The organism is Haemophilus haemolyticus (assembly GCF_003490595.1).
GTDB classification, from domain to species: Bacteria; Pseudomonadota; Gammaproteobacteria; order Enterobacterales; family Pasteurellaceae; genus Haemophilus; species Haemophilus haemolyticus_L.
The window spans coordinates 1-115,343 of sequence record NZ_QQGY01000007.1 but is presented as its reverse complement, the minus strand read 5'-3'; the positions used below and the strand labels follow the sequence as shown (position 1 = coordinate 115,343).

Sequence of the window (115,343 nt, the reverse complement as noted above, 5' to 3'; positions counted from 1 at the left end):
AAAATTGGTGTCAATTTCTACGGAGGTGTAAACTTTTTGTCCTTCTTTATTTAATGCAATAAGTGCATCAGTTGGCTGTAATTGAGCTAAAAGTTGTAATTTGCCGTCTTCACGTTCTTCTGTTTTTACAGCTAACACATCGCCAAAACAATGTGAGTTCGCCATTTCTGGCAGATAAACTGAAAATTTGATGTGATCTAAATTGATTCGTGCGCCATAGGTGTTTTTCGGATCATAGCTTTCTGCCATTTCTGAAATCCAGTTGCGCTGAATAGTGCGTCCGTCTGTGGTTGCGCCTTCTGTCGCCACAACCACCCATTTAGATTTTTTTGCCATTGGCTTTCTATCCTTTTGATGAGTTGAATCATTGCGCTCATTCTGAAAGAGTTTTCAAGGCGTTGCCACGGCTTGCCGTTGTTGTCTTCCCTTTCACAAAACGCCCCAAAAGACGACCGCACGTTGAATTTCTATGATGACAGGCAAGAAAAAACCGCACCTAAGTGCGGTTGAGAATTAGCAAATTTCGTTATTGAGATAGCGTGTGAGATGACGCCATTTTTCAGGGTTATCTGATTGGAGTTTATCCAGCAGTTTTTTAATGAGCGGTTTGGCGATTTTATGAACTCGTTTGTATTCAGTGACGTTACCATATACTTGCGGAGCAAAAGGAGAATTGAATAATGCCAACGGCTTATACAGATTTTCCAATAAGAAACGCATTCTTTCGTGGGAAAACAATAACCATACTAGGTTGTCAATATCTTGTTGGGAAAAAGATTGCGAGTAAGTGGGTTCTGGCATAGGCAAGGCAGGTTGGCTTATTTCATATTTTCCTGTTTTGCGGATTTGCGGGAGGACTTCTTCAAAGATCCAGTTTTGAAACTCAATCGCTTCGACTTTGTTGGAGCGGAAAATAATGCGGTAGAGGTTCGGTTCGTTGATGAAAGTTAGTTCTTGGTTTCCGCTTGAGGTAGGGATTACATTTCTTGTAACCCCCTCAAAATTTAATCTGAAACGTTCTGGGCTGGCTACTTTGATCGCAAGAGCATCGCAAACATCTTTCAATGCAAAGAAAGGTTCATTGTTGATTACTTCGATACGGATAGAGTTAGATTTGAAATTGAAGGTGGAGATTTGAGTTGTCATTTGTTGTTCCTTTTGATGGAAATCCCGAAAATCGGGCGGTCGAGAGCTCAAAACTTGCAACAAATCAAGCGGAGTTATTCCCTTGCGGTATTGTATTCCTCGCACTCTCGACCATTGATAAAAAATTGTTGTTTTTGACCGCACTTTTTGCGGGTACAAAAAAATCACGCTGACGGGGTGAATTACCGTTTGTTGTTAGGGCTTTTGAGACCCTGTAAGCAGTATCCTACGCTTGAGAGCGGGGCTTGTCAAGCGTAGGGGAAATTATTGCCGTAGCTCTTTTTGCGAAGCAACTGCTAAAAAGTGGCTGCGGTCTTTGTAAATGGGGTTGCTTGCGACACGGCTATCAATGCGTTTGATAAGGTATTCAGGCAAGCTGATATTAATACGGTGGCGTTTGCCTTGATATGCGGAAATATCTACATCAAGCAACAACCAAGTATCGCAATAGTTGAAATCTTCTTGCGTTTGATAGTGACGATAGCCTTTGTCTTGAAGTTCGTTGATATCTATTCCGTCTTCAAACATTATTTCTAAGATGGAATGAATGGCATCAGTCGCCTGCGTTGGGATTTCTTCAAGGGTATCAGCGGCACTAAAGCAGGAATATTCTTCAGTAAATAATGCTGGCACCGTAATGCCGTAGGCTTCATTTTCATTTGTTGGGGTTTCAATGCCGATGGTAAATAACATAGTCGCTCCTTGTGGGTTAGCTCGGCAGAGCTATAGAAGCCCTGCCGATTTTTTAATGGATCTTAATGTGCCGATGGGTACGTGTTGTTTTGGGTGTGGTACGGGGAACGTCTTCCCTGTGATGGGCGATTGCCAGATTTGATGATCGCCTTTACCGTGCCTGACAAAAGTACAACCTGCATTTTTAAGTTCCTTGATTAAGTCGCTGGATCGCATGCTTCCTCCTTGTCGTCTTAATCACGATAAATTATACACAAGCATACACACAATACAAGATTTTTTATAGTGGAAGAATTAAATAATACCTCACCAGAAACTACAGCTGACACTAAACGTCAGGCGCAAGTAATGTATTTTAGCGGCTATAAAATCGCTGAAATTTCACGCCAGTTAAATATTCCTGCATCAACGATTGCCAGTTGGAAAGACAGAGAAAAGTGGGACGATATTGCGCCTGTTGGTCGGGTTGAATTAGCCCTTGAGACAAGATTGAATTTGCTGATTGCCAAAGAAGAAAAGAGCGGTTCAGATTATAAAGAAATTGATTTGCTCGGTCGCCAAATGGAACGGATGGCGAGAGTGAAAAAGTATTCTTTTGGTGACGGCAATGAAGTAGATTTAAATCCTAAACTGGCGAACCGCAACAAGGGCGACCGCAAGAAAACCGAACCCAATGCCATTGATCAGGAACAAGAAGAATTGCTGATTAATGGCTTTCTTGATGGAATGTTTAATTATCAGCGAATTTGGCACAAGGCGAAAGAACATCGAATTAGAAATATTTTAAAAAGCCGACAAATCGGGGCGACTTACTATTTCGCCCACGAAGCCTTTATTGATGCTTTGACGACGGGGCACAATCAAATTTTTTTATCTGCCAGTAAAAAACAAGCCTTACAGTTTCGCTCGTATATTGTGAATTACGCCAAGCAAACGGCAGATGTAGATTTAAAAGGCGAAACCATCAAACTGCCAAATGGGGCAGAATTGATTTTCCTTGGCACGAACTCCGCTACGGCTCAATCCTACCACGGCAATTTGTATTTCGATGAAGTGTTTTGGGTGCCTAAATTTGATGTGATGCGTAAAGTGGCATCAGGTATGGCGGCTCAAAAGATGTATCGCCAAACGTATTTTTCCACACCGACCACGATTGCACACCCTGCTTATGCGTTCTTTTCAGGCAAGGCGTTTAATCGCAATCGTGCGAAATCAGAAAAAATCGAAATCGATATTTCTCACGCAAACTTAAAGAGTGGGAAACTTTGTGCCGACCGGCAATGGAAACAGATTGTGAGTATTTATGATGCAATGGAAGGCGGGTGTAATCTATTCAACATTGATGACCTAATCGCAGAAAACAGCAAAGAAGAATTTGAACAATTGTTTTTGTGCCAATTTGCCGATGATAACAGTTCTGCTTTCAAGTTTTCCGACTTGCAACTTTGCCAAGTGGATAGCTTAGAAGAATGGCACGATTACAAGCCATTTTATCAGCGCCCATTCGGCAATCGTGAAGTGTGGTTAGGTTATGACCCTGCTTTTACTGGCGACCGTGCAGCCTTAGTGATTGTTGCACCGCCGAAAGTGGAAGGGGGCGATTATCGCGTTTTACATAAACAAACTTTTCACGGTATGGATTACGAAACACAAGCAAGCCGCATTAAGCAGTTTTGTGATGATTACAATGTGACTCGCATTGTGATTGATAAAACGGGGATGGGGTCGGGTGTTTATCAGGAAGTGAGAAAGTTTTATCCAATGGCGCAGGGCCTAGAGTATAACGCCGATCTAAAAAATGAAATGGTGTTAAAAACACAAAATTTAATTCAGAAACGCCGCCTGAAATTTGATAGTGGAGACAATGACATCGTGAGTAGTTTTATGACGGTGAAAAAACGCATTACTAGCACGGGGAAAATTACTTATGTTTCAGATCGTTCGGAAGATGCAAGCCACGGCGATTTATCATGGGCAATCATGAACTGTATTTTAAATGTGCCTTATGGTTTAGGCGGCGATGTATCAAGCAACAAATCAACAATATTTACCTTTGAATAGGATAATCCAATGAGCAAAAACACAAAAAAAACCACCGCACTTTCTACTGGAAATCAAGCACAGGCATTCAGCTTTGGGGAGCCAATTCCAGTGATTGACCGTGCAGAAATACTGAATTATTTCGAAAGCGTGGTGATGTATGAAAAATATTACAATCCGCCAATTAATTTAAGTTACTTGGCTAAAGCCTTAAATGCCTCAGCCCATCACAACAGTGCGATCACGGTGAAGAAAAACATTTTACTTTCAACGTGCAAAACCACCGCACTTTTACCTCGTACCCAATTAGAAAAACTGGTGCAAGATTACTTGGTCTTTGGCAATGCTTATATTGAGAAAGCTGTAAATTCGTTTGGTAAGGTTGTCTCGTTAAAATCCCCTCTTGCTAAATATATGCGTGTCGGTGTTGAAACAGGCGTGTTTTATCAGATTGTGAATGGTTTTGATGAATATGAATTTAAAAAAGGTTCTGTCTTTAACTTGATTAATCCTGATGTGAATCAAGAGATTTATGGCGTGCCAGAATATTTGGCCGCACTTCAATCCGCTTTTTTAAATGAAAGTGCCACATTGTTCCGCCGTAAATATTATTTGAATGGCGCGCATGCGGGTTCGATTATTTACATGACCGACCCAACACAGAACCAAGATGATATTGAAGCAATCAAAACACAAATCAGACAGACCAAAGGGACTGGCAACTTTAAAAATTTATTTGTGTATATTCCAAATGGGAAGAAAGATGGGATGCAAGTTATTCCATTGTCTGATGCTATCGCCAAAGATGATTTCCTAAACATTAAGAACGCAAGCCGTGATGATGTGTTAGCTGCGCACCGTGTGCCACCGCAACTAATGGGAATTGTGCCTAATAATACAGGCGGTTTTGGTGATGTAGAAAAAGCAACGCGAGTGTTTTTTATTAATGAGATAATCCCATTGCAAGAACGATTGAAAGAGATTAATAGTTGGGTAGGGGAAGAAGTGATCACGTTCAATGAGTATAAACTATTAGAGTAGTCAAACTGTTTACTGTATGGCGTGATAATCATCACGCCTTTTTTTGATCCTTTTATTTGTTCGAGTCCGTCATCTGCACCCGAATTATCTCTGACAGATCTTTTGCATTGATACACAAAAGGGCATTTGTTTTCTCTTTTCTTCTTAGTATTCCCCCAGTTTATTATACCAAACCACCCAATAGCACAAAGCGGAAAAGCCAAATTTGCTCTGATTTTTCTCCCAAAATCCGCATGAAAAATCGCAGTCAAACCCTCGCCACGCCCGCACACTAAAGATGTCGATTTCAACGCAATTTTAGATCCTTTACAAAGCCTTTTCAGTAATAGCGCTTTTCAGATCCTTTATTTCAGATCTTTTAACGCAAACAAACGCAGAAAAGTGAAAAATCAGATCTTTTGGTAAGCAAAAAAGTTATGTGTCTAGATGTGTCGTTAGTGTGGCGTGGAGTACGATTTTTTTTATGGTATATTAAAAGTGTTGCAGTTTTGATTGATTGGATAACTGATTGAATTATTTGTTATTTATTTTCTTAATGGCTACCAACTATTCACAGTTTGCATAACTCCAAAACCGGGTGTTGGGAGTTCGAGCCTCTCCGCCCCTGCCATCAAAATATCCTTTTCGATTAATCATAAAATATCTTTATACTCATACCTTTTTCATATTATTTAATAATTCTTTTTATTTTTCTTTTTGAATTAGATATATAATTATCGAGTATTTAAATATAAAAATAATTAGTATGAAACCTCAATATTATCTTGGCATGATGTCTGGAACTAGTCTAGATGGAGTGGATGTTGCCCTCGTTGATTTTTCTCTAGAGCCTCGACTTATCTTATCTGATTTTTTTCCTATGCCAGAAAATTTACGTCAGAAATTAACCAAACTCATTCAAGCTGGTGAAACTACTCTACAAAATTTAGGCGAACTCGATCATGAGCTTGCTTTACTGTATTGCGATTGTGTAAATACTTTTCTACAAAAATATAATCTTATTCCAAGCCAAATTGAAGCTATTGGTTGTCATGGGCAGACTGTATGGCATTCTCCTGCTTCAGAATTTCCTTTCACGATGCAACTAGGCGATATGAATTTATTGGCAGCTAAGACGAGAATATCGGTTATTGGTGATTTTCGTCGTAAAGATATGGCTTTAGGTGGACAAGGTGCTCCTCTTGTACCCGCTTTCCATAAAGCTGTATTCTCAAATGCTAATTTTGCTACAGTTGTTTTAAATATTGGAGGGATTAGTAATGTCTCTATATTGTTTCCTAATCAACCTGTAATTGGCTTTGATATGGGGCCAGGTAATACATTATTAGATCAATGGATAGAAAAACACCAAGGTCTTCGCTATGACAAAAATGGTGAGTGGGCTTCAAAAGGCAACGTGAATCAAGTTCTGCTTGAGGAATTATTAAATGAACCTTTTTTCTCTTTACCAGCCCCCAAAAGTACAGGGAGAGAGCTATTTAATCTTGATTGGTTAATTGGCAAAGTAGAAAAAACATCTGAAAAACTTACCGCACTTTGCTCTAAAAAAACATTATCTCCAGAAGATGTACAAGCGACGCTTGTTGAATTGACGGTAACAAGCATTGTCAATGCACTAAATCAACTCCAAACAGATTTACCAAAACGTTTACTAGTATGTGGCGGCGGCGCAAAGAATAGCTTAATTATGCGTGGATTGCATGATAATTTACTCGATTGGCAGGTTGGTACAACGACAGAGCAAGGTTTTGATATTGATTATGTAGAAGCCGCTGCTTTTGCTTGGTTGGCTTATTGTCGAATGAACAATTTACCAGCAAACCTGCCTAGCGTAACTGGCGCAAAAAGTGCGGTTAGTTTGGGGGCTATTTTTCCTAAAGACTAAGGTTAAAATATGAATGACATTATATTAAAAAGTTTATCTACGTTAATTACGGAACAGAGAAATCTGAATTCAATTGATATTGACCGTCAAAGTGCTTTAGATATTGTTCGATTAATGAATAAGGAAGATAAACAAGTTCCTTTAGCTATTGAAGCATGTTTGCCAGAGATTTCGTTAGCGGTAGATAAAATCGTTAATGCTTTTAAACAGGGCGGGCGTCTAGTATATATTGGGGCTGGGACGAGCGGTCGTCTTGGCGTATTGGATGCATCAGAATGCCCTCCTACATTTGGTGTATCTTCGGAAATTGTCAAAGGTATTATTGCAGGCGGAGAACATGCTATTCGTCATCCCGTAGAAGGGGCGGAAGATAATACGAAAGCTGTACTTGAGGATCTACGAAGTATAAATTTCTCAAAAAATGATGTATTAGTTGGCATCGCTGCAAGTGGCCGCACACCTTATGTTATTGCAGGTCTTCAGTACGCTAAATCTCTTGGGGCATTGACAGTTTCTATTGCGAGTAATCCAAAATCTGCGATGGCTGAGATAGCCGATATTGCGATAGAGACGATTGTTGGGCCTGAAATATTGACGGGATCTAGTCGCTTAAAATCTGGTACCGCACAAAAAATGGTACTGAATATGCTGACTACGGCAAGTATGATTTTATTGGGTAAATGTTACGAAAATTTGATGGTCGATGTACAAGCCAGTAATGAAAAGCTTAAAGCACGCGCTGTATGTATTGTGATGCAAGCAACGGATTGTGATAAAGTGCTCGCTGAGCAGACATTAATTGAAGCAGAGCAAAATGCCAAGCTTGCAATTATGATGATTTTAAGTAATTTATCAAAATTAGAGGCGAAGGCATTATTAGAAAGACATCAAGGTAAATTAAGAAATGCACTTTCTAAATAAGACAAAAACCTGATTGTAAAATCAGGTTTTTATTTTGGAATTCCGCGTAGTAATCCTACGGGTTCAAAAGGTTCCATTGAGGTTGGCGCAGGCATTTCTGTAAATAATAGAATAAATGGTTTAGGTGGAATTACTTTTTCATTGCGCCATAAGTTGCCCATTCCTACCAGTTGGATATCTGCTGGTAAATTGTTAAGACCAGCTTGTAACACCGCTATTGTATTTGGACGAGGATGCCCTATCGCAATCGCTGTACCATGTTTCCTTGCATATTGAATTGCAGCTTGAAACTGATGTTGAACGTCAGCTAGTTCGTTACTGTCATCTAAAAATATGTGGCGATCTAATGAACGAACCCCTTGTTCTTTTGCTATTTTTCCAGCTACAGATTTTCCTATTGTTCGACTATCTAAAAAGAATAAATGTTTTTCTTGAAGTGCGGTCATTAAATAAGTCATTAATTGGGGATCGGCTGTAGCTGCACTACCCATGTGATTATTCATGCCAATTGCATAATTCACGATATTTTTGGCTGTATCTACCCGATTATTGACTTGTGTTGCAGACATTCCTAAATGTAGCCCTCCATCTTCTATTTTCACGGCACTCACCGGTTGCATCGGCATATGAATTAAAATGTCTCGGCCTTGAGATTTTGCTTCTTGATTTCGTGCTCGAGCATGAGGCGCAGCAGGAATAATTGCGACGGAAATTTCACGCGGCATTGCAAAAATAGCCGCATCTTCTTTGAGATGATAGCCTACATCATCAATAACAATAGCAAGTTTATTTTGCGCAAGGGAGATGGAAGTATAAAGTGCGGTAGAAAAAATGATGAAATTTTTCACCGCATTTTTTATGAGAAGTTTCATTAACGAATCCATCCAGTTGGATTCACTGGTGTGCCTTTTCGGCTAATTCCAAAATAGAGTGCGGAACGCGAAATTTCACCAGTATTGCCCACTTGAGCAATAGTTTGTCCCGCAGAGACAAGTTGACCAACTTTTACTAATACGGCTTGATTAAAACCATACAAACTTAAGTCGGTTTCACCATGTTTGACGATGACCATATAACCGTAACCATTCAAATACCCCGCTAAAATGACACGCCCAGCCGCAATCGCTTTGACTGCCGTTCCAGCAGAGGCGCCAATAACCATACCTTTCCAACGAACTTCACCTGCCTGAATCGTTCCAAAATTATGTAAAGTTGGCCCTAAAACTGGTGCTGAATATTGTTTTTTGGCAATTCCTAAACCACTTGTACTGTTAAGCAATTGACGTTCTTGTGCTGTCGGTTGATAAGGTTTTGAAGTCCGTTTTTCTTCAGCTTTTTGTCGCTGTGAAAGCGCGTCACGCTCTCTTTTTTCTTGTTCTAAGGCTGCTTTTTCTGCACGTTGAATTTCTTGACGGAGCGCTTGTTCATTAGCCTTTAGGCTATCCAATTTATTTTGATCTCTCGCCAAATTCTTATTAAGTTCATTTAGCGTAGATTGACGTTCTTGCTGTGATTTTTGTAATTCTTGTTGCTGTTTTTTTTGCGTTAAAAGTTGATCTCGATGATTTTTTTGCTGACCTAAAATTGATTCTTTTTGGGATACAATTTGAGCTTGTGTTGCTTTTAAACTATCAATTATTTCGATTCGAACTTGGTTTAAATGTTGGTAGTACACTTTCATGCGTTCTGCTTTTTCCGCATTTTTAGAAAACATTCTTTCAATGACGGAAGGATTTAAACCTGAGCGATAAATCATATCCATTTGTTTCGCTAAGCGTGATTTTTGTTCAGATTCTTGTTTCTCCAATTGTTTGAGTTGTTTATCTGAATCAGAAATTTGCTTACGAATTTCTTTCAAGCTCATTTCTGTTTCATGTAACTCCCCCACGACAGCATTAATTTTACTTTCATGGTTTTTCAAATTAGCTTGTAACTTAGCTTGCTCGTGTTTTTGTTCAGCAATTTTAGATTCTTGTTGCTTAATTTGCTTTTGAATCTGGTTAAGATCGGACGCATGGCTTATTGGGGAAAAAATCAACAAACCGCAGCCAAAAAGTGCGGTGAAAAATGGCGATATTTTTTTGTTTAATCCCGAATACAGCATAATTTTTCCTAAATTCTTAAAATCGCACAAATCTTATCACATTTGTTAAAAGGCGAAAAAGTTTAGCTCCTATTTTTTGCTAAAGATCAGGAAAAATCGCCTTTTTGCTTTTAAACATACTCAATTTTTGCTATAAAGTGCGAGTTATCTTTTACTTAAATTTTAGGAGATTCTTATGGAATTAGTATTTATCCGTCACGGTTTTAGTGAATGGAATGCGAAAAACTTGTTCACTGGCTGGCGTGATGTAAATTTAACAGAACGCGGCGTAGAAGAAGCAAAAGCAGCGGGCAAAAAATTATTAGATGCTGGCTATGAGTTTGATATCGCATTTACATCTGTGCTAACTCGCGCAATCAAAACTTGTAACATCGTGTTAGAAGAATCCCATCAATTATGGATTCCTCAAGTGAAAAACTGGCGTTTAAATGAACGTCATTATGGTGCTTTACAAGGTTTAGATAAAAAAGCTACTGCGGAACAATACGGTGACGAACAAGTTCATATTTGGCGTCGTTCTTATGACATTTCTCCACCAGATTTAGATCCACAAGATCCAAATTCTGCACATAATGACCGTCGTTACGCAAATATTCCGTCTGACGTTGTGCCAAATGCAGAAAACTTAAAAATTACTTTAGAGCGTGCACTTCCATTCTGGGAAGATCAAATTGCACCAGCAATGCTTTCTGGTAAACGTGTTTTAGTTGTTGCTCACGGTAACTCACTCCGCGCATTGGCAAAACATATTATTGGTATTTCTGATGCTGAAATTATGGATTTTGAAATTCCAACAGGTCAACCTTTAGTATTAAAACTTGATGATAAATTAAATTACGTAGAACACTACTATCTTTAATTTATCGTTTTATTTTTTATTTAACATTCAAAGTGCGGTTAATTTTAACCGTACTTTATGTTTAAGGAGACATGAATGAGAAAATTGATAATGTTCATTTTGGCATTGTTGCCATTTTTTACAACATCAGTTATTGCAGCACCAGTACATAAAAATCAAATAAATAAAAAAATTGTAGTAACCAAATCTTTAGATAAAAAACAACAAACTAAAAAAACGAAAGAAACTAAATCAGTTCTAACCAAGAAAACTAGTACTAATAATAAAAAACAAGTTGTGAAATTGACAGACAAAAAGCCCAAAGTTTTGGTAAAGGAAATTAGCTCGAAACCTAAGGCATCTATTGAGAAAACAACAGTTGTTTCTGCAAAACATGAAAAAACAGCAAAAGAGAAATCAGTTTATAAGCCAGTGATCGTGCCACAATGTAATGATTTTTCTGTGTCAAAAGTGCTATCTGATGCATTTAAGCAGCAAGGAGAGGCAACCAAAACTAGCATGATGGTGAAACAAATTCTCCAAGAAAGAGAAACGCAATTTTATCCGCAAAAAGGCATTCGAAGCTGCCATGCTTTAGTGGTGACGGATGGAAAAAGTTATCAAACAGATTACAGCATTATTTTGAATGATAAAGGATTTTTCGTTCAGGTTGAGAATGCGATAAGTTTGTAAACTAGTTTGTTGAAATGAGCAAGATTTTATCTTCTTGATAAAATAAAACCCCGCAGATTGGCAGGGTTTTTCAAACAAGTCCAAATTATTTTGTACTTGGAATTTTGAAACGGCTGTTGAAACGCTCAACACGACCACCAGTATCAACAACACGTTGTTTACCAGTGTAGAATGGGTGGCAGTTACCACACACATCAAGATTGATGTCTTTACCTAAAGTTGAACGAGTTTTGATCACATTACCACAAGAACAGGTCGCTGTGATTTCTTTATATTCAGGATGAATACCTTGTTTCATAGAAAACCTCAAAATGAAGCCACGCCGCTATAAGAACTTTCTCCCCACACCGCGTGAGTTAATAATACGCCATAATTGGCACCAAATAGATCGCGGATTATACTGAAAAAATACAGATAAACAAGCCTTATTTTCGTGTAAAATCGTCAGGATCTTTAACCGCACTTTTCTTTTATGTTAGCAAAATCTTCAAGTAACGCACCTTTTGCACAATCTGTGCTGAAATGGTATGACAAATTTGGACGTAAACATTTGCCGTGGCAACAAGATAAAACGCTTTATGGCGTATGGCTTTCTGAGGTGATGTTACAACAAACACAAGTTGCGACAGTGATTCCTTATTTTGAGCGATTTATTAAAACATTTCCAAATATCACCGCACTTGCCGATGCTTCTCAAGATGAAGTTTTGCATTTATGGTCTGGTTTAGGCTATTACGCTCGGGCGCGTAATTTGCATAAAGCAGCCCAAAAAGTGCGGGATGAATTTAATGGAAATTTTCCGACAGACTTTATGCATGTTTGGGCGTTACCCGGTGTGGGGCGCTCGACAGCTGGAGCTATTTTATCTTCCGTATTAAATCAGCCTTATCCGATTTTAGACGGTAATGTAAAACGAGTGTTAGCTCGCTATTTTACTGTTGAGGGGTGGCCTGGCGATAAAAAAGTAGAAAATTATTTGTGGACGTTGACGGAACAGGTTACACCCATAGGTCGTGTGGCGGATTTTAATCAAGCTATGATGGATATTGGCGCGATGGTATGTACGCGAACCAAACCAAAATGTGAGCTTTGCCCATTAAATTTTGAGTGCTTAGCTTATCAAAATCATAGTTGGGAAAAGTTTCCTGCTAAAAAGCCGAAAAGAAATATGCCAGAAAAAGACACTTATTTTTTGATTTTATCTAAAAATGGCAAAGTGTGCTTGGAGCAGCGAGAAAACTCGGGGTTATGGGGCGGATTATTTTGTTTTCCACAATTTGAAGATAAAGCATCGTTACTTAGTTTTTTAGCGCAAGAAAAAGTCAGCTATTATCAAGAATGGCCAGCTTTTCGTCATACCTTTAGTCATTTCCATTTAGATATCTATCCTATTTATGCTGAAATGGACGGTGGAATTAATATTGAGCAAGCTAATGTAGATTGGCGCAAAGTTGTGGAAAGCCCAAAAGAATATCAATCAAATCTATCAAGTGCGGTCAAATATTGGTATGATCCGAAAAATCCTGAACAGATCGGGCTTGCTCAGCCCGTGAAGAATCTTTTAATACAATTTGCAAGGAATTATTATGGCAAGAATGGTATTTTGTGAGTATCTCAAACAAGAAGCTGAAGGTTTAGATTTCCAACTTTATCCTGGAGAACTAGGTAAACGTATTTTTGATTCAGTGAGTAAGAAAGCTTGGGGAGAATGGATTAAGAAACAGACAATGCTAGTGAATGAGAAAAAACTCAATATGATGAACGCGGAACACCGTAAATTGTTAGAACAAGAAATGGTGAATTTTTTGTTTGAAGGTAAAGATGTTCATATTGAAGGTTATGTTCCTCCATCAAATTAATTGGCTGTTATACAATGAAAAAGTATTTAGTATTAGCGTTATTACCGCTTTTGTATGCTTGTAGCGATTCGTTAAATCGTGGAAGCATGAATTATGATGAATCCTTTGCAAAAGACACGCAAGGGTTAGATATTCTCACAGGGCAATTCTCGCATAATATTGACCGCATTTGGGGCGTCAATGAATTGTTAGTGGCTAGTCGAAAAGATTACGTGAAATATACAGATTCTTTTTATACGCGTAGCCACGTGAGTTTTGATGAAGGTAATATCGTTATTGAAACCCAGCAAGATCTCAATCGATTACATAATGCTATTGTCCATACTTTGTTAATGGGGGCGGATGCAAAAGGTATTGATTTATTTGCATCTGGAGATGTGCCGATTAGCTCTCGTCCATTCCTTTTAGGACAGGTTGTGGATCATCAAGGGCAACAAATTGCTAATCAAGTTATCGCAAGTAATTTCGCCACTTACTTGATTCAAAATAAATTACAAACTCGTCGATTACAAAACGGGCATACTGTGCAATTTGTTGCGATTCCAATGATTGCAAATCACGTAGAAGTGCGTGCACAGAAATATCTACCATTGGTTCGTAAAGCGGCTGAACGTTATGGCATTGATGAAAGTTTGATCTTAGGTATTATACAAACAGAATCTAGTTTTAACCCATACGCGATTAGCTATGCAAATGCAATTGGATTAATGCAAGTCGTGCCTCATACGGCAGGTCGAGATGTATTTGCAATGAAAGGAAAGGGCGGTCAACCATCAACTCGTTATTTATATGATCCTGCGAATAATATTGATGCTGGCGTATCTTATTTGTGGATTTTACAAAATCAATATTTAGATGGAATTACGAATCCAACCTCAAAACGTTTTGCAATGATTTCTGCTTATAATAGTGGGGCTGGTGCTGTATTGCGTGTTTTTGATAATGATAAGGATATGGCGATTTACAAAATTAACCAAATGTATCCAGAGCAAGTTTATCGCATTCTAACGACAGCTCACCCATCATCACAGGCTCGCAATTATTTGTTGAAAGTTGATAAGGCACAGAAAAAATTCCGTGTAAGACGATAATTGAATTTTTTCAGATAATCAAAAATGCTCGTTAGGAAATACCATCGAGCATTTTTTATAATAAGTGCGGTTTATTTTGAAATAATTTTATTATTTCGTTGTTTTAATAAACATATTGATGATTAACTATTCAAACGCAACGTTTTTTTGTATTTTTTTAAATTTAAGTGTTGACCGAATCCCAAAAAAATAGTTTAATACGCTCCGTTGTCAGGCAGTAGCCAATAACGATAACGCCTCGATAGCTCAGTCGGTAGAGCAGGGGATTGAAAATCCCCGTGTCGGTGGTTCGATTCCGCCTCGAGGCACCATTTCCTCCTTAGTTCAGTCGGTAGAACGGTGGACTGTTAATCCATATGTCGCAGGTTCGAGTCCCGCAGGAGGAGCCAAATTCAAAAAAAGCCGCTAAAGAATTTTAGCGGCTTTTTGCTATCTCTTATTCCAGCACATAAATTATTTCCCCATTTAAAACGGAAGTTATTAAGCATCAGAATTAATTCTGTTTTTTCCCATCTTTTTTCCTTATCTTCTTTCTTTTGTATTTTCATTAATGCTTTGAATCAGTAAAGAAAAACGTTTATATGAACCTTGTGTATATTTATAAAGATTATATCTAGTTACAAAAGGAGTGGTTTCTTACAGTTTGTAATAATGAAATAAAGCCTTTATAGAGCATTCAAGGAAAACTCTTTGCCATATCTAATAATCAGGTCTTATCTTCTATAGTTTACTGTTTTTGATATTGAATCTTGGAGAGCGTATTGTGATGGAATATGAGACGGGAAATAAGATAACCCCAATAATAGTAGATAAAACAAAACCCCGCGATTAGTTTCGCGGGGCTTTGTTTAGTCAAATGGTGCTCTGGGCGAGACTTGAACTCGCACGACCTGTGGTCACTACCCCCTCAAGATAGCGTGTCTACCAATTCCACCACCAGAGCGTTAATTTTTATGCTAATCCTATTTTATTGTGGGATGTCGCTATTTTTATTTTCTTTCGCTGGAGCTGCTTGTTGTTGCTGAACTTGCTCTGCAGCTTGTGATAAATCGTCAAAAGCACCTTTTTGAATATTGCCTTTATGTGAATTCATGTTTCCCAAAACAAGAGCAATAACAAAAAATGCGGTTGCTAAAATCGCACTGGTACGTGTTAAAAAGTTACCTGCACCAGCAGCGCCAAACATTGTACCTGATGCGCCGCCACCAAAAGATGCGCCAGCGTTCGCTCCTTTACCTTGTTGAACGAGAATAAACCCGATCAAGGCAATCGCGACAACAACATAAATAAATAAAAGAACTTGATACATTTTTTCTCTCTAATTTGCAATTTTGCAAGAAAACCAGTCGTGAATGTTATAGAAAATTCAATTTTCTCGCAAGTGCTTTGCATAAAAAAAATATTAACTGGTTTAACTTTAATCAGTTTGACCGTTTGATTTACTGGATTTTTTTTGCCGCACTTTTAGGTTTTGCTCTATCGGATTTAATCATTTTAATGCGGCTTAATTGTCTTAATGCATTAAGATCTACAAAACGGACTAAATCAGGCAATATTTGATTCAAGTTATGCATAAATTGCTGATAGGTTGCTTGTTTTTGACTAATGTCTGTGAGTTGTGATTCCCAATGGGCGGTCATATCTGGTTGGGTGGCAATATCTGGTAATGCCTGAATTAAAATTCTTCCAGTTTCTGTGCTATGAATATTTCGCCCTTTTTTCGTTAAAAAACCGCGTTTAAAAAGTAACTCAATGATGCCAGCGCGAGTAGCCTCTGTGCCCAATCCATCCGTTTCTCGCAGAATTTTTTTGAGTTCTTTATCCTGTACAAATCGTGCAATTCCCGTCATTGCTGAAAGCAAAGTTGCATTTGTGAAAGGCTTTGGCGGCTGAGTTTTTTTACTAATTACCTCTCCGCGTTCACAATTCAAAATTTGTCCTTTCTTTACTATTGGTAATAAGGGTTCTTGATTTTCTGTATCGTCTTCTTTGCCTAATAATTCTTTCCACCCAGCCGTTTGTAAATTTCGCGCTTGGGCTATAAAAGTACCGCCGGCGATATTTAATGTGATTTTGCTTTTACGATATTCTGCGTCAGGACAAAATTGCATTAAATATTGGCGAGCGATAAGGCTGTAAATATTACGTTCTTCTTGTGTTAGATTTACTGGACGATTTTTGGCGGTTGGAATGATTGCATGGTGAGCTTCTACTTTTTTATCATTCCAACAGCGATTTCTTTGTTCAATTGAAATGACATTTGGTAAGACTTGATAAGCTTCACAATGGGTTGAAATTGCATTTAATACGTTATGACGTTCTGTAAAATGTTCTTCGGGCAAATATCGACAATCAGAACGCGGATAAGTAATTAAACGATGAGTTTCATATAGGCGTTGGCACGTATCTAATACGGCTTGAGCGGACATACCGAATCGCTTTGCTGCATCAATTTGTAACGCAGAAAGGGAATAAGGCAAGGGCGCCGTTTCTTTTTCACGAACGTCTTTGTATTCGGTTACTTCTGCTGGTTGATTTGTAATACGTTTTACAACGTTTTCTGCTAATCCTTTAGAGAGCACCCTGCCGTCATCATCTTGGTAATCTTCACAAGCTTTGCTAGGTTGCCATAAGGCACTAAAAAGTGCGGTTGATTTCCCCTGAGTTTTTTGTTCTTTATTCTCTGGATTAATCCAGGCTAGTACTTCAAAGAAATCTTTCGGTTGGAAATGTTCAATTTCCAAATCTCGACGTACAATTAAACCCAGCACAGGGGTTTGCACTCGACCAACCGAAAGCACGCCATCATAGCCAGTTTGTCTGCCACGAATAGTATAGGCTCTCGTCATATTGATGCCATAAAGCCAATCGGCGCGAGCTCGTGCGAGTGCGGATGTGGCAAGAGGAATAAAATTACGGTTGGGTTGTAATTTTTTAACCGCTTTTTCTACCGCACTTGGATTTAGGTCGCTAATCAAGCAGCGTAAAATTTTATCGCGTTTTTCTGCAGATAAATTAGCATAACTGAACACTTCATCGACAAGTAATTGTCCTTCTCTATCAGGGTCTCCCGCATTAACAAGTGTATCGGCTTGATGGATTAGTTTTTCCACTACAGAAAGTTGTTTTTTCACTTCTTTTCGTGGTAAAAGTTGCCATTTTTCAGGAATGATAGGGAGATGCTCTAAACGCCATTGTTTGAATTTAGGATCATAGGCATCGGGTTCTGCTTGCTCAAGTAGATGCCCTACACACCAAGTTACCACATCATTATCGCCACATTTGATAAAACCATCCCCACGTTGATGGGGTTTCGGGAGCACATCAGCAATAGCGCGAGCTAAGCTTGGTTTTTCGGCGATAAATAAACGCATAATGGTATGAGAAGATTAGTCGATTTGACGACGACCTAGAAAAGAGTGAGTAAGCGTTGTGCCGTCCACAGTTTCTAGTTCACCACCGACTGGAATGCCATGAGCGATACGACTCACTTTGATATTGTGCTGGCGGCACATTTCAGCGATGTAGTTTGCCGTCGCATCGCCTTCCACTGTTGGATTTGTTGCAAGAATTACTTCGTGAAAAGACTCTTCTACTAAGCGTTTTTGCAGTAAATCTAAACCAATTTCACGGGGACCAATGCCATCAAGTGGAGACAAATGTCCCATTAAAACAAAATAACGTCCTGAAAATTGCCCTGTTTGCTCAATAGCTTGAATATCTGCTGGCATTTCAACGACACAAAGTAAACCTGAATTTTGACGGCGTGGATTATTGCAAATGTTGCAAGTGTCTTCTTCCGTAAAGTCTCGACATTGTGAACAATGGCCAATTTTAGACATGGCTTCTGTGAGTGCTCGAGCTAAATTCATTCCACCGCTACGATTACGCTGTAAAAGATGATAAGCCATACGTTGCGCAGATTTAGGCCCTACGCCTGGAAGACAACGTAAGTTTTCAATAAGGTGTTCTAAAAGTGGGCTGCTTTGCATAGTGATTAATGAGAGGAAACTGAGAGATGACGCGTGAATCTTATATTCACGCGCCTAATAATTAAAACGGAAACTTCATTCCCGGAGGTAATGGCATTCCAGCGGTAACCGATGCCATTTTTTCTTTTTGTAATTCTTCTGCACGACGTACCGCATCGTTAAAAGCGGCCGCGATTAAATCTTCTAACATTTCTTTATCGTCTTCCATTAAAGACGGATCAATGTCAATGCGACGGCAGTTATGTGCACCATTAATTGTGATTTTCACTAAACCCGCACCAGATTCACCCGTTACTTCTAGTTGCGCGATTTCTTCCTGCATTTTTTGCATTTTTTCTTGCATTTGTTGGGCTTGTTTCATTAAGCCGCCTAAACCGCCTTTTCCAAACATAATGTTATCCTTTATTAAGTCAAAATTGCGTGCATTCTAGCGAAAAAATGGGCTTTTGGGAACAGTGGGGTTAATGATTTGGGGTATTTAAAATCTCAGAAAATTTCACCGCACTTTTGAAGTAAAGTGCAGTGAAATTTAGTGGTGTTTAGAATGGGAAGAGACGGTTATTCTGGTGTAATCCATTCGACAGTCCAGCTACCTGTACCTTCTGGAACTAATGTTTTTGTGAGATAAGGAAAAATTTCTTTCATTTGGGTTTCTAATGTCCAAGGTGGATTAATTATCACCATGCCGCTTGCCGTCATACCTCGTTGATCGCTATCAGGGCGAACTGCGAGCTCAATTTTTAGAATTTTTCTAATCCCCGTTGCTTCTAAGCCCTTAAAAATACGTTTAGTTTGTTGGCGTAATACAACGGGATACCAAATCGCATAAGTGCCAGTGGCAAAACGCTTATAGCCTTCTTCAATAGCTTTGACGACAAGATCATAATCTTCTTTTAATTCATAAGGCGGATCAATTAGCACCAAGCCACGGCGTTCTTTTGGCGGAAGCGTTGCTTTGACTTGTTGAAAGCCATTGTCACATTTTACGGTGACATTTTTGTAGTCATTAAAATTATTGCGAAGGATTGGGTAATCGCTAGGATGAAGTTCGGTTAATAGTGCGCGATCTTGTGAGCGCAACAATTCCGCGGCAATTAATGGAGAACCCGCGTAATAACGTAGTTCTTTGCCACCATAATTGAGTTTTTTGATCATTTTTACATAACGAGCAACATCTTCGGGTAAGTCTGTTTGATCCCACAGACGTCCAATACCTTCTTTATATTCCCCTGTTTTTTCTGATTCGTTTGAGGATAAACGATAACGCCCTACGCCAGAGTGCGTATCCAAGTAAAAAAAGCCTTTTTCTTTGAGTTTAAGATTTTCCAAAATGAGCATTAAGACGATATGTTTCAAGACATCAGCATGATTGCCTGCATGGAATGAGTGACGATAACTCAGCATAATATATCCTTTGTTTAATAATGAAGGCGAGCCCATTGACTCGCCTGATTGTGCACTAAAGTGCGGTCATTTTTAGAAGAGTTCTTCTGGTTGTGCAGCAGGCGTTGGCGTATTGCCTTCATTATTTAAGCGTTGCTGTAACTCTGTAGGAACATAATAACCACGCTCTTGCATTTCCGAAAGGTAGGTACGTGTCGGTTCAGTACCTACAATAAAGTATTCTTTACGTCCACCAGCGGGAGAAAGCAATCCAGTCATCGTATCAATACTTTTTTCCATAATTTTCGGTGGTAATGGTAATTTACGTTCAGGTTTATCGCTCAATGCAGTTTTCATATAAGCGACCCAAGCTGGCATCGCTGTTTTCCCCCCCGCTTCTCCGTGCCCGAGTACACGTTTGTTGTCGTCAAATCCGACATAAGTTGTGGTTACTAAGTTTGCACCAAATCCTGCATACCAAGCTACTTTTGAACTGTTAGTCGTACCTGTTTTTCCGCCTATATCGCTACGTTTAATGGTTTGTGCGATACGCCAGCTAGTTCCTTTCCAGTCTAGACCTTGTTCGCCATAAATTGCCGTATTTAAGGCGCTGCGGATTAAAAATGCTAACTCGCCACTGATTACTCGAGGGGCATATTCTGTTTTCGACGATGCATTTTTTGCTGCTGCCATTAAATCAATTGCATCTTCCTTAAGTGAGGCCACATTTGACTGTAATTCTGGCAGTTCAGGTACAGTTTCAGGTTGTTGATCAACTTCTTCACCGTTTGTACTGTCATCTGATGGTTTTAAGGCATTTTCGCCTAAAGGAATATTCGCAAAGCCGTTGATTTTGTCTTTCGTTTCACCATAAACAACTGGGATATCATTGCATTCAATACAAGCAATTTTAGGGTTTGCAACAAATAAGTCTTTCCCCGTGTTATCTTGAATTTTTTCAATAATATAAGGTTCAATGAGGAAGCCACCATTATCAAATACGGCATAAGCTCGCGCCATTTCTAATGGCGTGAAAGAGGCTGCGCCAAGTGCTAAGGCTTCACTGGCAAAATATTGATCACGTTTAAAGCCAAAACGTTGTAAAAATTCTGCAGTGAAATCAATACCTGCCGTTTGGATAGCACGAATAGCAATCATATTTTTGGATTGACCTAATCCTACGCGTAAACGCATTGGACCATCGTAACGATCAGGTGTGTTTTTGGGTTGCCACAGTTTTTGTCCTGGTTTTTGAATAGAAATTGGGCTGTCTTGTAATACACTAGAAAGTGTTAAGCCTTTTTCTAATGCTGCAGCGTAAATAAATGGTTTAATAGAAGAACCCACTTGAACTAAGGATTGTGTCGCACGGTTGAACTTACTTTGTTCATAGCTAAAGCCACCAACAATAGCTTCAATCGCACCATTATCTGAGTTAAGCGATACTAACGCAGAGTTAGCTGCTGGAATTTGTCCTAATTGCCATTCACCATTAGTGCGTTGACGAATCCAAATTTGCTCACCTACTTTTACAGGATTGCTTCTGCCAGTCCAACGCATTGCATTAGTGGATAGCGTCATTTTTTCACCGGATGCTAATAATAGATCTGCCCCACCTTTTGCCATACCAACCACAGCCGCTGGAATAAATGGCTCAGAATCTGGCAGTTTGCGTAGAAAACCGACAATGCGATCATTATCCCAAGCAGCTTCATTTTTTTGCCATAAAGGCGCACCACCACGATACCCACGACGCATATCGTAATCAATTAAGTTGTTACGTACGGCTTTTTGGGCTTCAGCTTGGTCTTTCGAAAGTACAGTGGTAAATACTTTATAACCACTGGTGTAGGCATTTTCTTCACCAAAACGGCGAACCATTTCTTGGCGAACCATTTCAGTGACATAATCAGCACGAAATTCAAATTTTGCGCCATGATAACTGGCAACGATAGGCTCTTTTAATGCAGCATCATATTCTTCTTTGCTGATGTATTTTTCATCTAACATTCGGCTTAGCACCACATTGCGGCGTTCTTCTGAGCGTTTTAAAGAATAAAGCGGGTTCATGGTTGAAGGTGCTTTTGGTAAGCCTGCGATAATGGCCATTTCCGATAACGTCAATTCATTTAATGATTTACCGAAATAGGTTTGCGCAGCAGCCGCAACACCATAAGAACGATAGCCTAAAAAGATTTTGTTTAAATAAAGCTCTAAGATTTCTTGTTTGGTGAGGGTATTTTCAATTTCTACGGCAAGCACGGCTTCACGAGCTTTACGAATAATAGTTTTTTCTGGGGTTAAGAAAAAGTTACGCGCTAATTGTTGAGTAATCGTACTTGCGCCTTGTGATGCACCGCCATTACTCACTGCGACAAATAATGCACGAGCAATGCCGATAGGGTCTAATCCGTGATGATCGTAAAAACGACTGTCTTCCGTTGCTAAAAATGCATCAATTAAGCGTTGCGGTACATCAGCTAATTTTACTGGAATACGGCGTTGCTCGCCCACTTCGCCAATTAATTTACCGTCTGCCGTATAAATCTGCATTGGTTGTTGTAATTCAACGGTTCTTAATGTTTCTACTGAGGGCAATTCAGATTTTAAGTGGAAATACAGCATTCCGCCTGCCACTAAACCTAAAATACATAAAGTTAATAGGGTGCTTAATATTAATTTTGCGATCCGCATCGTAAAATTCTCGCTTCGTTAATGAATATTCTTGTCAAGAGACCTATGATTTGGTTGTTAAGTATAAAAGATTCAGCCTTTAAAGAATAGGAAAGAATATGCAATTCTCCCTGAAAAATTACCGCACTTTACAAATCGGCATTCATCGTAAGCAGGGTTATTTTGATTTCGTGTGGTTTGATGATCTCGAACAGCCACAAAGTTATCAAATCTTTGTTAATGATCGTGATTTTAAAAATCGTTTTTTACAACAGCTAAAAACACAATATCAAGGGAAAACCTTTCCTTTGCAGTTTGTAGCAAGCATTCCCGCTCACTTAACTTGGTCAAAAGTATTAATGTTGCCACAAGTGTTAAATGCGCAAGAATGTCATCAACAATGTAAATTTGTGATTGAAAAAGAGCTGCCTATTTCTTTAGATGAATTATGGTTTGATTATCGTTCTACCCCGTTAAAGCAAGGTTTTCGATTAGAAGTTACTGCAATTCGTAAAAGTACTGCTCAAACTTATTTGCAAGATTTTCAGCCATTTAAAATTAATGTATTGGATGTTGCGTCAAATGCTATTTTGCGTGCATTTCAGTATTTGTTGAATGAACAAGTGCGGTCAGAAAATACCTTATTTTTATTTCAAGAAGATGACTATTGTTTGGCGATTTGTGAAAGATCGCAGCAATCGCAAATTTTACAATCTCACGAAAATTTGACCGCACTTTATGAACAATTTACCGAACGTTTTGAAGGGCAACTTGAACAAGTTTTTGTGTATCAAATTCCCTCAAGTCATACGCCATTACCAGAAAACTGGCAGCGAGTAGAAACGGATTTACCTTTTATCGCACTTGGCAATGCGCTGTGGCAAAAAGATTTACATCAACAAAAAGTGAGTAGCTAAATGTCGATGAATTTATTGCCTTGGCGTACTTATCAACATCAAAAGCGTTTACGTCGTTTAGCTTTTTATATCGCTTTATTTATCTTGCTTGCTATTAATTTAATGTTGGTTTTTAGTAATTTGATTGAACAACAGAAACAAAATTTGCAGGCACAGCAAACATCTTTTGAAAAACTTAATCAGCAACTTTATAAAACCGCCAAGAAAATTGAACAGTTGCGTAGTGCAGTGCAGGTTGGCGAAATTTTGACATCGATTCCTAACGAGCAAGTAAAAAAGAGTTTACAACAGCTAAGTGAATTACCTTTTCAACAAGGAGAACTGAATAAATTTAAACAAGATGCGAATAACTTGAGCTTAGAAGGTAACGCACAAGATCAAAGAGAATTTGAACAGATTCATCAATTTTTAAAAAAACATTTTCCCAATGTGAAATTAAGCCAGTTTCAGCCTGAACAACAGTCATTGTATTTTCGCTTTGATATGGAACAAGGAGAAGAAAAGTGAAAGCCTTTTTTAACGATCCTTTTAATCCTTTTGGCAAATGGCTAAGTCAGTCTTTTTATGTGCACGGTTTAACTTTTTTATTGTTATTAAGTGCGGTGATTTTTCGCCCCATTTTAGATTATATAGAGGGGAACTCCCGTCTCCATGAAACTGAAGATGAGTTAGCGGTGAAGCGTTCAGAATTATTACATCAACAGAAAATTTTAACTTCTTTACAGCAGCAATCGGAAAGTCGAAAACTTTCTCCAGAACTGGCTGCACAAATTATGCCGTTGAATAAACAAATTCAACGTTTAGCTGCGCGTAACGGTTTATCTCAGCATTTACGTTGGGAAATGGGGCATCAGCCTATTTTGCACTTACAGCTTACTGGGCATTTTGAAAAAACGAAGACATTTTTAACCGCACTTTTAGCTAATACGTCACAGCTTTCTGTAAGTCGGCTGCAATTTATGAAACCCGAAGATAGCCCATTGCAAACCGAGATTATTTTTCAGCTAGAGAAGGAGACAAAATGAAGTATTGGTTTTTCCTAACTGCATTGCTTTTTATAAATTGCAGTTGGGGGCAGGATCCTTTCGATAAAACACAGCGTAACCGTTCTCAGTTTGATAATGCACAAACAGTAATGGAACAGACAGAAATAATTTCCTCAGATGTACCTAATAATCTATGCGGAGCGGATGAAAATCGCCAAGCGGCTGAAATTCCTTTGAACGCTTTAAAATTGGTGGGCGTAGTGATTTCTAAAGATAAAGCGTTTGCCTTATTGCAAGATCAGGCTTTGCAAGTTTACAGCGTTTTAGAGGGCGTTGATGTGGCTCAAGAGGGCTATATTGTAGAAAAAATCAACCAAAACAATGTTCAATTTATGCGCAAGCTCGGGGAGCAATGTGATAGTAGTGAATGGAAAAAATTAAGTTTTTAAAGGAAGATTATGAAGAAATATTTTTTAAAGTGCGGTTATTTTCTAGTGTGTTTTTGTTTGCCATTAATCGTTTTTGCTAATCCTAAAACAGATAACGAACGTTTTTTTATTCGTTTATCGCAAGCACCTTTAGCTCAAACATTAGAGCAGTTGGCTTTTCAACAAGATGTGAATTTAGTGATTGGAGATACATTGGAAAACAAGATCTCTTTAAAATTAGACAATATTGATATGCCCCGTTTGCTACAAATAATCGCTAAAAGTAAGCACCTTACTTTGAATAAAGACGACGGTATTTATTATCTGAACGGTAGGCAATCAGGAAAAGGTCAAATTGCAGGAAATCTTACTACAAATGAACCGCACTTAGTGAATCACACGGTAAAACTCCATTTTGCTAAAGCCTCTGAATTAATGAAATCCTTAACCACAGGAAGTGGCTCTTTGCTTTCACCCGCTGGGAGCATTACCTTTGATGATCGTAGTAATTTGCTGGTTATTCAGGATGAGCCTCGTTCTGTGCAAAATATCAAAAAACTGATTGCTGAAATGGATAAACCTATTGAGCAGATCGCTATTGAAGCGCGTATTGTGACAATTACGGATGAAAGTTTGAAAGAACTTGGCGTTCGGTGGGGGATTTTTAATCCAACGGAAAATGCTGCGCGTGTAGCGGGCAGTCTTGCAGGCAATAGCTTTGAAAATATTGCGGATAATCTTAACGTAAATTTTGCGACAACGACGACACCTGCTGGCTCTATAGCATTACAAGTTGCGAAAATTAATGGGCGATTACTCGATTTAGAATTGAGCGCGTTAGAGCGTGAAAATAATGTAGAAATTATCGCAAGCCCTCGCTTACTAACCACGAATAAGAAAAGTGCGAGCATTAAACAGGGGACAGAAATTCCTTATGTTGTGAGTAATACTCGTAACGATACACAATCTGTGGAATTTCGCGAGGCGGTGCTTGGTTTGGAAGTCACACCACATATTTCTAAAGATAACAATATTTTGCTTGATTTATTAGTGAGCCAAAACTCACCAGGTTCTCGAGTCGCTTATGGACAAAATGAAGTGGTTTCTATTGATAAGCAAGAAATTAATACTCAGGTTTTTGCCAAAGATGGGGAAACTATTGTACTTGGTGGCGTGTTCCACGATACGATCACAAAAAGCGAAGATAAAGTACCAGTACTTGGCGATATACCTGGCATTAAACGATTGTTTAGTAAAGAAAGTGAACGACATCAAAAACGTGAGCTAGTGATTTTCGTGACGCCGCATATTTTAAAAGCAGGAGAAACGTTAGAAGCGTTGAAACAAAAAAGTGCGGGTAAAAAGTTACAATGAGTTACTGCCGTTTGTTTTATCACATTGTTTTTAGGACAAAAGGCAGTGTTTATGCCATTAATGAAGAAAATGAGAAAATTCTCTATGATTACATTTGGGGATTTGTTAAAGCGCACCATTCTATACTTCATCGAATTAATGGTATGCCAGATCATCTACATTTATTTGTTGAATTACACCAAACGATTTCAGTGGCTGAATTTGTTCGTAAATTAAAAAAGTCGACACACCGTTTTTTAGATGAAAATAAATCATTATTTCCAGAATTTACGGCTTGGTCAGTAGGATATTGCGCATTAACTTATAGCGACAGGGATAAACATCAACTTATTAATTACATTAAGAATCAAAAACAGCATCACAAAGAAACCCATTTCAATGATGAAATGAAGAGCCTATTTCAACGTGAAGGAATTGATTTTAACGTAGAATGGTTTGAAAGAAATGTTTAGTGGTTTTTGGGAATGCTTATTTTTCCCCCTAGGTTTGTAATCCGTGGGTAAGTATACCCACGGTTAGTGATAGTAATCGTAGTTCCCCTTTGGGGAACACCTATACCTACCCCAACGGGGTAGCATTATGATTAGCCTAGGGTACACCTACCCTAGGTTTGTAAACCGTGAGTAAGTATACCCACGGTTAGTGATGGTAATCATAGTTCCCCTTTGGGGAACACCTATACCTACCCCAACGGGGTAGCATTATGATTAGCCTAGGGTAAACCTACCCTAGGTTACTACTACCCTAAGTTGCAGTAATCACTAATAAGGATCAAATGAATTTTTTTAATTTTCGCTGTATCCACTGCCGTGGCAATCTTCATATCGCAAAAAATGGGCTATGTTCACGTTGCCAAAAACAAATTAAATCTTTTCCTTATTGCGGTCATTGTGGTGCGGAATTGCAATATTATGCGCAGCATTGTGGTAATTGCCTTAAACAAGAACCTAGCTGGGATAAGATAGTCATTATTGGGCATTATATTGAACCGCTTACTGTATTGATTCACCGTTTTAAATTTCAAAATCAATTTTGGATTGACCGCACTTTGGCTCGACTTTTATATCTTGCGGTGCGTGATGCTAAACGAACGCATCAACTTAAATTACCAGAAGCAATCATTCCAGTGCCTTTATATCATTTTCGCCAATGGCGACGAGGTTATAATCAGGCTGATTTATTATCTCGGCAATTAAGTCGTTGGCTAGATATTCCTAATTTGAACAATATCGTAAAGCGCGTGAGACATACCCATACTCAACGTGGTTTGAGTGCAAAAGATCGTCGTCAGAATTTAAAAAATGCCTTTTCTCTTGCTGTTTCGAAAAATGAATTTCCTTATCGTCGCGTAGCATTGGTGGATGATGTGATTACTACTGGTTCTACACTCAATGAAATATCAAAATTGTTGCGAAAATTAGGTGTAGAGGAGATCCAAGTGTGGGGGCTGGCGCGGGCTTAATATAAAGCACTGGAAAAAAAAGCGCGATGAGCGTATTATTCCCGATACTTTCTCTCAAGTATTTAGGACATAATATTATGGAACAAGCAACCCAGCAAATCGCTATTTCTGATGCCGCACAAGCGCATTTTAGAAAACTTTTAGACACGCAAGAAGAAGGAACGAATATTCGTATTTTCGTGGTTAATCCAGGCACACCTAACGCGGAATGTGGCGTATCTTATTGCCCACCTAATGCCGTGGAAGAAAGTGATGTTGAAATGAAATACGACACTTTTTCTGCATTTATTGATGAGGTCAGCCTACCTTTCTTAGAAGAAGCAGAAATTGATTATGTTACCGAAGAACTTGGTGCGCAGCTTACCTTAAAAGCGCCAAATGCCAAAATGCGTAAGGTGGCTGATGATGCGCCATTAATTGAACGTGTTGAATATGTGATTCAAACTCAAATTAATCCACAGCTTGCAAGTCATGGTGGACGCATAACCTTAATTGAAATTACTGAAGATGGTTACGCAATTTTACAATTCGGTGGTGGTTGTAACGGTTGTTCAATGGTGGACGTTACATTAAAAGATGGCGTAGAAAAACAACTCGTTAGCCTATTCCCGAATGAATTAAAAGGTGCAAAAGACGTAACCGAACATCAGCGTGGAGAGCACTCTTATTATTAGTGAGTGGTAAAAAGAAGATTTATAATAACCGCACTTTTGAAAGTGCGGTTATTTTTATGGAGTAAAAAATGAAAACACTTAATCCGGATGATTTTGGTTATTGGTTGTTTACTCAAGGTTCGAACCTTTATTTGCTGAATAATGAGTTGCCTTGTGGTACGGCTAAAGCGCTTGGAATGGAAGGATTGCAGGCTATGCAAATCGGTGAATGGAAAAATCATCCGTTGTGGCTTGTGGCTGAGCAAGAAAGTGATGAACGAGAATATGTAAGTTTGCGTGAATTACTTTCTCTGCCAGAGGATGAATTCCATGTATTAAGCCGAGGCGTGGAAATTAATCATTTCCTAAAAACTCATAAATTCTGTGGAAAGTGCGGTCATAAAACACAACAAATTCAAGAAGAGCTCGCCGTGCAATGTACTCACTGCGGGTATCGAACTTATCCTGTAATTTGCCCATCCATTATTGTTGCGGTTCGACGTGGCAAAGAAATATTGCTTGCTAATCACAAACGTCATTATCACCCGAATGGAGGAATGTATACCACTCTTGCTGGTTTTGTAGAAGTCGGTGAAACATTTGAACAAGCTGTGCGGAGAGAGGTTTTTGAGGAAACAGGGATTTTGATAAAAAATATTCGTTATTTTGGTAGCCAACCTTGGGCATTTCCGAATTCTCAAATGGTCGGTTTTCTGGCTGATTATGAGAGCGGTGAAATTACTTTGCAGGAAAGTGAAATTTATGATGCGCAGTGGTTTTCTTATGATCAACCCTTGCCAGAATTACCGCCAACAGGTACTATCGCTCGCAAATTAATTCATGCGACGCTTGAGCTCTGTAAAGCGGAACATAAATGCGATTAATAAATACTCCAACCCTTACGAATTAAGGAAATAAGATGCGAAATCCGATTCATAAACGCTTAGAAAACTTAGAAAGTTGGCAACATCTTACTTTTATGGCTGCTTTATGCGAACGTATGGCACCAAATTTTAAATTGTTCTGTCAAATGAACGAGCTTAGCGTTGAAGCTAAAACGTATCAAAATATTCTCAATTTGGTGTGGGAATATTTAACGGTTAAAGATGCCAAAATCAACTTTGAAAATCAGTTGGAGAAATTGGAAACGATTATTCCTGATGTGAATGATTACGAGAGTTTTGGTGTTGTGCCAGCGTTAGATGCTTGCCAGGCTTTAGCTGAAATTCTACACGCTATTATCGCGGGTGAAACATTAGAAAGAGCGGTGGAAATGAGCTTAATTTCTTTAGGAACGGTAACGAGTTTATTGGAAACGGAAACGGGGCGAGATTGGTCGGACAGCGAACTTAAAGAAAGTGAAGATATTCAAGCGGAACTCGATGTGCAATGGCAGATTTATCGTTTACTTAAAGAATGTGAAAAACGTGATATTGAATTAATTTTAGATTTAAAAAATGAGATTCGAGCCGAGGGAATCTCTAATATTGGTATAGAATTTCATCAATAACGTGAGATTTGTCACAAATTTTAAAAATCTTGCTTTTAATTCATCGTAAGTTAGATTATCCTTTGCACAGCTTTTGTGGTTAGCCCGCAGGCGTATTTTGAAGAGTCAAATTTTTATTTAACAGAAGGTACAAATTTATGAACAAAACAGATTTAATTGATGCAATTGCAAGCGCTGCAGAATTAAACAAAAAACAAGCTAAAGCTGCGTTAGAAGCGACTTTAGACGCGATTACTGTAAGCCTCAAAAAAGGTGAACCTGTACAATTAATCGGTTTCGGTACATTCAAAGTAAATGCACGTGCTGCACGTACTGGTCGTAACCCACAAACTGGTGCTGAAATTAAAATCGCAGCATCTAAAGTACCAGCGTTTGTTTCTGGTAAAGCATTAAAAGATGCAATCAAATAATTAATATTTGAATGATTTTAAACCCTGCCAATGAGCAGGGTTTTTTGTTATCTAAAATTTACTTTACAAAACAATATTCTTTAAATAAACTTTCGAACCGAAATTTATAGCATTTAAGGATAGCTTTATGAAAAAAAGTAGCCAGTCTCGTAATACTAAACAACGTCGCCATACAATTATGCAACTTTTGCAAGAACAAGGTGAAGTGAGTGTAGAACAGCTAGTGCAGCTTTTTGATATATCTGAAGTGACTATTCGTAAAGACTTAAGTGCGCTAGAAACAAATGGTTTTTTATTACGCAAATACGGTGGCGCAATTTTAATGCCAAAAGAAATTATTGATGAAAACGAAAATGATGAACTTACGAAACGAAAGTTTGTCATAGCGAAAGCCGCCGCTGAACGTATTCGTGATCATAACCGTATTATCGTAGATAGCGGCAGTACTACGGCGGCTTTGATTAAACAACTTAATTTAAAACAAGGCTTAGTGGTCATGACGAACTCACTTTCGGTAGCAACAGAATTGAGAGCATTAGAAAATGAGCCAACGTTACTGATGACTGGGGGAACTTGGGATACTCGTTCGGAATCGTTTCAAGGAAAAGTAGCTGAACAGGTGCTACGTTCTTACGATTTCGACCAACTTTTTATTGGTGCCGATGGCATTGATTTAGCGCGAGGTTCTACGACTTTTAATGAACTTGTAGGATTAAGCCAGGTGATGGCGGAAGTTTCTCGCGAAGTTGTTGTGATGGTGGAATCTCAGAAAATTGGTCGGAAAATGCCAAATTTAGAATTAACTTGGCAACAAATTGATGTGCTTATTACTGATACAGGATTATCAGAACAAGATAAACAAGCCATTTGGGCTCATGGCGTAGAAGTAATTTGCGTATAAAGTGCGGTTAAAAAAATAGACGTATTTTTTATTTAATTAACAATAAGGAAAGCTTATGTGTGGTATTGTCGGCGCGGTAGCGCAACGTGATGTAGCGGAAATCTTAATTAATGGTTTACATCGTTTGGAATATCGTGGTTATGATTCAGCAGGAGTTGCGGTGGTAAATGAACATCATGAATTACAACGCGTGCGCTGCTTAGGTAAAGTAAAAGCTTTAGATGAGACGGTATCGGAGAAACCATTGATTGGTGGTACAGGGATTGCGCATACGCGTTGGGCAACGCATGGTGAACCATCAGAAACCAATGCGCACCCCCATGCGTCAGGCACTTTTGCCGTAGTACATAACGGTATTATTGAAAATCATGAAGAACTTCGTGAATTATTAAAATCTCGTGGTTATGTATTTTTATCGCAAACCGATACTGAAGTAATCGCTCATCTGGTTGAATGGGAAATGCGTAGCACGGATTCACTTTTAGAAGCTGTGAAAAAAGCAGTAAAACAACTTACTGGCGCATATGGCATGGTGGTAATGGACAGTCGTCATCCTGAACATTTAGTCGCAGCTCGTTCTGGCAGTCCGCTAGTGATTGGTTTAGGTATTGGTGAAAATTTCTTAGCTTCAGATCAACTTGCGCTTTTAAGTGTTACCCGCCGTTTTATCTTTTTAGAAGAAGGGGATATTGCAGAAATTACACGTCGCACAGTTGATATTTATGATACTTACGGCAATAAAGTTGAGCGTGAAATTCACGAATCTAATCTTGAAAATGACGCGGCAGAGAAAGGAAAATTCCGTCATTTTATGCAGAAAGAAATTTACGAACAGCCAACCGCACTTATCAATACAATGGAAGGACGTATCAATCATGAAAATGTGATTGTCGATTCAATCGGTAATGGTGCAAAAGGCATTTTAGAAAAAGTTGAGCATATTCAAATTGTTGCTTGTGGAACATCCTATAATGCAGGTATGGTGGCACGTTATTGGTTTGAATCTTTGGCTGGGGTGAGCTGTGATGTTGAAATTGCATCGGAGTTTCGTTATCGCAAATTTGTTACACGCCCAAATAGCTTATTGATTACACTTTCTCAATCTGGCGAAACAGCCGATACTTTAGCCGCACTTCGTTTAGCAAAAGAAAAAGGATACATGGCGGCATTAACAATTTGTAATGTTGCTGGATCTTCGCTAGTACGCGAATCAGATCTTGCATTTATGACGCGTGCCGGTGTTGAAGTTGGGGTGGCATCAACAAAAGCATTTACGACACAGCTCGCTGCGTTATTAATGTTGGTGACGGCACTTGGTAAAGTTAAAGGTTATATTTCTGCAGAAAAAGAGCATGAGATTATCAAAGCAATGCAATCTTTACCTTCTGAAATTGAAAAAGCATTAGCATTCGATACAGAAATTGAAGTATTGGCTGAGGATTTTGCTGAAAAACATCATGCACTTTTCTTAGGTCGTGGTGCATTTTATCCAATTGCCGTAGAGGCTTCTTTGAAATTGAAAGAGATTTCTTATATTCACGCTGAAGCGTATGCGGCTGGAGAATTAAAACATGGTCCATTAGCGTTGATTGATGCCGATATGCCAGTAATTGTTGTGGCGCCAAATAATGAATTATTAGAGAAAGTAAAATCGAACATTGAAGAGGTTCGTGCTCGTGGCGGTCAATTATACGTATTTGCCGATAAAGAAGCGGGCTTTACGCCAAGTGAAGGAATGAAAATCATCACGATGCCAAAAGTCAATGATATCGTTGCACCGATTTTTTATACCATCCCAATGCAGTTGCTTTCTTATCATGTGGCTTTAATTAAAGGTACTGACGTAGATCAACCTCGTAACTTAGCGAAATCTGTTACCGTAGAATAAAGTGTGGTTGATTTTAAGATAAATTTAAAGCACAGGTTATCGCTTGTGCTTTATCCGATTGAATGAAAAGGGCGAACATTAAAATGTTCACCCTTTGCTATCTAAAAAAAGTATAACTTAGCCCATACCGTATTTTTTTAGTTTTTTACGTAATGTACCACGGTTGATACCAAGCATATTTGCTGCACGGGTTTGATTACCGCGAGTATATTGCATAATCATATCTAACATCGGGTGTTCAACTTCCGCTAATACTAATTCGTAAAGATCATTCACATCTTGACCATCTAATTGCGCTAAATAATTACGCAATGCTTGTTTTACTGAATCTCGTAATGGTTTGTTGGTCACTTGTGATTGCGCATTTAATACTGATACCGTTAAAGCATCAGCAGGACTACGTTGTTGTTCTAACATTTTTCTTTATCCAAAATTAAATTGAAAAAATCTTCCAATACAATGAGTTGCTCTTTCGGATCACTAATTGCATTAAAAGTCTGTTTAAAAACGGAATCAGGTTGAATTCCCTGTAAATACCAAGCCACGTGTTTACGCGCAATGCGATAGCCTTTTTGTTCGCCATAGAATTGATGTAATTCTTGAATATGACGCAAAATTTGACCGCACTTTTCGTTTAAACTTGGCATTTGGCTTATCGAGTCATGCTCAATTAGGTTTTCCACAGCTTGAAATAGCCAAGGGTTACCTAGCGCAGCACGACCGATCATAATGGCATCCGCTCCAGTATAATCGAGAACGAATTTTGCTTTCCGAGCAGAATCAATATCACCATTGGCTATAACCGGTATGGCAATCGCTTGTTTAACGGCTTTGATGTTGTCATATTCCGCTTCGCCTTCAAAAAGACAAGCACGTGTACGACCATGCACCGTTAATGCTTGTATGCCACATTGTTCTGCAATTTTGCCGATTTGAACGCAGTTTCGATTAGATTTATCCCAGCCTGTACGAATTTTTAAGGTCACTGGCACATTGACGGCTGCCACTACTTCTCGCAAGATTTTTTCCACCAAATCTGGAAATTGCAACAACGCAGAGCCTGCGAGTTTGCGATTTACTTTTTTGGCGGGGCATCCCATATTAATGTCAATGATTTGTGCGCCATATTCCACGTTAATAGCCGCAGCTTGCGCCATCTCGAGTGGATCACTACCTGCAATTTGCACGGCATTGAGACCTAAATCTTCGCTATGTGCCAAACGCAATTTGGATTTTTCGGTATGCCAAACTTGCGGATTTGTGGACATCATTTCTGAAAATGTGAGTCCAGCACCATAATATGCACAAAGACGACGGAAAGGCTGGTCGGTAATACCCGCCATTGGTGCAAGTAAAACACGATTTCTTAATTGGTGTGAACCGATTCGCATTTTACATTACCTTCCTAGCAAGCCTAAATCTAATTAGTGTCGAACTGGTCGACGACCGACAAGGCTGGCTATAATACGCATTTTGCCTTACTTTGCAAAGTGAAATTTGTTTAAAAAATACACTTTTTTTGATTGACAAAAAGAAATTAAAGCGTTTTTAGCTTACCCGTAATTCGGCACCATTCTTCTCTGACCGAGACTGGCTCTAACGCAAATGTTTGCGTATAGGCATCGCATACCGATTGAGCTTGCGTTTCTAAAATGCCCGATAAACCAAGATCGCCATTCGGTTTAACAAGTTGGCTAATGATTGGGTAAAGTTCTTTGAGAGGGCCAGCAAGAATATTTGCCACCACGACATCTGCTTTTAAATCAGAGGGTTTTTCATCAGATAAGAACAGTTGTAGGCGATCTGCAACGCCGTTTTGCTCGGCATTGTTGCGACTGGCTAGAACCGCTTGTGGATCGATATCAATTCCCACCGCACTTTTCGCGCCAAGTTTTAATGCGGCAATGGCTAAAATACCAGATCCACAACCAAAATCGATGACAGTTTTATTTTTTAAGTCCAAGCTATCAAGCCATTCTAAACATAGTGCGGTTGTAGGATGCGTACCAGTACCAAATGCTAAACCTGGGTCGAGCATCACATTGACGGCATTTTCATCAGGCACATCACGCCAACTTGGACAAATCCATAAACGCTTACCAAATTGCATTGGGTGGAAGTTATCCATCCACTCGCGCTCCCAGTCTTTATCTTCTATTTGTTCAATTTTGTATACCGTATTGCTATCTAAGTGTTTCGCTTCTTTTAATAAGCGGACGATTTCTGCCATATCTGTTTCTGCATCAAATAACGCAATAACATCGGTGTTGCCCCATAAACGAGTTTCACCAGGCAAAGGCTCAAAAATCGGTGTATCTTGACTATCCATAAAAGTCACAGAAACGGAGCCGATTTCTTCTAAAAAATCACTCATTTGTTCTGCTTTTTCATTGGTGCTATTTAGGCGAATTTGAATCCAAGCCATGTGTTTTTTCCTTTATTTCATAAAATGGGGCGTATTATACCGATTTTTTCAAAAGTTTCGGCAGTAAAGTCGAGCCAAGTGTGGCAAGCATGATGATTGTTATACCAAGTGCGGCTGAAAATGATAGCGTTTCGCCAAGTAATGATATGGCAAATAAGATGCCGAATAGCGGCTCAAGTGCGACTAAAATACCGGAGATATTGGCATCCACACTATTAAGGCCTTTATTCCATAACCAATAGGCAAGCCAGCTACAGCCAATGGCAAGATATAATAAACCTGCGATACCAGTAGAATTTAATGATATTTGCCAGTTTTCTGTGAGTAATAGCGTAAATGGCAATGTTGTGATGGTTCCAAGAACAATGCTGACGGAGGTATAAGCTTGCGTTGAGACTTTGGCCACAACTCGCTGTGTCCAACGTAACACGGCAGCGAAAATGATCCCAGCACTTAGTACTAATAAACAGCCGAATAAACTGATGTTATCAATGCCTTCATTATTTTTTCCGCCATTGATTAAAATCGCCACGCCAATAAATGCCATTGCGCCGAATAGCCAGTGAAACCATTTTGCTTTGTCTTTAAAGAAGAAATGCCCGACAAATACAACAAGCAGCGGTTCTAGCCCAATCATGGTGACTGCACTGGAGGCAGATGTATATTTTAGTCCGATGAATTGCAATAAAAAGACGGCGGTATAGTTAAAAAATGCTAACCACCAAAGCTGTTTACGCATTGGTTTATCAATTTTTTTCCAACGACGTAAAAAGAGTGGCATGACAATAATCATTGCAATAATTAACCGCACTTGCACAACAAGCACAGGATCCATCATCGAATAAGTGAGCTTACCGACGATTAATGAACTGCTCCAAATAAGTAGTGCGAGAATTTGATAGAGCATTGATGTATCCTTGTGAATTGTTCCAATTCTATGTTTTAGCGTAGAAATTTCTGAAAGTGAGAAAATTAAATATCACCTTCCTCTCATTTAGAAGAAGGTGACACTATATTGATTGACGCTTAAAGTGCGGTAACTTTTAATTGAGTTTTTTCGATACGACGTTCGCCCAATTTATTACCCACTAAAAAGGCAATTAATCCAAATACTAATGACGGTACGATTTGATGGAAATTAAATAATTTTATGCCAAGTTGAGTGAGCAAGATATAGCTTCCTAAGCCGATAATCATTGAGCTTAACGCACCATAAGCATTTGCTTTATCCCAGTAAATACCCAGCACAATCACCCATAAAAATGCGGCTTCGAGTCCACCAAAGGCAAATAGGTTTAACCAAATAATCATATCTGGTGGATTGAGTGCGGCAAAGATTAAAAGTGCGGTCAAAATCAGCGTAATAATTGATGAAAAATAACTCACTTTTTTCTCATTTTTTGCAGCTTCTGGTTTCGTAGAAAGGTATAAATCTTTTACAAAAATAGAAGACGATTGAATAAGTTGCGCATCAATTGTGGACATAATTGCTGACATCGGTGCGGCTAAGAAAATACCGGCAATAATAGGCGGTAATACTTTTAGCATTAAAGTCGGAATCACTTGATCTGACACGGTTAAATTTGGAATAACTGCACGACCAAGTGCTCCAGCTAAGTGCATCCCGAACATAATGATGGAAAGTACAATTGTTCCAATCAGCATGCCTCTATGTAAGGCTTTACTGTCTTTAAATGCCATGCATCGAACAGCAGTATGTGGAAGACCGACGACTCCGAAACAGACGAGTACCCAGAAGGAAGCCATAAATTGAAAATCTAACATTCCATTTGGCCCGTAAGGCGTGACTAATGCAGGATCGATTTCTGTTAATTTATTAACCGCACTTTCTACACCGCCGAGCGCATAAATGGTTCCTACAAGGAGAATAATGGTACCTAAAATCATGACGGTACCTTGAATGGTATCCGTGAGTACGACGGCACGGAACCCCCCGATAAATGTATAGATACCTACCGTTAAAGCAAATAAGAGCAATGCTTGAGTATAAGAAATGCCGATGGTTGTTTCTAATAAACGAGCACCGCCAATAAATTGCACGGTCATGGCTGCAAAAAATGCGAGAAGAAGGGCAAGGCTGGATAGCCAGACTAAATATTTGTTTTTATAACGATAAAGGAAAAGATCGTTAATCGTTAATGCTTTGGTTTCTCTTGATAACAGCGCGAATTTTTTACCTAATGCGCCTAATGCAAGCCATACTGCCGGAACTTGAATCATCGCCAGTAATACCCAGCCTAATCCGTATTTATAAGCTGCACCAGGCCCTCCGACAAAAGAACTTGCACTGGCATAAGTTGATGCGGTTGTCATTGCGAGAACAAACCCCGTCATGGAGCGGTTACCTACATAATATTCCGTTAGGAAATCGCCTTTGGTTCGTTTTACATAAGCAAAAATCGCAGCACCAAATATAAATGCAAGATAAATAATTAAAGGGAGAATAATACCTAAATTCATTTTTGATTCTCCTCATCTTTGATTTCAAGAGAGATATCTTGATAAATAATTTTGATAATCCAATGGCCAATTACAATAAATAGAATCGGCAGATAAATGCAAGAGAGCTCGAACCAGAGAGGGAAACCAATCGGCCCTTGAGTTTCTCTAGGCAAATAAGCACATAAGCACCAACCTATCACATATAAAATAGATAGGCCTAATGCCCAACTAGCTTCCTTGGCCGCTTGTTGATAACGTTGTTTTAATGTCATGTTTCTTCCTTAAAATTTTTATAAGTGAAAGTATATTTTTGAATGGTATAAGGGGCGTATATTTCATACGCCCCTTATGTTTGCTAATCTTACAACTTTTTTGAAAAATTCAAAATGTTTTGCTGATTCTAGTGTTTATTATAATTAAATAAGTTTTAGGAATATACGAAAATGGCTAACACCTGTTAGCCATTTAAAATTTAATTATTCATGCATGCCTAATTTTTTCTCCAAATAGTGGATGTTTGTTCCGCCTTTTTGGAAATTTTCATCTTCAAGAATTAATTCATGAAGTGGGATATTGGTTTTTATACCATCAATAATGGTTTCAGATAATGCATTTTGCATACGACGGATTGCAACTTCACGTGTATCACCATAAGTGATAAGTTTTGCGATCATAGAGTCGTAATGTGGAGGCACAGTATAGCCGCCATAAACATGAGAATCCCAACGAACGCCCAAGCCGCCCGGTGAATGTAAGTGATTTACTTTACCCGGAGATGGTAAGAATGTTTTGGGATCTTCTGCATTAATACGGCATTCCATTGCATGGCCTTTAACTTTGATGTCTTCTTGTTTAAAGGAAATCGGCAAGCCTGCTGCAATGCGTAATTGCTCTTTCACTAAATCTACACCTGTAATCATTTCAGTTACAGGGTGTTCCACTTGAATACGAGTATTCATTTCAATGAAATAGAATTCGCCATTTTCATATAAGAATTCAAACGTACCTGCTCCGCGATAGCCGATTTCTACACAAGCTTTTGCACAGCGTGAGCCAATATCGCGGCGAACTTCTTCTGTGATACCTGGCGCTGGTGCTTCTTCCACCACTTTTTGGTGACGACGCTGCATTGAGCAGTCACGTTCAGCTAAATAAACTGCATTGCCATGGGTATCTGCTAATACTTGAATTTCCACGTGACGTGGATTTTCTAAGTATTTTTCCATATAGACCATATCATTATTGAATGCTGCTTTCGCTTCTGCTTTTGTCATCGCAATAGATTCTTCTAATGTGTCTTCACTACGAACAACACGCATTCCTCGGCCGCCACCACCGCCTGATGCTTTGATGATGATTGGATAGCCAATACGTTTAGCAATTTCTTTATTTTTAGCAATGTCGTTACCTACAGGGCCATCAGAACCCGGTACACAAGGCACGCCTGCTTTTTTCATCGCTTTAATAGCTGAAACTTTATCACCCATTAAACGGATGACATCTGCAGTTGGGCCGATGAAAGTGAAACCTGAACGTTCAACTTGTTCAGCAAAGTCAGCATTTTCAGATAAGAAACCGTATCCTGGATGAATTGCATCCGCACCTGTGACTTCGGCTGCAGCAATGATAGCTGGAATATTTAAATAACTTTTTGCGGAAGGTGCTGGACCGATACAAATGGTTTCATCAGCGAGCAAAACGTGTTTTAAATCACGATCAGCGGTGGAGTGAACCGCCACAGTTTTAATACCTAATTCTTTACAAGCACGTAAAATGCGTAGTGCAATTTCACCGCGGTTAGCAATCACAACTTTTTCTAACATAAAAGAGTCCGTTTAGTCAGATAGACGTGAATTTTTATGTAGGTTCTTGAAATATTGTTCTCCCTATAAAATTTGGTGTGAACAGATTTCAATTTATATTGCCTACGATAAATTCGCTCTAATTGTTTGTATATGAAATAGGCGGACTAAAGTCCGCCCGACGAAAATATTGGAAATTATTCAATAACGATTAATGGTTCGTCGAATTCAACAGCATCACCGTCGTTGATAAGAATTGCTTTTACTACGCCAGCTTTGTCCGCTTCAATGCGGTTCATCATTTTCATTGCTTCAACGATACAAAGCGCGTCGCCAACTTTCACAGATTGACCGACTTCAACAAATGCTTTTGCTTCTGGGCTCGGACTGCGATAGAACGTTCCCACCATTGGAGAGCGTACAAGATGACCTGATAATTCATCAGATGCGACTGGCGCTGGTGTTGCAGCTGCTGGCGCTTGAGCTGGTGTAGCGGCAGGAGTTGGTGCTACTACTGGTGCAGCAGCGTATTGAACTGCTGCTGGAGCAACTGCTGGCGCTGCGCGGCTAATACGTACTGTACCTTCTTCTTCTTGCACTTCTAATTCAGTAATGCCAGATTCTTCTACTAATTCGATTAATTTTTTGATTTTACGAATGTCCATACGTTCTTCCTAAAAAGATTGAAATTTTAACCGCACTTTTAAACGAAAAAGTGCGGTTATGAATAAACTTATTTTTGTGTTGCAAAGATTACCTTAAATTTTGCAAATTTGCGATAAAATTCTGTGAATTTCGCCAAAAATGCTCGATTTTCTTATTTTTTAGCAAGGTAATCGATAGCAAATAAAAAGGCAAACTCGTAACCTTTTGCGCCCAAACCGCAAATAACGCCCTCAGCCACATCGCTAAAATAAGAATGATGACGAAATGGTTCACGTTTATGCACGTTAGATAAATGAATCTCCACAAAAGGAATTGAAACAGCTAAAAGTGCATCGCGCAATGCCACACTGGTATGGGTGTAAGCAGCAGGATTGATTAAAATAAAATCAACTTGCTTAAAACTTTCGTGGATCTTATTAATTAATTTTTCTTCACTATTGGCTTGAAAACATTCCACTTTTACATTGTGCTGACTGGCTAAAGTTTGTATTTTCTCTTCAATGGATGCAAGAGAAATACTGCCATAATGTTTTGGCTCGCGAGCCCCTAACATATTTAAGTTCGGGCCATTTAACAGCAAAATTCTGTGTGTTTGCGACATTTTTAATCCTTTTTGTGTGGCGTATTATACTGGTTTTTCGATTTTTGGTGGTCGAATCAGATAATTTTAGTGATAAATTCAGATTCTAAATCCACAATAGGTAAATCAGAACCAGGCCAAGCGCGTAGTACTTGATATTCCATCAAATCTAACGTGTCTAAGCCTGGAGTTACATTCGGGGTGTATTGTTGTGCGATTCGCGCGAGCTGAGAGAGTCCTAAACTACTTTCGATACTTGAACTAATAACCGCTTTTAGACCTAACGAATGAGCTTGATTAATGAGCTCAGCACAACGTTGAATTGAACCAATTAAAGTGGGTTTGATGACGACAGCCGATAAGTGCGGTTCTTTTTCCAGGCAAAAATTAGGCTCTCGCACGGATTCATCCCATGCAATAGCAATCTCGGTTTGAGCTGCAAATTCACGGCTGAGTGCTTGTGTTTTACAAGGTTCTTCTAAAAATTGAATACGTTTTCTATGTTGCGGTTTGACTTTAGCGGTAAATTGCAACGCTTTTTCTAACGACCAATGGCGGTTTGCATCAAGCCGTAATTGTAAATCGGGAATGGCCTCTAAAAACATATCGGCAATTAATCCATCGCGATTGGCTTCGTATATGCCCACTTTCATCTTTGCTACTTTTTCGCCTTCCATGCTTGCAAGTTTGGCGTACAGCTCATCTGGATCGCCATAACAAAGTGGTGCTGTATGGTAATTGCCTTCAGCTTGTAAATAACCTTTCATTTCATCCATTGCGCAACTGATACCAAAAGCAACGGAGGGATAGGTGCCATCTAATGGGACGCGAGGTGCATCACAGCTTGCATTGCACCATGTCGTTAGCCATTCAATTGCTTGTTCTTGAGCTTGGTCTAAGGTTTCTTCGCTAAAACCAGGTAGAGGGGCGATTTCTCCCCAACCGTCTCGGCTGCAACTTACTCTTACGATTAAGCCTTCGCGGCGTTTTAAAAAACGATCACGCAGAATAAGTTGGCTATCAACGGGGATGGAATAACGGTAAAGATTAAATGATTTTTCAGCCATGCTTGCTCCCAATACAAAAGTGCGGTCAAAATTCACTAAGATTTTTAACCGCACTTTAGAACGATAAATTAAGGGTTACGTCTGAATTTGCTGAAGTCTGGGGCGCGTTTTTCGTTAAACGCATTGCGACCTTCTTGACCTTCTTCAGTCATGTAGAACAACATTGTCGCGTTACCCGCTAATTCTTGAAGACCAGCTTGGCCATCACAATCCGCATTTAATGCCGCTTTCAAACAACGAATCGCGATCGGGCTATTGCGTAACATTTCACGACACCAACGCACGGTTTCTTTTTCAAGATCAGCGTAAGGCACAACAGTATTGACTAAGCCCATGTCTAATGCTTCTTGTGCATTATATTGACGGCATAAGAACCAAATTTCACGCGCTTTTTTCTGACCCACTAAACGAGCCATATAGCTTGCGCCCCAACCGCCATCGAATGAACCAACTTTTGGCCCAGTTTGCCCGAAAATGGCATTTTCAGCAGCAATGGTTAAGTCGCAAAGCATATGTAATACATGGCCACCACCAATTGCATAACCTGCCACCATTGCCACAACCGGTTTTGGACAAGAACGAATATCGCGTTGGAAATCCAATACATTTAAATGATGTACACCGCTATCATCTTTGTAACCGCCGTAATCGCCACGCACTTTTTGGTCACCACCAGAACAGAATGCTTTTTCGCCTTCGCCGGTTAATACGATGACACCAATGTTTTCATCGAAACGTGCATCAGAAAATGCAGTGATCATTTCTTTCACTGTTTGTGGACGAAATGCATTACGAACTTCAGGGCGGTTAATCGTGATTTTAGCAATACCATCAGTGGATTTATGATAGCGAATATCGCTATAGCCTTCACTGTGATCAACCCATTCAACAGGCGCATATAACACATCATCTTTTGGATTTTGCATGAGAATTCCTTTTAATTAAAGTAAAAAAGTGCGGTCATTATAGCGGAAGTTTTTCGAATCAGGAAAACTAAATTCATTTGCTGCTTTATCTGTGGTGAAGATATTGCTAGAATTTTGCGCATTCTCACTTTTATAAGGATCAAATGTGAAATTAATTGCAACCTTAGGTGTGGCGGCATTGCTGTCTGGCTGCTCAATGTTTGGTAGCTCTCAATCCGCAATCCCAGGTGAATTTGCAGGGGCGGATTACCAACTTTCCGATCAAGATGCAAAACAATGGGCGATTGCAAGTAAGCAAGCAGAACAATGCGTTTACCCTAATTTAACCCGAATTTTGCAACAGCATTTTTCGAAAGAAGATAGCTATATTCACTCACAATATGTCTTTTTCTATCCATTGGAAAAAATTATTGGCGAGCAATATGTGAAGATTATTCAAGGTGATGAAAAATCGATGAATTACGCAAGCTATCAGTTTAAAAAATTCCGTACCGAAGTGGGTAATGTTGAGCCTTTAACTGAACAGGTGTGTTTAAAATTACGTAATGAAGCGCGTGATGATTTGGCTGTCGTGAAAGGTCAATATAAAAATGGCATGGTGGAAGTGCAGAAAAATGAAGATGGCACACCGAAAAATCCTGATGGTATCGCGACGAATGAAAATAAATTCTTCTTTGATATTATCAAATGGGGATCCATGTTGTTGCTTTAGTCATAAAATTCTATGAAATAAAAAACCGCACTTTAAAGTGCGGTTTTATTTTTTATTCTTTCTAGCTAAAAATTACGCTAATTTTTTGATTTGTGCAGCTAATTTAGATTTGTGGTTTGCTGCTTTGTTAGCGTGGATTAAGCCTTTAGAAGCCATACGGTCAACAACTTTTTGCATTTCAACGAATGCTGCTTCAGCTGCTGCTTTTTCACCTGCTGCTACTTGAGCATATACTTTTTTGATGTAAGTACGCATCATAGAGCGTTGGCTTGCGTTGTGTTGGCGGCGTTTTTCAGATTGAACCGCGCGTTTTTTTGCTGACTTGATATTAGCCAAGGTCAAACTCCTAAAATTTCTGTTGATTGATAGACAAAATAAAGGGCGTCAATATGCCGATTTTTTATACTTTTGTCAATGGAAAATTTGTGTTGATTTCGGTGAGACACAACCGAAAGTAAGTATCGTTATTTTTACAAGCTCTTTCAATATGGGCTCACACAAACGATGTGCGGCGGATTTTATCAGTTTTTTTTCACGGAATATAGCGTAAAAACAAAATTTCTATACAATTAGGCAAAAATTTTAGGGTAGAGAAGAATATTTTGAGTAAACGACTTTTAAAATCTAGCATTGTTGTTAGTTCTATGACTTTATTATCAAGAGTGTTAGGTCTTGTGCGCGATGTAGTTATCGCTCATCTCATTGGTGCAGGCGCGGCGGCGGACGTTTTTTTATTTGCTAATCGTATCCCAAATTTTCTTCGTCGTTTATTCGCTGAAGGGGCTTTTTCACAGGCTTTTGTACCTGTTCTCGCAGAATATCAAAAATCTGGAGATATTAATAAAACCCGTGAATTTATTGGAAAAGTTTCTGGTACTCTTGGTGGATTGGTCAGCATTGTTACGATCCTCGCAATGGTTGGATCGCCTGTCGTTGCCGCGTTATTTGGGATGGGCTGGTTCACCGATTGGATGAATGATGGCCCTGATGCACATAAGTTTGAACAAGCCTCTCTCCTCCTTAAAATAACTTTTCCTTATTTATGGTTTATCACTTTTGTCGCGCTTTCTGGAGCAGTACTTAACACGATTGGAAAATTCGGCGTGATGTCCTTTTCACCTGTGTTATTAAATATAGCGATGATTGCCACCGCACTTTTCCTTGCACCACAAATGGATAACCCAGATCTGGCGTTGGCTATCGGTATTTTTTTAGGCGGATTATTACAGTTCTTATTCCAAATACCATTTATGAAACAAGCCGGTTTACTGGTGAAACCCAAATGGGCTTGGAGGGATGAAGGCGTAACCAAAATTCGTAAATTAATGATCCCTGCGTTATTTGGTGTATCGGTAAGTCAAATTAATCTTTTGCTGGATACAGTAATTGCGAGCTTCTTAATGACGGGTTCTATTAGCTGGTTGTATTATTCTGACCGCTTACTGGAATTTCCTCTCGGTTTATTTGGTATTGCTATTTCTACCGTAATTTTGCCAACACTTGCTCGCCACCACGTTAATCGTGAGGGCGATTCAGATAAAAGTGCGGTTGATTTTCGTAATACAATGGATTGGGGCGTACGAATGATTTTATTACTTGGCGTTCCTGCAGCCATTGGTATTGATGTATTGGCTCAACCGATGTTACTTACGCTCTTTATGCGTGGAAATTTCATGCTAAATGATGTTCATGCCGCCTCTTATTCTTTATGGGCGTTTAATGCGGGGTTACTTAGCTTTATGTTGATTAAAATCCTCGCCAATGGCTATTACGCCCGCCAAGATACCAAAACGCCAGTAAAAATTGGCATTATTGCCATGGTGAGTAATATGGGCTTTAACTTATTGGCGATTCCTTTCAGTTATGTGGGTTTAGCCATTGCTTCAGCAATGTCAGCAACCCTTAACGCCTACTTACTCTATCGTGGCTTAGCCAAAGAGGATGTCTATCATTTTTCACGTAAAAGTGCGGTCTTTTTTGTCAAAGTTTTATTGGCGGCAATCGCAATGGGTGCAGCAGTTTGGTATTACGTGCCTGAAATCAACCAATGGGCGAAAATGGATTTCTTCATGCGTGTTTATTGGCTTGTTTGGTTGATTGTATTAGCCGCAATAGTTTATGGCACAACGTTGATTTTATTAGGCGTTCGAAAGCACCATTTGCTGACAAAAAACTAACTTCTCGCTATAATGCCGAAATTCTCTTATTTTCATGGATAAGGACATGCAATTAATTCGTGGGCTTCATAATGCAAATCGTGTTTTACAAGGTTGTGCGCTAACGATCGGCAACTTTGATGGTGTGCATTTAGGGCATCAAGCAGTCCTCCGCCATTTGCGCCAAAAAGCTGACGAATTAAATTTACCTATGGCGGTATTGTTATTTGAATCACAGCCGCGTGAATATTTTATGGGGGAAAATGCACCAGCCCGTTTAATGCGCTTGCGTGACAAAATTTATTATCTAGAAAAGGCTAAGGTCGATGTCGTAATTGTGGCGAAATTTGACCGCACTTTTGCTGAGCAACCAGCTGATGTGTTTATTGAGCAAACGCTTGTTAATCATCTACATGTGAAATTTTTAAGCATTGGCGATGATTTTAAGTTCGGCTCAAAACGCCAAGGTAATTTTGCAATGTTGCAAGCAGCAGGTAAGCGTTTCGGTTTTATTGTTGAAGATAACCGTAGTTTTTGTCTAGATGAACAGAGAATTAGTAGCACTGCAATTCGCGAAGCGTTGGCGAATGATGATTTACAACTTGCAGAAAATTTACTCGGTAAACCTTATCGTATTTTTGGGCGTGTAATCCATGGTAATAAGTTAGGCAGAACAATCGGATTTCCAACGGCAAATATTCGTTTACATAGACAAGTAAATCCAATCAAAGGCGTTTATGCCGTAAAAGTGCGGTTAAAGTCGGGCGAGATTTTTAACGGCGTGGCAAATATGGGAAAACGCCCAACTATAAATGGATTAATGCAATTATTAGAAGTTCATTTATTTGATTTTTCTCAGAATATTTATGGCCAAATGGTGGAAGTCGAATTCTGCCACAAGATTAGAAACGAGATTAAATTCCCGTCTTTTGATGATTTGAAAGTGCAAATTGAGAAAGATGTAGAAACTGCGAAAGGCTTTTTTAAAGGGTAGATATGCCAGTTATTTTACGTTTTAAAGGCTATGTTTTTTTCTTTTACTCTAATGAAGGAAATCCTCTTGAACCTGCGCATATTCATGTGCGCAATGCGGAGTCGGAAGCAAAATTTTGGTTGGAACCCGATATTTCTTTAGCAAGAAACGATGGATTTAATTCAAAAGAATTAAAAGAAATTTTTGTTATTGTTGAAACACATAGAATGCAATTCACGGAGGCGTGGTATGACTATTTCAGCTAAAAGCATTCGCTTTGATGAAAACACTATGTGGGTGGAGTTAAATGATGCGCGTATTTTAGGTGTACCTTTAGTGTGGTTTCCTAAATTATTACATGCTACCCAAAGTGAATTAGAAAACTATGAGTTGAGTCGTAGAGGCATTCATTGGGATTGTCTTGATGAAGATATCTCTATCGATGGTTTACTTGCGGGACGTGGAGATGTCACACATAAACCACAAAAAGTTGCTTAAATTTAATTTAAAAATTGGAAAATAAAATGACAGTCGATTACAAAAACACTCTTAACCTACCGGAAACCAGCTTTCCAATGCGCGGTGATTTATCCAAGCGCGAACCTGATATGTTGAAAAATTGGTACGAGAAAAATCTTTACCAAAAAATTCGTGAAGCGAGTAAGGGCAAAAAATCTTTTATTCTGCATGATGGTCCTCCGTATGCGAACGGTAACATTCATATTGGTCACGCTGTAAACAAAATTCTGAAAGATATTATTATTAAATCCAAAACGGCATTAGGTTTTGATTCGCCTTATATCCCAGGTTGGGACTGTCATGGTTTACCAATTGAATTAAAAGTAGAAGGTTTAGTCGGCAAGCCAAACGAGAAAATTACGGCGGCTGAATTTCGTCAAAAATGTCGCGAATATGCTGCGGAACAAGTAGAAGGTCAGAAAAAAGATTTTATCCGTTTAGGTGTATTAGGCGATTGGGATAATCCATATCTCACGATGAATTTTGATACTGAAGCGAATATTATCCGCACTTTAGGTAAAGTGATTGAAAACGGCCATTTATATAAAGGCTCAAAACCAGTTCACTGGTGTTTAGACTGCGGTTCTTCTTTGGCTGAAGCAGAAGTGGAATATGAAGACAAAGTTTCTCCATCTATCTATGTGCGTTTCCCAGCAGTAAGTGCGGATGAAATTGAAGCTAAATTTGCTGCACAAGGCAAAGGCCATGGCAAATTATCCGCGGTGATTTGGACAACCACACCTTGGACAATGCCATCTAACCGTGCGATTGCAGTAAATGCAGAATTAGAATACAACCTAGTCCAACTTGGTGATGAGCGTGTGATCTTAGCCGCTGAATTAGTGGAGTCTGTGGCGAAAGTCGTGGGTGTAGAACAAGTTGAAGTTTTAGGTTCAGTAAAAGGTCAGACGCTTGAGTTAGTACGCTTTAACCATCCGTTCTATGATTTCACTGTGCCGGTGATTTTAGGCGATCACGTGACTACCGATGGAGGTACAGGTTTAGTACATACTGCACCAGATCATGGTTTAGACGACTTTGTCGTGGGTAAACAATATGATTTACCAATGGCGGGTCTTGTGTCTAATGACGGTAAATTTATTTCAACGACTGAATTCTTTGCAGGCAAAGGTGTATTTGAAGCCAATCTATTGGTTGTTGAAAAATTGCAAGAAGTGGGCAACTTATTAAAAGTTGAGAAAATCAAACACAGTTACCCACACTGTTGGCGTCACAAAACCCCGATTATTTTCCGTGCGACACCACAATGGTTTATCGGCATGGAAACACAAGGTTTACGCCAACAAGCATTAGGCGAAATCAAACAAGTTCGCTGGATTCCAGATTGGGGTCAAGCACGTATCGAGAAAATGGTTGAAAACCGCCCTGACTGGTGTATTTCCCGTCAACGTACTTGGGGCGTGCCGATGACCTTATTCGTGCACAAAGAAACTGAAGAACTTCATCCGCGTACTTTAGAGTTACTTGAAGAAGTGGCTAAACGTGTAGAGAAAGCCGGTATTCAAGCATGGTGGGATTTAGACGAAAAAGAATTATTAGGTGATGATGCAGAAACCTATCGCAAAGTGCCAGATACCCTTGACGTATGGTTTGACTCAGGATCAACCTATTCTTCTGTGGTAGCAAATCGCCCAGAATTTAATGGTCAAGATATTGATATGTATTTGGAAGGTTCTGACCAACACCGTGGTTGGTTTATGTCTTCTTTAATGCTTTCTACGGCAACAGACAGCAAAGCGCCATACAAACAAGTTTTAACTCACGGTTTCACTGTGGATGGTCAAGGCCGTAAGATGTCAAAATCTATCGGTAACATCGTGACCCCACAAGAAGTCATGGATAAATTCGGTGGCGATATTTTACGTTTATGGGTTGCTTCAACAGATTACACAGGTGAAATGACCGTTTCTGATGAAATCTTAAAACGTGCGGCAGACAGCTATCGTCGTATTCGTAATACCGCTCGTTTCTTATTAGCAAACTTGAATGGTTTTGATCCAAAACGTGATTTAGTCAAACCAGAAGACATGATTAGCCTAGATCGTTGGGCAGTCGCTTGTGCGTTAGATGCACAAAAAGAAATCAAAGATGCGTACGATAACTATCAATTCCACACAGTAGTACAACGTTTAATGCGTTTCTGTTCGGTAGAAATGGGCTCATTCTATTTAGATATTATTAAAGACCGTCAATATACAACTAAAGCGGATAGCCTTGCTCGTCGTAGTTGTCAAACTGCGTTATGGCATATTGCTGAAGCATTAGTTCGTTGGATGGCGCCGATCTTATCTTTCACTGCCGATGAAATTTGGCAACACTTGCCACAAACCGAAAGTGCTCGTGCAGAATTCGTATTTACTGAAGAATTCTATCAAGGCTTATTTGGTTTAGGCGAGAATGAAAAATTAGATGATGCTTACTGGCAACAACTCATTAAAGTTCGTTCAGAAGTGAACCGCGTATTAGAAATTGCGCGTAACGATAAAGTGATTGGTGGCGGTTTAGAAGCAGAAGTGACTGTCTATGCGAATGACGAATATCGTGCATTGTTAGAACAATTAGGCAATGAATTACGTTTCGTGTTAATCACCTCAAAAGCAGAAGTGAAAGAATTAGCTGACAAACCTGCAGATGTGGCTGCGGGTGAGTTAGAAGGTATTGCAGTGAGTGTAGCTCGTTCTAACGGTGAAAAATGTCCGCGTTGCTGGCATTATTCTGACAAAATCGGCGTGAACCCTGAACACCCAACACTTTGTCCACGTTGTGTAGAAAATGTGTCAGGTAAGGGTGAAGTGCGCCATTTTGCATAATTAAATTCGTTGTAAAACAGAAAAGTGCGGTTTATTTTAACCGCACTTTTTTACTTTTGTACAAAAGGAAGTAGAGGTTATGTTAGGGAAAGAAATAATTCGTTCTAAAACTATATGGTTTTATCTCTTATTGCTTGTTTTCTCCATTTTTACCAATATGGGGTTGGGTAATGTATTAAGTGAAAATATTCCCGTTTCAGATTACGCAATTTTATTTGTTATCACGGCGATTTCTTTTTATTTCACCCCTTGGGTTGGGAGAATATTAATCACTGTATTATTCCTCAGCGCGCTATTTTATTGCTCTGCTGGTTTTTTCTATGGTATTCCATCTTTAGGTATTATCGCTTCTGTTTATGAAACGAATATTAATGAAACCTTGGAATATTACACTACTATTCCTTTTTGGATATTTTTATTTCAAGCTAGTTATCTCATCCTGTTTATTGCTTTAATGAAATTAAGTTTTCACGTTAAACAACAAGCATTTAAATGGCTAAATACTGTTGCTATCGGCATATTATTAGTTTTTTCTTACAATCAATTTTCTGATTGGAACTATGCATATAAATTCCGTTTTTATCCGGTTCTTTTCTACTCAGAATTTGATCGTATGAATGATCTGTATTTAGAACAACGAGATTTTCTAAATCAATCTGTCAACGCGCCTTCTCAATGGGATATTCAATCTTTTACGCCAAAATATAAAAATTATATTTTGATTATCGGTGAAAGCATGCGAAAAGATTATATGTCGTTATATGGCTTTCCACTGAAAACCACGCCATTTTTAGAGCATGTGAAAGGCACTGTTTTTGAAAATTATTATTCTGCAGCACCAAATACGCAACCATCCTTACAACGCACCTTATATCGTTCAGATAAAGGAGAAACGGTTTATACGGATAATATTATTTCTTTAGCCAAAAAAGCGGGCGTAAAAACCTATTGGATTTCTAATCAAGGCAAAATTGGGGAATTTGATACGATGGCATCTCGTATTGGTCAAAGTGCGGATGAAACGATTTTTATGAAGCCATTAGGTTACAATTCTAAAAAAGTTTATGACGATGAAATGTTGCCTGTATTAGATAAAGCCTTAAAAGAAAATATTATGAATCCAAAATTAATAGTGATTCATTTAATGGGCTCACATCCAGCCTTTTGTGAGCGTCTTCCGTACGAGGTTAAAAATTATTTTATTAATCAATCGATGTCTTGTTATTTAGAATCGATTAAATATACGGATCAGTTTTTAGAAAAATTAAATTCTCAATTAGTGGCGCAAAATGAACCCTATTCGGTGATTTACTTTTCTGATCATGGGCTTGCTCATTATGAGGATTCTAAAGGATTGTCATTGCATCCAAATAATCTTTATAAACAAGATTATGAAATTCCTTTCGTTATGTTTTCGAGTGATAGCCAAAAGGTCGAAAAAATAAAAACGCCACAATCTGCATTTAATTTTGTTTATGGTTTTGCTGATTGGATGGGGATTAAGGAAAAACATTTACAAGGCGTCGATTTCTTCCATCCTGAAAAACAGGAAATTAAGGTATTTGATTGGAAGAAAGTGGTGAATGTTAAAGAGTTAGCTGATGATCCAGCAAAATTACCAGAAGCTGTGCAGTAAATGAGATCGTGCTTTATCATTTATCGGCTTATGCTAGAATTAGCGCAATTTTTTTAAAAGGGAAATAGTATGTCCAAAAAATCAGGGCTTTCATTTTTATGGTTAAGTGCGGTCGCTTTCGTGGTTGATTTGCTCACTAAATACATTGTGGTACAAAAATTTGATTTGTATGAAAGCGTTAATGTGTTGCCTGTTTTCAATCTTACCTATGTTCGCAATTATGGTGCGGCATTTAGTTTCTTAGCAGATCATAGTGGATGGCAACAATATTTCTTTATTTTGTTAGCATTGGCTATCTCTGGCATGTTGGTTTATTTTTTAGCAAAAAATAATGCTGAACAAAAAATCCAAAATTCTGCTTATGCACTCATTATTGGAGGGGCGCTAGCGAATATGGTGGATCGCGCTTATAACGGGTTTGTCGTAGATTTCTTTGATTTCTACTGGGATATTTACCATTATCCAGTGTTTAATATCGCCGATATCGCCATTTGTATTGGCGCAGGGTTATTAGCATTGGATGCTTTTAAGAGCGAAAAGAAAAAAGTACAAGATAAACAAGCAGAAAAGTGCGGTCAGAAATGAAGATAATTTTAGCGAACCCACGAGGATTTTGTGCCGGTGTAGATCGTGCCATTAGTATTGTTGAACTAGCCTTAGAAATTCATGGCGCACCGATTTATGTTCGTCATGAAGTGGTGCATAACCGATTTGTTGTGAACGGATTGCGTGATCGTGGTGCGATCTTTGTGGAAGAATTAAGCGAAGTACCTGATGGTGCGATCGTGATTTTTTCTGCGCATGGTGTATCTCAAGCGGTTCGACAAGAAGCAAAAGATCGTAATCTCAAAGTATTTGATGCAACTTGTCCTTTGGTGACTAAAGTGCATATGCAAGTTGCGCGTGCAAGTCGAAAAGGAACAAAAGCGATTTTGATTGGGCATAAAGGGCACCCTGAAGTGGAAGGCACAATGGGGCAGTATAGCAACGAAGATGGCGGGATTTTCCTGATTGAAAAAGTAGAAGATATTGCGCGTTTGCCTATGCAAGAAAATGATGATTTAACCTTTATGACACAAACCACTTTGTCGCTAGATGATACGGCTGAAACCATTGCTGCATTAAAGGAAAAATATCCCGCTATTCAAGGACCACATAAAAACGATATTTGTTATGCGACAACCAATCGTCAAGAAGCGGTGCGTGAATTAGCAAAATTGTCAGATTTAGTGTTGGTTGTGGGTTCTAAAAACTCATCAAATTCAAATCGTTTAGCTGAATTGGCGTCTCGAATGGGGGTTAAATCACAGCTTCTTGATGATCCTTCCGATATTCAAGCGGATTGGTTTAATGATGTGAAAACCGTTGGGATTACAGCCGGCGCGTCTGCACCAGAAGAATTAGTCCAATCGATTATTTCTCGCTTAAAAGAGTTTGGTGCGAATACCATTGAAGAACTGCAAGGTTTAGAAGAAAATATGTTCTTTGAGGTTCCAAAAGAGCTGAGAATAAAAGAAGTTAACTAATACTAAGGGCTTGTCGTAAATGATAAGCCCTTTGTTTTTTCATTCAAATTAAGAATTTTTGCGATCTGAATCGCAGAAGTGCGGTAAGAATCTTGAGCGTTTTCTTGAAAGCATAAAAAATGGCTCTGTTGATATGCTCATCAACATGTTTATATTAAAAGGAAACCTCTATGAAATTAATGAAAACATTATTTACTTCAGTTGTATTGTGTGGCGCGCTGGTTGCCTCTTCGGCTTTTGCGGAGGAAAAAACTGCAGAGCAGGCTGTTCAACCTGTTGTGGCTACTCAAACTGAGGCTCAAGTTGCACCGGCTACTGTGAGCGATAAATTGAATATCAATACGGCAACCGTTAGTGAAATTCAAAAAGCCTTAACAGGAATCGGTGCAAAAAAAGCAGAAGCGATAGTGCAATATCGTGAAAAACACGGTAATTTCACGAGTGCTGAACAACTATTAGAAGTGCAAGGGATTGGTAAAGCAACGCTTGAAAGAAACCGCGATCGAATCACTTTTTAATTTTAAAACCTCTTATGGATGCCCTGTTTTACAGGGCTTTTTTATTGTGCACTTTAAGCCATTTTTGCATTTGTTCAATTTCCGCTTGTTGTGCGTTAATAATATTCTCAGCAAGCTTACGCATCTCAGGATCTTTTCCGTATTTTAATTCAACTTCCGCCATTTTTACTGCGCCAATATGGTGTGGCAACATACCTGCTGCAAAAGCAACATCAGGATCTTTATATTGCATGGCTGCCATCATGTTTTGGTGCATTTGATTCATACCTTGCATTAATTCTTGTTGCATTGCAGAATCTGTCGGCATTGGCATATTCATGTGTGCTTGATGCGGTTGTTCATTAGCTTGGGCACAAATTGAAACTGCAGCAGCGCTAAGTGTGATAAAAGTCATAAGTTTTTTCATGTTTTTCTCCTATGTGATAACTGAATGAGCACGAATCATAAACCTTAACCTAAGGTTAAGGTCAATACTTATTCCGAAAATTTTTGGTGAGATATTAAAATAAGACAATGTTTGATATGAGGAACAGAATTACGAAGCAAAGATTTGTACTTGCCACGGGCAATAAAGGCAAAGTAAAAGAAATGGCAGATGTGTTAGCTGATTTCGGTTTTGAAGTCATTGCTCAGACAGATTTAGGCATTGAAAGCCGAATCGAATCACTTTTTAATTTTAAAACCGCTTATGGATGCCCTGTTTTACAGGGCTTTTTTATTTTTTCAGAAAGAAAATGTAGAAAGTTTATTTCTTTTTAAAAATCCGTTGGCAATCTTAGTAAATTTTAATACACTAAAAAGCCTAGTCGGGGTGCAATATGCTGAGATCATACCCGTGAACCTGAAACAGTTAATACTGACGTAGGAAACTAGGAATACAACCTTATCTCCTTCCCGTCATTATTGCTGCCTTTTGATATAAATAAGGATGTAATAATGAAACTTCTTAAATTAACCTTAATTTCTACCGCACTTTTTTCCACCGCGGCATTAGCCCAATCACAGCAAAGTGTTAATGTATATAGCTATGATTCTTTCACTTCTGAGTGGGGAGCCGGTCCAAAAGTAAAACAAGATTTTGAAAAAGCACATCCGCAATGCACTATTAATTTTACGCCTTTTGAAAGTGGCGGCGTGTTACTCAATCGTGTTCGTTTGGAAGGAAAGAAAACAAAAGCGGACATTGTATTAGGTTTAGATAACTTTGTTTTAGAACAAGCTGAAAAAACAGGTATTTTCACGCCGAATAAAGTAGATTTAACTCAACTTGATCTGCCAACAAAATGGACGAATAAAACCTTCTTACCTTTCGATTTCGGTAATTATGCTTTTGTGTACGATAAAACTAAATTACAAAATCCGCCGAAAAGTTTGAAAGAATTGGTTGAACGTCAAGATATCCGTGTAATTTATCAAGATCCTCGAACCAGCAGTGTGGGTCGCGGTTTATTGGTTTGGATGAATGCCATTTACCCTGCCGATAAAATTCAATCTGCTTGGAAAGAGTTGGATAAGCATACGGTAACAGTGGGTAAAGGCTGGTCAGATACTTACGGTGCATTCTTAAAAGGCGAAGCGGATTTAGTGTTAAGTTACAGCACATCACCACTTTATCACCAACTTTTTGAGAAAAAAGATAATTATGCAGCGACAGATTTTGCGGAAGGGCATATTACCCAAGTGGAATTAGCGGCTCGAGTCGCCAACCATCCAAATCAATGTGCGGATGATTTTATGGCATTTTTAATTTCACCTACGGCACAAAAACATATTGTGACAGCCAATATTATGTTGCCAGTCATTCAAGGTGAAATTGAACCACACTTTGATGCGCTTAAAGCTCAACAAAAAACTCAAACTCCAATCAATCCAATGGTGAATGCCGAACAATTAAAGAATTGGATTAGCACTTGGCAAGCCACATTAACAAAATAGTTTGATGTTGTCGTTATTTCATCACCCACAACTCCGCCCTCGTCATTATGTGGGCGGGGTTGTTGTCATTAGCTTTATTACTCTTTTTTATGGTAGCGCCTTAAGTTCGATCTTTGCATTGGGCGGTGAATTGAAATGGCGATCTTGGTTCACGGATGATTACCTACAGCATCTAATTCTTTTCAGTTTTGGACAAGCCTTACTTTCTACCGTTTTATCTATTTTTTTTGGTCTGCTCCTCGCTCGAGCATTGTTTTATCAACCATTCTCCGGAAAAAAGTGGCTATTAAAATTAATGTCGCTGACCTTTGTTTTACCTGTTTTAGTGGCAATTTTTGGTTTGATCGGTATTTATGGTTCAAGCGGTTGGTTAGCTTGGTTTGCTAACTTTTTGGGAATGTCGTGGCAGGGTCATATTTACGGACTCTCGGGTATTTTAATTGCCCATCTTTTTTTCAATATTCCACTGGCTGCGCAACTTTTCTTACAAAGTTTGCAAAGTATCCCTTATCAGCAACGTCAGCTTGCCGCGCAACTCAATTTACAAGGCTGGCAATTCGTGAAATTAGTGGAGTGGCCCGTTTTTCGTCAGCAATGTTTGCCTACATTCAGCTTGATTTTTATGCTTTGCTTCACCAGTTTTACCGTTGTTCTTACGCTAGGCGGTGGGCCTCAATATACAACATTAGAAACCGCAATCTACCAAGCGATTTTATTTGAATTTGATCTGCCAAAAGCAGCACTTTTTGCCATGTTGCAATTTGTATTTTGCTTAGTTTTATTTAGCTTAACGTCGCGTTTCTCTCCCTCTAATCAAAATGGCTTGAGCAATAGTAATCCTTGGTTTGAGAAATCTAAAAGTGCGGTCAAAATTTTCCATGTTTTTGTTTTACTTGTTTTTGTATTTTTCCTTTTTTCGCCAGTATTGAACATTCTTATCAGCGCATTGAGTTCACCAAGTTTGCTCTCAGTTTGGCATAATTCTCAGCTTTGGCGTGCGTTAGGTTATTCGCTTTCTATCGCGCCCTTATCCGCATTACTTGCATTAACGATGGCAATCGCCTTATTGCTTTTATCACGCCGTTTAGAATGGTTGCATTATCAGAAAATCGCTCAATTTATTATTAATGCTGGAATGGTGATTTTGGCAATCCCGATTTTAGTACTTGCGATGGGATTATTTTTATTATTACAAGAGCGTGATTTTTCGAATATTGATTTATTTGCCATTGTTGTATTTTGCAATGCGTTAAGTGCAATGCCTTTTGTTTTACGTATTTTGAGCGCACCTTTTCATAACAATATGCGTTATTACGAAAATCTGTGTAATAGTCTGGGAATTGTGGGTTGGCAACGTTTTTATCTGATTGAGTGGCAAACTTTACGTGCGCCATTGCGCTATGCTTTTGCTTTAGCCTTGGCACTATCTTTAGGGGATTTTACGGCTATTGCGTTGTTCGGCAATCAAGAGTTTACTTCTCTACCGCACTTGTTATATCAGCAGCTAGGGAATTATCGTAATCAAGATGCAGCTGTAACCGCAGGGATTTTATTATTACTTTGTGGCATATTGTTTGCCTTTATTCACACATATAGGGATGCCGATGATTTATCTAAATAATGTGATTTTGAACGATAAAACCTTACCGATGTGCTTTAATTTGAACGTAAATGGTGGCGAGCGTGTCGCAATTATTGGCGAAAGTGGGGCGGGAAAAAGTACCTTATTGAATTTAATCGCTGGATTTGAATTTCCTTATCAAGGAGAAATTTGGTTAAACGATAAAAATCATACTCGTAGTGCGCCTTACGAGCGCCCTGTTTCTATGCTATTTCAAGAAAATAATTTATTTCCTCATTTAACCGTACAGCAAAATCTTGCGTTAGGTTTAAAACCCTCTTTAAAATTAACCGCACTTGAACAGGAAAAAATTGAACAGGTCGCTTGTTCTGTAGGATTGGGCGATTATTTGCAACGTTTACCGAATTCTCTTTCAGGGGGGCAAAAACAACGAGTGGCATTGGCGCGTTGTTTGTTGCGAGATAAACCTATCTTGTTATTAGATGAGCCTTTTTCCGCATTAGATCAGAAACTTCGTGTAGAAATGCTTGCTTTAATTGCCAAACTTTGTGATGAGAAACATCTGACCTTGTTACTTGTTACTCACCAACCATCAGAATTAGTTGGTACGATAGATCGAGTATTGTTGGTGGAAAATGGTCAGATAAGTCAATTGCAAAAAGAGACGTAAAATTACATAGATTTTATAACTGATGAATCTATTCACTGGCTATCGATACCATCCTATAAACTGAATAAAGATAAGATACAAAAATGCGGTGATTATTCACCGCACTTTCAAAGGAAAAATATGTTAACTGAAAAACTACAAATTAACTCCATTACACCACATCCAAGCGTTGAATATTGGTCTGTTTGCAAAGTAGAGGCGTTATTTGAAACGCCATTTTTGGAATTAGTTTACCGAGCTGCTCAAGTTCATCGCAAGCATTTTAATCCTCGAGCGATTCAGTTATCCACGTTAATGTCTATCAAGACGGGAGGATGCCCAGAAGATTGTGGTTATTGTCCTCAATCAGCCCGTTATCATACTGGCGTACAAAATCAGCAGTTATTAGATGTTGATGAGATCGTCGCGAAAGCAAAAATTGCGAAAGCGCGTGGAGCAGGGCGTTTTTGTATGGGCGCAGCTTGGCGAGGCCCTAAGCCAAAAGATATTGAGAAAGTCACAGAAATTATTAAAGCAGTGAAATCGCTCGGTTTAGAAACTTGCGGTACTTTTGGTTTATTGCAAGACGGTATGGCAGAAGATTTAAAAGAAGCCGGATTAGATTATTACAATCATAATCTTGATACCGCACCAGAACATTACGCAGAAGTGATTGGTACTCGACGTTTTGATGATCGCCTTAGCACGTTAGGAAAAGTGCGCAAAGCTGGGTTAAAAGTGTGTTGCGGCGGCATTGTGGGGATGAATGAAACCCGCAAAGAACGGGCTGGATTAATCGCGAGCCTTGCAAATCTTGATCCGCAACCTGAATCAGTGCCGATTAATCAACTCGTTAAGGTTGAAGGTACGCCGTTAGCCGATGCGGAAGAATTAGATTGGACAGAATTTGTGCGAACGATTGCCGTTGCACGTATTACCATGCCAAAAAGCTATGTGCGCCTTTCTGCAGGACGTAGTGGTATGAGTGAAGAAATGCAAGCGATGTGTTTTATGGCGGGTGCAAATTCAATTTTCTATGGCGATAAATTACTTGTCACGGGCAATCCAGAAGAAGATGGCGATCAATTATTAATGGCAAAATTAGATTTAGAGCCAGAAAATGCAGAAAATAAAAAAGCTTCTTGAATATCAAGAAGCTAATTATTTAAGGGGTTGATGTAGATTAGCCCCTAACTTTTTTATTTTTGTTGAGGCTGTAATTGTGGATCTTGTCCATACAATGGATGTCTCGGACCATAAAGCAAACAACCATTGCAAGGTCCATTAAGCATATTTCCTGTTGCCCACGCAGCAACCTTGTACCCTTTATCGGATACATTGTTCGCAATTTGTTTTACTACAGCAGTAATTAGCATTACGATGGCATTACCGTTGTTATTGCGATCTGCATCGTCTGCGTAGCCTTTACCTTCCCATAAGGTTTTACCACTACGTAAATCAACAAGCTTGCCACTTACTCTTACTTTAGTAACACTATCAAATACTTGATAATTCACACCGTAATCATCTACATTAATGTAAAGAACTGCATCAGCCCCAAAAATATCGCGTAATTTTTGTGGATTTACATTATGGATTTCTTGAGCCTGTGTTAAACCATTGTGTTTAAAAGTTTCATACACAAGCGCAGGAGGGAAAACATAATACCCTTCTTCCGCCAGTGGAGAAATTGTATGTGCCAATACAGCAGGAGAACCTTTAACATCATTCGTTGTATCCGTAGGAAGTAATACCAAGATAGAATGCGGTTTACTTTCTTGATAGTTCGTATAGTCATAAGGCGTTGGCTTCATTGTTGAACAGGCAGAAAGCAAAAGTGTACAAGCCATTACCAAATAGAGAGAGATTTTTTTCATTTTTTCGCTCCTTTTTTCACTTTTTTACTTCCAGTGCTTTCTGTGCTCGCATCCACTTTTTTTCCTTTATTTAACAAGAAGTTAATATATTGAGTTGATTCAGGAAATAAAGTCATTTCTTTTTGATAGGCTTCTGCCATTTTACCAGCGTTGCCTAATTGACCATATAAAAGACCAATCTGCGCATACAGACCAGGTGGTACTTTTTTACCGCTATCAAGTTGAGCAATTTCTTCTAATTTTTGAAGCTGTTCTTGTGGATCGCCGTCTTGAGTTAGATATTGGTATACGGAAGTTGGATAGGTATCTCCATTCCAAGTATACAATGTATTTGGTTTACTGCCTGATGAACAGGCAGTCACCACAGCAACAGCGGATAAACAAATAAAAAGTTTTAGTTTATTCATAATAAAATCCTTAATTTGAAGGCTTCCATTGACCTGATTCAATACCAGAAACAAGGTTATTTACGGCTTCACGAATGGCTAAATCTAATACTTTACCATTAAGAGTTGAATCATAACCTGCGGTGCCACCAAAACCTAACACTTCACGGTTTGAAAGATTATATTCACCAGCACCTTGAACAGAATAAACCACTTCTGAAGTTTGAGTATTCACCACATTCAATGTTACTTTTGCATAAGCCACTTGTTGTTTGCCGCGACCTAAAATACCAAATAATTGCTGATCGCCTACTGTTTTACGACCAAATTCAGTCACATCGCCAGTCACCACATAATTCGCGCCTTTTAATTTTTGTTTTTGACCTTTGATTTTTGCTTCTGTCGCCGATTCTGACATATTGGTGCGATCCAACACACTAAAACGACCTGATTGTTGTAAGTGAGATACTAAAATGGTTTTGGCTTGATTACCTAATTGATCCACGCCGTCAGAGAATGCGCCATTGTTATAGCTTGAACGATTATCAAATTTACCCACAGAAATAGGGGCTTTCACACCATTATACGCGGTGTTATAGCTCGTTACTTTTTGAACTTCAACAGTACGAGAACCCTCGGTTGCACAACCAGATAAAGCTAAAACGCTGACAGATAATAAGATTGGATAGAGTTTTTTCATTGCAGAATCCTTATAATATAAAGTGATAAAAAAGCTCCTTGAGTTATCAAGGAGCTTCCATTTTAAAGAATTTCTTTCGCTTTCGCTACCACGTTTTCAACAGTGAAACCAAAGAGTTTGAATAATTGATCCGCTGGTGCAGATTCACCGAAACTATTCATGCCTACTACGCGACCATCAAAGCCTACGTATTTATACCAGAAGTCTGCAATACCCGCTTCAATTGCAACACGTTTGGTTACAGCTGCAGGTAATACGCTTTCACGGTAAGCTGCATCTTGTTTATCGAAACGGTTAGTGCTTGGCATAGAAACAACACGTACTTTTTTACCTTCAGCACTCAATACATCTGCTGCTTTCACTGCTAATTCCACTTCAGAACCTGTCGCAATGAAAATTAATTCTGGTGTACCTTCGCAGTCTTTTAACACATAAGCACCACGTTTAACTGCATCTAATTGTGCAGAAGTGCGGTCCATTTGTGCTAAGTTTTGACGGGTAAAGATCAACGCACTTGGGCCATCTTGACGTTCAACTGCTTGTTGCCATGCAATAGCTGATTCCACTTGATCACATGGACGCCATGTTTCAAGATTTGGAATTAAGCGTAGTGATGCAGTTTGTTCCACAGGTTGATGAGTTGGGCCATCTTCGCCTAAACCAATAGAGTCGTGAGTATAAACGAATAATGAGCGTTGTTTCATTAATGAAGCCATACGCACCGCATTGTGTGCATATTCGTAGAACATTAAGAAGGTTGCGCCGTAAGGAATGAAACCGCCGTGCAAGGCAATACCGTTCATAATGGCAGACATACCAAATTCACGAACACCGTAGTTGATGTAGTTACCGCCTACGTTTTCATGTGCACGAATTGGTTTAGACCCACTCCATAACGTTAAATTAGAGCTTGCTAAGTCTGCTGAACCACCTAAGAATTCAGGTAATACGTGAGCATAAGCTTCGATTGCATTTTGTGATGCTTTACGGCTTGCAATACTCGCTGGATTTGCTTGTAATTTTTCGATGAACGCTTTAGATTCTGCCGCCCAGTTTGTTGGTAATTCGCCAGAAACACGACGTTTCAATTCTGCTGCTAATTCAGGATAGGCTTTTGCATAAGCGGCAAATTTTTCTTCCCAAGATTTTTCTGCTGCTGCGCCTTTTTCTTTCGCTGACCATTCAGCATAGTACTCAGCTGGAATTTCAAATGGAGCATATTCCCAGTCCAGTGCTTTACGAGTTAACGCGATTTCTTCATCGCCTAATGGTGCACCGTGACAATCATGTGATGCAGATTTGTTTGGTGAGCCAAAACCAATGATTGTTTTACAAATAATTAAAGTTGGTTTTTCTTTTTCTGATTGTGCAAGTACAACAGCCTGACGAATTTGTTCTGCATCGTGGCCATCTACATTACGGATTACTTGCCAGCCATAAGCTTCAAAGCGTGTAGCGGTATCATCACTGAACCAACCATCTACATGACCATCAATAGAAATGTTATTGTCATCGTAGAATGCGATTAATTTGCCAAGACCTAATGTTCCCGCTAAAGAGCAAGCCTCGTGAGAAATCCCTTCCATTAAACAGCCATCGCCTAAGAACACATAAGTGTGGTGATCGACAATTTCATGGCCTTCACGGTTAAATTGGCCTGCTAAGGTTTTCTCAGCAATCGCCATCCCTACTGCATTAGTGATACCTTGACCTAATGGACCCGTTGTGGTTTCAACACCAGGTGCATAACCATATTCTGGGTGGCCTGGGGTTTTAGAATGTAATTGACGGAATTGTTTTAAATCTTCGATAGAAAGATCATAGCCAGTTAAATGCAAAAGGCTATAAATCAACATAGAACCATGGCCGTTAGAAAGTACAAAACGATCTCGGTCAGCCCATTTAGGATTGGTTGGATTGTGTTTTAAAAAGTCGCGCCATAATACTTCAGCGATATCCGCCATCCCCATCGGTGCACCAGGGTGACCAGATTTAGCTTTTTGCACAGCATCCATTGATAAGAAACGAATTGCATTGGCTAATTGTCTACGAGTTGCCATTTTGTTCTCCTGTTATAATTCGCTTTGAAAAAATAGTCTTGCGCATTCTACCTTATTTCTGAAGGAAATTTAGCAAAAATCCGCACTCAATTTAATAGTTTGTGACAATAATCAAATTCTACGGCGACGCTGGTGAAAACGCGTGCTACTCGATTTTACTTTCAAATTCACCGCACTTTTTTTCTCTTTGGGTTTGCGATAAGTCCGTCGATAGTGACTTAAAAAATAATGAATAGAGCTTGCCATCACCGCACCAAGTAAAAATACAATAATAAGCTCACCATATAATTGGTGAAAAATTTGATTAATTTTTGATTGGTTAGATTGCGTATATTGGGCATCAATGGTGACGCGTAAAAATCCTTTAATGCCGCTTTGAGCGTAAAGTGGCTCTACAATTTGTTGATTTTTTGCATCGGGTGAACTGTGTATTTCGCGACTTTGAGCCAGTAATTTTCCTTCGCCATCATATAAGCTCGCATCTAAAATAAAGTCTTCTTTGACTATTTGATCAAGATTGTCCGTTAATTGCTCTGTTTTTGCATTGTTTGTAAGTAAAACTGAAAATAAATTGGCTTGTTGACGAACCAAAATATGTGAGATGTTCGCCACTTGGTTTACGCTAGCAAATTGTGAACTCAGCTTAAATTGCTTCACACCAAATAAGATAACGCCAAGTGCAGTTAGGCTTAGCAGAATAATCGTTGCAAGCATGGTTGATTTGATTAGTTTTTCTTTAATTATTTGCACTTTTTCAACTCACATCGGTTAAAATCTTTTCAATCGCCACAATTTACAGGATTTTTATGCAAATTCAACGTTTCGAAAGTATTACACAAAAATACCCACAATTTCCTACAGCACTTTTGGCTAATGAGGAATCTATACAGAACGGAGAACCTTTTATCTTATACGGCACAAAGTTGGACATAACTAAGCTGGAAAAATTTCAACAAAAGTGCGGTCAAAATTTTCAGATTTTTGATGTTTGGATGGTAGAGCAAAATATTGTCGTTTTATTGAAAGGTCAATGGTTTGCTGACTTCATTAACTTTGCTCATGATGTTGAAGTGGATATTGCTAAATTAGATTTTAGCCCTAAATTGTCTCAAGCAGGATTGTTGGTGATGGATATGGATTCTACCGCTATTCAAATTGAGTGTATTGATGAAATTGCGAAACTAGCAGGTGTTGGCGAACTTGTTTCTGCGATTACGGAAAGCGCAATGAGAGGTGAATTAGATTTCGAGCAAAGTTTGCGTCGTCGAGTGGGTACATTAAAAGGTGCACCAGAAAGCATTTTGCAGCAAGTTAGAGAGAATTTACCGCTAATGTCTGGACTAATCGAAACTATCCAAACCTTACAAAAATATGGTTGGAAAACCGCAATTGCTTCAGGCGGATTTACTTATTTTGCGGATTATTTGAAAGCCTTATTACAGCTTGATTTTGCTGCATCAAATCAATTTGATATTGCGGATGGAAAACTCACTGGCTTAGTTAAAGGTGATGTGGTTGATGCCCAATACAAAGCTAAAACATTGCAACATTTGTTAGAGAAATACGGTATTGATTCACAATATTCTATTGCTATTGGTGACGGGGCAAATGACTTGGCAATGATGAATGTGGCGGGGCTAGGTGTTGCGTTCCATGCTAAACCTAAAGTGCAACAACAAGCGCAAATTGTGGTAAACTTCGCCGACTTAACCGCACTTTTATGCCTTTTAAGTGCCAATGATAGAATTTAATAAAATGGGAGAAGACTATGCCATCTTTTGATATTGTTTCTGAAATTACTTTACACGAAGTCCGTAATGCGGTGGAAAATGCCAACCGTGTGCTTAGCACTCGTTATGATTTCCGTGGCGTCGAAGCGGTAATTGAATTAAATGAAAAAAATGAAACGATTAAAATCACCACAGAATCTGATTTCCAACTTGAACAATTAATTGAGATTTTAATTGGATCTTGTATTAAACGTGGTATTGAGCACAGTTCTTTAGATATTCCAGCAGAAAGCGAACACCACGGTAAACTTTACAGTAAAGAAATCAAACTTAAACAGGGTATTGAAACAGAGATGGCGAAGAAAATTACTAAATTAGTAAAAGATTCTAAAATCAAAGTTCAAACTCAAATTCAAGGAGAACAAGTGCGTGTGACAGGTAAGTCACGCGATGACTTACAGGCAGTCATTCAACTTGTTAAAGGCGCAGAATTAGGCCAACCATTCCAATTTAATAATTTTAGAGATTAGTTTTCAAAGAAGGGTGAAATGTTGTCATCATTTTTTGATAAAACTTGACGAACACCGCTTTCAAGCGTAACATTCGCCCGATTTTTTAACGAGAAGGACACACACTTTGGACAGTCATAGTCGATACCGAATATCGCTCTAGACGCCCGCCTTTTTATTATCGGCGCGCGTTCGCCGGTAAATTTACCGTTGTTTCGGCATCTCTTAACGAAAACTTTGCGATTTTTCACCGCACTTTCGTTTCTTCTTTAATTTGTTCACTGTTAGCTGTTCATAATCCTATAAGGAGTATGAAATGATCAACGCGTTTGCTATCAATGATTCCCGCTTGGTTCGCATTGACGAAGACCAAACCGATCTCAATACTGCCATTTGGCTTGATTTACTTGAGCCGACAGGCGAAGAACGTGAAATGCTACAAGAAGGCTTAGGCCAGAGCTTAGCATCTTTTCTAGAATTGGAAGATATCGAAGCTTCCGCCCGTTTCTTTGAAGATGAAGACGGTTTACACCTTCACTCATTTTTTTATTGCGAAGATGAAGACAATTATGCTGATTTAGCGAGCGTCGCTTTTACTATTCGTGATGGTCGTTTATTTACGTTGCGTGATCGCGAGCTACCAGCATTCCGTTTATATCGTATGCGTTCACGTAGCCAGCGTTTGTTAGAATGTAATTCCTATGAAGTTTTATTGGATTTATTTGAAACGAAAATTGAGCAATTAGCGGATGTGATTGAAAACGTTTATGCAGATTTGGAAGAGTTGAGTCGCGTTATTTTAAACGGAAAACAAGATGAAGCTTTTGATGAAGCATTAAATACACTCACGGAACAAGAAGACACCAGCTCAAAAGTTCGTTTGTGCTTGATGGATACTCAACGCGCACTAGGTTTCTTGGTTCGCAAAACGCGCTTACCAACAAACCAGTTAGAACAAGCACGAGAAATCTTACGAGATATTGAATCTTTACAGCCGCATAATGAATCCTTGTTCCAAAAAGTAAACTTTTTAATGCAAGCTGCAATGGGTTACATCAATATTGAACAGAACAAAATTATGAAATTCTTCTCTGTTGTTTCTGTGATGTTCCTTCCTGCAACATTAGTTGCATCCACTTATGGTATGAACTTTGATTTTATGCCTGAATTACATTTTAAATATGGTTATCCAATGGCAATTGGGTTAATGATCGCAGCAGCGTTGACACCATATATTTATTTTAGAAGAAAAGGATGGTTATGATGGAATTATCTCAAACCGCATTATTTATCGGGTCAATTATTAATCTTTATGCACTTGTATTAATCTTACGAGCCTGGTTACAGTTTGCTCGAGTGGATTATTACAACCCTGTTTCAACATTTGCGGTAAAAATGACTGATCCAGTATTAAAACCTCTGCGTAAAATTACGCCTACAGTGAAAAATATCGATACTTCTGCTTTACTGTTAGTATTTATTATCGGTATGTTGAAAGGTATTATTTATTTTGGTTTATCAGTAAATGTACTCTTAGTATTGGGTGTGTTAACTGTATTGAAAAGCATTGGCTTAGCCATTTTTTATGTGCTTTTTATTGGGGCTGTTTTAAGTTGGTTTAATCGTGGCAATAGCCCTGTGATTTATGCGTTTTATCAACTCTCAGAACCACTTTTAAAACCTATCCGTCGATTCTTACCAACATTAGGTATGATTGATTTTTCTCCTATGGTCGTCGTATTTATCTTATTGTTCTTAAATAACCTAATGCTTGATATGTTAGGTGGACTTTGGATGATTGCTGGTTAGAGACTAATAGGTTATTGAATAATAATTTAGGGGCTGATGTAGATTAGCAAGTGTACCAGTCTATAAAATGAAGATAACTCATTCTAAATTAAAGAAATATATACAAAATAAGCTCTTTTAATTTTGGGGGCTAATCTACGTCAGCTCCTTAAATTAATATAGTTATATGTAGGTTAAAGTCTAGCGTACTGGTGAAATTCCTACAATAGCAGGAATTGAATTAAGTGAGCAATTTGGGGCAACGTTATTTTTTCTTTTGGTAAAGCCATCCGCAAGCTCAGAAAAGAGCAGAGTTTAACGTAAGAACAACTTGAATTTGAAGCGGATATTTAACGTATTTATGTGAGTAAATTAGAGCTTGGTCAGTAACAACTGTTTTTAACAACAATTTTTAAATTAGCGAATGGATTGAAGTGTTTCAGCAAGCAAATTAATTCAGCAGACAGAAGAAATTAATAGCAAGGGATAGGAACTTAGGGGACTTCCTACCTACCATTGAAATTAATGATGTTTCGGTGGATTAGAAAGTTATTTTCCAAACAACGTTATCGATTCCAAATGCCCCGTATGAGGGAACATATCTATCACCGCACTTTTTTCAATCTTGTAGTCAAAATCACGTAAAATTTCCGCATCACGCACTAATGTTGCAGGATTACAAGATACATATAAAATTTTCTCTGCTTTCAACTCGCATAAAGCATTTAACGCGAAAGCTGCGCCGCTACGTGGAGGATCAAGCAAAATTTTATTGAATGACTGACGTGCCCAAGGTTGTTCAACAAAGGATTGGTCAAGATCCGCTTGGAAAAATTCAATATTCTTGATTTGGTTTCTTGCGGTATTTTGCTCCGCTTTTTGTACCATATCAAAAACGCCTTCAATACCTACCGCACTTTTCACGCGTTTAGCGAGAGGAAGCGTAAAATTCCCCATGCCGCAAAATAAATCTAACACGCAATCTTGTTGGCTCAATTCAAGCCAATCCAACGCGGTATTAACCATTCGTTCATTTAATGCACGATTTACTTGGATAAAATCACGAATATCAAAATGTAATTTTATGCCATCAGGAAATTGATAATAAGGCGAATCGCCATAGATTTGTTCAATGCCTTCATCGCTTTGTAAAAACAGCATTAACTTTTCTTGTTCAGCAAATTTGAGCAATAAAGTGCGGTCAATTTCTGCAAGATTTTTCGTATAACGTAACAACATTGCAACGCCATTATCGGCCGCCACAAGTTCAATATGCCCAAGCTGCTTTGGCGCAGAGAATTGTTCTAAAAGCGCGGTTAATTTAGGCAGTAAATAATTAATTGCAGGTTCTGCCACTTCGCAAGATTGAACGGTAACTAAATCATTGGCATTTTTCTGACGAAAGCCCATGTCAATTTGTTTTGTGTTTGGATTAAACCATAAACTCAAACGTACACGACGACGATACGCCCAAGCGTCGCCACAAATCATAGGTTGAAATGAAATCGGCTCTGACTGTAATTTACTTAATCGCTTAAACAATGCGGATTCTTTCGCTTCCCTCTGCATTTCAATAGGAATATGTTGTCCTTGGCAACCACCACAACGCATAAAATGAGCACATTTTGGTGCTAAACGTTCAGGGCTTTTCATTAGCCATTTTTTTGCCATAGCATGCCCATATTGGCGTTTATCTTCCAGAATCCGACATTCCACTTTTTCGTGCGGAAGTGCATTTTCAATAAACCAAGTTTTACCATTAATTTTCGCTACGCCTAAACCTTGATAATCTAAATCAAGAATATCAGCCGTAATGGTTTGAACATTTTTTGTTTTTTGCTTTTTTGGGGTATAAAGAAGAACCATTATTTTAGAAGTAAAATATTTTGAGTGAATAACTCTCGGCTTTTTAGCGGTTTATCGCCAAGATAAGGTTTCAGTGCAATACGAGTAAAACGTTTTGCCGCTTGACGTACCGCATCATCAGAAAAATCAAGGGCTTCAAAGGCTAACAAATCTCTGCCGTAAAAAGTGAGATTATCTTTCACTAAGGATGCAATGAAACCTTTTTCCTCACGATAACGATATGTCATTGAGAAATCCACTGGCTCGCCAGACCCTGCACAATGCAGAAAATCCACGCCGTAACCGAGAATTTGTAAAAGTTGAAATTCAAAAAGACGCAAAGTTGGCTCAACGTTGGTTTCAGTTGCCAAGCCCGTTAAGCATTTTAAATAATGTTGAAACAGCGAAGTATTCGGCGTTTCAGGCTCAATGACACGAGTCAGTAACTCATTCACATAAAAACCGCTATAAAGTGCAGTTTGTTGTAAAGGAAGTGTAATTGCGGCGGGTTCAGCTTTAGTAAGGGTTTTCAATGAACTTTTTCCCGTCCAACGCAACAATAAAGGTGTGAAAGGTTGCAAGACCGACTTCCAAGATGAACGCTTTGCTCGTGCGCCCTTGGCGATCACGGTTAGGCGACCACTTTCTTCAGTAAACAAATCGACTAAAAGACTCGTTTCACTATAAGGGCGACGATGAAGAATAAAGCCTCGCTGGAGTTCGGTTTGCACAATTAATTACCGGATAAACGCTCTACGGGTTGTAATACACATTGTTCCGCTAAAACTTCACCTAAATTAGTTTTTAGCACACTAAAATCATCGCGCTCTTGCCACGCCCAACGAATATTGCCGTAATTTTTACCGCGCTCAGAAATCATTAATGTCAATTTTTCTGACATAGAATTAAAAGTCACCGTAATGTGATGCAATGATTTTTTACGTCTTTTTTGAGTGGAATGAACCACACGAACTTGCTTATCATCTTTACACAAATAAACCTTAGCCTCACCTTTTTGCAAAGCTTTATCTACTTTTTCCACCTGCATCTTTTGCGGCTCTGGCTTCTTTGGTAAACCATTTTGAGCACAACCGATCAAGCAAAGTGCGGTTAAAATTAGAAACGTTTTTTTAAACATAGAATCCTACTTGCAAAAGAAAAATGGGCGATTACTCGCCCTAAATATTATTTTTTATATTCATAAGAACCATCAGACTGACGGACAAATCGCGTACCGTTAGATAAACGCATTTCATTTACTCGCCCTTGACTGTTCACAGATACTGCAACTTTATCACCCGGTTTAAAGCTACTTAAAACATTGCCCGCACCCGCAGCTTTACTCATTGCATTAACATCCGAAATATTAAGTTGATTGTCACGGAATACTTGCATAAGAGAAACGCCTTTAGGCACAGTTAACGTTTTCGCCGATGCAGTTGGTGCAGCTGCTTTTGTTGCAGGTTTTGCATCAACTATTTGAACCTTAGTTTCTTTTTTCACTTGAACTGGCTTTGCTTCAACAATTGGTGCTTTTCCTACTGTTTTAGCGACGGTTTGTTCAGTTGCTTTTGCTGGTACATGTGCTTTTTCAGCAACCTTCACTTCTTTTTTCGCAATATCTTTATGCGCAACTTGTTGTTCTACTACTTTTTTCACTGGTGGAACTGGTGCTACAACAGTTGGCGCTTTTGACTGTTCCACTTGAGCTTGAGTTTGTAGTTGCTCAGATTGAGCTGCTTGCATAGGCTTAGCTGAATCCATTGTATTTGAGGTTTGAACTGGAGCTTGAGCCATATTTTGTGGCTCAGCCATGTTTTGTGGCGCAGCTACGTTTTCTGCAGGTTGATTTTGAGCGGTCGCACTATTAGCTGAGTCATCTGCTTTTGGCGCAGATTCAGGTTGGTTAGCTTGCTCTGCAGCCATTTGATTTTGTGCAGGTGGATTATCTAAAATCGTGGTTTCAACTGGTTGATTTTGATCTAAAGATTGGAACTGCACTGGAATTTCATTGCTGTTAGACTGAGTGAAAGACTCAACAGTGTCAGAACTTGGTTTTAATGCAAAGAAAATAATTAATAAAATGACCAACGCCAAAATAGCCATAAATAAACGGCGATGCTTTGCCGGTAATACTTGCAACACTTTCCATTTTTCTGGTTGGGCTAAAATAGGTTTTTCAGCCTTTTCGACGGTTTCATCCGCGTTATTTTCAGCACTGATTTCTTCATCAACAGTAGAAATATTTTCTTCTGTGGAAGAAGTTTGAAGAACTGGCTCTTGTGCTGTTTTCAAATTTTCACTCGGAATTAAAGGAGCATTTTCTTGCGCTGATGAATCGCCAAAAGTAGGTTCTTTACGTTGCTGAAAGTTAGTTTGCACGTGATTTTTTTTGGCAAATAACCCTTTTGCTTTACCTAAAATTGACGAACTTGGCTGAATTGTTTTCTTTGGTGTAATCGGCTCTTGGTTAAGGCCTAAATCTAATTCATCTTGAGATGATTGTTCATTTTGATTTTTATTCATAGAATCCACTGGATTACTCCTGATACTTGTTGTTATTCATGTTAATTAGCCACGGAAGTGCGGCGAAAAAATTACGTGATATTTTATCGGATCTTATTCCGCGTATAAAGTCTTATTTGGTTCGCCAGCAATTTCTCGTGCGAGTTTGGGAACAAGATAGCCAGATGTAAGAGATTGCAAGGTTTTATAAATTTGCATAGCCTCTATATCGCTAATCAGAAAATGGCTCGCTCCTTGCACTTTATCTAGCAAATGCAAGTAATAAGGCAAAATTCCTGTTTGGAAAAGTTTATCACTCAATATTTTTAGAATTTGCGCGTCATCATTCACGTCTTTTAGCAAAACGGATTGATTCAAAAGCGTGACATTCACAGCTTTTAATTTTTGCATCGCATGAGCAAAAATTTGATCAATTTCATTTGGGTGATTAATGTGTGTCACCATAACAGTTTGCAAACGAGTTTCTGCTAATAAGGTACAAAATTCATCAGTAATCCGTTGCGGAATCACGACAGGCAAACGAGTGTGAATACGCAAACGTTGTAAGTGCGGTATATTTTCCAAATGTTTTATTAACCACGCTAACTCATGATCTTTCGCCATTAAAGGATCACCGCCTGAAAAAATCACTTCTTCAATTTCAGGATGCACTGCAATGTAATCTAATGCTAGTTGCCAGCTTTTTTTATTTCCCGGGTTTTCATCGTAAGGAAAATGTCGGCGGAAGCAATAACGACAATTCACCGCACAACCACCCTTCGCCATAAAGAGCAAGCGGTTTTGATATTTATGAAGAATATTCGGCACCGCATTGGCATTTTTTTCTTCTAAGGGATCCGTACTAAATCCTTCGGCTTGCACAAATTCTAAATCAGAACACATCACTTGCAAGAAAAGAGGATCTTGCGGATTACCTTTTTCTATTTTATCAATGAAAGGTTGTGGCACACGAAGCGAAAAAAGTTTCCGCGCAGCAATAGATTGCTCAAAGTCATCTTCTGGTAAATTTAAGGCTTTTAGCAATAATTTAGGATCTGAAATCGCATTTTTTAGAATTGTGAGCCAATTTTGTTCTTCTCTAATGACGGGTTCTTGGGTTAAAATACGCACTTTTCAAACCATCTCTAATTTTTAGGATATTAAAAATATGGCTACATATACTACCAGTGATTTCAAACCAGGTCTAAAATTTATGCAAGACGGCGAACCTTGCGTAATCGTTGAAAATGAGTTCGTAAAACCAGGTAAAGGTCAAGCTTTCACCCGTACTCGTATTCGTAAATTAATTTCAGGCAAAGTATTAGACGTAAACTTCAAATCTGGTACTTCGGTTGAAGCTGCTGATGTTATGGATCTTAACTTAACTTATTCATACAAAGACGATGCATTCTGGTACTTCATGCACCCAGAAACATTTGAACAATACTCTGCTGATGCAAAAGCTGTAGGTGATGCAGAAAAATGGTTATTAGACCAAGCAGATTGTATCGTGACTTTATGGAATGGTGCGCCAATTACTGTTACTCCACCAAACTTTGTTGAATTAGAAATCGTCGATACAGACCCAGGCCTTAAAGGCGATACAGCAGGTACTGGCGGTAAACCAGCAACATTAAGCACTGGCGCAGTCGTAAAAGTACCTCTTTTCGTTCAAATCGGTGAAGTAATCAAAGTAGATACTCGTTCTGGCGAATACGTTTCTCGTGTGAAATAATTGCTTAGATGACAAAAGTGCGGGTAATTTCTGCGATATATTATGTCGCAGTAATAAAAAGCACTACAATTCATGCGATAAAAATGCCTTTCCGTTCATAAATAGGAAAGGCATTTTTTTATAAATAATATAGTTTGATAGAAAGCATAAAAAACCAATCAGTCAAATTTTGCTGTTATTTTATGCTTTAATTAAAACATTTTTACTTATATTATAGGATAGAGTAAAATGAAGTACGATTTTCAAAAATCGACTATAAAAATTTTATTTTTAACAAAAATCCTTTGGAGGAACCCTAATGAATATTCGAATTGAGAAATCTTCTCTTCTCTTCTCTTCTCTTCTCTTCTCTTCTCTTCTTTTCTCTTCTGCTGTACAAGCGGAAGATAATGGAAAAGGGGGTTATGTGCAAGCCGATTGGGTGCACGCACGTGAAAAAATAGAGACACACGCTCCAAATCAACCTGAAATATTACAAGACTATTCATACATCAAAACTCATTCCAACCATCCTCGTTTTTCTATTGGTTATGATTTTGGCAATTGGCGAATTGCAGTAGATTATGCTCATTATCGTAAATGGAGTCACGGCAAACATCTTATTAGTGAACCTATCGAAAAAGATCCTGCTGGATCGACTCCTCCGATGAATCTAGTTAAATCTAGCACAGTAATTGATCACAAAGATGCAGGTAGTTTCCAAGCCAAGAATTCTTATGGTATTTCTGTAATTTATGATTTTGATACTGAATATAAAATTAAACCTTATGTTGGTGCAAGAATTGGAGTTGGGCATGTTGCTGCCAGCGGTTACACAAAAGATGAATTTACAACAAAACTTACATTAAAGGCTAACAATACGCCAATAGGCGGAGATGTGAAGGCGTATGAGGAAACATCATATTCCAGAACCATAAAACGCATTGGCTTTGGTTTTATTGGTGGTATTGGCTATGACATTACACCGAATATTACCTTAGACTTAGGTTATCGTTATAATGATTGGGGACATTTAGAAAATGTGCGTTTTAAAACTCACGAAGCCTCTTTCGGTGTACGTTACCGTTTTTAATTAAACAAATTTAGTTTTCTGTTTATGCGGTCAAATTCTTCTCATTATTTGCAAAATGAGGGAAAAATTTGACCGCTTGTTGATCTGCACTCCAAAACCTGGACACCTAATTTGAGGTGCAGATTATGTCCTACTCTTATCAATTTCGTTTAAAAATTATCAAACTCGTCACTGAACAGGGTTATGGTATCCGTGAGGTGGCTAAACTTCATCAAATTTCCCATGCTCTCGTCATTTATTGGCTAAAAGCATTTCGGGAAAGAGGGCTTGATGGCGTAAAATCGCCTTATACAAACCTTCAAACACCGAAAATGCATTAAACTTGGTTTAAGAGGATTGAGCCCAGTGCAATACCGAGCTCAATATTTAAGTTAACTAACCTGTCCAACTTTTGGGGGGCAGATCACTTTCCTTTACAAGTCAAATATTTTCTCTACAATACCCGACCTAACGATTTGCCTAGTGCAAATCCCTGACCTGAAATCAGACAAAAGAGAATATTATGACAATCCAATTCAAACCAGAATTACTTTCCCCTGCAGGCTCCCTTAAAAATATGCGCTATGCTTTTGCTTATGGTGCAGACGCCGTTTATGCAGGACAACCTCGTTATAGCTTACGTGTACGCAACAATGAATTTAATCATGCCAATTTAAAAATCGGGATTGATGAAGCCCATGCACTTGGTAAAAAATTCTATGTAGTGGTGAACATTGCACCGCATAATTCCAAACTCAAAACTTTTATCAAAGATTTACAACCTGTGATCGACATGGGTCCTGATGCCTTAATTATGTCTGACCCAGGCTTAATTATGTTGGTGCGTGAAAACTTCCCGGATATTGATATTCATCTTTCTGTGCAAGCCAATGCGGTAAACTGGGCAACGGTAAAATTCTGGAAACAAATGGGGTTAACTCGTGTGATTTTATCGCGCGAACTTTCAATAGATGAAATTGCCGAAATTCGCCAACACGTGCCCGATATCGAACTCGAAATTTTCGTACATGGTGCGTTATGTATGGCGTATTCTGGCCGCTGCTTGCTTTCTGGCTATATCAACAAACGCGATCCAAACCAAGGCACTTGCACCAATGCTTGCCGTTGGGAATACAAAATGGAAGAAGGCACGACGGATGAAGTAGGCAACATCGTGCCTAAAATCGATCCTGCTCAACAAATCGAAGTGAAAAATGTCGCACCAACCTTAGGCGAAGGTGCAGTAACAGATAAAGTTTTCCTTTATACCGAATCACAAAAGCCAGATGAGCAAATGACGGCTTTTGAAGATGAGCACGGCACCTACTTTATGAACTCAAAAGATCTGCGTGCAGTACAACACGTGGAAAAATTGACCGCACTTGGTGTGCATTCTTTAAAAATCGAAGGCCGTACTAAATCATTCTATTATTGCGCAAGAACCGCACAAGTTTACCGCAAAGCCATTGATGATGCGGCAGCAGGAAAACCATTCGATGAAAGCTTAATGGATACGTTGGAATCCCTTGCTCATCGTGGTTATACCGAAGGTTTCTTACGTCGTCATACGCACGATGAATACCAAAATTACGAATACGGTTATTCTATTTCTGATCGTCAACAGTTTGTCGGTGAATTTACCGGTAAACGTAACGAGCAAGGTATGGCTGAAGTGGCGGTGAAGAACAAATTCCTACTTGGTGATGATGTAGAAATGATGACCCCTCAGGGGAATATCAATTTCAAAATTGAAAAAATGCTAAATCGTAAAAATGAAGCGGTTGATGCAGCGCTGGGAGATGGGCATTTTGTGTTCCTAGACGTACCACAAGATATCAACTTAGACTATGCTTTACTAATGCGTAATTTAGTCAATAGCAATACAAGAAATCCACATAATTAAATGACAAAAAATTATTTGTTAAGAAAATGTTGTATTTTTGTATTTTATTATTATAATACGCCACATACCTGATTTGTTAATTCAACAACTCATAGTATGACTCCAAATATTTTTGCCCTTTCAGCTTTTGAAAGGGCTTTTTTTATTCTGAATATTCTGCGACCTCAAACCAACTTTCTAGAATCAAACAAGCTGAGATCCCGTCTACTTTACCTTTTTTTAAGGCTCGAAAACCGCCTCTATCAAAAATTTCACTACGAGCCTCTGTTGTTGTTAGACGTTCATCTTGTAACTGAACATTAACTCCAAAACGACCTTGTAAACGATTTGCAAATTTACGAGCACGCAAAGTGAGATCTTGCTCTGTTCCATCCATATTTAAAGGCAAACCAACTACGACAACATCTGGTTTCCATTCTTTCAAGCATTTTTCGATTGCATCCCAGTTTGGGATACCATCTTGCGCCTTAAAAGCAGGCAAGGCTTGTGCGGTTCCAGTAATACTTTGTCCTACAGCACAGCCAATACTTTTGGTACCAAAATCAAAAGCAAGTGCAGTAATCCCCATTAGCTATGTCCCACTTGTGCAAACACAAAATTATGTGGGTGAATACCAAGCAATTGATTCGCCGCAACATAACGCTCATCATAAGGCATATCAAATAAAATCTGATCGTTCGCAGTCGCGACTAACCAAGCATTATCAGTGATTTCTTTTTCTAATTGCCCAGCCTCCCAGCTAGAGCATCCAAGAGCGATAAGATATTTTTCTGGCGCAAGTTCAGAACCTAGCGTCTCTATCACATCAGCAGAGGTTGTCATTGAAAGATCATCCGTGATTTTATAAGTATGCTGGAATTCATTAGGTGTATTCTTATGTAGAATAAAACCTCTTTCGCTATGCATAGGGCCACCTGCTACCACCATTTCATTGCTAAAAGTGCGGTCATTTTTCATCATAAAATTGAGTTTTGAATAAAGTTCCGCAATGCTTAAATCTGTTGGCTGATTAATCACTAACCCCATCGAGCCTTGCTCATTATGCTCGCACATAAACACCACAGTACGATTAAAATAATCGTCTAAGTGTGGCATCGCGATCAAAAATTTCCCTTGTAACTCCATCATTCACCTAAATCTCCAAAACAAATTTGTAGTGCACTAATCGCCGCAAGCGATGCAGTTTCAGTACGCAAAACACGCTTTCCTAATAAAATTTCAGTAAATCCTTGCTGTTCAGTTTGTGCAATTTCTTGTACAGATAATCCACCTTCTGAGCCAATTAATAAGCGAACGCCTTCAACGGGAATATTCGGTAACGTTTTAATCGAATATTGCGCGCGTGGGTGCAAATTCAATTTTAGCGCGCCATCATTTTCTGCACACCAATCTTGCAATTTCATCAGTGGACGAATCTCCGGCACAATATTACGGCCACACTGTTCACAAGCAGCAATCGCAATTTTTTGCCATTGTTGGATTTTTTTATCCATGCGTTCGCCATCAAGCTTTACGCCACAGCGTTCAGACCATAATGGTGTAATCACATTCACACCCAATTCCACCGATTTTTGAATGGTAAATTCCATTCGCTCTCCGCGAGAAATCACTTGCCCCAAATGAATTTTTAAATTGGATTCTTTATCCGCCAGCTCACTCCCTAAAATCTCTACCTTTACCGCTTTTTTATTCGACTCAATAATTTTGGCTGGATAAATATGATTAGAACCATCAAAGAGTTCAATTTGCTCACCTTCTGTCATTCTTAACACGCGCCCTACATGGTTTGCCGCGTCTTCGGAAAGTTGACATTGAGTTTGATTTTCAAGGGATTCTGGATGATAAATTCTTGGTATGCGCATAATGTTTATCTATATGAATGAAAAAGTGCGGTTAAACTTCACCGCACTTTTGATGTTGAAATTAATCTGAAAGGTTCTGCGGCAATCGCTCTAGAATAGCTTTCCAATAAGTTGAAGAACGTAAATTATGTTTACGAATACAATCCACCACCGCATCAGCATTTCCCGCAAGGCAAATTTGTTGCATTTCTAAATAGAATGTTTTTGTAAGTTCTCGATGTTTTTCTTCTTTAAAAAATAAAAAACCAATTCGTTGGTAAACCCCTTTCAAACTATTAAAAATTAAACGATAAAAGGGCTTATTAGCCACTACGGTAAATTGACGAAATAATTTGTAATCAAATTCTGTGTAATCTTGCGCCGTATTTTGTAATTGATCTAATTCAGCAAAAAGTGCGGCAGATTGCTCTGGAGAATTTTTTACTGCCTCATAAATATAAGATTCAGACATTTTACTGCGTAAAGACAACATATTGTCAATAATCAAAGGCGCTGACTGCATATCTAAACCGATTAGCGTTTCAATAATATTCGGCCCTGCCGTATCCCAGATATTATTTACTTTTGTTGGTTTACCGTGCTGAATAGTCAGCCAACCATCACGCGCTAAACGTTGTAAAACTTCACGCAAAGTGGTGCGGGTCACTCCGATCTTATCGGCTAAATCACGTTCTGATGGTAAATTACTGCCTGCGGGAAAAACATCTTGCCAAATGCTTTTGACAATATATTCTTCTGCTAAGGCTGCTGGACTTTGGGCTTTTAAAATATCGTTATCGTTTTGCATTACAATTAAAAATCAGATAAAAATCAAAAAAAACGCAATTTTATAAAAAAATTACTCAGTTTTTATTATCCTTTAAAGGGGGATATATTACAATGTTCACGTGATAAAAATAATGGAGTTCTCTATGACAAACACACAAGCTTTTATGAAAAACTTTCTTGGGGCAAGTCCAGAATGGTATAAGCTCGCCATTGTGGTTTTTCTTATTATTAATCCTATTATTTTCTTTTTAGTCAGCCCTTTTATTGCGGGTTGGTTACTCGTTGCAGAATTTATTTTTACGCTAGCAATGGCATTAAAATGCTATCCTTTGCAACCAGGTGGCTTACTAGCGATTGAAGCAATTATTATTGGGATGACAAATGTAGAGCACGTAAAAACGGAAATTATGGCAAACTTTGAAGTAATCCTGTTACTGATGTTTATGGTGGCAGGTATTTTCTTCATGAAACAACTGCTTCTTTACGTATTCACGAAATTACTTGTCAAAATTCGTTCAAAAATCGCACTTTCTTTAGCTTTCTGTTTTAGCGCAGCCTTCCTATCAGCCTTCCTTGATGCATTAACGGTTGTTGCCGTAATTATCAGCGTAGCAATGGGATTCTATGGCGTTTACCACAAAGTCGCATCAGGCAATAATTTAATTGATGCCGTTGATATTGCCGATGATGGAAAAATTACAACACAACACCACGAGACCTTAGAAAAATTCCGTTCATTCTTACGTAGCTTGATGATGCATGCTGGCGTCGGAACCGCACTTGGTGGCGTAATGACAATGGTGGGTGAACCACAAAACTTAATCATTGCAGAACAAGCAAAATGGAACTTTATCGAATTTTTCTTCCGCATGGCACCAGTTACGGTTCCAGTATTTATCTGCGGACTACTGACTTGTTTCTTAGTAGAAAAATTCAAATTATTCGGTTATGGTGAAAAATTACCTGAAGATGTATGGAAAATCTTGTCGGATTTAGACCGCACTAATTCAGAGAAAATGTCTAAACAAGACAAAATTAAATTAGGTGTGCAAGCATTAATCGCGATTTGGTTAATTCTTGGATTGGCGTTCCATCTTGCGGCAGTGGGCTTGATTGGTTTAAGTATCATTATTTTTGCAACTGCATTCACTGGTGTGACTGATGAACACACTATCGGTAAATCATTCCAAGAATCCTTACCTTTCACTGCATTGCTCGTGGTATTCTTCTCAGTGGTTGCCGTAATTATCGAACAAAAACTTTTTGCGCCAATCATTCACTTCGTTCTTTCTTCAGAAGAAAATACACAGCTTGCCTTATTCTACGTATTTAACGGCTTGCTTTCTTCTATCTCTGATAACGTATTTGTTGCAACGGTTTACATCAATGAAGCCAAAGCTGCACTGACTAATGGAGTAATTGCACCACACCAATTTGAATTGCTCTCTGTTGCAATCAATACAGGGACAAACTTGCCGTCAGTGGCAACGCCAAATGGGCAAGCAGCATTCTTATTCTTATTGACCTCATCACTAGCACCATTAATTCGTCTTTCTTACGGAAGAATGGTTTATATGGCTTTACCTTACACGATTGTACTTTCGATCATTGGATTACTGGCTATTGAATTTATCTTACCAGCTGCTACTATTTGGCTAGCAAACTTAGGTTTAATTTTTCCAATTTAAGGAGAAAAAATGCTCGCACTTTTAAAACAATTTTCTGAAAAACGTTCTGCATGGTTTCTGCTGGCATTTTCAAGTTTAACACTAGAATCTACCGCACTTTACTTCCAATATGGAATGGGATTACAACCTTGTGTACTTTGCGTGTATGAACGTTTAGCAATAATTGGGTTATTTATTGCGGGCATTATAGGTTTACTTCAACCTCGCGCTTTAATCATTCGATTAATCGCTTTGGCATTAGGCTTATTCAGTGGCATTAAGGGATTATTGGTTTCATTCCGTCATCTTGATTTACAAATGAATCCAGCCCCTTGGAAACAATGTGAATTTATTCCAAACTTTCCTGAGACTTTACCGTTTCACCAATGGTTTCCATTTATGTTTAGCCCGACTGGCTCTTGTAATGAAAGTCAATGGTCATTATTCGGTGTGACGATGGTGCAATGGCTGGTATTTATTTTTGCAGTATACGTGATAATTCTTGCTTTATTATTAATAGTGCAAGTAGTCAAAACACGAAAACAAAGAAGAATATTTAATTAAAAAAATACGGTGAAATTTCACCGTATTTTTTTATTCGCTAGATTTTGTTATTTTTTATCTGAAGGCTGTGCTTTGCCATAATTCACACAAATAATCTGAGCAGCATTATAAAGCGTTGTATCAGGTGTTAAACTTAATGTATGTTTCTTTTGCTTTTTAGGTGCTGCACGCAAACCCTGCCCCCAAAATTCATCATAGAAATCAGTTCGCACTTGAGTTAAATGATAGTTTGCACAATTCAAAATCTTATACTGACGAACAGAACGTGCATAACGTTTAGGCTCAGGATAAACATACAATCCCTTATCTAAATTTACCACTGCATCAAAATGGACAATTTGAGGTTCTTCATTATCAACCCAAATTGAACTAGTATCGATATAGTAATTTATATCTTTCACTAGACGAATATAGCCATTTCTAATTTCTGTTGGTGTTGCGAGTTTTACATCTTGTTGTATTGGATTTTGTTTAGGATGAATAGAACAAGCGCTAAGTAACCCAAATGATAATATAAAAATCAGTTTTTTCATTATTTACTCCTTATGTTAGCTGACATTCATTCTAAAATTTTACAGTGTGCCCATAACCTTCTAGGATTGTTTTAATATGCTCTAACGATTCTTTGGTTGGCGGTAATACATCTTCAAGCTCATAATCTAACCCAAGGGTTTTCCATTTATGCGCACCTAATCGATGATAAGGAAGAAGTTCAACTTTTTCAATATTGGTCATACCCTCAATAAACTGACCTAATAAATGCACATCGTGATCGCTATCGGTATAACCTGGAACAACGACATAACGAATCCATGTACGTTGATTACGTTTTTGCAAATATTTTGCAAATTCAAGGGTGCGTTTATTTGGTACCCCAATAAGATTTTGATGAACTTGATCATTAAGCTCTTTTAAATCAAGTAAAACAAGATCTGTTACATCTAATAATTCATCAATAATATGATCATAATGACGCACAAAACCATTTGTATCTAAGCAAGTATTAATCCCTTCCGCTTTACAAGCACGGAACCAATCTCGCACAAACTCTGCTTGTAGCACAGCCTCACCGCCAGATGCCGTAACACCACCGCCAGTAGCATTCATAAAATGGCGATAAGTCACGACTTCTTTCATTAAATCTTCGACACTGATTTCTTTACCACCTTCAAGATCCCAAGTATCACGATTGTGGCAATATTTGCAGCGCATCAAGCAGCCTTGCATAAATAAAATAAAACGAATACCTGGCCCATCTACAGTGCCACAGGATTCAAAAGAGTGAATTCGTCCAAGAACTGACATACATAAATTTCCTAAAACTAGATATAGCTAAATTTTACCAAAGATTTAGTTTATAAAAAATGAGCCTGATTTAAATCAGGCTCATAATTAAAATATATTTATCAAAGTGCGGTCATTATTCGCTGACTTTTTGAAAAGTTTGCACCACTGGCGCTTGTTCACAATACTCGACCAGTACAGGTACAATTGAGGTAAAGTGTGGCGTTGCAAAATGTTGTTCTAAATCGGCTTTGCTTTTCCATTGCTCAATAAAAACATAATGATTAGCTTGTTCGCTATTTTGTTGTAATTCATAAGATACGCATCCTGTTTCTTGACGAGTATGCTTAATTAATTCTTGGCATTGGGCTAGAAAATCATTAATTTTGTCCGCTTTTACTGAAAATTGGGCAATAACTGTTAGCATAATTTGCTCTCCTATATAAAAATAAACCACTCACAAAACTATTCTGTGAGTGGTTTATATTAAAGCATAATTCTATTTATTTAGAAAGACTCAGTAAATGTACGGGTTACGACGTCTTGTTGTTGCTCTTTAGTTAAAGAGTTGAAACGTACTGCGTAACCAGATACACGGATAGTCAATTGTGGATATTTATCCGGATTTTCCATTGCATCTAACAACATTTCACGGTTTAACACGTTCACATTTAAGTGTTGGCCCCCTTCAACTGTTGCCTCGTGGTGGAAGTAACCATCCATTAAGCCAGCAAGGTTGCGACGTTGTGCTTCTGCATCTTTACCTAACGCATTTGGTACGATTGAGAAGGTATAAGAAATACCATCTTTCGCGTAAGCAAATGGAAGTTTAGCTACAGAAGTTAATGATGCTACCGCACCTTTTTGGTCACGACCGTGCATTGGGTTCGCACCTGGTCCGAATGGTGCACCAGCACGACGACCATCAGGGGTGTTACCAGTTTTCTTACCATAAACCACGTTAGAAGTAATGGTTAATACAGATTGTGTAGGCACTGCATTGCGGTAAGTTTTAAGTTTTTGAATTTTCTTCATGAAACGTTCAACTAAGTCACAAGCGATGTCATCAACACGGTTATCGTTGTTACCATATTGTGGATATTCACCTTCGATTTCAAAGTCAATTGCTACGTTACTTGCAACAACATTACCATCTTTATCTTTGATGTCGCCACGAACTGGTTTAACTTTCGCATATTTGATTGCTGAAAGTGAGTCAGCCGCAACAGAAAGACCTGCAATACCACAAGCCATGGTACGGTATACATCACGATCATGTAATGCCATTAATGCTGCTTCGTATGAATATTTATCGTGCATATAGTGGATTACGTTTAAGGCAGTCACATATTGTTTTGCCAACCAATCCATAAAGCTGTCCATACGGGTCATTACTGTATCGAAATCTAATACTTCATCAGTAATTGGTGCAGTTTTTGGACCGACTTGCATACCTAATTTTTCATCGATACCGCCGTTGATTGCGTATAACAATGTTTTCGCTAAGTTTGCACGCGCACCGAAGAATTGCATTTGTTTACCCACAACCATTGGTGACACACAACATGCGATTGCGTAGTCATCATTGTTGAAGTCTGGACGCATTAAATCATCATTTTCATATTGAACTGATGAGGTATCAATCGATACTTTCGCACAGAAACGTTTGAAGTTTTCAGGTAATTGTTCAGACCAAAGGATAGTTAAGTTTGGTTCTGGAGAAGTACCCATGTTGTAAAGGGTATGTAAAATACGGAATGTATTTTTGGTTACTAATGTACGACCATCTAACCCCATACCCGCGATGGTTTCTGTTGCCCACATTGGGTCGCCTGAGAATAATTGATCGTATTCAGGTGTACGTAAGAAACGAACCATACGGAGTTTCATGACTAAGTGGTCAACTAATTCTTGCGCTTCAGTTTCAGTAATTTTACCTGCTTGTAAATCACGTTCGATATAGATATCGATAAAGGTTGCAGTACGACCGAATGACATTGCAGCACCATTTTGTGATTTGATTGCAGCAAGATAAGCAAAGTACATCCATTGAATGGCTTCTTGAGCGTTAGTTGCTGGGTTAGAAATATCATAACCATAGCTTGCAGCCATTTGTTTTAATTGGCCTAATGCACGGTGTTGTTCTGCGATTTCTTCACGTAAACGAATTGTTGCTTCAAGATTTATGCCATCCTCTAAATCTTTTTGTAAAGAAGAGAATTGTGCGTATTTATCTTTCATTAAGAAGTCAACACCATAAAGTGCTACACGACGGTAGTCACCGATGATACGGCCACGACCATAAGCATCTGGAAGACCAGTTAATACACCAGATTTACGGCAACGTAAAATATCTGGCGTATAAACATCGAATACACCTTGGTTGTGGGTTTTACGGTATTCAGTAAAGATTTTTTTCACTTCAGGATCTAATTCTCGACCGTAAATTTTGCATGACCCTTCCACCATTTTGATACCACCAAATGGCATAATGGCACGTTTTAAAGGCTCATCAGTTTGAAGACCAACGATTTTTTCTAAGTCTTTGTTAATATAACCTGGTGCGTGAGAAGTAATTGTTGAAGGCGTATGCTCGTCAAAGTCTAATGGCGCATGTGTGCGGTTTTCAACTTTGATTCCTTCCATTACAGCCTCCCAAAGTTTTGTTGTCGCTTCAGTTGGACCTGCTAAGAAAGAATCATCACCTTCATATGGGGTGTAGTTTTTTTGGATAAAGTCACGTACATTGACATTTTCTTGCCAATCACCACCAGTAAAACCAGCCCACGCTAATTTTTGCGCTTCATTAAGTTCTGACATAGTCATTTCCTTTGTTAATTAATAAATAAGTAAATAAATCTTTAATGCGTTTTGGTTAAATAACGTTGGAATACACCCATGCAAATTGCCCCGCCGACAATATTTCCCAACGTTACGGGAATTAAATTCTTCACAATGAAATGATACAAATCTAAATCTGCGTATTTCATCGGATCAACGCCGATTTGTTGCCAAAATTCAGGAGTACTAAAATGTGCAGTAATAATTCCCATCGGAATCATAAACATATTAGCCACACAGTGTTCAAATCCTGACGCAACAAACAAACCAATCGGCATAATCATAATAAAAGCTTTGTCTGTAACAGTCTTACCAGAATAAGACATCCAAATCGCCACACACACCATAATGTTACATAAAATACCTAGATTAAATGCTTCAAACCACGTGTGATGAATTTTATGTTGGGCGGTTGCAAGAATTGTTAAACCCCATTGGCCATTTGCTGCCATGGTTTGCCCCCCAAACCAAATCACTGCAGCAATAAATAAACCGCCCACAAAGTTGCCTAAATATACTACAATCCAATTTCGGATCATTTGCGTTGTGGTTATCTTACCACCAACACGGGCAACTAATGTTAAAGTAGAAGAGGTGAATAATTCAGATCCTAATATCACCACCATAATCACACCTAATGAGAATACTAACCCACCCACTAATTTGGTCAGCCCCCAAGGTGCTCCGGCACTAGCAGCTTGTGTTGTCGTGTAAAATACAAAAGCTAAAGCAATACAAGCTCCAGCACTAATGCCAGACATAAACGATAAAAATGGACGTTTATTTGCTTTATAAGTAGCTGTACTTTCTGCACAATCCGTTGCTTCAACAGGTGTGAGCGCAACAGAAGACAGTTTTTGAATTTCTGATGCCATAATCAAACTCCAAATATTAAAAAAATTGATGAAAATTTAATACTTCTAATATGTTTACAACTTCAAATACTTCTACTACCAGGGACATTTTACTCTTTTAATTTTTCATTTCAAAGAAATGCTACGATTTATTCTAACAAAATTTGATATTTTGCAAGATTTTTTCAGATAAAATAACCATAACTCTTTAGTAATAGTTTTTAGGTAAAAAAATAACCGCACTTTTATCAAAAAAGACAAAAGTGCGGTTTGTTTTCTAGTTATTTTAGCAATACTCAGGACACATTAAGGTACAAAATAATGAGGTATAAAATGGCTATCATTCCCCGTCACTGCAGTAAAATCTTCGCGTAATCCCATACCGCAAGCCACATCACCCACAACCCAAGAGCCGATAATGGGATACATTCCATCAAAACTCGGTAATTCAAATTTTTGTTGATAAACATAACCTGAATTACCATAAAACGTAGAGTGTTCGCTTCCTTTCGCTGCAAATTCTACGCCATTGTTTTTCTCATAATAGAAGACATTGGCACCTTCTCGACCTAACAATGGTTTTTTCACCCACATCGATAAATCTTTTGGTAGTTCAAAAGGCGTAAAATAAGCAGGCAATAAATTCGGATGATTAGGATAACGCGCCCAAAGTTTTGCCAATAGTGCTTTATTACTTAACAACATTTTCCACGCTGGTTCAATAAATCGTGTTGAAGCCGTCGTAATATGGCGAGCAAACTCAGCGTGGCTTAGCCATTCCAGCGGATACAATTTAAATAACATTTCAATAGGCTGATCATTTAAATCTACAAATTTTTTTGTTTCGCTGTTATAGCCAATATCTTCCACCGCTAATTGATGAATATTCCAACCTGCGTTATAAGCCACATCAGCTAAATAATCGACATTGCCCCAATCTTCACGGCCAGCATCTTGCATGGCACCCAAATGGAAATCTGTTTTACCACTTTGTTGTTTCAAAAATTGGAAATGTTTAATTAATTCTTCATGAATCCAGTTGAACTGATCACGGTGTTTTAAGCCCTCAATTTGCTCCAACCACTGCCATTGAACCACGGCAGCCTCCAATAAAGATGTTGGCGTATCTGCGTTATATTCAAACATTTTTAAGTTTTCGCCATCATAGCCAAAATCAAAACGCCCATATAAATAAGGATCTTGGTTACGCCAAGAGGTTTCAATAAGCTGTTTTTGCAACTCTGTAAAACGATAATTTTCATAATCGCCTTTTTTAATTTCATCCGCCGCAAAATCTAAACACATTGAATGCAATTCATTAGTGGTATCCTCAATGCGATCAATTTCCGCTAAGGTAAATTCATAGGCGACATTATCAGACCAATAATGAGATCCATCACTGGAAGGCAAGTTATAATAATCAAACCCAACATTAAGTAGCTGTTGCACCATATCTGGTCGAGTAGGAAACCCTGTTACACGTTTCATTTAGCCCCCACTGCTACGATTAGTATTATTTGGGCTACTAAAACCACCACGAGATACAGGTTTGCTATTCATGCTTCCTGCATTTCCTTTCACAAGCATTGGTTTTCCAACAGAACGATTTGTTTGCGGTTGCACAACTTGCCCTGTTGGCGTGGTGACAGCTCGATTTCCAGGATGATAACTTGGGCCAAGGAAACTACTAATTGCACGAGCCGCCATATACCCCATAACGCCACCAGCAATCGCGGCCCCTAAAGAAGGATCGGTACTTTCAGCTTTTGCAGTCGATTCGACATTGTTCTCGCTTTGATTCGCTTGTGCATTATTTTCAGCTGGATTTTTTACCGCACTTTCTTCATTACCATTATCACGAATATTTAAACCAAGCCCCTGTTGTGGTGTGGTTTCAGTTTTCTGAGTACTCTCGGTATTTTTATCTGCCTCACAAAGCTCAATTTTTTTCCAATCCGCTAAACAATCATCTAAAGACTGATACACATCACGTTGTACTTGTTCTTCTGAACAGCCTCCTAATAAGGCCACAATAGATAAACTAACTAAAATCTGATTTTTCTTTTTCATTGTTCTCAATTTTTATCGAATGGTTTTCACGCCTAGCCATTGCTCGGCCTGTTTATTGGTAATTTCTTCACGAGTCCACATACTCATTAAATCTGGTTGTGGATATTTATTGCTGTTATAGCCGACTAAACGAGCAAAATCAAATACGGCATGAGGATAGCCATTAATAAGCAACAATGCTAAATAACCACTCTCATCCCAACAAATTTCAAGTTTGCGCGCTTCATGATGATTAGAGGTTGAATCAACATTATACACATGCAACATATCCACTATCGGTTGAGCATTTTGACGCATATCAAGTGCATAAAAATAGCCCGTTTCACCGTCATCTTCAAACATTACAGCAAAATGCTCAAATACCGTAGAATGCGTTCCCACTTGCTTTGGCGTTCCTAAAAAGAGTTCATCCTCTAAAGTTAAATGTAACATAATCTTTCCTAATCAAATTGTGTAATCCAATGGCAACTATTATATGCTTGAAAACAAAGCTCTACTTGAGCTTTCGTATTTTTTGCATCATTCATTGGTGGAAGTTTATCCAAGGAAAAATAAGCAGACTCCAACGTTTCACTGTTCTTCTTAAATTCACCTGACAATCTTTCACACATAATAAAAGCCTTCTGTACACGATGAGCCAAAGGTGGATAGTTATGCTTATGCTGGTCGTGGATTGCAATAATAAAAGTTGGCTTCACATCAAGCCCTGCTTCCTCATACACCTCTTTTACTGTATTACTATGAAGTGTCTCCAATACATCAACCCATCCCCCAGGCAATGACCAAAGTCCATCATTTTCTAGCACTAACAAAATTTTATCGTCTTGAAAAATCGCTGCCCGAGTATCTATTTTTGGAGTTTGGTAGCCATCCTCATTACAAAAAAGATTTTTAACCGTTTCTTTTGGTATTGCCATTTTATGGCTAATCATTTCAGCTGCTAAATCTCGAAGACGCTCATAGCGTTCTATATCATAAATATTTTTACAATAAGCCAAGCCACTTTGTGCAATACTTTGAATTTCAATCGCCCAAGATAACCAAGGTTCAGTAAGCAATGAATTAGATTGAGTATTCATAAAAACTCCCTAAAAAAACACCGCACTTTTATACAAAGTGCGGTGAGATTTTACAGTAAATTCAGCGTGAATTACGCTTGACCTTTAACCGCTTTTAAGCCTGGGAATGCTGCTGGAGTACCTGCGCGTTCTAATGCTTCTTCAATACGGATTAATTGGTTGTATTTCGCAATACGGTCAGAACGGCTCATAGAACCAGTTTTGATTTGACCTGCTGCTGTACCAACCGCTAAATCAGCGATGGTTGCATCTTCGGTTTCACCAGAACGGTGAGAGATCACCGCGGTGTAACCTGCATCTTTAGCCATTTTGATTGCGGCTAAAGTTTCAGTTAAAGAACCGATTTGGTTGAATTTGATTAAGATAGAGTTAGCGATACCTTTTTCGATACCTTCTTTTAAGATTTTAGTGTTAGTTACGAATAAGTCGTCGCCCACTAATTGAACTCGGTCGCCTAACACTTTAGTTTGGTATGCAAAACCTTCCCAGTCAGATTCATCTTGACCATCTTCGATAGACACGATTGGGTATTGTTTAGTTAATTCTTCAAGATAATGTGTGAACTCTTGAGAAGTGAATGAACGGCCTTCGCCTTTCATTTCGTATTTGCCAGTTTCTTTGTTGTAGAACTCAGAAGATGCGCAGTCCATCGCTAAAGTCACGTCTTTACTTAATACGTAACCTGCTTTCTCTACTGCTTCTTTGATACATGCTAAAGCGTCTGCGTTAGATGCTAAGTTAGGTGCGAAACCACCTTCGTCACCAACTGCTGTGCTCATGCCTTTAGATTTTAATACTTTAGCAAGGTTGTGGAATACTTCAGCACCGATACGAAGTGCTTCACGTAATGTTTTCGCACCAACTGGTTGAATCATGAATTCTTGGATATCCACGTTGTTATCTGCGTGCTCACCACCGTTGATGATGTTCATCATTGGTAATGGCATAGAGTAAACGCCTGGTGTGCCGTTTAATCCTGCGATGTAAGCGTAAAGTGGTAAACCTTTAGATGCTGCAGCTGCTTTTGCGTTTGCTAAAGATACCGCTAAGATTGCGTTTGCACCAAAGTTAGATTTGTTTTCGGTTCCATCTAAATCGATCATGATTTGGTCGATTTCAGCTTGGTTAGACGCATCTTTACCAAGAATTGCTTCAGCAATTGGACCATTTACTGCTGCTACAGCTTTTAATACGCCTTTACCTAAGAAACGAGATTTGTCACCATCGCGCAATTCTAATGCTTCGCGAGAACCAGTTGATGCACCAGATGGGGCCGCTGCTAAACCAACAAAACCACCTTCAAGATGAACTTCAGCTTCAACAGTTGGATTACCGCGTGAGTCGATGATTTCGCGACCAATCACTTTAACGATTTTTGCCATTTTTATTTTCCTCAATTAAGTTAATTAAAACGGGTTAGGCGAGCCTAAAACAGGCGATATGATAAAGCTATTTTGAGATTTTGTCTTGTAAAAAATGCGTATGCTTTGATCTTTATCTATTTTTACAAAATAAAAGAGCGGTGAAAAAATTTGTTGTTTCTCACCGCTCTTTTTATCCCAATTTAATCCATTACTTCACAGATTGTTTGTGATTTTCATAAGCTGCTTTTACAAAGCCTGCAAACAACGGATGACCATCACGAGGCGTAGAAGTAAATTCTGGATGGAATTGGCAAGCGACGAACCAAGGATGATTTGGCACTTCGATAATTTCTACCAATTTTTTATCTGCAGATAAACCCGTTACTTTCAATCCTGCTTTTTCAATTTGTGGAAGCAAGGTATTGTTCACTTCATAGCGATGACGATGACGTTCTTCAATGGTTTCTTTGCCATAAAGCTCACTAGCACGGCTGCCTGACACCAAATGACATTGCTGCGCGCCTAAACGCATTGTTCCACCAAGATCAGATTCATCGGTACGTACTTCAGTATTACCATCCGCATCTTGCCATTCTGTGATTAATGCAACCACAGGTTGTTCACAATCTTTATCAAATTCAGACGAATTTGCTTTAGTTAAACCCGCTACATTACGTGCATATTCAATCAACGCGATCTGCATACCTAAGCAAATGCCCAAGTAAGGAATTTTGTTTTCACGTGCATATTGTGCGGTACGAATTTTACCTTCCACACCACGATAACCAAATCCACCTGGAACAAGAATGCCATCAATGCCTTTTAATACTTCAACACCTTTGGTTTCAACATCTTGGGAATCAATATATTTAATGTTAACGCTTAAACGATTAGTCAAACCTGCATGCTTCAACGCTTCATTTACAGATTTATAGGCATCGGGTAACTCAGTATATTTACCCACCATGCCAATGGTCACTTCACCCACTGGATTAGCTTGTTTATAAAGTACTTGCTCCCATTCAGAAAGATCCGCTTCAGGGCAAGTTAAACGGAAACGTTCACAGACAAAATCATCTAAACCTTGAGATTTTAATAATGCTGGGATTTGATAAATCGAATTTACATCTTTTAATGAAATTACTGCACGTTCTGCAACATTACAAAATAAAGCAATTTTCGCACGCTCATTTGGCGGAATCATACGATCGGAACGACAAATCAACACATCAGGTTGAATACCAATAGAAAGTAATTCTTTTACCGAATGTTGGGTTGGTTTAGTTTTTACTTCACCCGCCGTTGGAATGTAAGGCACTAAGGTCAAGTGCATAAATAACGTATGTTCACGACCAACTTGAACGGCTAATTGACGCAATGCTTCTAAGAATGGAAGTGATTCAATATCCCCAACAGTGCCACCAACCTCAACAATCACAACGTCATGACCTTGAGCACCAGCAATAACGCGATCTTTAATTTCATTGGTAATATGTGGAATCACTTGAATTGTTGCACCAAGATAATCGCCACGACGCTCTTTACGTAATACTTCAGAATAAATTTTGCCTGTGGTGAAGTTATTACGTTTAGTCATTTTCGTGCGGATAAAACGCTCATAGTGACCTAAATCTAAATCTGTTTCAGCACCATCTTGAGTGACGAAAACTTCCCCATGTTGGGTTGGGCTCATCGTACCTGGATCCACATTAATATATGGATCTAATTTCATAATAGTTACGTTTAAACCACGAGCTTCTAAAATTGCCGCCAATGATGCTGCCGCAATGCCTTTACCTAACGATGAAACCACACCGCCAGTGACGAAAATATAATTTGTAGCCATAGGGAACCTAATCTGTATTGGGATATAAATGATTATAGCTAATCATCTTACAGACAAAATCAACCAAAAGTGCGGTCAAAAATCGAAGATAACTAGCTATCAAAGACGGGACGGTAGTTTACCTGATTTGGTCAATGAACTCAATTAGAAAACCACAATTAGCATGTAAAGCCTTATTAGATTTATCTATCCTCTAGGATGAAATCTTTCATGCAATCGTTTCAATCTCTCTTTTGCCACATGAGTATAAATCTGTGTTGTGGATAAATCTGTATGTCCTAGCAACATTTGCACCACACGTAAATCCGCACCGTGATTCACTAAATGGGTGGCAAAAGCATGGCGAAGAACGTGAGGGGAAAGTGCATCAGCATCAATATCCGCGAGAATGGCATAATGTTTTACACGATGCCAGAAAGTTTGACGAGTCATTTGCTGTGCGCGCTGACTTGGAAACACAACATCAGAACTCTGACCATTTAAGAGAACAGGGCGACCATAAAGCATAAATTGACGAACCCAATAGGCTGCTTCTTCTCCCATTGGCACAATACGCTCTTTATTCCCTTTACCAATCACTCGCACCACGCCTTGTTGCACGCTCATGTTTTCAATCGTCAGCGAAACTAACTCCGTTACACGAAGCCCCGTCGCATAAAGCAACTCTAACATTGCTTTATCACGCAACTCCAAAGGCACGTCCACATCTGGCGTATTGAGCAAATCAGACACTTGTTGCTCAGTTAAATATTTTGGCAAGCGACTGGGTAATTTAGGCGAACTTAACACCGCACTTGGATCATCCACTCGGTATTTTTCCCGATATAAATATTGGAAAAGTTTACGCATTGCACTTAATATTCGCGCGGTGCTAGTGGCTTTGTAACCTTTCTCCAAACGTTCACCCAGAAAACCTTGCAAATCTACAGCATCTAAAGTTTCCAAAGACAAGTCGTTTTTATCCAACCAATCACAAAGTGCGGTTAAATCCAAACGATAAGATTGAACGGTATTGTCTGAAAGCCCTTTTTCAATCCAATATTCGTTAAGGAACAAATCAATAAGTGCAAGATTTTTCATATTACTTTTCTACAAGGAAAGCGATGCGTTCTATTTATGCTGAACAATCAAAAAAGCATTTAACTTGCGTGGAATCACAAAAAATGCGGCTGCCGCAATGATACTCATAAATAAAAATGTCATCGCTGGCGAAGTTGGATAAATCATACCTGCAATCGCGGTGAAAATGGCAATGAGTACCCCATTCGATAAACCATTATACAAACCTTGTAACTTCGCAATATGGCTTTGCGGCTGGGTGGTGATATAGCGAACAATCGCATAATGGCACACGGCATAGGTTAAACTGTGCATAAGTTGCAATAAGAATATCAACCAAAAATCTTCAATATATCCCATTACAGCCCAGCGTCCGATGCACGCAAGCGTAGAAATATAAAGCAGCACACTGATAGAAATATTTTGAAATAAGCGACGAGAGAAGAAAAATAATACAATTTCTGCTAATACGCCAATGCCCCAAAGTAAGCTAGTTTGAGAAACGGAGATCCCAATACTTGTCCAATAAATCGTGCTATAAACATAATAAGCCGCATGAGAGCCTTGAATGAGCCCTACTGCAATCATGACACGCAATGTAATGGGATTTTTCAGTAAAGCAATAAAACCAATATTATTTTGAGCGCCGCCTTCAGGTATTTCATCTTTTGGGGGAATGGTCGGTTTTAAAAGCTGAATGATGGTATAGAAAGATAAAAGTGCGGTTAAAATCCACACGATATTTTGCTCACCTACCCAGCCAATCATGCCACCAAACACCACTACGCCAAGGATAAAGGCAGCAGAGCCAATTAAACGTACTTTACCGTAATCCAAGCCAATTTGGCGTTGCCAAGTGGATGCCAACGAATCTCCAATCGGCATTCCCGCTGAATTCACAGAGGCATATAAACCAATAGCAATAAACAACAACCAAAAATTATGTGCAACTAAACTCATTGCCGCCATGATAATGACCGATGCTAATGCCAACAGGCGTAAGGAATTAATAATATGATTGGCTTTTTTAATCAGCGATGAAAAAAATAATCCGCCTGCAAATCGGAAAATATAAGCACTCCCGATCACCAAACCAATCATTTCTTCACCATATTGTTGCGATTTCAACCATGCAGGGAAAAACGGCAAAAATACGCCATAAGCGCAGTAGTAACCTAAAAAGCTCAGGGCGAGCCAATAAAAAGGACGAACTTGCATCAGAATAAAGTTTCCATTTCTTGTGAACGAGACAAACAAGCCTGCATAGCTTGCTCTATTGTTTGATTAAAATGTTGAGCGTCAAATACCGCTAACGCCGCCGCAGTAGTGCCACCTTTCGAGGTGACATTTTCACGCAAAGTTGAAAGTGCAATTTGCGGATTCTCTGCCACCATTTTTGCTGCACCAAGCATGGATTGCTGCACTAATTCACGGGCAGTTTTCTCATCAATATTCATTTTGATTAAGGCTTGCTGCATCGCTTCCAGCATCAAAAAGAAATAGGCTGGACTACTTCCTGAAGCGGCAGTTACCGCGTGCATTTGAGTTTCATCATCCACCCAAATCGTTCTTCCCACAGCTCCCAATAAATCTTGTGCAAAAGTGCGGTGATTTTCGCTCGTATTTTTCGGTGAAAATAAACCTGCCATGCCTTCCCCTACTAATGCTGGCGTATTTGGCATGACGCGCACTATCGATTTTATACTTGGAATTAATGCGTTCAAGCGTTCAGTTGAAATCCCCGCAGCAATGGAAATTAATAATTTATCGGAAAAATCCACCGCACTTAGTGGCGAACAAACATCAGCTATCATTTGAGGTTTGACCGCAAGCAATACAACTTCCGCTTTGATTACACTTTCCACATTATTTTCTGAAGTTGCCACACCAAGATTGGCAAAAAATGCTCTTTTTTCCTCATTCGGATCATTCACAATAATTTGCTCACCAGGATAACCTTGTTTCAATAAACCAAGAATAATCGCCTTTGCCATATTGCCGCCGCCAATAAAGGCAATCAATTTGTGTTGCATCGTTTTTCCTACTTTTATGGGCTATAATGCTACACATTCTACCCTATATTGAAGGAAGTGTTACGATGTGGTTCAAAAATTTAATGACTTATAGACTAACTAAACCGCTAGATTGGGATCTTACACAGCTACAAACTCAACTGGAAGATTGTCAATTCCATCCTTGCGGTGCCCAAGATCAAAGTAAATTTGGCTGGTCAGCCCCATTACGAGGAAGTGATTTACTCTATTTTTCTGTAGGAAAGCAAATTCTATTAGTGGCGAAAAAAGAAGAAAAAATCTTGCCGACAAATGTGGTCAAACGTGAACTTGATGAACGCATTGAAAGCCTTGAACAAAAAGAAAATCGCAAACTTAAAAAGGTAGAAAAACAGACATTAAAAGATGATGTCGTGATGAATTTATTACCTCGTGCATTTAGTAAAAATCAGCATACGTCGCTATGGATTGATACGGAAAATAATCTTGTTCATGTTGATGCAGCATCGAGTAAACGCGCGGAAGATGCGCTCGCATTACTGCGTAAATCCTTAGGTTCGCTTCCTGTTGTGCCTTTAGCCTTTGCTAATGAACCCAGCACGATTTTAACGAATTGGATCCTTCAAGATAGCTTGCCACATTGGTTACTTGCATTAGAAGAAGCCGAGCTTCGTGGCAGTCAGGAAGACAGCGTTATTCGTTGTAAAAAACAACCATTAGAAAATGAAGAAATTCTCGCTCTTCTGCAAGATGGCAAAAAAGTAGTAAGTAAATTAGCCTTAGAATGGGAAGATACCTTAACTTTCGTTTTTAACGAAGATTGCACCCTCAAACGTTTAAAATTTGCAGATAGTGTACGCGAAAAAAATGATGATATTCTGAAAGAAGATTTTGCGCAGCGTTTCGATGCAGATTTTGTACTGATGACTGGTATTTTAGCCAAACTCACCGAAAATTTATTAGATGAATTTGGTGGCGAAAAAACTAGACTGTAAAATCATATTACAAATTTACCGCACTTTTGCTTGAACAATGTTTGCCTAGACAGAAGTTAAATCGAGCATAGACAAGAGCCTTTCCAAAATCTTAAGAAAGGCTCTTTTATCGTTAAATTATTGATCAGTATTTGAGTTACTTGGCTTACGTCGTTTTCCGATATTTTTCGTATCCTTATGACGTAATTTCACTTTTTTCTTCGCCTCTGTTTTTTTCTTTTCTTCACGTTTTTCTTTAATACGTGCCTTTTGTTTTTTGCTTACAGATTTCACTTCACCATCTTTTGGTGGCTTAGTGCGAGGTTCTAAACCTTCTAAAATGCGCGCCTTTAAAATTTCCTCGGTATAGCGTTTGATTTTACCTAGTAACTTGTAATCATGAGCTTCGACAAAAGAGACTGCCGTGCCCTTTTTACCTGCTCGCGCTGTACGTCCAATTCGATGCAAATAAGTATCCGCACTATACGGCAAATCAAAATTCATAACATGGCTTACATCGTCAATATCAATACCACGCGCAGCCACATCCGTTGCAACCAATACCGTCACAATACCTGATTTCAACTTATCAATCGCATTGCTACGTTGAGTTTGTGCCATTTCACCTTCTAAATACGCGGAACGAATGCCTCGTTTACGCAATGTTTCAGAAAGTTCACGCGCATCTTCACGACGACGAACAAACACAATTCCACGCGTCACTTCTTCAGTTTCAATAAAACGCGCGAGCAATTTGATTTTGTGTTCATTGCTGTCTGCGTGGTAATACCATTGATTAATTTTTTTTCTTTCGCGTCGACTTGGTTCCGCATCTACTTTCACAGGATCATTTAATAAACGCTCCGCGAAATCAACCAATAGCTCCCCTTCCAATGTTGCAGAAAATAACAAGGTTTGTTTTCGCCAACGGGTTTCAGCCGCAATTTTTTCCGCATCTTGCCCAAATCCCATTTGTAACATTCTATCGGCTTCGTCAAAAATCAGCATTTCAACCGAACGGCAATCAAAATTTTCTTCCTTAATGTATTGCAACAAACGACCGGGCGTAGCCACCACCAAATCTTGATTGGTATTGAACACATCACCGTGATTTTGATACGCCACGCCACCGGTAATTGTCGCAATATTTAAATGGGTGAACTGCGCTAATTCTTCCGCTTGTTCTGCCACTTGCATTGCCAATTCACGGGTTGGCGTTAATACCAAAATACGCGGCGGACCTGGTTTACGACGCGGATAATCCAATAAATGTTGTAGAGCAGGTAATAAAAAAGCTGCAGTTTTCCCTGTTCCCGTTGGTGCAGAGCCTAATACATCACGCTCTTCCATTGCAGCTGGAATGGCTTCCATTTGAATAGCTGTTGGGCGGGAATAACCTTTTTTCTCAAGCGCCTTTAAAAGCTCAGGAGAAAGATCGAATTGTTCAAATTGGGATAAATTCATTATTATGTGGTTCTTTGTTAAAATTGGCGCGGATTATACCTGAAATTAGAGTCAATTTACGAAAAATTTATGAGCGGGTTTACCTTTAAACAATTCCACATCAACCAAGATTCTTGTGCGATGAAAGTCGGCACTGATGGCATTTTGCTAGGTGCTTGGGCTGATGTAAAACATTGTAAAAATATTTTAGATATGGGCAGTGGCACAGGATTATTGGCTTTAATGTTGGCACAACGAACTGAAGAAAACTGCCAAATTCAAGCGGTTGAGTTGGAGCCCATTGCAGCAAAACAAGCGCAAGAAAATATCAATGATTCAGTGTGGAAAAATCGCATTCAACTTATTCAAACGGATATACAACATTTTTTACAAACCACTGAACAAACCTTTGATTTAATTGTGGCAAATCCACCTTATTTTGAACAAGGTATTGCTTGCAAAAATGAGGGAAGAGAATTGGCTCGTTATACCAAACAAAGCCACTTAAATTGGTTAGAATGGGCCGCCACGCGCTTATCGGAAAATGGAAGAATAAGTTTTGTTTTGCCTTATGATGCAGGCAAAATGCTCATAAAATCCACCGCACTTTTTTGCATAAAGCAGACGAATGTCATTACTAAAGTGGGAAAAACGCCCCAAAGAATGCTACTTACCTTTGCCAAACAGCCAGAAGTTTTAATGCAAGATCAATTGGTGATTTATGATGAGGATAATCAATATACTGAAGCATTTATTGAATTGACTAAAGACTTTTATTTGAAATTTTAAAGGGGAGAAAATTCTCCCCTTAAACTGATAAAAAAGGCTTAATTACCATTCATAACCATAAGCAGCCCCAACCATAACATCTTTCTTACCTGACATATTGGATGCTCCACTGAATTTAACAATATGTTTACCATTATCTGCCAAACGAGAATATCCAACTGCTAAGGCTTGCTCTCCGCGATAATACGTGGTGGCAGTACTTATAGATGATCTACCTGAAGTATGTGGCTGAGGCAGCAAACCCATTGCACCCGCAATAGCAGCTCCTCGACGTCCGCGACGATCAACTTCATCCATTCTATTGTTTAATTGATTAATTGAACGTGTATTATCTGCCACAGATTGATTGGTTTCATATAATTGTTGGCCATTTACCGCCTCTTTTGATATTGCAGAAATCTCACCAGCAGCTACATTCACTACTTTATTTCCGCCATTATTTAAGCCGTTTTCAGTAATAGAAACAGTTTTGCTGCCTGTATTAATGGTTACGCCATTGGTATTCATAACTGTATTGCCAGTGTGGACTTCTTTAACATTAACGATGTCATTTAGTGTAAGGCTATTACCATCTCTACCGTCTACGCCATCTCTGCCGTCTCTACCGTTTTGTCCATCTTTACCATCTCTGCCGTCTCTACCATTTTGCCCTTTCAAATCAGGATTAGCTTTAATGGCATCGCTATCTAATTCCATAAATAGAACCTGATTATTATTTTGATCCTTTTGTAGCGATGCTTTTAAGCCATTGCCAAAAGAAAAACGAAGATTTGTTAAATTAAACGGTGTACCGAGTTGTGTGCCAATATTAAAGTTGGCACCACTACTACTTCCACCGTTATAAAATAACACTGGAGCAGTAGCTAAGGCTTTTAATTGTGCCACATTCACTGCATCAGTATCTTCTGAACCCGCAGCGACATTTGTGATTTGGCGAGTGATGCCTAAATCAGAATTACCCACAGATACTGCACCGGCAGAACTTCTCCAAGTGTTGGCATCATTGTAGTTGGCTTGAATCTCTGCTAGTGCCAATTTTTTAGCTTCAATGGCATTATCACGATTCTTACGCATCTTTTCCGTTGTTTCAGAAGCCTTATTACGAATATCTTCAGTTTTGCCATATAAACGGTCATATTCTGATACCTTTAAGATTTCATTATACGAAAAAATCTTCTCGTCTAATTCAATAATCTTTGCTCGTAAGTTGTTATAAGCCTCTAATTTCTCAGTTGATAGAACAGTACTCATATCTTTTAGTAGCGTTTCTGGTTTAGTCGCATTATATGCTGTAGATGCATAGCCTAATGGATCAAAACCAATAACATCGCTTTTTGTATTTGCTAAGGAGTTATCTCCTAGAGCTACTGTCGAATCAAATGTAGCCATAGCACTTGGACCAAGTGCGACAGAATTAACGCCTGTTGTTTGAGCATTATCCCCCATAGCAATAGATTTTACGGCATTAGCTTGACTTTGATAGCCCAATGCGATAGAGCTATTATAATTTGCTCGTGCTTCTTGCCCTTGAGCAATACTATATATTCCGTGTGAATAGGTATATAAACCAATAGCCATACTGCCAAAGCCACGTGTACCATACGCAGTATTACGCCCCTGCTGATCAACTTGCGTGCCAATCGCAATAGAATAATGCCCCCAAGCCACTGATGTTGCACCTAATGCAGTTGAGTAAATTCCTATAGTTTTTGCACGGTCACCAACAGCAGTACTATAATCATCCACCGTTTCAGCATTAGTACCAATAGAAACAGATCTTGTTCCATTGGCAATAGATGCTGTGCCTAAAGCGACACCATAGTTTTTATAATCCATATTCGCTCTGGCAAGATTACCTAATGCAACAGAACCTACACCACCAGTATAGGAATCATAACCAATAGCAGTAGCTGCTGAGTATAATTGAGAACCGTGTTTAATAGAATCATTTTTAGCTTTAGCACCAATAGCAATGGATAATCCAACTTTTGACTGAGCACCATATCCAATAGCTATAGATTGTTCAGTTTGAGAACTTTCCTCAACCTTAGCTGCGGTACCAATAGCCAGACTATAATTTCCGCCAGCCTCAGCTGCAAAACCATTTGCTAATGCTTGCATTCCAGTTGCTTTTGCCTTATATCCTGTTGCGATGCTTGCATAGTTAGTTGCTTTTGATTCAGTACCGAGCGCGACAGAATATATGCCAGAAGCTAATGATTCATTACCAATCGCAACAGCTTGTCCACCAGTTGCGCCGAATGGGTTGGCTAACCCGAAACGAGCTAATTCTGGATTATTTGGATATAACGTTTTTTGTTCATTAAGTTTATTACGTGCCTTCGCAAATTTTTGGGCAAAATCAATAAACTTGTTACGTTTATCTTCTTCAGGAATAAGTTGTGTTAATTTTGCATTATCTTGAATAAGTGTGGCTAAATTAGCCTCGCCCTGATTCGCATCCAATAATGATGTTAGAGTTGCTTCATCAGTAATATTATTTTTAATGGTTGTCTCATAATTAAGGAACATTCTAAGCTGATTTGGATCATCATAGAATTTCTTCATTTCATCTGTACTAGTATGCACACCAATCGCAATTGCTCGTTCTCCTACCGAATAAGCATCTGCACCGACTGCAACACCATACTGATCAGTTGCCTCCGCGTATGCACCTAATGCGGTTGTATTAATACCAATGGCCTGAGAGTTTCTCCCCATCGCTATTGCATCAGTTTTTGTCGCTTTTGCGTTAAGTCCGATAGCTATCATATTTCCATCTGGATCACCACCATCTTCATCATTTGCTTTTGCGTTAGCACCTATTGCTAATCCTTGATTACCTGTAGCTTCAGCATTTGGACCGATTGCCATTGCTGCATGACCAGATACTTTTTGTGCATCAGCCCCCTGAGTATAACCATTAGCTTTAATTAATGTATCTAGTTTTGAAATGTGAGCATTCAGTTTATCAATGGTTTCTTGCATTTTTTGCAATTTTTGCTCTGTGGTTTCGGGAGTATCCGCCCACGCAGGCGCACTTAAAACAGAAAAAAGAGAAAGGGAAACAAGAGAAATTTTTGCACTAAAGTGCGGTTGATTTTTGCTGTGTTTTGCTAAATTATGGCTGGCTGGCAGATTGTACATCATAAGTTATTCCTTTTTGTTGTTATATTTGTTTAAAAAATTTCATTGTTTTCTCTAAAAAAGAAGGCGTGAATTCTACTTAAACACTCAACAAAAAGCTATAAAATAATTTATCGTGAGTATGTTCACTCACGATAAAGCGAAGACTTATCTAAAATACCACTTAGCTAACAACACACCCGCATTCACTGCAATGTTTAAGCCTGATTTAATTGGGCTTGCGAGCGTTAAACGCACTTGCGTGTCTTCTGGTGTCGCCAAACTTTCCGTAGAACTTTCACTTAGCACAAAAACCACTTTATTTTTTAACCGCACTTTATCCAACGGCTCGCCTTGTTTATTGTGCGATACGTGAATAATTTGATAGCCTGATTTGCGCAATTGCATTAGAGCCGAATCAATATAATCCGTTTCTAACACTCGAATATATTCTGCACCGCCTTCTGCTACGCGCATTGAAGCTGCCGAATACAGATTTTCCACATTATCGGCGACAATATTTTTTACGCCAAAATAAGCACAAGTACGCAATACGCCACCAATATTTTGTGCATTATTCACGTTGTCTAATAGCACTAAACAATCCTCTTTACGAGGAATATCCAAATAACCTTGCAACGTGAAAGCACGAGGTCTCTTCACCAATAAACAAATGCCACCATGATGTTCTGTTCCGCTCACGCGAGCTAACTCTTCGCTATCTACAACATGATAAGCTTTCTTGTTTTCAGCTAAATAACTTAATACCTCGCCAATTTTGTGTGACATTTGTACGGTTGCCCACAATCGAACAATACTTTCAGGGCGTTCTGCAAATAAAGCTAAACAGGCATTTTCACCGTAAACTTTCATTTCTTCCGCTCGGTTTTTCTTAATTTTTTCAGGCGCACGAGGAGAAAGAGCACCAGTTTTCTTTTCTTTTGTTTTATAAACCGTACCCGTACTTTTTATCGTCACTTGAACCTTAGGTTGTTCTGTATTTTTATTTGATGGCGCACGAGATAAAGAAAGTTGCGTAATTCTAGTTTCTTTTACTTCTTGTTTATCACGAGAAAAACGAGATTTTTCGTTTCTATTTCCATTAAATTTATCATTAGAGTGCGGTCGATTTTGAGTTGGTTTTTCTCTGTATTTTTCACCAACTGAGCGTTCTTGAAAGGATCTGCCGGCGGATTGAAAAGACGGTTTGCGTTTGTCGTTCATAGGGTTTCCCTGAGTAAAAATGAATATTTTTTAGCCAAAAAATGCTAAAATTTGTGTGCATTATAACGAAAAAAAGCCTTTTTTCTATTAATAAGCGCGTGAAATATTGTAAACTAACGCACTAGTCTTTAATCACGAGATGGATTATGTTAATCAATAAAACCAAACGAGCTGAACAAAATTTAAGTAATTTGCCATTCCTAGCTTTGCAAGCCGAGCAAATTGAATTTTTGGGTAGCCCGACTGAATTTAAAACTCAAATTATTGAATTAATCAGAAACGCAAAAAAACGTATTTATGTCACCGCACTTTATTGGCAAAAAGATGAAGCGGGACAGGAAATTCTCGATGAAATTTATCGCGTGAAGCAAGAAAATCCACACTTGGATGTAAAAATTCTCATAGATTGGCATCGCGCACAACGCAATTTATTAGGGGCGGAAAAATCGGCCACTAATGCAGATTGGTATTGCGAGCAACGCCAAACTTATCAGTTACCTGATGATCCGAATATGTTCTTTGGCGTGCCAATTAATACACGAGAAGTTTTTGGTGTATTGCATGTTAAAGGCTTTGTATTTGATGATACGGTGCTTTATAGCGGTGCAAGCATTAATAATGTCTATCTTCATCAATTTGAAAAATATCGTTACGATCGCTATCAAAAAATCACTCATTCAGAATTAGCTGACTCGATGGTGAATTTCATCAATGATTACTTGTTAGATTTCAGTGCAGTTTATCCACTTGATGTTACCAACCGACCTCGCACCAAAGAGATTCGCGGCAATATTAGAGCTTATCGTAAAGACCTTGCACAAAATGGAGAATATTCATTAAAAAGTGCGGTGAAATTACCGAATGTTTTAAGCGTATCGCCATTATTTGGCTTAGGCGCATCAGGCAATGAATTAAATCAAGTAATTGAAGATTTATTCTTACAAGTACAGGAAAAATTGGTGATTTGTACGCCATATTTTAATTTCCCACGTACATTGCAACATAAAATAGCAACGTTATTGGAAAACGGTAAACGAGTAGAAATTATTGTTGGCGATAAAGTCGCAAACGATTTTTATATTCCACCAGAACAACCATTCAAAATGGCGGGGGCGTTACCTTATCTTTATGAAAGTAATCTTCGCCGTTTCTGTGAAAAATTTGAGACTCAAATTGAAAATGGTCAGCTTGTGGTGCGCTTGTGGCGTGATGGCGATAATACCTACCACTTAAAAGGTGTTTGGGTAGATGACCGTTATATTTTACTTACGGGCAATAATCTTAATCCTCGAGCATGGCGTTTGGATGCAGAAAATGGCTTATTAATTTACGATCCACAACAACAGCTTTTAGCCCAAGTGGAAAAAGAGCAAAACCAAATTCGCCAACATACAAAAGTATTAAAACATTACACTGAATTAGAAGAGTTGAATCAATACCCAGAACCAGTGCAAAAACTTTTGAAAAAATTTGCACGAATTAAAGCGGATAAATTGGTGAAAATGATTCTGTAGTGCTAGATAAATTTAGATCTGATAACAAAGCTTTGTAAAAATGATCTATCCCCAAAAATTAGACAGTTTAATCAAGAGGTGGATCTTGATTAAACTGTCTAATTTAGAAGGAACAGCTTCATTATCTAATTTTGCTTAAGTATGTTTAGCTACGTTTAACCAATTTTGTCCAGTTATAATAACCATACAACGAGTTAAGTAAGTAGGCTGAATACATTAAGTACATAGCTGGTGTTTCTGCCCATAAGAAAATAGAAAGGATATTTAAAGCAATCCATAACAACCACTGTTCACGATAACGTAAAATCATTAAAATCTGTGCAGCAACCGTAATAATTGTAGTTAGACCATCTAAACCTGTTGAACTTCCTCCAGCCGCTTGTAATGCTTGAACAAAAAGCAAAGTACCAACCGTAGTCACAACAATTAATGTCATCCATCCTCTAACAGTTAACGCTTTTGCAATCACACTTTCTCCACCATCACTATTTTGCATATTGGCTTTCCACATGAAGTAACCAATAAATTGAGATGGCAAATATACATAGAGCACGGTATTCATTTCGCCTAAGAAATTTGATCCCCAAGCGACATAAAAATAAGTGTAAGCAAAAATTAATCCAAAGAAATAATTACTAATTTTACCTTTACTGACCAATACCACACACAAAATACCGGAAATACCAGAAATCATTGCTAACCAAGAATCTGGCGCTTGTACATAAGCCCAGATCTGCGCAATGATGAAAAGCGCAAGCCAAACTACCTCAAAAGGTTTCCAACCAGAAACAAATTCTTGTTTTAAACGTTCTGCCAAAGTCATAATTTACTCCTGTTGACTTAAATTTGAATGCGATCATTCTTGCATTGTGGGTTGATAATGTAAAGATTCAGAGACATTTAATTCTCAACTTGTGAAATTCATCACCTTTCAATTAAATCCTAAATAATCCATTATTCAGAAAACTCTCTAAAAATTTACCGCACTCTAAATACAATAATCTGGATCAAGTGGTATTTTTGCTTGTAGCAAGAACTGTTTAGTCCGCTCGTGTTGTGGGCAAGAAAAGAATTTATCTGCTGTATTTTGTTCTACAATATGCCCATCCGCCATCAAAATCACACGATCTGCAACATCTTTCGCAAACTGCATTTCATGAGTAACAATAATCATTGTCCAACCTTCTTGAGCAAGCATTTTTAATGTTTGTAACACCTCGCCAACCAATTCAGGATCTAACGCCGATGTAGGTTCATCTAATAAAATAATATCAGGTTTTACCGCAAGGGCTCGTGCAATCCCCACTCGCTGTTGCTGACCGCCAGAAAGTTGGGATGGGTATAAATCCGCTTTATTTTTTAGCCCTACCTTCTCTAACAAGCTAAGAGCCTTTTCTCTAGCCTGAGCCTTATCTTGTTTTTGCACGACAACCATTCCTTCCATAATATTTTCAAGGGCGGAACGATGAGGAAATAAATTATATTGTTGGAATACCATTGATGAACGTCGGCGCAACTTCAATTCATCTGCTTTACTAATTTTCTGGCTAAAATCAATTTTTAGACTACCATCAGTAAATTCCAAAATGCCTTGCTCTGGCCGTTCTAGCAAGTTTAAGCAACGTAAAAAGGTAGTTTTTCCTGAACCAGACGGCCCTAAAATTGCTACCACTTCACCTTTATTAATTTCAAAATCAATGCCTTTTAACACGTGATTGCCATTAAAGTTTTTCTGAATATTACTTACTTTTAACATAGACAATCCTTACAAGTGACGAGAAAGGCGTTTTTCTAAACGCATTTGACCAATAGATAACACAAGGCAGAAAACCCAATAAATCAATGCAGCCTCACTATAAATCAAAATAAACTCATAATTCTCAGCTGTAATATTTTGTGCGACACGAAAGAGTTCTGCAATCCATACTAAGGAAGCCAAAGAGGTATCTTTCACCGTACTAATAAAAGTGTTAGAAAGCGATGGCACGGAAATGCGTAATGCCTGTGGCATAATCGTACGAATAAATGCCTGTTGATAATTCATTCCGATAGCATAAGAAGCCTCCCACTGCCCTTTTGGGATGGCAATAATTGATGCACGCACAGTTTCTGCAGCATAAGCACCGATATTGACTGAGAAGGCAATAATTGCAGTTGGGAAGGGCTCGAGTTTAATGCCGACTTCAGGCAATCCATAGAAAATAATAAAAATCTGCACAAGCATTGGCGTACCACGAATAATAGAAATATAAGCACGACAAATACTTTGCAAAAGTTTAGTCATAAAATTTGGATGTGGAAGCGTACAAATTACGGCAACAATCACCGCAATAAATAAGCCACAAAAAAAGGAAATAACGGCTAAGGGAATCGTATATAAAATTGCGCCTTCCAACATAGGCCAAAACGAGCTGATTACATAATCAGCTCGTTCTGCACTCATAAATGGAAGACTCGCTAACAAATTATTGAGTAATGTCATCACCAAACCATTTAATTGAAAGTTGTTTTAATGTACCATCTTGGCGTAGTTCATCTAGTGCTTTATTCACTTTTGCAATGAGTTCTTCTTCACCTTTCAAAAATGCAAAACCTGTTGGAATTTTCTTATCGCTCTCAACGGCAATTTTTAAACCTGCATTTGGTTGTTTTTTGAAATAATCAAGCACCGCTAATTTATCATTCACTGTTGCATCAACGCGTTCTTGTTTGACTGCTTCAAGATTTTGCGCAAGGCTATCTACTGTCACAATAATCGCACCATTATCACGAGCGTCTTTGCTCCAGTTACTCGTTGCTGATTGAGCTGATTTTTTGCCTTTTAAATCAGAGAAAGTCTTAATGCTGTTATTATTTTCTTTCGTCACAATAACGCCAGCAGAATAATTATAAGGCGCAGAATAATCATATTTTTTTAAGCGCTCTGGGCTTGGATTCGTTTGGTTTGCAATAACATCAAATCGTTTCGCATTCAAACCTGCATACATTCCATCCCAAGCGGTTTCTTTAAATTCAATTTTCAAACCTAATTTTTCTGCCACTTTCTCAATGATTTCTACATCAAAACCTGTCAATTTTCCGTCTTTACCATGGAAAGTAAATGGAGCATAAGTTCCCTCCGTTCCCACTAATAAAGTTTTAGTTTTTTCAACGCGGTCAGCAATTTCACCAGCGTGAGAAAATGCAGAGAAAGCAATACCAGCACTTAAAAGTGCGGTTGTAAAAAATAATTTTTTCATTTTTTATTCCTTGTGTTGTGTTTGTCTAAGCGTGATTATAAAAAGCAAATTTATGAAAAAACAAGATTATTTATTCATAGTTTATGAATTTTAGTTATAAAAAAGCGATATAACAGATTACTATCAAAATAAGAAAATAATCTACTGCACTTTCTTGTAGAAAAACAGGTTTCTAAACAATGTGCTCAACCTACTCTTATAAAATTTCAGTAAAAAAATGCCTTTCTAAAGAAAGGCATTAGTAGAAATTTAAGATTATAAATAAACTTGTAATGTCTAATAGAAAAGTAGCGTACCTAATTACGCTTCATCACTTCCAGAAAAACGTTCAATTTTCGCACCTAGGGCATGTAATTTATCTTCGATATGTTCATAACCACGATCGATATGATAAATACGATCTACTATGGTTTCACCTGTTGCAATACAACCTGCAAGAACCAAACTAATTGATGCGCGTAAATCTGTCGCCATCACTTCTGCACCAGATAACTGCTCAACACCATGACATACCGCAGTATTCCCTTCAATTTCAGCTTTCCCACCCATGCGAATTAATTCAGGAATATGCATAAAACGATTTTCAAAAATCGTTTCGGTAATAATACTCGTGCCCTCTGCTATCATATTTAATAAGGTGAATTGAGCCTGCATATCAGTAGGGAAACCCGGATGTGGCGCAGTACGAATATTCACTGCTTTAGGGCGATTTCCAAGCATATCTAAAGTGATACTATTCTCTGTAACATCAACTTGAGCGCCAGCTTCACGAAGTTTATCGATCACTGCATCTAAAGTATCAGCCTTAGTATTTTGACAAACAACACGACCGCCTGAAATTGCTGCGGCAATTAAGAATGTACCTGTTTCAATACGATCTGGCACGACACTATGCTCACAACCAGTTAAATATTCAACACCTTCAATCGTAATGTGATCAGAACCTGCACCAGATATTTTCGCACCCATTTTATTGAGAAAGTCAGCGGTATCTACAATTTCAGGCTCACGAGCCGCGTTTTCAATTACGGTGGTTCCTTTCGCAAGCGTTGCTGCCATCATAATAGATAAAGTTGCACCTACGCTCACTTTTTCCATTACAATGCGAGTTCCCACTAGACGATCTAATACTTGTGCTTTTACATATCCTTCTTCAAGAACGATGTCTGCGCCTAATTTTTCTAAACCGCTAATATGGAGATCAACTGGACGAGCACCGATAGAGCAACCACCAGGTAAAGATACTTGCCCTTGATGAAAACGAGCAACTAAAGGCGCCAATGCCCAAATCGAAGCGCGCATGGTTTTAACCAATTCATAAGGCGCAGTGAAATGATCGATATTCGATGCATCTAATAAAACTGCGCCAGTTTCATCACGATCTACTACCACACCCAATTTACGTAAAATTTTCAAAGTGGTTTCAATATCTTTAAGAGCAGGAACGTTCGTGAGTTTAACGGGTTCTGTTGCCAAAATAGCGGCAAAAAGAATTGGAAGTGCGGCATTTTTTGCACCTGAAATATTCACGGTTCCACTTAAACGAGATTGCCCATAAACACGAAATTTTTCCATTTTTGAATCCTTAATTAAGTTGGTTTAATGCACGATCACGTTTCCACTTTTCAGTGGTGTAAGTTTTAATTGTTAACGCGTGAATTTCGCCAGTAGTAAAATAAGCCATTAACGGAGCATAAATTGTTTGTTGTTGTTTTACGCGAGAAAGTGCGGCAATTTCATCACTCACGACAATCACGCCAAAATGCGCGTTTTCACCTTGAGCATAAACCTCTTCTACGTTTAGCGCTTCTTTTAAAATTCGTTCAATTTCTTGAAGTTCCATCAGATTTCCGTTTAATTAAGATCTGTAAAATTTGCGATCCAATCAGACAAACCAACAAGATCTGCAAGGATTAATAATTGTTTTGGTGGATAAACTAATCGCACTGTTTTTTTAAGCTTTTGGCACTCTCGTAAAAAATCACAAAGAGCTGCAAAACCGGCTGAATCAATATGTTGAATACCAGACAAATCCCATTCAATAACCGTTTTTTCAAGCGCGTTAGCTGATAAAAAAACATCACGTTGCTGCCACATAGGCAACAACGTGTTGCGAGATAGCTCCCCTGACAAAAGGAGCGCTATCTTATCATCATTTTTCTTTAAATCCCAATTTAACATGGCAACAAGATTATTTGCTTAATGTTACAGGTTGGGCGGCTGATTTTTGTACTTGTGCAGTTAATGCATCAATGCCATGTTGACGTAAGATACCACTCCATTCTTGTTGTTTTGTTACAACCATGCTCACACCCTCAGCAACCATGTCATAAGCTTGCCATTCACCAGTTTTACTATTTTTACGCCATTTAAAATCTAATTTAATTGGTGCAGCTCCGTTAACTTGAATGATATTCACACGAATATTTACTAAGTTTTTATCGCCTAATGCTTTTTCTGGCTCGATTTGAATTTGTTGATTTGAATATGCCGTTAATACTTGTGCGTAAGCTTGTTCAATAAAATCACCAAAAGCTTTAAAGAATTTTTCACGTTGTTCAGGTGTAGTAGATTTGAAATGAGAACCTAGCACCAAAGAACCTGCATAATTGACTTGAACATAAGGCAGCAAATCATTACGAACGATAGTACGTAAATAATTTGGATTCTTTTTAATCTGGCTTTGATTTGCCTGAATATCAGAAAACAATTTATCTGACGCTTGTTGCATTAATACATAAGGGCTTGTTTCAGCCATAGCTGTACCTGCAGTAAAAAGTGCGGTAAATACTAAGGTTAAAATTGCAAACCATTTTTTCACTTGGAAAAATTTCATCATAAATCTCCTAAATAAATGTTAGTTGTTATTGTACTGTAGGCTCAGTCTTTTCACTGTTACCATCAGATTTTTTATCGCCGTAAAGGAATTGGCCGATTAAATCCTCCAACACCATAGCAGATTTTGTATCTTGAATTTGGCTACCCTCTTTAAGCATAGCCGATTCACCATCATCAAATCCCATTGTCAATGCAATATATTGCTCACCTAATAAGCCCGATGTCTTAATTGATAAAGAACTGTTTTCTGGGATTTCATTATATTCCTGGTTAATTGCAATACTGACTTTTGGTAAATAGCTTTTTTCATCAAGCGTGATATCGCTCACACGCCCAATAACCACTCCGCCAACTTTTAATGGTGCACGTACTTTAAGTCCACCAATATTATCAAAAGTTGCCGTCACAGTATAAGATTTCGTCTCACCAAAACCTTGTACGTTGGCTACGCGTAAACCTAAAAAAACTAAGGCGCCAATACCAAGTAATAAAAATAACCCGACCCAAAATTCATATTTAATTGTTTGTCTCATAAAAAAAATCCTTAACCTGCTCCAAACATAATAGCTGTCAAAATAAAATCTAATCCTAGAACAACGAGTGATGCATGCACAACTGTTCGTGTTGTAGCTTGGCTGATACCTTCTGATGTTGGCATACAATCATAACCATTGAACAGCGCAATCCAAGTTACGGCTACAGCAAAGAAAACCGCTTTAATAAAGCCATTTAAAATATCATAGCTCCAACTCACAGAATTTTGCATAACAGACCAAAAGCTACCCGAATCAACACCTTTCCAATCCACACCAACTAAAGAACCGCCCCAAATACCAATTGCAATAAACAAGATTGATAAAACTGGCATAGAAATGACACCTGCCCAAAAACGTGGTGCAATCACGCGACGTAAAGGATCAACAGCCATCATTTCAAGACTAGAAAGTTGTTCAGTGGCTTTCATTAAGCCTATTTCAGCCGTCAATGCAGAACCTGCTCGACCAGCAAACAAAAGTGCGGTAACAACAGGCCCTAATTCTCGTAAAAGAGAAAGTGCTACAAGCTGCCCCAAACTTGTTTCAGCAGAAAAATCGACTAATACGACATAACCTTGTAGTCCTAATACCATTCCAATAAATAAACCGGACAACAAAATAATGAGTAACGATTGGACACCTAAAACATGCATTTGCTTCACAAGCAAAGGAAAATGCTTGCGAATTTGTGGCTTACCAATCAATGCGCCAAATAACATAAAGCCTGCTCGCCCCAATGCATGGAAAAAGTCAATCACCTGTTTTCCTAAAGCAGAAATAAAATTGACGATCATTCAAATAATTCCTTCACATAATCTTGCGCTGGGTACTTAAAGCGCACAGGACCATCAGATTCACCTTTTAAGAATTGCACCACTCGCGGATCTTGGCTTTGTAAAAGCTGCTCAGATGTTCCTTCTGTGATGACTTTTTGGTCTGCAATAATATAGGCATAATCTGCAATACTCAATACTTCCTCCACATCGTGAGATACCACGATAGAAGTCAAATTTAACGCTTCATTTAATCGTTTTATCAGGCTCAAAATTACGCCCATACTGATCGGATCTTGCCCAGTAAATGGCTCATCAAACATAATTAAATCAGGGTCAAGCGCAATAGCGCGTGCTAATGCAGCTCGACGAGCCATACCACCAGAAAGTTCTGAAGGCATTAATGTGGCTGCTCCTCGCAATCCAACTGCTTCCAATTTCATCAACACAATTTGACGAATTAAACTTTCAGGCAAATGCGTATGTTCACGAATTGGAAAGGCGACATTATCAAAAGTAGAAATATCCGTAAAAAGCGCACCAGATTGGAATAACATCCCCATCCGCTTGCGTACTTCGTACAGTTCACGATTAGATAGACGACAAATATCTTGCCCATCAAACAAAATTTCACCTTGCTCTGGCATTAGTTGCCCACCTATCAATTTAAGTAAGGTGGTTTTACCAATCCCAGACGGCCCCATGATCGCTGTGATTTTTCCCTTTTTTACTTGCAAATTCAGGTTATCGTAAATCACGCGATCACCACGTTTAAAGGTGAGATTCTTAACTTCAATTAGATTTTGATTCATTAAAATCTCGTTTATAAATAAAAAGTGCGGTCGTTTTGACTAGCGTTTTTGTGAAAGGTTCATCTTACGACGAACAAACGCCATCATGCCGTGTAATCCTAAAAACAACAATGATAAAGCATATAAAGGCATATTTCCCAACGCAGAATAAGGGGTTTTACCTTCCGCAGGTGCAATTTTATGCGTCAACGTTGTTTCAATGAACTGCGGTGCCTGCGCTAACACCTTACCTTGTGCATCAACAAAGACTGAAATCCCCGTATTCGTTGCACGAATAAGCGGTTTACCCAATTCTAAAGCGCGCATTCTTGCCATCTGTAAATGTTGCCAAGGCCCAATCGAATCACCAAACCAGGCATCATTAGAAATTGTGAGCAAATAATCCGTATCTTGTTTCAAATTTTGCCGCACTTGTTCACCGAAAATAATCTCATAGCAAATTGCTGGCGAAAAAGTGCGTTTTTTTGCCATTAAAGATGGCTGAATTGCCTCCCCACTTTGAAATGCAGACATTGGCAAATTAAACACAGAATTAAGTGGTCGTAAAATACTTTCTAACGGAACATATTCACCGAAAGGCACGAGATGATGCTTACTATAACGATTTGGCGTATCTGGCTGATAAGGAAAGTCTGGGTTTCCAGCAGCCATAATAGAATTAAGCAACTTACCAGATTTCGTATCTTGGAATACGGTTCCAACCATTATCTCCGTTTTCGTTTCTTTAGCAACTCGATCTAATTCTTCAAAAAATGGCGTAATCGCATTTTCAAGAGTTGGCAATGCTGACTCAGGCAAAATAATTAAATCGGTTTTACCAAGATTGTCTGCGATTAATTTTTGATAAATCTCCAAAGTAGAATAGAAATAAGCAGGATCCCATTTGAGATTTTGTTCAATATTTCCTTGAGCAAGCGTGACTGAAATTGCCTTATCTTCAACAGCTTTTACAAAGTGAATTCGGGATGAATAAGCACTTAATCCTCCCACGATGATCAATAGCAAAACATTCGCCAAGACTAATTTAAGATTTTTCGTTTTAAACAAAGATAAAACAAAATTAAAAATTACCGCACTTGCCCAAACGGTAAAGAACGTCAATCCTGTTACCCCAAAAATCGAGGCGATGCCATAAAATGGGCTGTCAATTTGTGTATAACCAAACTGAAGCCAAGGAAAACCGGTAAAAATCCAACCACGTAAAAATTCTGTCAATGTCCAAATCACGGCAAAAATGACCGCACTTTGAACTTGGAAACGCTGAACCAAATAGGTAAAGAGCATCGGGTATAGTGCAAGATAAGCCGCAAGTAAACCGACAAGGAAATAACTCACACCTAAAGACGCACCACCAAATTGGTGAATACTGACATTAAGCCAACTCACCCCAAAGCAGAAAAATCCCAGCGACCACAAAAACGTCGCTAAAAGTGCGGTGGATTTTTTAGGATTTTTAGCGACATACAGTAAACCGAGTAAAGAAACATAGGCTAAAGGCCAATAATCAAATGGTGAAAAGGCAAAAACACCGACTAAACCAGATATAATCGCAATAAGATAAGTAAAATATTTATTCATAAATTCAATTATATTTTGCACGCCCTTACGAGCATCTTTTGTGTTGGAATTTAAAATCCCATTTCAAGTAAATAAAAAGCACGCGTTAGAAAACGCGCGCCATCATTGAGGATGATAAATGCTATTCGGCTTTTTCTTCCATATCATCCATTTCTGCCAAATGTTCATCTGGAACAGTCACACGAAGTTGAATCAATCGGCGACTATCTGCCGAGGTGACTTTAAATTGAAGATTTTTCAACGTAATTTCTTCACCACGTTTTGGTAAATAACCAAAAGTTTGCATAATCAGACCACCAATGGTATCGACTTCTTCATCATCAAAATCTGTATTAAATTGCGCATTGAAATCATCAATATCGGTGAGCGCACGCACAGCATAAGTATGACGAGAAAGCTGACGAATATCCGCAACTTCTTCTTCATCAAACTCATCTTCAATATCGCCAACAATTTGTTCCAAAATATCTTCAATGGTAACAAGACCTGATACCGCACCAAATTCGTCCACCACAATAGCCATATGGAAACGCTCTGAGCGGAAATCTTTCAACATACGATCCACTCTTTTGCTTTCTGGCACAATCACGACAGGGCGCAATAATGAAGATAAATCAAACTCTTCGGCATCTTCACGTAAAAATTTCAATAAATCTTTCGCATGCAAAATACCCACGATATTATCGCGATCATCCGCATCAGCAATTACAGGAAAACGAGAATGAGCGGATTCAATAATTGTATTTAAACAAGTATTTAAATCTTGTTGATCTTCAATAAAAATAATTTGTGAACGAGGAATCATAATATCGCGAACACGAAGCTCCGCTATTTCCATCACACCTTCAATCATTTCACGCGTATTTTGATCAATTAAATCGTTTTGTTCTGAATCGCGAATCACTTCCACAAGTTCTTCACGATTTTTTAGTTCACCTTGAAAAAAGCGACCAAATAAAGATTGGAAAAAAGGTTTTTTCGTATTTTCAGATTGGTTTAAATTTTGCTGTTCGTCGTTCATATTGATTTGTGTTTGATGTCTTATTGACGGCGAAAAAGTATCATATTTTGAGCATCTTCGCAAAAATAAAGCAAAAGATAAAGCAAGATAAAAGAAAAGTGCGGTGAAATTGATCTGCACCCCAAAAGTTGGACTCAACAAACCAACAATTGAGGTGCAGATTTTTTTATGGGTAAACACTACACAATCGAATTTAAATTACAGGCTCTCCAACCTATTCTGAATCGAAAAATGAGTATTAGAGAAGCTGCGCGTTTTTACAA

At 38.6% G+C, this 115,343-nt stretch carries 121 protein-coding genes, 3 tRNA genes and 1 riboswitch (1 of these 125 running past the window's edge); of the genes, 53 read left to right on the top strand and 71 right to left on the bottom strand.

The window, feature by feature from the left end:
* Both DV415_RS06835 and DV415_RS06830 read right to left on the bottom strand, forming a co-directional pair.
* Positions 1–336, bottom strand: the 5' portion of a protein-coding gene (locus tag DV415_RS06835) for a GPO family capsid scaffolding protein (RefSeq protein ID WP_118789991.1). The gene continues 474 nt to the left of window position 1, outside the view; the window shows 336 of its 810 coding nt (coding positions 1–336); its start codon is at positions 334–336; the stop codon falls past the left edge of the window.
* A gap of 177 nt (positions 337–513) precedes the next feature.
* On the bottom strand, positions 514–1,146 hold the full coding sequence (locus DV415_RS06830) for a BRO family protein (protein ID WP_118789990.1): 633 nt from the start codon (positions 1,144–1,146) through the stop codon (positions 514–516).
* Here DV415_RS06830 and DV415_RS06825 point away from each other — a divergent pair.
* Positions 1,140–1,319 carry a hypothetical protein gene (locus DV415_RS06825; protein WP_005672190.1) on the top strand — a complete coding sequence of 60 codons (180 nt, stop codon included), beginning with the start codon at positions 1,140–1,142 and terminating at the stop codon, positions 1,317–1,319. The genes DV415_RS06830 and DV415_RS06825 overlap by 7 nt on opposite strands.
* A gap of 91 nt (positions 1,320–1,410) precedes the next feature.
* Here DV415_RS06825 and DV415_RS06820 read toward each other — a convergent pair whose 3' ends face one another.
* Together DV415_RS06820 and DV415_RS06815 are read right to left on the bottom strand one after the other, a co-directional pair.
* Positions 1,411–1,839, bottom strand: a complete 429-nt coding sequence (locus tag DV415_RS06820; RefSeq protein ID WP_105891871.1) for a type II toxin-antitoxin system HicB family antitoxin — start codon at positions 1,837–1,839, stop codon at positions 1,411–1,413.
* Between the two features lie 30 nt (positions 1,840–1,869).
* The gene (locus DV415_RS06815) at positions 1,870–2,055 is read right to left on the bottom strand and encodes a type II toxin-antitoxin system HicA family toxin (protein WP_085012525.1); all 186 of its coding nucleotides are present in this window, start codon (positions 2,053–2,055) and stop codon (positions 1,870–1,872) included.
* 66 nt (positions 2,056–2,121) lie between these two features.
* Between DV415_RS06815 and DV415_RS06810 the strand changes: the two genes are divergently transcribed.
* From DV415_RS06810 to murQ, 4 genes are all read left to right on the top strand, one after another.
* Entirely contained in the window at positions 2,122–3,900 is a 1,779-nt protein-coding gene (locus tag DV415_RS06810) for a terminase large subunit domain-containing protein (protein ID WP_421794322.1), read from the top strand.
* 9 nt (positions 3,901–3,909) lie between these two features.
* Positions 3,910–4,920, top strand: a complete 1,011-nt coding sequence (locus DV415_RS06805) for a phage portal protein (RefSeq protein WP_118789988.1) — start codon at positions 3,910–3,912, stop codon at positions 4,918–4,920.
* Between the two features lie 745 nt (positions 4,921–5,665).
* Positions 5,666–6,805, top strand: coding sequence for an anhydro-N-acetylmuramic acid kinase (locus DV415_RS06800; RefSeq protein WP_192879104.1), 1,140 nt, complete (start codon positions 5,666–5,668; stop codon positions 6,803–6,805).
* A 9-nt stretch (positions 6,806–6,814) separates the two neighbouring features.
* Positions 6,815–7,726 carry an N-acetylmuramic acid 6-phosphate etherase gene (murQ, locus tag DV415_RS06795; RefSeq protein ID WP_118789986.1) on the top strand — a complete coding sequence of 304 codons (912 nt, stop codon included), beginning with the start codon at positions 6,815–6,817 and terminating at the stop codon, positions 7,724–7,726.
* A gap of 29 nt (positions 7,727–7,755) precedes the next feature.
* Here murQ and DV415_RS06790 read toward each other — a convergent pair whose 3' ends face one another.
* Together DV415_RS06790 and envC are read right to left on the bottom strand one after the other, a co-directional pair.
* Complete coding sequence (locus DV415_RS06790) at positions 7,756–8,598, bottom strand: divergent polysaccharide deacetylase family protein (RefSeq protein ID WP_118789985.1); 843 nt, start codon at positions 8,596–8,598, stop codon at positions 7,756–7,758.
* Positions 8,598–9,830, bottom strand: a complete 1,233-nt coding sequence (gene envC / locus DV415_RS06785; protein ID WP_118789984.1) for a murein hydrolase activator EnvC — start codon at positions 9,828–9,830, stop codon at positions 8,598–8,600. Before envC ends, DV415_RS06790 begins: the two co-directional genes overlap by 1 nt.
* 175 nt (positions 9,831–10,005) lie before the next feature.
* Here envC and DV415_RS06780 point away from each other — a divergent pair, with 175 nt between their 5' ends.
* Positions 10,006–10,689: a 2,3-diphosphoglycerate-dependent phosphoglycerate mutase gene (locus DV415_RS06780; RefSeq protein WP_005625827.1), complete on the top strand. Its 684-nt coding sequence runs from the start codon at positions 10,006–10,008 to the stop codon at positions 10,687–10,689.
* A gap of 75 nt (positions 10,690–10,764) precedes the next feature.
* Entirely contained in the window at positions 10,765–11,361 is a 597-nt protein-coding gene (locus DV415_RS06775) for a hypothetical protein (RefSeq protein WP_118789983.1), read from the top strand.
* A gap of 85 nt (positions 11,362–11,446) precedes the next feature.
* On the opposite strand, the gene rpmE is transcribed toward DV415_RS06775, so the two are convergent.
* Positions 11,447–11,659: a 50S ribosomal protein L31 gene (gene rpmE / locus DV415_RS06770; RefSeq protein WP_005625828.1), complete on the bottom strand. Its 213-nt coding sequence runs from the start codon at positions 11,657–11,659 to the stop codon at positions 11,447–11,449.
* Between the two features lie 174 nt (positions 11,660–11,833).
* On the opposite strand from rpmE, the gene mutY reads away from it, so the two are divergent.
* The 5 genes from mutY to DV415_RS06745 all read left to right on the top strand — a co-directional run bounded on the left by mutY (position 11,834) and on the right by DV415_RS06745 (position 14,700).
* Entirely contained in the window at positions 11,834–12,970 is a 1,137-nt protein-coding gene (mutY, locus tag DV415_RS06765; protein ID WP_118789982.1) for an A/G-specific adenine glycosylase, read from the top strand.
* Positions 12,948–13,220: an oxidative damage protection protein gene (locus DV415_RS06760; RefSeq protein WP_005625838.1), complete on the top strand. Its 273-nt coding sequence runs from the start codon at positions 12,948–12,950 to the stop codon at positions 13,218–13,220. Before mutY ends, DV415_RS06760 begins: the two co-directional genes overlap by 23 nt.
* Positions 13,221–13,234: 14 nt before the next feature.
* Complete coding sequence (mltC, locus tag DV415_RS06755) at positions 13,235–14,311, top strand: membrane-bound lytic murein transglycosylase MltC (RefSeq protein ID WP_118789981.1); 1,077 nt, start codon at positions 13,235–13,237, stop codon at positions 14,309–14,311.
* A gap of 235 nt (positions 14,312–14,546) precedes the next feature.
* Positions 14,547–14,622 (top strand) — tRNA-Phe (locus tag DV415_RS06750).
* 2 nt (positions 14,623–14,624) lie between these two features.
* Positions 14,625–14,700: transfer RNA gene (locus DV415_RS06745), tRNA-Asn, on the top strand.
* 468 nt (positions 14,701–15,168) lie between these two features.
* On the opposite strand, the gene DV415_RS06740 is transcribed toward DV415_RS06745, so the two are convergent.
* From DV415_RS06740 to DV415_RS06710, 7 genes are all read right to left on the bottom strand, one after another.
* Positions 15,169–15,254, bottom strand: a tRNA-Leu gene (locus DV415_RS06740).
* 24 nt (positions 15,255–15,278) lie between these two features.
* Positions 15,279–15,620 (bottom strand): preprotein translocase subunit SecG, encoded by a 342-nt coding sequence (gene secG / locus DV415_RS06735; protein ID WP_005630926.1) that lies wholly within the window; start codon positions 15,618–15,620, stop codon positions 15,279–15,281.
* Between the two features lie 130 nt (positions 15,621–15,750).
* Positions 15,751–17,685: a DNA topoisomerase III gene (locus tag DV415_RS06730; RefSeq protein ID WP_118789980.1), complete on the bottom strand. Its 1,935-nt coding sequence runs from the start codon at positions 17,683–17,685 to the stop codon at positions 15,751–15,753.
* A gap of 15 nt (positions 17,686–17,700) precedes the next feature.
* Entirely contained in the window at positions 17,701–18,303 is a 603-nt protein-coding gene (recR, locus tag DV415_RS06725) for a recombination mediator RecR (protein WP_005626527.1), read from the bottom strand.
* Positions 18,304–18,364: 61 nt separating this feature from the next.
* Positions 18,365–18,694 carry a YbaB/EbfC family nucleoid-associated protein gene (locus DV415_RS06720; protein WP_005629464.1) on the bottom strand — a complete coding sequence of 110 codons (330 nt, stop codon included), beginning with the start codon at positions 18,692–18,694 and terminating at the stop codon, positions 18,365–18,367.
* Positions 18,695–18,861: 167 nt separating this feature from the next.
* On the bottom strand, positions 18,862–19,707 hold the full coding sequence (locus DV415_RS06715; RefSeq protein WP_118790041.1) for a 23S rRNA (adenine(2030)-N(6))-methyltransferase RlmJ: 846 nt from the start codon (positions 19,705–19,707) through the stop codon (positions 18,862–18,864).
* Between the two features lie 72 nt (positions 19,708–19,779).
* The gene (locus DV415_RS06710; protein ID WP_118789979.1) at positions 19,780–22,380 is read right to left on the bottom strand and encodes a penicillin-binding protein 1A; all 2,601 of its coding nucleotides are present in this window, start codon (positions 22,378–22,380) and stop codon (positions 19,780–19,782) included.
* Between the two features lie 98 nt (positions 22,381–22,478).
* On the opposite strand from DV415_RS06710, the gene DV415_RS06705 reads away from it, so the two are divergent.
* The 13 genes from DV415_RS06705 to glmS all read left to right on the top strand — a co-directional run bounded on the left by DV415_RS06705 (position 22,479) and on the right by glmS (position 32,888).
* The gene (locus tag DV415_RS06705) at positions 22,479–23,276 is read left to right on the top strand and encodes a type IV pilus biogenesis protein PilM (RefSeq protein WP_118789978.1); all 798 of its coding nucleotides are present in this window, start codon (positions 22,479–22,481) and stop codon (positions 23,274–23,276) included.
* Positions 23,277–23,783: a competence protein B gene (locus tag DV415_RS06700; RefSeq protein ID WP_118789977.1), complete on the top strand. Its 507-nt coding sequence runs from the start codon at positions 23,277–23,279 to the stop codon at positions 23,781–23,783. It begins immediately after the preceding gene.
* On the top strand, positions 23,780–24,301 hold the full coding sequence (gene comC / locus DV415_RS06695; RefSeq protein ID WP_118789976.1) for a competence protein ComC: 522 nt from the start codon (positions 23,780–23,782) through the stop codon (positions 24,299–24,301). The genes DV415_RS06700 and comC overlap by 4 nt, the downstream gene beginning before the upstream one ends.
* On the top strand, positions 24,298–24,711 hold the full coding sequence (locus tag DV415_RS06690) for a pilus assembly protein PilP (protein WP_005662593.1): 414 nt from the start codon (positions 24,298–24,300) through the stop codon (positions 24,709–24,711). The genes comC and DV415_RS06690 overlap by 4 nt, the downstream gene beginning before the upstream one ends.
* A gap of 9 nt (positions 24,712–24,720) precedes the next feature.
* Positions 24,721–26,064, top strand: a complete 1,344-nt coding sequence (locus DV415_RS06685; RefSeq protein WP_118789975.1) for a type IV pilus secretin PilQ family protein — start codon at positions 24,721–24,723, stop codon at positions 26,062–26,064.
* Positions 26,061–26,516 (top strand): IS200/IS605 family transposase, encoded by a 456-nt coding sequence (tnpA, locus tag DV415_RS06680; RefSeq protein WP_118785461.1) that lies wholly within the window; start codon positions 26,061–26,063, stop codon positions 26,514–26,516. The genes DV415_RS06685 and tnpA overlap by 4 nt, the downstream gene beginning before the upstream one ends.
* 323 nt (positions 26,517–26,839) lie before the next feature.
* Positions 26,840–27,526 carry a ComF family protein gene (locus tag DV415_RS06675; RefSeq protein WP_118789974.1) on the top strand — a complete coding sequence of 229 codons (687 nt, stop codon included), beginning with the start codon at positions 26,840–26,842 and terminating at the stop codon, positions 27,524–27,526.
* A gap of 77 nt (positions 27,527–27,603) precedes the next feature.
* Positions 27,604–28,200: a Fe-S biogenesis protein NfuA gene (nfuA, locus tag DV415_RS06670; RefSeq protein WP_118789973.1), complete on the top strand. Its 597-nt coding sequence runs from the start codon at positions 27,604–27,606 to the stop codon at positions 28,198–28,200.
* A 68-nt stretch (positions 28,201–28,268) separates the two neighbouring features.
* On the top strand, positions 28,269–29,063 hold the full coding sequence (nudC, locus tag DV415_RS06665) for an NAD(+) diphosphatase (protein WP_118789972.1): 795 nt from the start codon (positions 28,269–28,271) through the stop codon (positions 29,061–29,063).
* 35 nt (positions 29,064–29,098) lie between these two features.
* Positions 29,099–29,689, top strand: coding sequence for a YjaG family protein (locus DV415_RS06660; protein WP_118788986.1), 591 nt, complete (start codon positions 29,099–29,101; stop codon positions 29,687–29,689).
* Positions 29,690–29,826: 137 nt separating this feature from the next.
* Complete coding sequence (locus DV415_RS06655) at positions 29,827–30,099, top strand: HU family DNA-binding protein (RefSeq protein ID WP_118789971.1); 273 nt, start codon at positions 29,827–29,829, stop codon at positions 30,097–30,099.
* Between the two features lie 127 nt (positions 30,100–30,226).
* On the top strand, positions 30,227–31,000 hold the full coding sequence (locus DV415_RS06650; protein ID WP_118789970.1) for a DeoR/GlpR family DNA-binding transcription regulator: 774 nt from the start codon (positions 30,227–30,229) through the stop codon (positions 30,998–31,000).
* A 55-nt stretch (positions 31,001–31,055) separates the two neighbouring features.
* Positions 31,056–32,888 carry a glutamine--fructose-6-phosphate transaminase (isomerizing) gene (glmS, locus tag DV415_RS06645; protein WP_118789969.1) on the top strand — a complete coding sequence of 611 codons (1,833 nt, stop codon included), beginning with the start codon at positions 31,056–31,058 and terminating at the stop codon, positions 32,886–32,888.
* A gap of 117 nt (positions 32,889–33,005) precedes the next feature.
* Here glmS and fis read toward each other — a convergent pair whose 3' ends face one another.
* The 11 genes from fis to menB form a co-directional block, all read right to left on the bottom strand.
* The gene (gene fis, locus DV415_RS06640) at positions 33,006–33,305 is read right to left on the bottom strand and encodes a DNA-binding transcriptional regulator Fis (RefSeq protein WP_005646807.1); all 300 of its coding nucleotides are present in this window, start codon (positions 33,303–33,305) and stop codon (positions 33,006–33,008) included.
* Positions 33,299–34,279, bottom strand: a complete 981-nt coding sequence (dusB, locus tag DV415_RS06635; RefSeq protein WP_118789968.1) for a tRNA dihydrouridine synthase DusB — start codon at positions 34,277–34,279, stop codon at positions 33,299–33,301. Before dusB ends, fis begins: the two co-directional genes overlap by 7 nt.
* Positions 34,280–34,425: 146 nt before the next feature.
* A complete protein-coding gene (gene prmA / locus DV415_RS06630; protein ID WP_118789967.1) occupies positions 34,426–35,313 on the bottom strand; it encodes a 50S ribosomal protein L11 methyltransferase in 888 nt (295 codons plus the stop codon).
* 34 nt (positions 35,314–35,347) lie between these two features.
* Positions 35,348–36,220 (bottom strand): DMT family transporter, encoded by an 873-nt coding sequence (locus DV415_RS06625; protein WP_050846721.1) that lies wholly within the window; start codon positions 36,218–36,220, stop codon positions 35,348–35,350.
* A gap of 119 nt (positions 36,221–36,339) precedes the next feature.
* Positions 36,340–37,794 carry a sodium/pantothenate symporter gene (panF, locus tag DV415_RS06620; RefSeq protein WP_118789966.1) on the bottom strand — a complete coding sequence of 485 codons (1,455 nt, stop codon included), beginning with the start codon at positions 37,792–37,794 and terminating at the stop codon, positions 36,340–36,342.
* Positions 37,791–38,048 (bottom strand): YhdT family protein, encoded by a 258-nt coding sequence (locus DV415_RS06615; RefSeq protein ID WP_118775439.1) that lies wholly within the window; start codon positions 38,046–38,048, stop codon positions 37,791–37,793. Before DV415_RS06615 ends, panF begins: the two co-directional genes overlap by 4 nt.
* Positions 38,049–38,252: 204 nt before the next feature.
* Positions 38,253–39,599: an acetyl-CoA carboxylase biotin carboxylase subunit gene (gene accC / locus DV415_RS06610; protein ID WP_046953258.1), complete on the bottom strand. Its 1,347-nt coding sequence runs from the start codon at positions 39,597–39,599 to the stop codon at positions 38,253–38,255.
* A 176-nt stretch (positions 39,600–39,775) separates the two neighbouring features.
* Positions 39,776–40,243 carry an acetyl-CoA carboxylase biotin carboxyl carrier protein gene (gene accB, locus DV415_RS06605; protein WP_118789965.1) on the bottom strand — a complete coding sequence of 156 codons (468 nt, stop codon included), beginning with the start codon at positions 40,241–40,243 and terminating at the stop codon, positions 39,776–39,778.
* A gap of 152 nt (positions 40,244–40,395) precedes the next feature.
* Positions 40,396–40,845 carry a type II 3-dehydroquinate dehydratase gene (aroQ, locus tag DV415_RS06600; RefSeq protein WP_118789964.1) on the bottom strand — a complete coding sequence of 150 codons (450 nt, stop codon included), beginning with the start codon at positions 40,843–40,845 and terminating at the stop codon, positions 40,396–40,398.
* Positions 40,846–40,901: 56 nt separating this feature from the next.
* Positions 40,902–41,891 carry an o-succinylbenzoate synthase gene (gene menC / locus DV415_RS06595; protein WP_192879103.1) on the bottom strand — a complete coding sequence of 330 codons (990 nt, stop codon included), beginning with the start codon at positions 41,889–41,891 and terminating at the stop codon, positions 40,902–40,904.
* Between the two features lie 68 nt (positions 41,892–41,959).
* Positions 41,960–42,817 (bottom strand): 1,4-dihydroxy-2-naphthoyl-CoA synthase, encoded by an 858-nt coding sequence (menB, locus tag DV415_RS06590; RefSeq protein ID WP_005630980.1) that lies wholly within the window; start codon positions 42,815–42,817, stop codon positions 41,960–41,962.
* 145 nt (positions 42,818–42,962) lie between these two features.
* Here menB and DV415_RS06580 point away from each other — a divergent pair, with 145 nt between their 5' ends.
* Complete coding sequence (locus tag DV415_RS06580) at positions 42,963–43,529, top strand: DUF5358 domain-containing protein (protein ID WP_118788974.1); 567 nt, start codon at positions 42,963–42,965, stop codon at positions 43,527–43,529.
* A gap of 72 nt (positions 43,530–43,601) precedes the next feature.
* On the opposite strand, the gene rpsT is transcribed toward DV415_RS06580, so the two are convergent.
* Positions 43,602–43,865: a 30S ribosomal protein S20 gene (gene rpsT / locus DV415_RS06575; protein ID WP_005548279.1), complete on the bottom strand. Its 264-nt coding sequence runs from the start codon at positions 43,863–43,865 to the stop codon at positions 43,602–43,604.
* Between the two features lie 266 nt (positions 43,866–44,131).
* Here rpsT and murJ point away from each other — a divergent pair, with 266 nt between their 5' ends.
* From murJ to DV415_RS06525, 9 genes are all read left to right on the top strand, one after another.
* Complete coding sequence (murJ, locus tag DV415_RS06565; RefSeq protein WP_118789963.1) at positions 44,132–45,706, top strand: murein biosynthesis integral membrane protein MurJ; 1,575 nt, start codon at positions 44,132–44,134, stop codon at positions 45,704–45,706.
* 46 nt (positions 45,707–45,752) lie between these two features.
* Positions 45,753–46,679: a bifunctional riboflavin kinase/FAD synthetase gene (gene ribF, locus DV415_RS06560; RefSeq protein ID WP_192879102.1), complete on the top strand. Its 927-nt coding sequence runs from the start codon at positions 45,753–45,755 to the stop codon at positions 46,677–46,679.
* A 2-nt stretch (positions 46,680–46,681) separates the two neighbouring features.
* Complete coding sequence (locus DV415_RS06555; RefSeq protein WP_050848401.1) at positions 46,682–46,924, top strand: DUF4160 domain-containing protein; 243 nt, start codon at positions 46,682–46,684, stop codon at positions 46,922–46,924.
* On the top strand, positions 46,908–47,156 hold the full coding sequence (locus tag DV415_RS06550; RefSeq protein ID WP_005639170.1) for a DUF2442 domain-containing protein: 249 nt from the start codon (positions 46,908–46,910) through the stop codon (positions 47,154–47,156). Before DV415_RS06555 ends, DV415_RS06550 begins: the two co-directional genes overlap by 17 nt.
* A 26-nt stretch (positions 47,157–47,182) precedes the next feature.
* On the top strand, positions 47,183–50,008 hold the full coding sequence (gene ileS / locus DV415_RS06545; protein WP_118794467.1) for an isoleucine--tRNA ligase: 2,826 nt from the start codon (positions 47,183–47,185) through the stop codon (positions 50,006–50,008).
* Positions 50,009–50,087: 79 nt separating this feature from the next.
* On the top strand, positions 50,088–51,644 hold the full coding sequence (locus DV415_RS06540; protein ID WP_118791602.1) for a phosphoethanolamine transferase: 1,557 nt from the start codon (positions 50,088–50,090) through the stop codon (positions 51,642–51,644).
* 69 nt (positions 51,645–51,713) lie between these two features.
* On the top strand, positions 51,714–52,229 hold the full coding sequence (gene lspA, locus DV415_RS06535) for a signal peptidase II (protein WP_065245635.1): 516 nt from the start codon (positions 51,714–51,716) through the stop codon (positions 52,227–52,229).
* A complete protein-coding gene (gene ispH / locus DV415_RS06530) occupies positions 52,226–53,170 on the top strand; it encodes a 4-hydroxy-3-methylbut-2-enyl diphosphate reductase (protein WP_065250344.1) in 945 nt (314 codons plus the stop codon). Before lspA ends, ispH begins: the two co-directional genes overlap by 4 nt.
* 170 nt (positions 53,171–53,340) lie before the next feature.
* Positions 53,341–53,688 (top strand): ComEA family DNA-binding protein, encoded by a 348-nt coding sequence (locus DV415_RS06525; RefSeq protein ID WP_065250343.1) that lies wholly within the window; start codon positions 53,341–53,343, stop codon positions 53,686–53,688.
* A 28-nt stretch (positions 53,689–53,716) separates the two neighbouring features.
* Here DV415_RS06525 and copM read toward each other — a convergent pair whose 3' ends face one another.
* Complete coding sequence (copM, locus tag DV415_RS06520; protein ID WP_053465274.1) at positions 53,717–54,094, bottom strand: CopM family metallochaperone; 378 nt, start codon at positions 54,092–54,094, stop codon at positions 53,717–53,719.
* A gap of 182 nt (positions 54,095–54,276) precedes the next feature.
* On the opposite strand from copM, the gene DV415_RS06515 reads away from it, so the two are divergent.
* The 5 genes from DV415_RS06515 (at position 54,277) to bioB (ending at position 59,000) form a co-directional block, all read left to right on the top strand.
* A complete protein-coding gene (locus tag DV415_RS06515) occupies positions 54,277–54,447 on the top strand; it encodes a hypothetical protein (protein ID WP_231625692.1) in 171 nt (56 codons plus the stop codon).
* Between the two features lie 38 nt (positions 54,448–54,485).
* Positions 54,486–54,573, top strand: a riboswitch (TPP riboswitch).
* A 51-nt stretch (positions 54,574–54,624) separates the two neighbouring features.
* Complete coding sequence (gene thiB, locus DV415_RS06510) at positions 54,625–55,623, top strand: thiamine ABC transporter substrate binding subunit (protein WP_118791601.1); 999 nt, start codon at positions 54,625–54,627, stop codon at positions 55,621–55,623.
* 4 nt (positions 55,624–55,627) lie between these two features.
* Entirely contained in the window at positions 55,628–57,244 is a 1,617-nt protein-coding gene (gene thiP, locus DV415_RS06505; protein ID WP_118791600.1) for a thiamine/thiamine pyrophosphate ABC transporter permease, read from the top strand.
* Complete coding sequence (gene thiQ, locus DV415_RS06500) at positions 57,228–57,875, top strand: thiamine ABC transporter ATP-binding protein (RefSeq protein ID WP_118791599.1); 648 nt, start codon at positions 57,228–57,230, stop codon at positions 57,873–57,875. The genes thiP and thiQ overlap by 17 nt, the downstream gene beginning before the upstream one ends.
* A 120-nt stretch (positions 57,876–57,995) precedes the next feature.
* Entirely contained in the window at positions 57,996–59,000 is a 1,005-nt protein-coding gene (gene bioB / locus DV415_RS06495; RefSeq protein ID WP_005634466.1) for a biotin synthase BioB, read from the top strand.
* 53 nt (positions 59,001–59,053) lie between these two features.
* On the opposite strand, the gene DV415_RS06490 is transcribed toward bioB, so the two are convergent.
* From DV415_RS06490 to DV415_RS06470, 5 genes are all read right to left on the bottom strand, one after another.
* Positions 59,054–59,731 carry a DUF799 domain-containing protein gene (locus DV415_RS06490; RefSeq protein ID WP_118791598.1) on the bottom strand — a complete coding sequence of 226 codons (678 nt, stop codon included), beginning with the start codon at positions 59,729–59,731 and terminating at the stop codon, positions 59,054–59,056.
* A complete protein-coding gene (locus tag DV415_RS06485; protein WP_065250336.1) occupies positions 59,728–60,138 on the bottom strand; it encodes a DUF4810 domain-containing protein in 411 nt (136 codons plus the stop codon). The genes DV415_RS06490 and DV415_RS06485 overlap by 4 nt, the downstream gene beginning before the upstream one ends.
* 10 nt (positions 60,139–60,148) lie before the next feature.
* Positions 60,149–60,817 carry a CsgG/HfaB family protein gene (locus DV415_RS06480; RefSeq protein ID WP_118791597.1) on the bottom strand — a complete coding sequence of 223 codons (669 nt, stop codon included), beginning with the start codon at positions 60,815–60,817 and terminating at the stop codon, positions 60,149–60,151.
* 62 nt (positions 60,818–60,879) lie between these two features.
* Positions 60,880–62,877 (bottom strand): transketolase, encoded by a 1,998-nt coding sequence (gene tkt, locus DV415_RS06475; RefSeq protein WP_118791596.1) that lies wholly within the window; start codon positions 62,875–62,877, stop codon positions 60,880–60,882.
* A gap of 111 nt (positions 62,878–62,988) precedes the next feature.
* On the bottom strand, positions 62,989–63,627 hold the full coding sequence (locus tag DV415_RS06470; RefSeq protein WP_118791595.1) for a YtjB family periplasmic protein: 639 nt from the start codon (positions 63,625–63,627) through the stop codon (positions 62,989–62,991).
* Between the two features lie 56 nt (positions 63,628–63,683).
* On the opposite strand from DV415_RS06470, the gene serB reads away from it, so the two are divergent.
* From serB to DV415_RS06450, 4 genes are all read left to right on the top strand, one after another.
* Positions 63,684–64,628 (top strand): phosphoserine phosphatase, encoded by a 945-nt coding sequence (gene serB, locus DV415_RS06465; RefSeq protein ID WP_118791594.1) that lies wholly within the window; start codon positions 63,684–63,686, stop codon positions 64,626–64,628.
* A 17-nt stretch (positions 64,629–64,645) separates the two neighbouring features.
* On the top strand, positions 64,646–65,137 hold the full coding sequence (locus DV415_RS06460) for a YajQ family cyclic di-GMP-binding protein (RefSeq protein ID WP_005629625.1): 492 nt from the start codon (positions 64,646–64,648) through the stop codon (positions 65,135–65,137).
* A gap of 295 nt (positions 65,138–65,432) precedes the next feature.
* On the top strand, positions 65,433–66,380 hold the full coding sequence (gene corA, locus DV415_RS06455) for a magnesium/cobalt transporter CorA (RefSeq protein WP_005629627.1): 948 nt from the start codon (positions 65,433–65,435) through the stop codon (positions 66,378–66,380).
* Entirely contained in the window at positions 66,380–66,925 is a 546-nt protein-coding gene (locus DV415_RS06450; protein ID WP_118791593.1) for a YggT family protein, read from the top strand. The genes corA and DV415_RS06450 overlap by 1 nt, the downstream gene beginning before the upstream one ends.
* Positions 66,926–67,453: 528 nt before the next feature.
* Here the strand turns inward: DV415_RS06450 and rlmD are convergent.
* The 5 genes from rlmD to epmB all read right to left on the bottom strand — a co-directional run bounded on the left by rlmD (position 67,454) and on the right by epmB (position 72,385).
* Entirely contained in the window at positions 67,454–68,770 is a 1,317-nt protein-coding gene (gene rlmD / locus DV415_RS06445; protein ID WP_118791592.1) for a 23S rRNA (uracil(1939)-C(5))-methyltransferase RlmD, read from the bottom strand.
* Entirely contained in the window at positions 68,770–69,480 is a 711-nt protein-coding gene (gene recO / locus DV415_RS06440) for a DNA repair protein RecO (RefSeq protein WP_118775416.1), read from the bottom strand. The genes rlmD and recO overlap by 1 nt, the downstream gene beginning before the upstream one ends.
* Before the next feature lie 2 nt (positions 69,481–69,482).
* Entirely contained in the window at positions 69,483–69,887 is a 405-nt protein-coding gene (locus tag DV415_RS06435; RefSeq protein WP_118788960.1) for an Opacity-associated protein OapB, read from the bottom strand.
* 47 nt (positions 69,888–69,934) lie between these two features.
* Entirely contained in the window at positions 69,935–71,284 is a 1,350-nt protein-coding gene (oapA, locus tag DV415_RS06430) for an opacity-associated protein OapA (protein WP_118785342.1), read from the bottom strand.
* A gap of 84 nt (positions 71,285–71,368) precedes the next feature.
* Positions 71,369–72,385 (bottom strand): EF-P beta-lysylation protein EpmB, encoded by a 1,017-nt coding sequence (gene epmB, locus DV415_RS06425; protein WP_118785343.1) that lies wholly within the window; start codon positions 72,383–72,385, stop codon positions 71,369–71,371.
* A 37-nt stretch (positions 72,386–72,422) separates the two neighbouring features.
* On the opposite strand from epmB, the gene efp reads away from it, so the two are divergent.
* The 4 genes from efp to trhP all read left to right on the top strand — a co-directional run bounded on the left by efp (position 72,423) and on the right by trhP (position 75,943).
* The gene (gene efp, locus DV415_RS06420; RefSeq protein WP_005635150.1) at positions 72,423–72,989 is read left to right on the top strand and encodes an elongation factor P; all 567 of its coding nucleotides are present in this window, start codon (positions 72,423–72,425) and stop codon (positions 72,987–72,989) included.
* Positions 72,990–73,287: 298 nt separating this feature from the next.
* On the top strand, positions 73,288–74,061 hold the full coding sequence (locus DV415_RS06415; protein ID WP_118791591.1) for an opacity family porin: 774 nt from the start codon (positions 73,288–73,290) through the stop codon (positions 74,059–74,061).
* Positions 74,062–74,186: 125 nt separating this feature from the next.
* Positions 74,187–74,381, top strand: coding sequence for a transposase (locus DV415_RS06410; RefSeq protein ID WP_118789944.1), 195 nt, complete (start codon positions 74,187–74,189; stop codon positions 74,379–74,381).
* 182 nt (positions 74,382–74,563) lie between these two features.
* On the top strand, positions 74,564–75,943 hold the full coding sequence (gene trhP / locus DV415_RS06405) for a prephenate-dependent tRNA uridine(34) hydroxylase TrhP (protein WP_118791590.1): 1,380 nt from the start codon (positions 74,564–74,566) through the stop codon (positions 75,941–75,943).
* Between the two features lie 142 nt (positions 75,944–76,085).
* On the opposite strand, the gene ruvX is transcribed toward trhP, so the two are convergent.
* The 4 genes from ruvX to fadR form a co-directional block, all read right to left on the bottom strand.
* A complete protein-coding gene (ruvX, locus tag DV415_RS06400) occupies positions 76,086–76,511 on the bottom strand; it encodes a Holliday junction resolvase RuvX (protein WP_005646895.1) in 426 nt (141 codons plus the stop codon).
* Positions 76,511–77,071: a YqgE/AlgH family protein gene (locus DV415_RS06395; RefSeq protein ID WP_005627726.1), complete on the bottom strand. Its 561-nt coding sequence runs from the start codon at positions 77,069–77,071 to the stop codon at positions 76,511–76,513. Before DV415_RS06395 ends, ruvX begins: the two co-directional genes overlap by 1 nt.
* Positions 77,068–77,805, bottom strand: a complete 738-nt coding sequence (gene rsmE / locus DV415_RS06390; protein WP_118791589.1) for a 16S rRNA (uracil(1498)-N(3))-methyltransferase — start codon at positions 77,803–77,805, stop codon at positions 77,068–77,070. Before rsmE ends, DV415_RS06395 begins: the two co-directional genes overlap by 4 nt.
* 61 nt (positions 77,806–77,866) lie before the next feature.
* On the bottom strand, positions 77,867–78,592 hold the full coding sequence (gene fadR / locus DV415_RS06385; protein ID WP_118791588.1) for a fatty acid metabolism transcriptional regulator FadR: 726 nt from the start codon (positions 78,590–78,592) through the stop codon (positions 77,867–77,869).
* A 124-nt stretch (positions 78,593–78,716) separates the two neighbouring features.
* Here fadR and nhaB point away from each other — a divergent pair, with 124 nt between their 5' ends.
* Together nhaB and dsbB are read left to right on the top strand one after the other, a co-directional pair.
* Positions 78,717–80,261: a Na(+)/H(+) antiporter NhaB gene (gene nhaB / locus DV415_RS06380; RefSeq protein ID WP_118791587.1), complete on the top strand. Its 1,545-nt coding sequence runs from the start codon at positions 78,717–78,719 to the stop codon at positions 80,259–80,261.
* Positions 80,262–80,270: 9 nt separating this feature from the next.
* Positions 80,271–80,804: a disulfide bond formation protein DsbB gene (gene dsbB / locus DV415_RS06375; RefSeq protein WP_118782023.1), complete on the top strand. Its 534-nt coding sequence runs from the start codon at positions 80,271–80,273 to the stop codon at positions 80,802–80,804.
* Between the two features lie 47 nt (positions 80,805–80,851).
* Here dsbB and DV415_RS06370 read toward each other — a convergent pair whose 3' ends face one another.
* The 14 genes from DV415_RS06370 to proC form a co-directional block, all read right to left on the bottom strand.
* Complete coding sequence (locus DV415_RS06370) at positions 80,852–81,337, bottom strand: surface-adhesin E family protein (protein ID WP_118791586.1); 486 nt, start codon at positions 81,335–81,337, stop codon at positions 80,852–80,854.
* A 31-nt stretch (positions 81,338–81,368) separates the two neighbouring features.
* On the bottom strand, positions 81,369–82,109 hold the full coding sequence (gene pflA / locus DV415_RS06365; protein ID WP_005635116.1) for a pyruvate formate lyase 1-activating protein: 741 nt from the start codon (positions 82,107–82,109) through the stop codon (positions 81,369–81,371).
* A 115-nt stretch (positions 82,110–82,224) separates the two neighbouring features.
* Positions 82,225–82,515, bottom strand: coding sequence for a putative quinol monooxygenase (locus tag DV415_RS06360; protein ID WP_005647085.1), 291 nt, complete (start codon positions 82,513–82,515; stop codon positions 82,225–82,227).
* A gap of 80 nt (positions 82,516–82,595) precedes the next feature.
* Entirely contained in the window at positions 82,596–84,908 is a 2,313-nt protein-coding gene (pflB, locus tag DV415_RS06355) for a formate C-acetyltransferase (RefSeq protein ID WP_192879101.1), read from the bottom strand.
* A 41-nt stretch (positions 84,909–84,949) separates the two neighbouring features.
* On the bottom strand, positions 84,950–85,804 hold the full coding sequence (gene focA, locus DV415_RS06350) for a formate transporter FocA (protein ID WP_106013457.1): 855 nt from the start codon (positions 85,802–85,804) through the stop codon (positions 84,950–84,952).
* A 285-nt stretch (positions 85,805–86,089) separates the two neighbouring features.
* Positions 86,090–87,271 carry a glutathionylspermidine synthase family protein gene (locus DV415_RS06345; RefSeq protein WP_118794466.1) on the bottom strand — a complete coding sequence of 394 codons (1,182 nt, stop codon included), beginning with the start codon at positions 87,269–87,271 and terminating at the stop codon, positions 86,090–86,092.
* Positions 87,272–87,853 (bottom strand): DUF1190 domain-containing protein, encoded by a 582-nt coding sequence (locus DV415_RS06340; protein ID WP_005636443.1) that lies wholly within the window; start codon positions 87,851–87,853, stop codon positions 87,272–87,274.
* 12 nt (positions 87,854–87,865) lie between these two features.
* Positions 87,866–88,285, bottom strand: a complete 420-nt coding sequence (locus tag DV415_RS06335; protein WP_005636440.1) for a DUF2251 domain-containing protein — start codon at positions 88,283–88,285, stop codon at positions 87,866–87,868.
* A gap of 8 nt (positions 88,286–88,293) precedes the next feature.
* Positions 88,294–88,932 (bottom strand): NUDIX hydrolase N-terminal domain-containing protein, encoded by a 639-nt coding sequence (locus DV415_RS06330; RefSeq protein WP_046950595.1) that lies wholly within the window; start codon positions 88,930–88,932, stop codon positions 88,294–88,296.
* 71 nt (positions 88,933–89,003) lie between these two features.
* The gene (eno, locus tag DV415_RS06325; protein ID WP_118794465.1) at positions 89,004–90,314 is read right to left on the bottom strand and encodes a phosphopyruvate hydratase; all 1,311 of its coding nucleotides are present in this window, start codon (positions 90,312–90,314) and stop codon (positions 89,004–89,006) included.
* 190 nt (positions 90,315–90,504) lie between these two features.
* Complete coding sequence (pyrG, locus tag DV415_RS06320; RefSeq protein ID WP_118794464.1) at positions 90,505–92,142, bottom strand: glutamine hydrolyzing CTP synthase; 1,638 nt, start codon at positions 92,140–92,142, stop codon at positions 90,505–90,507.
* A gap of 186 nt (positions 92,143–92,328) precedes the next feature.
* Positions 92,329–93,222 (bottom strand): site-specific tyrosine recombinase XerD, encoded by an 894-nt coding sequence (gene xerD / locus DV415_RS06315; protein WP_118794463.1) that lies wholly within the window; start codon positions 93,220–93,222, stop codon positions 92,329–92,331.
* A 30-nt stretch (positions 93,223–93,252) separates the two neighbouring features.
* On the bottom strand, positions 93,253–94,419 hold the full coding sequence (locus tag DV415_RS06310; RefSeq protein WP_118794462.1) for a 3-phenylpropionate MFS transporter: 1,167 nt from the start codon (positions 94,417–94,419) through the stop codon (positions 93,253–93,255).
* Positions 94,419–95,234: a pyrroline-5-carboxylate reductase gene (gene proC / locus DV415_RS06305; RefSeq protein ID WP_118794461.1), complete on the bottom strand. Its 816-nt coding sequence runs from the start codon at positions 95,232–95,234 to the stop codon at positions 94,419–94,421. Before proC ends, DV415_RS06310 begins: the two co-directional genes overlap by 1 nt.
* 65 nt (positions 95,235–95,299) lie before the next feature.
* On the opposite strand from proC, the gene rdgC reads away from it, so the two are divergent.
* On the top strand, positions 95,300–96,208 hold the full coding sequence (gene rdgC / locus DV415_RS06300) for a recombination-associated protein RdgC (protein ID WP_118794460.1): 909 nt from the start codon (positions 95,300–95,302) through the stop codon (positions 96,206–96,208).
* Between the two features lie 117 nt (positions 96,209–96,325).
* Here rdgC and srmB read toward each other — a convergent pair whose 3' ends face one another.
* The gene (srmB, locus tag DV415_RS06295; RefSeq protein ID WP_118794459.1) at positions 96,326–97,651 is read right to left on the bottom strand and encodes an ATP-dependent RNA helicase SrmB; all 1,326 of its coding nucleotides are present in this window, start codon (positions 97,649–97,651) and stop codon (positions 96,326–96,328) included.
* 69 nt (positions 97,652–97,720) lie between these two features.
* Between srmB and DV415_RS06290 the strand changes: the two genes are divergently transcribed.
* Positions 97,721–98,419, top strand: coding sequence for a tRNA1(Val) (adenine(37)-N6)-methyltransferase (locus DV415_RS06290; RefSeq protein WP_118794458.1), 699 nt, complete (start codon positions 97,721–97,723; stop codon positions 98,417–98,419).
* A 42-nt stretch (positions 98,420–98,461) separates the two neighbouring features.
* On the opposite strand, the gene DV415_RS06285 is transcribed toward DV415_RS06290, so the two are convergent.
* Positions 98,462–101,569, bottom strand: coding sequence for a YadA-like family protein (locus DV415_RS06285; protein ID WP_118775390.1), 3,108 nt, complete (start codon positions 101,567–101,569; stop codon positions 98,462–98,464).
* A 144-nt stretch (positions 101,570–101,713) separates the two neighbouring features.
* On the bottom strand, positions 101,714–102,769 hold the full coding sequence (locus tag DV415_RS06280) for a tRNA/rRNA methyltransferase (RefSeq protein ID WP_118794457.1): 1,056 nt from the start codon (positions 102,767–102,769) through the stop codon (positions 101,714–101,716).
* Positions 102,770–102,915: 146 nt separating this feature from the next.
* Between DV415_RS06280 and pssA the strand changes: the two genes are divergently transcribed.
* On the top strand, positions 102,916–104,283 hold the full coding sequence (pssA, locus tag DV415_RS06275) for a CDP-diacylglycerol--serine O-phosphatidyltransferase (RefSeq protein ID WP_118791578.1): 1,368 nt from the start codon (positions 102,916–102,918) through the stop codon (positions 104,281–104,283).
* A 145-nt stretch (positions 104,284–104,428) separates the two neighbouring features.
* Here the strand turns inward: pssA and pnuC are convergent, their stop codons facing one another.
* From pnuC to corC, 13 genes are all read right to left on the bottom strand, one after another.
* Complete coding sequence (pnuC, locus tag DV415_RS06270; protein ID WP_118788936.1) at positions 104,429–105,106, bottom strand: nicotinamide riboside transporter PnuC; 678 nt, start codon at positions 105,104–105,106, stop codon at positions 104,429–104,431.
* A gap of 165 nt (positions 105,107–105,271) precedes the next feature.
* Positions 105,272–106,039, bottom strand: coding sequence for an amino acid ABC transporter ATP-binding protein (locus DV415_RS06265; RefSeq protein WP_005631364.1), 768 nt, complete (start codon positions 106,037–106,039; stop codon positions 105,272–105,274).
* Between the two features lie 9 nt (positions 106,040–106,048).
* Positions 106,049–106,765, bottom strand: coding sequence for an amino acid ABC transporter permease (locus DV415_RS06260; RefSeq protein WP_005628353.1), 717 nt, complete (start codon positions 106,763–106,765; stop codon positions 106,049–106,051).
* Positions 106,749–107,522, bottom strand: coding sequence for an amino acid ABC transporter substrate-binding protein (locus DV415_RS06255; RefSeq protein ID WP_114892569.1), 774 nt, complete (start codon positions 107,520–107,522; stop codon positions 106,749–106,751). The genes DV415_RS06260 and DV415_RS06255 overlap by 17 nt, the downstream gene beginning before the upstream one ends.
* 300 nt (positions 107,523–107,822) lie before the next feature.
* A complete protein-coding gene (gene murA / locus DV415_RS06250) occupies positions 107,823–109,097 on the bottom strand; it encodes a UDP-N-acetylglucosamine 1-carboxyvinyltransferase (RefSeq protein ID WP_118791577.1) in 1,275 nt (424 codons plus the stop codon).
* A 10-nt stretch (positions 109,098–109,107) separates the two neighbouring features.
* Positions 109,108–109,365, bottom strand: a complete 258-nt coding sequence (locus DV415_RS06245; RefSeq protein WP_005628347.1) for a BolA family protein — start codon at positions 109,363–109,365, stop codon at positions 109,108–109,110.
* 11 nt (positions 109,366–109,376) lie between these two features.
* Positions 109,377–109,703: an STAS domain-containing protein gene (locus DV415_RS06240; RefSeq protein ID WP_118789922.1), complete on the bottom strand. Its 327-nt coding sequence runs from the start codon at positions 109,701–109,703 to the stop codon at positions 109,377–109,379.
* Between the two features lie 10 nt (positions 109,704–109,713).
* Positions 109,714–110,358, bottom strand: a complete 645-nt coding sequence (mlaC, locus tag DV415_RS06235) for a phospholipid-binding protein MlaC (RefSeq protein ID WP_192805953.1) — start codon at positions 110,356–110,358, stop codon at positions 109,714–109,716.
* A gap of 28 nt (positions 110,359–110,386) precedes the next feature.
* Positions 110,387–110,893 (bottom strand): outer membrane lipid asymmetry maintenance protein MlaD, encoded by a 507-nt coding sequence (mlaD, locus tag DV415_RS06230; RefSeq protein ID WP_118789920.1) that lies wholly within the window; start codon positions 110,891–110,893, stop codon positions 110,387–110,389.
* 11 nt (positions 110,894–110,904) lie between these two features.
* Complete coding sequence (gene mlaE / locus DV415_RS06225; RefSeq protein ID WP_118789919.1) at positions 110,905–111,690, bottom strand: lipid asymmetry maintenance ABC transporter permease subunit MlaE; 786 nt, start codon at positions 111,688–111,690, stop codon at positions 110,905–110,907.
* On the bottom strand, positions 111,687–112,481 hold the full coding sequence (gene mlaF / locus DV415_RS06220; protein ID WP_118789918.1) for a phospholipid ABC transporter ATP-binding protein MlaF: 795 nt from the start codon (positions 112,479–112,481) through the stop codon (positions 111,687–111,689). The genes mlaE and mlaF overlap by 4 nt, the downstream gene beginning before the upstream one ends.
* A 39-nt stretch (positions 112,482–112,520) precedes the next feature.
* Positions 112,521–114,059: an apolipoprotein N-acyltransferase gene (gene lnt, locus DV415_RS06215; protein ID WP_118789917.1), complete on the bottom strand. Its 1,539-nt coding sequence runs from the start codon at positions 114,057–114,059 to the stop codon at positions 112,521–112,523.
* A 121-nt stretch (positions 114,060–114,180) separates the two neighbouring features.
* Positions 114,181–115,080 (bottom strand): CNNM family magnesium/cobalt transport protein CorC, encoded by a 900-nt coding sequence (corC, locus tag DV415_RS06210; protein WP_118791576.1) that lies wholly within the window; start codon positions 115,078–115,080, stop codon positions 114,181–114,183.
* Positions 115,081–115,343 lie beyond the last annotated feature (263 nt).

Excerpts from the sequence above, each read along its gene's own strand:
- DV415_RS06830 (WP_118789990.1), bottom strand. The coding sequence starts at position 1,146 with ATGACAACTCAAATCTCCACCTTCAATTTCAAATCTAACTCTATCCGT.
- DV415_RS06820 (WP_105891871.1), bottom strand. The coding sequence starts at position 1,839 with ATGTTATTTACCATCGGCATTGAAACCCCAACAAATGAAAATGAAGCC.
- DV415_RS06815 (WP_085012525.1), bottom strand. The coding sequence starts at position 2,055 with ATGCGATCCAGCGACTTAATCAAGGAACTTAAAAATGCAGGTTGTACT.
- DV415_RS06805 (WP_118789988.1), top strand. The coding sequence starts at position 3,910 with ATGAGCAAAAACACAAAAAAAACCACCGCACTTTCTACTGGAAATCAA.
- DV415_RS06800 (WP_192879104.1), top strand. The coding sequence starts at position 5,666 with ATGAAACCTCAATATTATCTTGGCATGATGTCTGGAACTAGTCTAGAT.
- murQ (WP_118789986.1), top strand. The coding sequence starts at position 6,815 with ATGAATGACATTATATTAAAAAGTTTATCTACGTTAATTACGGAACAG.
- DV415_RS06790 (WP_118789985.1), bottom strand. The coding sequence starts at position 8,598 with ATGAAACTTCTCATAAAAAATGCGGTGAAAAATTTCATCATTTTTTCT.
- envC (WP_118789984.1), bottom strand. The coding sequence starts at position 9,830 with ATGCTGTATTCGGGATTAAACAAAAAAATATCGCCATTTTTCACCGCA.
- DV415_RS06780 (WP_005625827.1), top strand. The coding sequence starts at position 10,006 with ATGGAATTAGTATTTATCCGTCACGGTTTTAGTGAATGGAATGCGAAA.
- DV415_RS06775 (WP_118789983.1), top strand. The coding sequence starts at position 10,765 with ATGAGAAAATTGATAATGTTCATTTTGGCATTGTTGCCATTTTTTACA.
- rpmE (WP_005625828.1), bottom strand. The coding sequence starts at position 11,659 with ATGAAACAAGGTATTCATCCTGAATATAAAGAAATCACAGCGACCTGT.
- mutY (WP_118789982.1), top strand. The coding sequence starts at position 11,834 with ATGTTAGCAAAATCTTCAAGTAACGCACCTTTTGCACAATCTGTGCTG.
- DV415_RS06760 (WP_005625838.1), top strand. The coding sequence starts at position 12,948 with ATGGCAAGAATGGTATTTTGTGAGTATCTCAAACAAGAAGCTGAAGGT.
- mltC (WP_118789981.1), top strand. The coding sequence starts at position 13,235 with ATGAAAAAGTATTTAGTATTAGCGTTATTACCGCTTTTGTATGCTTGT.
- secG (WP_005630926.1), bottom strand. The coding sequence starts at position 15,620 with ATGTATCAAGTTCTTTTATTTATTTATGTTGTTGTCGCGATTGCCTTG.
- DV415_RS06730 (WP_118789980.1), bottom strand. The coding sequence starts at position 17,685 with ATGCGTTTATTTATCGCCGAAAAACCAAGCTTAGCTCGCGCTATTGCT.
- recR (WP_005626527.1), bottom strand. The coding sequence starts at position 18,303 with ATGCAAAGCAGCCCACTTTTAGAACACCTTATTGAAAACTTACGTTGT.
- DV415_RS06720 (WP_005629464.1), bottom strand. The coding sequence starts at position 18,694 with ATGTTTGGAAAAGGCGGTTTAGGCGGCTTAATGAAACAAGCCCAACAA.
- DV415_RS06715 (WP_118790041.1), bottom strand. The coding sequence starts at position 19,707 with ATGCTGAGTTATCGTCACTCATTCCATGCAGGCAATCATGCTGATGTC.
- DV415_RS06710 (WP_118789979.1), bottom strand. The coding sequence starts at position 22,380 with ATGCGGATCGCAAAATTAATATTAAGCACCCTATTAACTTTATGTATT.
- DV415_RS06705 (WP_118789978.1), top strand. The coding sequence starts at position 22,479 with ATGCAATTCTCCCTGAAAAATTACCGCACTTTACAAATCGGCATTCAT.
- DV415_RS06700 (WP_118789977.1), top strand. The coding sequence starts at position 23,277 with ATGTCGATGAATTTATTGCCTTGGCGTACTTATCAACATCAAAAGCGT.
- DV415_RS06690 (WP_005662593.1), top strand. The coding sequence starts at position 24,298 with ATGAAGTATTGGTTTTTCCTAACTGCATTGCTTTTTATAAATTGCAGT.
- DV415_RS06685 (WP_118789975.1), top strand. The coding sequence starts at position 24,721 with ATGAAGAAATATTTTTTAAAGTGCGGTTATTTTCTAGTGTGTTTTTGT.
- tnpA (WP_118785461.1), top strand. The coding sequence starts at position 26,061 with ATGAGTTACTGCCGTTTGTTTTATCACATTGTTTTTAGGACAAAAGGC.
- DV415_RS06675 (WP_118789974.1), top strand. The coding sequence starts at position 26,840 with ATGAATTTTTTTAATTTTCGCTGTATCCACTGCCGTGGCAATCTTCAT.
- nfuA (WP_118789973.1), top strand. The coding sequence starts at position 27,604 with ATGGAACAAGCAACCCAGCAAATCGCTATTTCTGATGCCGCACAAGCG.
- nudC (WP_118789972.1), top strand. The coding sequence starts at position 28,269 with ATGAAAACACTTAATCCGGATGATTTTGGTTATTGGTTGTTTACTCAA.
- DV415_RS06660 (WP_118788986.1), top strand. The coding sequence starts at position 29,099 with ATGCGAAATCCGATTCATAAACGCTTAGAAAACTTAGAAAGTTGGCAA.
- DV415_RS06655 (WP_118789971.1), top strand. The coding sequence starts at position 29,827 with ATGAACAAAACAGATTTAATTGATGCAATTGCAAGCGCTGCAGAATTA.
- DV415_RS06650 (WP_118789970.1), top strand. The coding sequence starts at position 30,227 with ATGAAAAAAAGTAGCCAGTCTCGTAATACTAAACAACGTCGCCATACA.
- glmS (WP_118789969.1), top strand. The coding sequence starts at position 31,056 with ATGTGTGGTATTGTCGGCGCGGTAGCGCAACGTGATGTAGCGGAAATC.
- fis (WP_005646807.1), bottom strand. The coding sequence starts at position 33,305 with ATGTTAGAACAACAACGTAGTCCTGCTGATGCTTTAACGGTATCAGTA.
- dusB (WP_118789968.1), bottom strand. The coding sequence starts at position 34,279 with ATGCGAATCGGTTCACACCAATTAAGAAATCGTGTTTTACTTGCACCA.
- prmA (WP_118789967.1), bottom strand. The coding sequence starts at position 35,313 with ATGGCTTGGATTCAAATTCGCCTAAATAGCACCAATGAAAAAGCAGAA.
- DV415_RS06625 (WP_050846721.1), bottom strand. The coding sequence starts at position 36,220 with ATGCTCTATCAAATTCTCGCACTACTTATTTGGAGCAGTTCATTAATC.
- panF (WP_118789966.1), bottom strand. The coding sequence starts at position 37,794 with ATGAATTTAGGTATTATTCTCCCTTTAATTATTTATCTTGCATTTATA.
- DV415_RS06615 (WP_118775439.1), bottom strand. The coding sequence starts at position 38,048 with ATGACATTAAAACAACGTTATCAACAAGCGGCCAAGGAAGCTAGTTGG.
- accC (WP_046953258.1), bottom strand. The coding sequence starts at position 39,599 with ATGTTAGAAAAAGTTGTGATTGCTAACCGCGGTGAAATTGCACTACGC.
- accB (WP_118789965.1), bottom strand. The coding sequence starts at position 40,243 with ATGGACATTCGTAAAATCAAAAAATTAATCGAATTAGTAGAAGAATCT.
- aroQ (WP_118789964.1), bottom strand. The coding sequence starts at position 40,845 with ATGTCGCAAACACACAGAATTTTGCTGTTAAATGGCCCGAACTTAAAT.
- menC (WP_192879103.1), bottom strand. The coding sequence starts at position 41,891 with ATGGCTGAAAAATCATTTAATCTTTACCGTTATTCCATCCCCGTTGAT.
- menB (WP_005630980.1), bottom strand. The coding sequence starts at position 42,817 with ATGCAAAATCCAAAAGATGATGTGTTATATGCGCCTGTTGAATGGGTT.
- ribF (WP_192879102.1), top strand. The coding sequence starts at position 45,753 with ATGCAATTAATTCGTGGGCTTCATAATGCAAATCGTGTTTTACAAGGT.
- DV415_RS06555 (WP_050848401.1), top strand. The coding sequence starts at position 46,682 with ATGCCAGTTATTTTACGTTTTAAAGGCTATGTTTTTTTCTTTTACTCT.
- DV415_RS06550 (WP_005639170.1), top strand. The coding sequence starts at position 46,908 with ATGACTATTTCAGCTAAAAGCATTCGCTTTGATGAAAACACTATGTGG.
- ileS (WP_118794467.1), top strand. The coding sequence starts at position 47,183 with ATGACAGTCGATTACAAAAACACTCTTAACCTACCGGAAACCAGCTTT.
- DV415_RS06540 (WP_118791602.1), top strand. The coding sequence starts at position 50,088 with ATGTTAGGGAAAGAAATAATTCGTTCTAAAACTATATGGTTTTATCTC.
- lspA (WP_065245635.1), top strand. The coding sequence starts at position 51,714 with ATGTCCAAAAAATCAGGGCTTTCATTTTTATGGTTAAGTGCGGTCGCT.
- ispH (WP_065250344.1), top strand. The coding sequence starts at position 52,226 with ATGAAGATAATTTTAGCGAACCCACGAGGATTTTGTGCCGGTGTAGAT.
- DV415_RS06525 (WP_065250343.1), top strand. The coding sequence starts at position 53,341 with ATGAAATTAATGAAAACATTATTTACTTCAGTTGTATTGTGTGGCGCG.
- copM (WP_053465274.1), bottom strand. The coding sequence starts at position 54,094 with ATGAAAAAACTTATGACTTTTATCACACTTAGCGCTGCTGCAGTTTCA.
- DV415_RS06515 (WP_231625692.1), top strand. The coding sequence starts at position 54,277 with ATGGCAGATGTGTTAGCTGATTTCGGTTTTGAAGTCATTGCTCAGACA.
- thiB (WP_118791601.1), top strand. The coding sequence starts at position 54,625 with ATGAAACTTCTTAAATTAACCTTAATTTCTACCGCACTTTTTTCCACC.
- thiP (WP_118791600.1), top strand. The coding sequence starts at position 55,628 with ATGTTGTCGTTATTTCATCACCCACAACTCCGCCCTCGTCATTATGTG.
- thiQ (WP_118791599.1), top strand. The coding sequence starts at position 57,228 with ATGATTTATCTAAATAATGTGATTTTGAACGATAAAACCTTACCGATG.
- bioB (WP_005634466.1), top strand. The coding sequence starts at position 57,996 with ATGTTAACTGAAAAACTACAAATTAACTCCATTACACCACATCCAAGC.
- DV415_RS06490 (WP_118791598.1), bottom strand. The coding sequence starts at position 59,731 with ATGAAAAAAATCTCTCTCTATTTGGTAATGGCTTGTACACTTTTGCTT.
- DV415_RS06485 (WP_065250336.1), bottom strand. The coding sequence starts at position 60,138 with ATGAATAAACTAAAACTTTTTATTTGTTTATCCGCTGTTGCTGTGGTG.
- DV415_RS06480 (WP_118791597.1), bottom strand. The coding sequence starts at position 60,817 with ATGAAAAAACTCTATCCAATCTTATTATCTGTCAGCGTTTTAGCTTTA.
- tkt (WP_118791596.1), bottom strand. The coding sequence starts at position 62,877 with ATGGCAACTCGTAGACAATTAGCCAATGCAATTCGTTTCTTATCAATG.
- serB (WP_118791594.1), top strand. The coding sequence starts at position 63,684 with ATGCAAATTCAACGTTTCGAAAGTATTACACAAAAATACCCACAATTT.
- DV415_RS06460 (WP_005629625.1), top strand. The coding sequence starts at position 64,646 with ATGCCATCTTTTGATATTGTTTCTGAAATTACTTTACACGAAGTCCGT.
- corA (WP_005629627.1), top strand. The coding sequence starts at position 65,433 with ATGATCAACGCGTTTGCTATCAATGATTCCCGCTTGGTTCGCATTGAC.
- DV415_RS06450 (WP_118791593.1), top strand. The coding sequence starts at position 66,380 with ATGGAATTATCTCAAACCGCATTATTTATCGGGTCAATTATTAATCTT.
- rlmD (WP_118791592.1), bottom strand. The coding sequence starts at position 68,770 with ATGGTTCTTCTTTATACCCCAAAAAAGCAAAAAACAAAAAATGTTCAA.
- DV415_RS06435 (WP_118788960.1), bottom strand. The coding sequence starts at position 69,887 with ATGTTTAAAAAAACGTTTCTAATTTTAACCGCACTTTGCTTGATCGGT.
- efp (WP_005635150.1), top strand. The coding sequence starts at position 72,423 with ATGGCTACATATACTACCAGTGATTTCAAACCAGGTCTAAAATTTATG.
- DV415_RS06415 (WP_118791591.1), top strand. The coding sequence starts at position 73,288 with ATGAATATTCGAATTGAGAAATCTTCTCTTCTCTTCTCTTCTCTTCTC.
- DV415_RS06410 (WP_118789944.1), top strand. The coding sequence starts at position 74,187 with ATGTCCTACTCTTATCAATTTCGTTTAAAAATTATCAAACTCGTCACT.
- trhP (WP_118791590.1), top strand. The coding sequence starts at position 74,564 with ATGACAATCCAATTCAAACCAGAATTACTTTCCCCTGCAGGCTCCCTT.
- ruvX (WP_005646895.1), bottom strand. The coding sequence starts at position 76,511 with ATGGGGATTACTGCACTTGCTTTTGATTTTGGTACCAAAAGTATTGGC.
- DV415_RS06395 (WP_005627726.1), bottom strand. The coding sequence starts at position 77,071 with ATGATGGAGTTACAAGGGAAATTTTTGATCGCGATGCCACACTTAGAC.
- rsmE (WP_118791589.1), bottom strand. The coding sequence starts at position 77,805 with ATGCGCATACCAAGAATTTATCATCCAGAATCCCTTGAAAATCAAACT.
- fadR (WP_118791588.1), bottom strand. The coding sequence starts at position 78,592 with ATGCAAAACGATAACGATATTTTAAAAGCCCAAAGTCCAGCAGCCTTA.
- nhaB (WP_118791587.1), top strand. The coding sequence starts at position 78,717 with ATGACAAACACACAAGCTTTTATGAAAAACTTTCTTGGGGCAAGTCCA.
- dsbB (WP_118782023.1), top strand. The coding sequence starts at position 80,271 with ATGCTCGCACTTTTAAAACAATTTTCTGAAAAACGTTCTGCATGGTTT.
- DV415_RS06370 (WP_118791586.1), bottom strand. The coding sequence starts at position 81,337 with ATGAAAAAACTGATTTTTATATTATCATTTGGGTTACTTAGCGCTTGT.
- pflA (WP_005635116.1), bottom strand. The coding sequence starts at position 82,109 with ATGTCAGTTCTTGGACGAATTCACTCTTTTGAATCCTGTGGCACTGTA.
- DV415_RS06360 (WP_005647085.1), bottom strand. The coding sequence starts at position 82,515 with ATGCTAACAGTTATTGCCCAATTTTCAGTAAAAGCGGACAAAATTAAT.
- pflB (WP_192879101.1), bottom strand. The coding sequence starts at position 84,908 with ATGTCAGAACTTAATGAAGCGCAAAAATTAGCGTGGGCTGGTTTTACT.
- focA (WP_106013457.1), bottom strand. The coding sequence starts at position 85,804 with ATGGCATCAGAAATTCAAAAACTGTCTTCTGTTGCGCTCACACCTGTT.
- DV415_RS06345 (WP_118794466.1), bottom strand. The coding sequence starts at position 87,271 with ATGAAACGTGTAACAGGGTTTCCTACTCGACCAGATATGGTGCAACAG.
- DV415_RS06340 (WP_005636443.1), bottom strand. The coding sequence starts at position 87,853 with ATGAAAAAGAAAAATCAGATTTTAGTTAGTTTATCTATTGTGGCCTTA.
- DV415_RS06335 (WP_005636440.1), bottom strand. The coding sequence starts at position 88,285 with ATGTTACATTTAACTTTAGAGGATGAACTCTTTTTAGGAACGCCAAAG.
- DV415_RS06330 (WP_046950595.1), bottom strand. The coding sequence starts at position 88,932 with ATGAATACTCAATCTAATTCATTGCTTACTGAACCTTGGTTATCTTGG.
- eno (WP_118794465.1), bottom strand. The coding sequence starts at position 90,314 with ATGGCAAAAATCGTTAAAGTGATTGGTCGCGAAATCATCGACTCACGC.
- pyrG (WP_118794464.1), bottom strand. The coding sequence starts at position 92,142 with ATGGCTACAAATTATATTTTCGTCACTGGCGGTGTGGTTTCATCGTTA.
- xerD (WP_118794463.1), bottom strand. The coding sequence starts at position 93,222 with ATGAAAAATCTTGCACTTATTGATTTGTTCCTTAACGAATATTGGATT.
- DV415_RS06310 (WP_118794462.1), bottom strand. The coding sequence starts at position 94,419 with ATGCAAGTTCGTCCTTTTTATTGGCTCGCCCTGAGCTTTTTAGGTTAC.
- proC (WP_118794461.1), bottom strand. The coding sequence starts at position 95,234 with ATGCAACACAAATTGATTGCCTTTATTGGCGGCGGCAATATGGCAAAG.
- rdgC (WP_118794460.1), top strand. The coding sequence starts at position 95,300 with ATGTGGTTCAAAAATTTAATGACTTATAGACTAACTAAACCGCTAGAT.
- srmB (WP_118794459.1), bottom strand. The coding sequence starts at position 97,651 with ATGAATTTATCCCAATTTGAACAATTCGATCTTTCTCCTGAGCTTTTA.
- DV415_RS06290 (WP_118794458.1), top strand. The coding sequence starts at position 97,721 with ATGAGCGGGTTTACCTTTAAACAATTCCACATCAACCAAGATTCTTGT.
- DV415_RS06285 (WP_118775390.1), bottom strand. The coding sequence starts at position 101,569 with ATGATGTACAATCTGCCAGCCAGCCATAATTTAGCAAAACACAGCAAA.
- DV415_RS06280 (WP_118794457.1), bottom strand. The coding sequence starts at position 102,769 with ATGAACGACAAACGCAAACCGTCTTTTCAATCCGCCGGCAGATCCTTT.
- pssA (WP_118791578.1), top strand. The coding sequence starts at position 102,916 with ATGTTAATCAATAAAACCAAACGAGCTGAACAAAATTTAAGTAATTTG.
- pnuC (WP_118788936.1), bottom strand. The coding sequence starts at position 105,106 with ATGACTTTGGCAGAACGTTTAAAACAAGAATTTGTTTCTGGTTGGAAA.
- DV415_RS06265 (WP_005631364.1), bottom strand. The coding sequence starts at position 106,039 with ATGTTAAAAGTAAGTAATATTCAGAAAAACTTTAATGGCAATCACGTG.
- DV415_RS06260 (WP_005628353.1), bottom strand. The coding sequence starts at position 106,765 with ATGACATTACTCAATAATTTGTTAGCGAGTCTTCCATTTATGAGTGCA.
- DV415_RS06255 (WP_114892569.1), bottom strand. The coding sequence starts at position 107,522 with ATGAAAAAATTATTTTTTACAACCGCACTTTTAAGTGCTGGTATTGCT.
- murA (WP_118791577.1), bottom strand. The coding sequence starts at position 109,097 with ATGGAAAAATTTCGTGTTTATGGGCAATCTCGTTTAAGTGGAACCGTG.
- DV415_RS06245 (WP_005628347.1), bottom strand. The coding sequence starts at position 109,365 with ATGGAACTTCAAGAAATTGAACGAATTTTAAAAGAAGCGCTAAACGTA.
- DV415_RS06240 (WP_118789922.1), bottom strand. The coding sequence starts at position 109,703 with ATGTTAAATTGGGATTTAAAGAAAAATGATGATAAGATAGCGCTCCTT.
- mlaC (WP_192805953.1), bottom strand. The coding sequence starts at position 110,358 with ATGAAATTTTTCCAAGTGAAAAAATGGTTTGCAATTTTAACCTTAGTA.
- mlaD (WP_118789920.1), bottom strand. The coding sequence starts at position 110,893 with ATGAGACAAACAATTAAATATGAATTTTGGGTCGGGTTATTTTTATTA.
- mlaE (WP_118789919.1), bottom strand. The coding sequence starts at position 111,690 with ATGATCGTCAATTTTATTTCTGCTTTAGGAAAACAGGTGATTGACTTT.
- mlaF (WP_118789918.1), bottom strand. The coding sequence starts at position 112,481 with ATGAATCAAAATCTAATTGAAGTTAAGAATCTCACCTTTAAACGTGGT.
- lnt (WP_118789917.1), bottom strand. The coding sequence starts at position 114,059 with ATGAATAAATATTTTACTTATCTTATTGCGATTATATCTGGTTTAGTC.
- corC (WP_118791576.1), bottom strand. The coding sequence starts at position 115,080 with ATGAACGACGAACAGCAAAATTTAAACCAATCTGAAAATACGAAAAAA.